We start from the raw sequence: 81334 nt of genomic DNA, 5'->3' as shown, positions 1-81334 counted from the left end.
TCGCCGAGCGAAGACTTGTACGCGATCTTCGCCGGGCGAGAGTCGGGCGCGACGCCCATATAAGCGTCAGCCGTGTACGGCGCGAGGTCCGCGATGAGGTTCAACCGTGCGGCCAGCAGCTGTGCGCCAGCCACCGAGAGATGGTCGTCCCACACGTCGAGCGTCGACAGTGCGTACGGGTCTTCGCGACCAGTACGGCGTTTGCCCGCAGTCTTAAGAAGCGCGTTGCGCTGCTTAAGCACCTTCTCGTAGTCCCCGCGCACGCCTGCGTACCGAGGAGCGCGAAGCACGAGCAGTTCGTCCATGAACCGACGGCGTTCGCTCGGATCGCCGCGCACGAGTGAGAGGTCCTCGGGAGAGAACAGCACCGTACGCAGAATGCCGAGCACGTCGCGCGGCTTGCCGACTGCTCCCCGATTCACGCGAGCGCGGTTGGCGCGGCCGGGCGTGATCTCGAGTTCGACCGTCAGCTCGCGGTCTTCGTTGACGACCGCGACCCGGACGAGCGCGCGTTCACAGCCATGACGGACGAGCGGGGCGTCCGTGGCGACCCGGTGCGAACCGAGGGTCGCCACGTAGCCGATCGCTTCGAGCAGGTTCGTCTTCCCCCGGCCGTTCTGGCCGACGAGCACGACCGGCCCCGGTTCGAGGGCGAGGTCGGCCAGCGGCCAGGACCGGAAGTCGGTGACCTGGAGATGTCGCAGATACACGGGCGGGGACCGCGGGAGCTAGCTCCCGGCCTTCTTCACCGCGTGGCCGCCGAACTGGTTGCGCAGCGCGGCGACGGCGCGCATCGCGGCGGAGTCCTTCTGCCGCGAGGAGAACCGGGCGAACAGCGCGGCCGACAGCACCGGGGCCGGAACCGCGTTGTTGACCGCTTCCTCCAGCGTCCAGCGGCCTTCGCCGGAGTCCTCGACGTAGCCTTCGAGGTCGTCCAGCTCCGGGTCCTCGTCCAGCGCGCGCACGAGCAGGTCGAGCAGCCAGGAGCGGACCACGGTGCCGCGCTGCCAGCCCTTGATCACGGCGGGCACGTCGTCGACGATCTTCGCGGCTTCGAGCAGCTCGAAGCCCTCGGCGTAGGCCTGCATGATGCCGTACTCGATGCCGTTGTGGATCATCTTCGCGTAGTGCCCGGCGCCCACCGAGCCAGCGTGCGAGAAGCCTTCCTCGCGCGGGCCTTCCGGACGCAGCGCGTCGAAGATCGGCATCGCGCGCTGGACGTCGGACGCCGCGCCGCCGACCATCAGGCCGTAGCCGTTGTCCTTGCCCCACACGCCGCCGGAGACGCCGCAGTCGAGGTAGCCGACGCCGTGCGACGCAAGCAGATCAGCGTTCAGCTTGTCGTCGGTGAACTTCGAGTTCCCGCCGTCGATCACCAGATCGCCCTCGGACAGCAGCTGCCCGAGCTCGGTGACGGTCTGCCGGGTCGGCTCCCCGGCCGGGACCATGATCCACACGATCCGGGGACCGGACAGCTTGGACACCAGGTCTTCGAGCGAGGTCGAGTCGCTGACGTCCTGGTTGCGGTCGTAGCCGACCACCTCGTGCCCGGCGGCGCGCAGCCGCTCGCGCATGTTGAAGCCCATCTTGCCCAGGCCGACGAGACCCAGCTGAACCATGAGATCCCCTTTGGATTGGATCGGTTTTCCTCGGTTGGACGCGCCCGCTCAGCCCGGCAGCCGGACCGGCATGAGCAGGTAGAGATATCCGGGGACGACGTTGCCCTCGGCGTCGGCGGGCTTGATCAGCGCCGGCCGGTTGGGCGTGGTGAAGGTCAGCTCGGCCCGGTCGCTGTGCAGCGCGCCGAGCCCGTCGACGAGGTAGCCCGGGTTGAACGCGATGGTGACCGGCTCGCCCTCGTAGTCGACCTGCAGTTCTTCTTCGGCGCTGCCCTCGTCGTCGCCGCCCGCGGACAGCCGCAGGGAGCCGTCGCCGAACTCGAGCCGCACCTGGGTGCCGCGCTCGGCGACCAGCGAAACACGCTTGATCGACTCGGTGAGCGCGCTGACCTCGATGACCGCGCGCGAGGTGTGGTTCGCGGGCAGCAGCTGGCGGTACGGCGGGAACTCGGCGTCGAGCAACCGGGTGGTCGTGTAGCGGCCCGCGCCGGAAAGACCGAGCAGGCCGTCGCCGGAAGCGAGCGCCAGCTGGACGGTGGTGCCCGCGCCGCCGAGCGTCTTGGCGGCCTCGGCGAGCGTGCGCGCCGGGACGAGCACCGCGGCGTCGGACAGGCCCTCGGCCGGCTTCCAGGTGAACTCGCGCATCGCGAGCCGGAACCGGTCGGTGGCGACGAGGGTGAGCGTCTCGCCGGAGATCTCCAGCCGCATGCCGGTGAGCATGGGGAGCGTGTCGTCCTTGCCGGCCGCGGTGGCGACCTGGGTGACCGCCTGGCCGAAGACGTCGCCGGTGAGCTCGCCCGCGTGGGCGGGCTGGGACGGCAGCTGCGGGTAGTCCTCGACCGGCATGGTCGGGAGGCTGAACCGGGCGCTGCCGCACGTGATGGTGGCGCGGGCGCCGTCGACGGAGATCTCCACCGGCTGCGCGGGCAGCGCCTTGGTGATGTCGGCCAGCAGGCGGCCGGAGACGAGCAGCCGTCCGCCGTCGGCGATGGTCGCGGGCACGCCGACCGTGGCCGAGACCTCGTAGTCGAAGCCGGAGACCGTGAGCGCGTCGGACTCTCCGTCCGCGCCCGCGTCGAGGAGAACACCGCCCAGCACCGGCACCGGAGGCCGGGAGGGGAGGCTTCTGGCCACCCACGCGACGGCGTCGGCGAGCCCGTCGCGCTCGACGCGGATCTTCATGCGCGCTTCCTTTCGACAGCCGAGCCCCTCGGCTCGTGAAGGGGTCGCCGGGCACCAGTCGTGAGCACCGCGCGCGACCGGGTCCCCGCTCGGTCCGGTCCGCCCCGCGCGGGAACGGACCAGCTGCAGACATCCACGTTAGGCCGTCGCCGGGGGTGCCGTCACCTCGGCCTCCCCTTGAGTTTGTCGACAAGACGACACGAATCTCGGCTTGTCCCCAGTTTCGTCCTCCGCCTGTTTTTGTTCTGTTCTTTCTTAGAAGAGATGAAAAACCAGTAGCAGTAATAGGGGCTGTGGATTGTGTGGACAGGGCTCGTTCGCGCTGGTCGTGGCGTGCGGCGGCCTGTGGGCAGCCCTGGTGGCGGATCGGTGGATGGTTCGGGCGATCCGTGGATGGTTTCGGGCGGTCCCCGATTCATCCACAGTCGGGCCCAGTTGTCCCCAGGGTTGTCCCCAGGTTGAGGCCGAGTTGTACCCAGGCTCTGGGGGTGGTCTGAGCGCCCGGGATCGCCCTGGTGAGTGACGAACCACAGCTGTGGATGACCTGTGGGCAACCTGGGGAATCAGCGTGGACAACCCTGGGGACAACCTGTGGATTCGGTGTGAGCGGGATGTGGATCAAATCCGGGTCGGCGCAGCTCCGGGATCTGTTGGCACTGTGGGCAAACTGCCCACACCCTGGGGAAAACCCCTTGTGTATCAATAAGTTTGAGAAATTCTCTGTACACAGGCTGTGGACGTCTGTGGATGCGTACGCGTGCTTCGCGCCTGCGCCGCTGCGTACGCACGCTTCAGCTGCGTACGGGCGAGAAGCCAGTGAGGGCAACAAAAAGGCCGCCACGGGGGTCCGTGGCGGCCTTTTTGTCGAAACCGGACTGTCTACAAGCGAGTGTCCAAACGCATCAGTCGGCTACTGACGCGCGCGCTGCTTGATCCGCGACGTCAGCTCTTGCACCTGGTCGTAAATCCGCCTGCGCTCGGCCATCTCCTTGCGGATCTTCTTGTCCGCGTGCATGACGGTCGTGTGGTCACGGCCGCCGAATGTCTGCCCGATCTTCGGCAGCGACATCTCGGTCAGCTCGCGGCAGAGGTACATCGCGATCTGGCGGGCCGTGGCGAGCGCCTTCGTCTTGCCGGGCCCGCACAGCTCGTCGAGCGTCACGTCGAAGAACTCGGCGGTGACGCCCATGATGGTCGGCGCGGTGATTTCCGGCGTGTGCGAATCCGGGATCAGATCGCGCAGCACGATTTCGGCGAGCCCGGCTTCCACCGGCTGCTGGTTCAGCGACGCGAACGCGGTGACGCGGATCAGCGCGCCCTCCAGTTCGCGGATGTTCGCCTCGACCCGCGACGCGATGAACTCCAGCACGTCGCCGGGCACCGCGAGCCGGTCCTGCGCTGCCTTCTTGCGGAGGATCGCGATCCGGGTTTCCAGCTCAGGCGGCTGGATGTCGGTGATCAGGCCCCATTCGAACCGCGTCCGCAGCCGGTCCTCCAGGGTTTCCAGCCGCTTGGGCGGCCGGTCGGAGCTGACCACGATCTGCTTGTTCTGGTTGTGCAGGGTGTTGAAGGTGTGGAAGAACTCCTCCTGGGTGCCTTCCTTGCCCTCCAGGAACTGGATGTCGTCCACCAGCAGGATGTCGACGTCGCGGTAACGCCGCTGGAAGGCGACCTTGCGGTCGTCTCGCAGCGAGTTGATGAAGTCGTTCGTGAACTCTTCGGTGGAGACGTACCGCACGCGCATGCCGGGGAACAGCCGCTGCGCGTAGTGCCCGACCGCGTGCAGCAGGTGCGTCTTGCCGAGCCCGGACTCGCCCCAGATGAACAACGGGTTGTACGCGCGGGCAGGAGCCTCGGCCACGGCGACCGCGGCGGCGTGCGCGAAGCGGTTGGACGCGCCGATGACGAAGGTGTCGAAGTTGTACTTCTCGTTCAGCTTCGTCTTCGACGTCTGCGGCTGCGCGGGCGCGGTGTAGGGCTGGCCCGCGATCGGCTGCCCGGCGAACCGGGGCCAGATCTCGTTGGCGGTCGCCAGCGCTTCGCCTTCTTCGTCGACTTCCTCGTCCGGGTCCTCGATGTCGTCCAGGCCGGGGTGGGCCGGATGCAACGGCTGCTGCTGAGGCGGGGGCGGCGGCGGGTCGACCCGCGCCGGCGGAAGACCGGCCGCTTCGACTTGCGGCCGGCGCGGCGGCGGTTTCGGCTTCGGACGCTCCGGGCGCACGTGGTCGGCCTGGCCGTTCTCCGTGTGCGGGCTCGCGGGCTGCTGTACCGGCATCGGCTCCGGATGCGGGACATCGTTTTCCACCCGGGCGGGTGACGCCGCATAACGGGGTACCGGCGCTACCGGTTCGGTGCTGTCGACCTTCACCGCGAGCGACACGGGACGGCCGAGCCGACGGGACAGCGCTTCGGTGATCGAGGTGCGCAGCGCGCGTTCGATGGCTTCCTTCGCGAAATCGCTCGGCGCGGCCAGCAGCGCGGTGCCGTCGAGGAGACCGATCGGGCGGGTCACCCGCATCCAGGCTCGTTGCTGCGGGGAGAGGGTGCCGTCGGACAGCTCCCGCACCACCTGCTCCCAGATGACGCCCAGATTGTGCTGGTGCTCCGACACCGGTCTGACTCCCCTCCCCTCGTCGGCGCGCACGCCTCGGACCCACCCCGAGCACGTCCTGGAAGCTCGCCTCGAAGCACGCGGTCCGGACTCACCCGCGCGACGGCACAGCGATATCCACAAAGTTGTCCACAGCTGTGCACTAATGTACGGCCGTCCGCAGCCACGCCACCTGCGGGCTCGGCGTACTCCCCGGGCGCCTCCACACCCCCCGGCGCCGGCGAAGCGGCATCAGTCCTGCCCGGAGGCCGAGAGAGGCACGCTAACAAGCCCTGCCCGTTGCCACAAGGCGTGGTGCTGGGCAAGCATTTCACGGTGTACGGCGTGTTGCCATTCGGTGCCGCGCCGTGCCGGGAGGCAGTCTCGCGGGCCGGTCGCCGAGGGTGGCGGAGGGGCGCCTGCGGCGTTCACGACCGGGGTGCGTACCCTCGTAAGGTCTCCCGTATGCGACGGGTGCGTTTCGCGTGCCTACGTATGTCGTCGCTCGTCGTGACGAGACCACCCGGTGGTAGGAGACAGCACGAACTTCCGTGCGACCCGCACGACACGCCGGGCGCCGGGGAATCCGCCGTCGCCCGACGGCCGAGACACAGGAGAAGCAGTGAGCAAGGGCAAGCGCACCTTCCAGCCGAACAACCGTCGTCGCGCGAAGACCCACGGTTTCCGCCTGCGCATGCGGACCCGCGCGGGTCGCGGCATCCTCGCGGCGCGCCGTCGCAAGGGCCGCGCCGAGCTGTCCGCCTGATCCGGCTCCGCGCAACCGCGTCGTGCTGCCCGCTGGCGCACGTCTGCGGCGGAGCGAGGACTTCCGGGTCGTCCTCCGCCGGGGGTCCCGAGCCGGCAGGCGCCGCCTCGTCGTTCATGCGTTGACCACGGACCCGTCCGTGGCCGCCTCGTTCGCGGCCAGGGCGGGTTTTGTGGTGAGCAAGGCCGTCGGCAACTCGGTGGTGCGCCACCGGGTGACCCGCCGGTTGCGCCACCTTGTTTCCGCGCGTCTCGGAACACTGCCCGCGGGCACTTCGTTGGTGGTACGGGCATTGCCTCCGGCGGCGTCCGCGTCGAGCGCGGAGCTGGGCTCCGACCTCGACGCCGCGCTGCGCCGGCTCGGCCTCGCGCCGTCCGGCCGCCCGGCCGGGGCCGATGCTCCCCGGCAGCCGCGTCAACAGGGCGCGGCACCCGACCACGGATCAGCGGTGTAAACGGCCATGGACGCCACCTCCGAGCACAGCACCACCGAAGCACCCGAGGAAGGAAAGCCGCCCCGGCCGGGACCGGTCGCGTGGGTGCTGCTCCTTCCCGTGCGGTTCTACCGCAAGGCGATCTCGCCCTTTCTTCCCCCGGCCTGCCGGTTCTACCCGAGCTGCAGCGCGTACGCAGTCGAAGCCCTGACCCGCCACGGCGCGGCCAAGGGCTCCTACCTCGCGCTGCGCCGGCTGCTTCGCTGCGGCCCGTGGACCCCGCCCGGCCGCGACCCGGTGCCCGAGAAGTTCTCGTGGCGACACCGCACGCCTGAAACACCGATCGAGGAGTAGCTCAGTGCTCGATTTCATCTACTACCCCGTGTCCTTCATCTTGTGGTGTTGGCACAAGGTCTTCGGGTTCGTCTTCGGGGAAGCGACCGCGATCTCGTGGATCCTCGGCATCATCTTCCTGACGTTCACCGTCCGCGGCATCATGTTCAAGCCGTTCGTGAACCAGGTCCGGTCGATGAAGAAGATGCAAGACTTCGCGCCGGAAATGAAGAAGATCCAGAAGAAGTACGCGAACGACCGGCAGCGCCAGGCGCAGGAGATGCAGAAGCTCCAGCGCGAGCACGGCGTCAACCCGCTCGGCAGCTGCCTTCCGATGATCCTTCAGATCCCGGTCTTCATCGGCCTGAACCACGTGCTGCGTGCGTTCACCATGCCGCCCGCGGGCGGCGGCGCGAAGACCGAGAACTACTTCTTCAACGCCCAGGACGTGTTGTCGTACACGAGCGCGAAGCTCTTCGGAGTCAACATGGGCGAGGCGGTCAACAACGGCGTCGGCGCCGTCGCGGGCCACGTCGCGAACGGCGGGTGGCACTGGGAGGTCCTCCCGGTCGCGCTGCCGCTGATGATCATCGCCTCGATCGCCACGCACCTCACCGCGCGCCACTCGGTCTCCCGGCAGAACGCGTCGGCCGCGGGCACCGCGCAGACCGCGATCATGAACAAGCTCACCATGTACGTCTTCCCGCTCGGCGTGCTCGTGTTCGGTGCGTTCTTCCCGCTCGGCCTTCTCTTCTACTGGCTGGCGAACAACGGCTGGACGCTCATGCAGCAGCGCCTCGTCTACACGAAGATCGACAAGGAAGAGGCGGCCCGCAAGGCGGAGGCGGCCGAGAAGCGCGCGTCGCTCGGCCCGAAGCCGGGCCAGAAGCCGACCGCGCCGAAGGTCGGGCAGAAGCCGGTGCAGCAGAAGAAGAACCAGCAGCAGGGTCAGCAGGGCAAGGTGACCAAGGCGGGTTCGGCGCACGGTTTCGCGCAGACCGCCACCGGCGGCAAGTCCGGCAACGCGAAGTCCGGCGGCGCCGCGTCGTCCGAGACGAAGGCAGCCGAACCGGCGGAGAGCGCGCCGGAGCAGACGTCGAACCAGAACGGATCGAAGGAGAACGGCACCGGAGTGCCCGGGCTCCTCAAGGACTCGAACAGGAAGTCGGGCCGGAAGCGTCGCTGACGCTTCGGGTTCGGAGAGGAGACTGAAGATGTCGGAGACGGTCGACACGATCGACGCCGATCAGGAAGAGACGAGCGCCGCGGCCGAGCCGAAGGCGGGCGGTGACGACGCTCTCGTGCAAGAGGGCGACATCGCCGGCGACTACCTCGAGCGTCTGCTGGACTTGCTCGACTACGACGGCGACATCGATCTGGACGTCGAAGCCGGCCGCGCGATCGTCAGCATCGACGGCGGCGACGACTTGGAGAAGCTGGTCGGCCCCCGCGGCACGGTGCTCGAAGCGCTGCAGGAGCTGACCCGCCTCGCGGTCCAGCAGGAGACCGGCTCGCGCAGCCGGCTGATGCTGGACATCGCCGGCTGGCGCGCGGACCGCCGCGAGGAGCTCCGCGAGCTCGGCCGGTCCACCGCCGAGTCGGTGCTGTCGAGCGGCGAGCGGGTGCGCCTGCAGCCGATGAGTCCGTTCGAACGCAAGGTCGTCCACGACGCGGTCGCGACGGTCAAGGGCGTCACGAGCGAGAGCGAGGGCGAGGACCCCAAGCGGCGCGTGGTGATCTTCCCCGAGGACTGAGCCTCTCGGACACAGAGCACTGAGCCGAAGCGGCCCACCGGAGTGATCCGGTGGGCCGCTTCTTTTGTGCCTGCTTCGTGCTCCGGTACTAGAGCACGAGTCACGCCGAGCTCCTTGACTACTGCGATCGGTCCTTCGAAACGCACAGGCGTGGCGCCCTCGCCGAGGAGAGTCCTCCCCGCCGTCGGAGGACGAGGGGTGCCGGTTCGACAGCCAACCTTCGCCAGTCGCATGGCTGCGTTGCCGTCGCCTCGATGTCTCCGGCGACGAAGGCGAAGTTCTCGTCCTCCTCCGGTTGGCCGCCGGGACGTCGTTTCGCCGGTGTCCCCCACTCCGGCTTGGGCGCTTCGACTCCGCTGATCGTCGGCACGGTGGAGCGTCCGCGACCACCGTGCCTCTGTCGAGAGGTGCGGTGGTCGGTGCGCGTTGACGCACGGAGCGAATTACAAGCGTGGCGTTTCACGTGAAACTCGCCGCCCCCTCACCCGGCTCACCGCGTTTCACGTGAAACGACCTGTGGATCGCTCGGCGACTCGAGTGGAGTTGTCCACAGTTGCGGTCTGTCGGCTCGATTTGGCGTCGGCATCAGGGACAATCAACCGAGCGCGTTTCACGTGAAACGCGCGGAGCGAGGAGTGGGAGTAGTGAGCTTGGACGGCGCCACCGGGACGGTCCGGACCGCGGCGGTGGAGGTGTTCGGGGAGCGCGTCGAGCAAGCCGCCGGGTACGTGGAGCTGCTGGCGACTCATGGGGTCGAGCGAGGGTTGATCGGTCCGCGTGAGGTGGACCGGCTGTGGGAGCGGCACGTGCTGAACTCCGCGGTGATCGGTGAGCAGATCCCGTCCGAGGCGCGTGTGGTCGACGTCGGGTCGGGTGCTGGGCTTCCGGGAGTACCGCTGGCGATCGCTCGACCGGACCTCGATATCGTGCTCTTGGAACCCATGGCTCGCCGGGTTGACTGGTTGGCCGAGGTCGCCGAGAAGCTGGAACTCCCGATCACCATCGTCCGTGGACGCGCCGAGGAGCGGTCCGTACGCGAGCAGCTGAGTGGCGCAGACGTCGTCACCGCTCGCGCGGTCGCTCCCCTCGCTCGGCTCGCGGGCTGGTGCCTTCCCCTGGTTCGTCCCGAAGGTCGACTGGTTGCCCTCAAAGGCGCCAGCGCCGCTGAAGAGATCTCCCGTGACCGCGACGCGGTGCGCAAGGCCGGTGGTGCCGAACCACAGGTCGCTGAATGCGGGAAGGCAGTACTCGAAGTCCCCAGCACGGTGGTCCTGATCCGTCGCCTGCCGCCGAAGCCGAACCGGCCACGCGGCAGACGGAGCTAGCGAACGACAAGAGCCGCGCCGTTCCACGTGAAACATCGCGGTGTGAACGCCCCCGAATCGTCTACCAGGAGGAGGTGTCGAGACCGGTGAATCCCCCGCCGTCCGACTCCGCGGAGGCCAGCCAGGAGATGGGCTGGACGCCGATCGCTGAAGAAGCCGTTCGCGCCGCGAGCGTGCTCCACCCCAAGGAAGGGGTGCTCCCCCGCCCCTCTCGCCGCCGGGTGCTGACCGTCGCCAACCAGAAGGGCGGGGTCGGCAAGACGACGAGCACCGTCAACCTGGCCGCGGCGCTCGCCGTGCACGGGCTGAAAACCTTGGTGATCGACCTCGACCCGCAGGGCAACGCCAGCACCGCGCTCGACATCGACCACCGCTCCGGGACGCCCTCGATCTACGAGGTGCTCATCGGCGAGGTCTCGATCGCCGAGGCCGCGCAGCAGAGCGAGCAGTCCCCCAACCTCTACTGCGTGCCCGCGACGATCGACCTCGCCGGTGCCGAGATCGAACTCGTCTCCATGGCGAACCGCGAGACGCGGCTCAAGGAGGCGCTGTCGTCCGGGGCGCTCGACGAGATCGGCGTCGACTACGTCTTCATCGACTGCCCGCCGTCGCTCGGTCTCCTCACCGTCAACGCGATGGTGGCGGCGCAGGAAGTGCTCATCCCGATCCAGTGCGAGTACTACGCGCTCGAAGGTCTCGGGCAGCTCCTCAGCAACATCGAACTCGTGCAGCAGCACCTCAACCGCGAACTCAGCGTGTCGACGATTCTGCTCACCATGTACGACGGTCGCACCAAGCTGGCCGACCAGGTGACCAACGAGGTCCGCAACCACTTCGGCGACACGGTGCTGAAGACCGTCATCCCGCGCAGCGTGAAGGTGTCCGAGGCACCCGGCTACGGCCAGACCGTCCTCGCCTACGACCCCGGTTCACGTGGTGCCATGAGCTATCTCGACGCGGCGAAGGAGATCGCCGAGCGGGGTGTGAACGAGAGGAGCAGCACCACATGACTGAGCGCAGAGGAGGGCTCGGCCGCGGGCTGGCGGCCCTGATCCCGACCGGACCGGCGACGCCTCCTCCGGCCGCGACCGAGGCCAGCACGCCCGCGGAGAAAGCGGTACGCGAGGACAAGGGCTGGTTCGCGGCGAACGGCGCCGCGGGTCAGCCGGTCGCGGGCGGCGAGGTCGCCGGCGCGGTGTACCGCGAGATCCCGGTCAGCTCGGTCAAGCCGAACCCGAAGCAGCCTCGCCAGGTTTTCGACGAGGAAGCACTCGCCGAACTCGAGCACTCGATCCGCGAGTTCGGGCTCATGCAGCCGATCGTCGTCCGCGAACTCGGCGACGACGAGTACGAACTCGTCATGGGCGAACGTCGGCTGCGCGCCTCGCAGCAGGCGGAGCTCGAGGCGATTCCCGCGATCGTGCGGCAGACCGCTGACGAGTCGATGCTGCGGGACGCGCTGCTGGAGAACATCCACCGCGTGCAGCTGAACCCGCTCGAAGAGGCGGCGGCTTACCAGCAGCTGCTGGACGAGTTCGCGGTGACGCACGAGGAGCTGGCGAGCCGCATCGGCCGCAGCCGTCCGGTCATCACGAACACCATCCGGCTGCTCAAACTCCCCCTCGCCGTGCAGCGGCGGGTGGCCGCGGGCGTCCTGTCCGCCGGGCACGCGCGGGCGCTGCTGTCGCTGGAGGATCCGGAAAGCCAGGAAGAACTGGCGGCGCGGATCGTCGCGGAGGGCATGTCGGTGCGCGCCACCGAGGAAGCCGTCACGCTGAAGAAGAGCGAGAAGCCGGCCAAGCCGAAGGCCGCTCCCCGCAAGCCGATTCAGGCACCCGGATTGCAGGAACTCGCGAATCGGCTGTCTGATCGGTTCGACACCCGGGTGAAGGTCGACCTCGGCCGGCGCAAGGGACGCATCGTTCTCGAGTTCGGGTCGGTCGACGACCTCGAGCGGATCGTCGGGATCATCGACGCGAATTCCGGGGAAAAATCGGCGAATCAGACCGACGAAACCGATTAGGGATCACCCAGGGTCGTTTCGTCACGGTGATGATTGCGGATCGAGGCGGCCATGGTCACCCGGAGTGGCCGCCGGAATCGACCGGCGCGGGGAGGGGCGGCAGACCGCCGCCCGCCCCCGTCCGCCTGGTTTTCAGTTCGCGCGGGCGACGGCGCGCGCGACGAGGTCCGCGAAAACCGAACCGAGGGTGGTGCCGGCGGCTTCGACGGCCATCGGCACCGTCGAGGTTTCGGTGAGACCCGGCGAGAGGTTCACTTCGAGGAAGTGGACTCCCCCGTCCGGCGTGATCACCGCGTCGGTGCGCGAGATGTCGCGCAGCCCGAGCCACCGGTGCGCGCCGACGGCGAGTTCACCGACCGCCTTCGCGGCTTCGTCGGAAATCCGCGCCGGGGTGAAGAAGTCGGTGAGACCGGCGGTGTAGCGCGCGGTGTAGTCGTAGACGCCGCTCTCCGGCACGATCTCCACCGCGGGCAGGGCCTCAGCCCCGTTCTCCCCTTCGATGACCGTGACGGCCACTTCAACGCCGTCTACGAACCGTTCCGCGAGCACGGTGTCGCCGTAGGCGAAGCAGCCGACCATCGCCGCGGGCAGCTCGGAAGCCTCCCGGACCACCTGCGTGCCGAGCGCGGACCCGCCCTGATCCGGCTTGAGGATCAGCGGCAGACCGAGCCGCTCGACCATCGCGTCGAGCACCGACTGGGCACCCAGTTCGCGGAAAGTGCTGTGCGGCAACACAATCCAGTCCGGCGTGGAGAACCCGGCCTGCTGCACGAACGCCTTCGCGGTCGGCTTGTCCCAAGCTCGGCGGCAGCCCTGCGAGTGGGTGCCGACGAACGGCACGTCGAGCATTTCCAGCACGGTCTGCACCGAGCCGTTCTCGCCCTCGCCGCCGTGCAAGGCGACGACAACCGCGTCCGGACGCTGCGTGCGCAGCCGTTCCAGCAGCCCGGCGTCGGTGTCCCACTCCTCCACCGTGAGGCCCTCGGCCCGCAGCGCGGCGGACAGCCTGCGCCCGGAGCGAAGCGAAACATCGCGTTCGTGGGAAAGCCCGCCGGCGAGCACGGCAACGGTACGGTCGACCACCGTGGGAACTCCTTAGTGTTGCAGGGCCGGTCAGACCGTGTCCGGAGACGGGGTCTCGGGCCCCGGGATGGTGCGCGCCTTCACGCTACCGAAGGTGCGGCTGAGGTCCATTTCGGACTCGAGCACCGCGGCGAGGCGGCGCACGCCTTCCCGGATGCGCTCCGGCGTCGGGTAGCAGTACGACAGCCGCATCTGGCGGGAGCCGAAACCGTCGGCGTAGAAGCCGGTGCCGGACGCATACGCCACCCGAGCGGTGACCGCGCGCGGCAACATCGCTTTGGTGTCAACGCCTTCCGGCACGGTGACCCACACGTAGAAGCCGCCGTCGGGGTTGGTCCAGGAGCAGCCGGGCGGCAGATACTGTTGCAGCGCCGACAACATCGCGTCGCGGCGTTCGCGGTAGTTCTCCCGGAACTTCTTGATCTGGCCCTTCCAATCGTGCGTCGCGAGATAGCGCGAGACGATCATCTGGTTGAAGGTCGGCGGGCACAGCGTCGCGGATTCCGCTGCCAGCACAAGCTTTTCGCGCACCGCGTGCGGCGCGAGCACCCAGCCGACGCGCAGCCCGGAGGCGAACGTCTTGGAGAAGGAACCGAGGTACACGACGTTGTCCGGGTCGAGCGAGCGCAGCGCCGGGTAGGTCTGGCCGTCGAAACCGAGCAGGCCGTACGGGTTGTCCTCGATGATCAGGACGCCATGCTCGCGGCAGATCTCGACGATCTCCGGACGCCGCTGCACGGAAAGGGTAACGCCGGCCGGGTTGTGGAAATTCGGTATCGTGTAAAGGAATTTGACCCGCTGCCCGGCTTTTTCGGCCTGGCGCAAGGCTTCCCGCAACCCTTCGGGCACGAGACCGTGCTCGTCCATCGCGACGTGCACGACGTTCGCCTGGTACGCGGAGAACGACCCGAGCGCGCCGACGTACGACGGGCCTTCGGCGATCACGACGTCGCCGGGGTCGCAGAAGAGCCGGGTCACCATGTCGAGGCCCATCTGGGAACCGACGGTGACCACGACGTCGTCGGGGTGCGCCTTGATGCCCTCGAGAGCCATGATTTCGCAGATCTGGTCCCGCAGCGCCGGAACTCCGTGCGCGGACCCGTACTGCAGGGCGACGAGCCCCTCCTCGGCGATGATCTCGCCGACCTGAGCCGAGAGCGTGTCGAGCGGCAGCGCGGCGAGGTTCGGCATGCCGCCGGCGAGCGAGACGACCTCCGGCCGGCTTGCCACTGCGAAAAGCGCGCGGATCTCGGATGCGGTCATCCCCGCGGTACGTGCTGCGTACCGGTCGAGATGAGGGTCGAGATTGTGGCGGCCGGTCTGCGGCTTGGCTGGGCGGTTCTCGGTCATCGGACACCTGAGGGCTCGGTGGGTACCTGCTGGTAGATCCATCGAGTGTAACCGCGGCCTCTTCCGGCTCCCCGCTCTTCCGGCGCTTGTCACATCGGCCTATCCTCGGGGAGGTTCTTCCGGTGCTGCCTGCGCTCTTGCGGGCGCTGAGGCCGGAGTTGCGGGGTCCAGGGAGGTTTCAGGTGTCACGTCGCGTGGTGGGCGTCACCCTGGACAATCTCGAGCACCTGCCCAAGAACTGCCGGCAGTGCGTGTACTGGGAGCTCGCGCCGCACCTGAAGGCGCAAGCCGAGGAGTACGGCTCCACCGAGGTCGAAAAGGAAGCCTGGGTGTCCAGCGTGCTGCTGGAATGGGGTTCCTGCGGCCGCATCGTCTACAGCGACACGCTGCCGGTCGGGTTCGTGCTGTACGCCCCGCCGAACGCGGTGCCCCGCTCGCTCGCTTTCCCGACGTCGCCGCCCAGCGCTGACGCCGTCCTGCTCACCGCCTTCCAGATCCTGCCGGAATTCCGCGGCGGCGGCCTCGGCCGGATGCTGGTGCAGGCCGTGGCGAAAGACCTGACCAAACGCGGCGTCCGCGCGATCGAATCCTTCGGCGACGCCACCCCCGACGAAGAGGACCCGCTTGGCCAGCACTCGTGCGTGCTGCCCGCGGCGTTCCTGCAGAGCGTGGGCTTCAAAACGGTGCGCCCGCACCCGAAGTACCCGCGACTGCGCCTGGAACTGCGCTCGGCGATCACCTGGAAGGAAGACGTCGAAGCGGCCCTGGAACGGCTGCTCGGCCAGGTGACGATCACGACCGCGGAACCGAGCCTCGGCCGCGCCTGACCTTCGTCTCGCTTACGCCGTTTCGGGCCTGTTCAGATCAGCCAGAATGACCTTGCTGGCACCCACCATGAACAACCCGCTTGGCTAGCCCGCCGGGTTGCGTAACTCTCGACCCCGCCCCGGGCTTGCGGTCACTCTCCGTGCTGATCGCCCGATGCCTCCGGCTTCCCGTTGACCGTTCCCGGGGCTTCTGCCCTTCGCTCCGAGTGCCGCGATCGCCCCATCCCGAACCCGTCTGAACAGCATCAACCGAGGTCAGCCCACGCCCGATCCCCCGCCGATTCGCTCCGCTTCCGAACGCGGTCCGCCTCGGCTTGACGCGCCCATACCACCTCGGGATCGCCGCGGAAACACCCACTCCCGGTACCTGTGCACAACTGTGGAAGAACCCCCGAGTTATCCACAGATTGCAGATAGAGGCCGTGGAAAAGCTGTGGATGGATAGAATGGATCTGGGGACGCCCCCCGGTGAGGGTGGGGGCTGCCACCAGGTGTGGTGGCGGCTGCGGCGGCTGGGCGCAAGTTCTTGTGGCGCCGGTTAAGCGGTGGGGTGGCTCCGGTTGTTAGGTGTCGGGGACGCGGGTGGTGGTGTGCGGAGCGGGGGCCAAGTGGCGGGGTGGGGCTGGGGAGTGCCGGTCCGGAGGCGAGGCGACCGGTGGTGACTGTGGGTAGTGGTTGGCTGAGGTGAGGTTGGGTCAGCACGGGTAAACGGGAGAGGGCTGAGACGGGCACGAGCCGGTTGGGGCGTGCCCGATGGGGCCCTGGCGGTATTCGGCGGGGAAAGGCCGGTTCAGGGCGACTCAGGGCGCAAGACGGGGCCGAGGTCCAACGAAAGAGGGCGCTATTCGGCCTTCGCGAGTTCGTGGGCCAGGACGTCGGCGAAGGTGAAGGTGCCGGTCGGCTGGTCGCCCTCGCCGAGGAGGTACAGGCGCTTGACCGCGATGAGGATGCCTTCGGCCACGACGTCGCGGAAGGCGGGGTCGCCCAGGCGGGCGGCGTCGTCCGGGTTGGTCAGGTAGCCGATTTCCACTCGGACGGCTGGGCAGCGCGTGCGGGTGAAGATTTCCCACGTCTTGTAGTGCGTGCGGCAGTCCAGCAGGCCAGTGCGGGCGGCGACCTCGCGCTGGATGAAGCCGGCCAGCAGTTCGCCGACGGTGGACGTCGTGCCGTTGCCGGTGCCGAAGTGGAAGCTCGCCACGCCCTGGGCGCGCGGCGACGGGTTGCCGTCGCTGTGCAGCGACAGGAACAGGTCCGCGCCGGCGTCGTTGGCGAAACGGGCTCGTTCGAAGTCCGTCGGGCTGTGGTTCGGGCCCCGGCTGATCAGGGCTTCCATGCCGGTGGCCTGCATCCGGCCTTCGAGCCGGCGCGCCAGATCCCAGGCGATGTCCGCTTCGCGCAGGCCGCCGGCGACGACACCAAGATCCTCGCCGCCGTGGCCCGGGTCGATCACGATGCGCTTGCCGCGCAGGCGCGGGCCTGCCTGGCGCACCTGCTCCTGCTCGCGCAGGAAGACCGGGCGGCCGCCGCGGGCGCGCGGCGACGACAGGCGGTGCAGTTCGCGGATGGTGGCCGGGCCGCAAATGCCGTCCGACGTCAGGCGCATGTCGCGCTGGAACGTGCGCAGGGCGCGCTCGGTCTGCGGACCGAAGTAGCCGTCCGGGCGCCCCGCGTCGAAGCCCAGCTCGGTGAGCCGCTCCTGAAGAGTGAAAACGTCGTCGCCGTTCACCGGCGACGACAAAAGGTACTGGAGCGGGCGGCTCCCGAGGTGATAGCTGGCGCCCTTGAGCGCCTGGTACGTCGCCTGGCCCACTACGCCGTCGGTGATGAGCCCGCGGCGCTGCTGGAACGCGCGCACGGCCTGCTCCACCGCGACGTCGAACGTGTTGTACCGCTCGGTCCCCGCCACCGGCGGGAGCAGATCCATCCCGGCAAGGATCGACCTGATCTCGGCGACGTCGGGACCGGCGTCACCGCGGCGGAGTACCCGCATGCACTCCTCGCTCTTCCTCAGGCACCGAAACCGGCTCGATGCGAAACAGAAACCCGGGTAGGGGTGTACCCAGGCACCTATTGTGCCCTGTGAACTCTCGGTAAGGACGCAGGCCCGGTCGGTGCGCCCCGGCAGGGGTGCCCGGTGCCTCTGCGGACACGCCGAGTGCACCTGCGCGCACACCCCCGTGCGGGTGGTTCCCGAACGTGCGAGAACCCGGACCGGCGAGTCGATCGCCGCTGGCCCGGGTTCTCAGCAGGTGGACCGGCTCAGAGCACGTCGGCGAGATCGGACAGCAGCGCGGCCTTCGGCTTCGCGCCCACGATCTGCTTCACCGGCTTGCCGCCCTGGAACAGGATCAGCGTCGGAATCGACATCACCTGGTAGTCACGCGCCGTGTTCGGGTTCTCGTCGATGTCGAGCTTCGCGACGGTGATCTTGTCGCCGTTTTCCTTGGCGATCTCCTCGAGCACCGGGGCGACCATCTTGCACGGCCCGCACCAGGTCGCCCAGAAGTCGACGAGAACGGGCTTCTCGCTGGTGAGGACGTCGTCCACGAACGACTTGTCGGTCACCTTCACGGGTTCGGACATCGCTTGCTCCTTCAACTCGGTGGGAAAGTCAGTGCTCGCCGGCGCCGTAACCGCCGCCGACCAGTTCCGGTGCCTCGTGTGCCTCGGACTCGCCGTGCTCCGCGAGCCATCGTTCCGCGTCGATCGCCGCGCTGCAGCCGGAGCCGGCCGCGGTGATCGCCTGCCGGTAAGTGCGGTCCACCAAGTCTCCGGCGGCGAACACGCCGGGCACGTTCGTGTAGGACGTGCGGCCCTGGGTGAGCACGTAGCCGTCCTCGTCCACGTCCACCTGGCCGCGCACCAGCTCGCTGCGCGGGTCATGGCCGATCGCGACGAAGAACCCGGTCACGTCGAGCGTCTTCTCCTCGCCGGACTGCGTGTCGCGCACCTTCAGGCCGGACACCGTCCCGTCGCCCTCGACCCCGGTGATCTGCGAGTTCAGCTGCCACTTGATCTTCTCGTTCGCGCGAGCGCGCTCGAGCATGATCTTCGACGCCCGGAACTCGTCGCGGCGGTGCACGATCGTCACGGACTTGGCGAACTTCGTCAGGAAGGTCGCCTCCTCCATCGCCGAGTCGCCGCCGCCGGCCACCGCGATGTCGTGGTCGCGGAAGAAGAAACCGTCGCAGGTCGCACAGGCGGACACGCCGCGGCCGAGCAGCTCCTGCTCGCCCGGCACCTTCAGGTACCGCGCGGCCGCGCCCATGGCCAGCACGACCGCGCGCGCGGCGTAGCGCTTGCCGTTCGCGACGACGTACTTCACGTCGCCGGTCAGCTCAAGCGACTCGACGTCCTCCGCGCGCAGTTCGGCGCCGAAACGCTCGGCCTGCTTGCGCATCTCCTCCATCAGGTCCGGACCCTGGATCCCGTCGCGGAAGCCCGGGAAGTTCTCGACCTCGGTGGTCGTCATCAGCGCGCCGCCGAACTGCGTGCCCTCGAACACCAGCGGTTCGAGCTGTGCGCGCGCCGCGTAGACCGCTGCGGTGTAACCGGCAGGACCCGACCCGACGACGATCAGGTTCCTGATTTCCTCGGCAGCCACCCGTCAACCCTCCGCTCGTCATGACCTGTGCTCCAGGCTCAACACGATCGTAGGTGGAGGTGTTCCCGGCGGTGACGCCCGCTACGTCCGGGCCGCTACTTCTTGCCGACCACCTTGTCGAACAGCTTGTCCGCGTTGCCCGGCCCGCAGTCCGCGCCGAACGCGACCAGCCGGAACTGCGCGAGCTTGCCGGTGGTGTAAATCGCCACCACACCCGGCTTGCCCCCGACGGTCACCGGCCGCACGCCTTCCGGCCGCACGTTCGGGTCCATGCCCGCCGCGGTGACGCACGCGTCGAACCGCTGCGAGTCCTGCAGCGGGCCGTAGTTTCGCACGCCGAGACCGCCGCCAAGCAGCGATTCCGCCCCGCTGCCGTCGCTGCCGACGGACGGGCCGCCCACCGCGGACGGTGCGGGCGCGGCGACGCCGGACGTGTCCGACTTGGTCGCACCGGGAACGGTCAGCGTGATGGCCACCGCGGCGGCCGCGGCGGCGGTCAGGATCCCCGCGCCCCAGCCGAGCTGCCGGTTCCGCCGTTTCCGCGCCGCCGACAGGTCCACCACCGGCGCGACCGGCTGCTCAGCTTGTGGTGCGGGCTGTGGTGCGGCCGCCGGAAACGTGGCCTCCTGCCGGGCCGCCGACTCCGCGGCGAGCGCGGCGTCGAGCCTGGCCGCGAACTCCGCTGGCATCGGCGGGGCCGGTTCCGCGGCGAGCGCGGACAGGTCCGCGGTGGTCGCCTCGAGGGCCTCGATGATCGCGCGCGCTTCCGGATCCGCGTTCACCCGCGGCCAGAGCTGTGCTGCTTCCTGATCGTCGAGGACCCCGGCGTGGAGGTCGGCGAGCAGGTCGACAGACCAGGGCGGCCCGATGGTTCCGCCTGCCCCCCGGCTCTCGTCCGTCATCGTCCCTCCCCGTTCCCCGGCGAGCGCTGGGCTCGCCCGGCACTCCGGGACCCCTCCGAAGTGGCGTGCTTGCGTTTGCTTTCGTTAGTTGGGACGTCGCCACCCCCGTCCGGGTTCCGCAGATGCCCGAGAACCTTCGCAAGTTTTCCCCGCCCGCGCGCGCATCGGCTCTTGACCGTGCCCTCGGCGATGCCGAGCATTTTCGCCGTCTCGGCCACGGAATAGCCCTCGACGTCGACGAGCAGGATCGGCGCGCGCTGGTCTTCGGGCAGCTCGTCGAGCGCCTTGCGGACCAGCAGGCTGGTTTCCTTCTCCGCCATCGAATCGCCGGGCGCGGCGGGTTCGTTGAACTCCCCGGTCTCGGGAAGCGGAACGGTCGGGCGGGCCTGCCTTCGCCGGATCCGGTCGAGGCACGCGTTCACCACGATCCGGTGCAGCCAGGTCGTGACCTGCGACTCCGCGCGGAACTTGCCCGCCGCGCGGAAAGCCGAGATGAACGCCTCCTGCAGCGCGTCCGCCGCCTCTTCCGGATCGCGCAGCGTGCGCAGCGCTACCGCCCACATGCGGTCTCGATGCCGCCGGACCAGTTCACTGAACGCATGCGGATCGCCCGCGGCGTGCGCCGCGATCAGATCCGCATCCGTGGGAGCTGCAGCCGTCACCCGGCAGAGCCTACTGAGTCGTGCTCGCAGCTCACGCCGCAGGCAGGAAGCTCAGTTCTCCGATCTGGCTCACGAAGCCGTTGCCGCCGTTGTCGCCCAGCTGGGTGATCCAGACGATGAAGTACTGGCTTTGCGTCGGCTGCTGCAGGGTGATCGTGGTGTCCGGCCCGTTCAGGTCGCCGCTTCCGACCACCTTGGTGTCGTCGAGCTGCGGGTTCTTGCTGTCCGCCGACCGGATCTCGACCTTCGTGCCCGGGCTGTCCGCGCTGATCTTCACCTGCGCGAGGTTCACCGGGTCGTCGAACTGGACCGCGATCCCGACGCCGGGCTTCAGCGCGGGCAGCTGCTGCTGGTACTGGTCGGTCTTCCAGATCGTGCCCGGGTCGCCGTCGATCGTGTTCTTCGCCCGGCCCGGGTTGTCGCCGGAGCCCTGCGGGTTGTAGAGCGACGCCGACTTCGGGGCCACCGGGTCGCCGATCTTCGGCGCCGCGGGCGGCTGGTTCCCCGGCGGCGGCGCCTGGTTGCCCGGTTTGGCCGGAGCTGAACTCGGCGGTGCCGCGACGTTGATCGCGGGACCGGTCGGCTTGCCGTCGCCCTGGAACAGGTTGATCAGCATCAGCCCGCCCCACGCGAGGATCACCACGGTGGCGACTACCAGCACGGTGACGCCGAAGGCCAGCTTCCGCCGCCGCGCGACGTCCTTCACCGGCTTCTTCGTGGTCCAGATCGTGCCGTCGGTCTCCGCCGCGGCCTCGTCCTTGCCGACCGCGTTGATCAGCTGGGTGCGTTCCTCCTGCTCGGCGACCTGGCCGAGCACGCGCAGGATGGCCGAACTGGTGCGGATCCCGCCGCTGCCGCCGTCCTCGATCGTGCGCACGGCCAGCGAAGACAGCTCCGGCGGCACCGCGGGCACCAGCGACCGCGGCGGCACGACGTGCCCCTGCGGGGTGAGCGGTGCCGCGGGGATCGCGGGCGGTCCGCCCGGCAGCGCCCAGCGTCCGGTGAGCAGCAGATACAGCACCGCGCCGAGCGCCTTGACGTCGTCGCGGAGAGTGGCTTCGGGCAGCGGGCCGGGGAAAGCGAGCTTCAGCGCGCCGCCCGGCGTGAGCCGCAGCCGCTGCGGGTGGTCGAGGCCGAGGACGAGACCGTTCTGGTGGGCGTGGTCGACCGCTTCGGCGAGCGCCTGCACCATGCGCGCGGCCGCGGCGGGGGCCACCGGGCGCTGCGCGACCAGGTCCACCAGGTCGCTGCCCTTGGTCCACTCCGCCACCACGACGCCGAGCAAACCCTCGCTCGAGGTGACCCCGCTGCCGAGGCTGAGCACGTCCAGCACCCGGGCGACGCCGCCGTGCCCGAACTTCGACGCGTGCGCGGCCCGCTCCAGCGTGCGCCGGGCCTGCCGGGCCGCTTCCGGATCCGCCGGATCGCCGACCAGCAAGGTCAGTGCGACGTCTCGTTTGAGCTGCCCGTCTCGCGCCCGCCACAGGTGCGCGGCGGCTCGTTCGTCCACCCCGAACTGGGCAAGCAGGCGATACCGGCCGTCGCCTACGACGCGTCCGGGCGCGAGCGATCCGCCCCGGGCGCGAATGCCCGCGGCGTCCCCCGCCTGCTCGCTTCGTCTCGTGTCCACGCTCTCTCCCGCTTCGCTCCCGGCACCGAGGGTACCCGGATCATCAGCCGTAGAAGCGTCGTGAGTCGTGAATCAATCGTTACCCGCGCTTGATCAATCGGGTGAACCTCGATGTTACGGGCTTCAACTCCTCGACCTTCAGCGCCATGAGCACCCCGAACGAGACCACGATCCCGACGATTCCCTGCAGGATGAGCTTGATCCAGGCGTGCGGAACCGGGCTCAGCGACGAGGGCACGATCAGCCCGACGACCCACGCGGCCCCCACTCCGAGGACGCTCGCCACAACGGTGAACAGGATCACCCCGATCACCCGCTTGCTGCGCAGGTTGCCGAGCGTCACCCACAGCCACACCTGGCCGAGCATCGCGCCGATCACATAGGTCAGCGCGTTGACCATCATCACGCCGAGCACGACGTTCTCCGCGTTCAGCAGCACCGGGCACAGGAACAGCAGCGGCACCTTGACCACGGTCATCACGATCATGATCAACGTCGGCGTGCGCGCGTCCTTCATCGCGTAGAACACGCGCATCTGCAGCATGACCAGCGCATACGGCAGCAGCGCGAACGCCGTGATCGCCAGCGCCTGGCCCATCCGTTCGGCGTCCTCGAGGCGTCCCTTGCCCATCGCGAACAGCGCGACGCCCATCGACGTGCCGACGATCGTCATCACCGCGGAGATCGGCACGAGGGTGACCGTCGAGATCCGCGAGGCGTAGGACAGGTCGCTGACCAGCTTCTTCGTGTCGCCGTCGGCGGCCGCGCGGCTCAATCGCGGCATGATCGCGGTGAGCAGCGAGACGCCGAGCACGCCGTAGGGCAGCTGGAACAGCAGCCACGCGTAGTTGTAAGCGGTGACGCCGCCCGAGGTGCCCTTGGTGAGCACGCGGGTGGTGATGGTGAGGCCGACCTGGCTGACCGCGACGTAGCCGACGACCCACAGGGCCAGCCCGCCGAACTCCTTCATCCGGCTGTCCAGGCCCCAGCGCCAGCGCGGGCGGAAGCCCGACCGCAGCAGCGGCGGGATCAGCATGAGCGCCTGCGCGGCGATGCCGCCGGTGACGCCGAGCCCCAGCGTGAGCACCTTCGGATCGGTGATCGCCGGATGGTCGGTGTCGATCGAACCCGGCATCAGCCACACCACGAGGATGGTGAAGATGACCACCAGGTTGTTGATCACCGGGGCCCACGCGGTCGGCCCGAACACGTGCTTGGCGTTCAGCATCGCCGAGACCAGCGCGAACACGCCGTAGAAGAAGATCTCCGGCAGCAGCAGGTAGGCGAACGCCGTGGTCAGGCCCGCGCTCGCGTGGCCGGACGAATCGATGTACAGCGACGTGAACGCCGGTGCCGCGATCACTGCGATCACGGTGCCGATGAACAGCACGGTGACGCCGGTGGTCAACAGCCGCTGCGCGTAGGCCTGCCCGTGGTCCGGGTCGTCTTGCGAACGCACCAGCAGCGGCACCACCACACTGGTGAGCACGCCGCCGAGCAGCAGTTCGAAAATGATGTTCGGCATCGTGTTCGCGACGTTGAACGAGTCGGTCGCGACCCCGGAGCCGATGGCCGCGACCAGCAGCACCTTCCACAGGAAGCCGGTGATGCGGCTGATCAGCGACGCGATCGCCATCCGGCCGGACGCCTTGGCGACCGAAGGACCCTCGTCCTTCTGCTGCTCGGGAGCCTCGGACGGACGCGCGAGCGGCGCGTCCTTGATCCGCGGCATGACCTGGGTGGCCAGCGCGTCGTACGGGCGCAGCACGTCCGGGTCGGCGGTCGGCCAGCGCGAAGGAGCCGCGAGCGGGACGCCCGCGGTGCGCGGGATGAACCGGGTGGCGTCCGGGTCCCGCATCGCTTCTTCCTGCCACGGCCGGATCGGCGCGCCGGGACGCGGGCCACGGCCGCGATGCACCGGCGGCTGCGGGCCCGGCGCGTTCGCGGGCGGCGGCGTCGGCTGCGGGAGCTGGCCGCGGTTGGGCGGCTGGTTGCCGGGCGGAAGCGGTTGCGGACCCGACGGCGGGAGCTGCTGCGGGCCGGACGGCGGACCGGACGGCCGCGGCGGTGGCGGCGGCCTGCGCACCGGCGGCATGGCGGCCCTGGTCGGGGCCGGGCGCTGGCCGTTCGGAGGAGGCGGCGGCGGGACGCGGCGCGGCGCGCGGTCCCGTGGGTCGCGGGGCTCCCGGGGTTCGCCGCCGCGCGGGTCGATCCGGCGCGGCTGAGCCCGGTCCGAAGGGGCGGGCGGGCGGTCGTCGGGCAGCGGCATCCGGCGGGTGCCGTTGGGCGGCGGCTGCCTGCGGTCGGCCGGCGGCGGAGGAGGGGGCGGCTGGCGGCGCGCGTCCCGCACCGCGCGGCGCGGAGGCTGGTCGTCCCGCCGCGGCGGCGCGCCGTCCCGCCGGGGACGACCCGCACGCTCGGGTGGTTGACCCGGCTCTTTGTCCAACGCGTGCCCAATCCTCTGCGGTCGCATGGTCCCTGCCATTGTGGCAGCGCCGACCCAGGGTAATCGGGAACGGGCGGGAGCACCCGGCCCCTTCGGATGTCAGGGCGTGCCGCCTCGGCTTTCCTTGATCCGCCGGTAGATCCGCCGGGACGCCAGCAGCAACAGTGCGCAACCAGCGGCGACGGTGACGATGATGGTGATCGGGCCGTATTCGGTCGAGGTCAGCTCGAACCGGGCGGTCGCGCCGAGATCCGTGCCCGATGGGGTGGTCAACGACACATCGACCGACAGGTGCCCGGCCCGCAGCGCCTCGATCTGCACGTATCGGGTCTGCCCGCCCTTCGCCGGGAAAAGCAGGTCCTTGGCCTTCTCGGGCCGGATGCCCATGGTGTTCTTGAGCGCGATCTGCGCCGTGACGCCGACCGGCAGGTCGTTGTGCACGTACACCGGCAGCGGCGAGGACCCGGACGCGAGCGCAATCGTTTGCTTCGGCTGTTCGACGGTCACCTGATCGCGGATCGCGGCGAGTTCGGCGGTCGCGTTCGCCGAGGCGGACGAGGACGCCCCCGACGGCCCGAACGCGGTCGAACTGCCGCGGACCAGCGCGTCGCGCACCGGTCCGACGATCGCCTTCGGCTCGACCCGGTTCCTGGGGTCCACCTGCATCGCGGACAACAGGCCCGCACCGTCCTGGTCGAGGCCGGACAGCTGGTCGGCGACCGCCGCGCCGCTGTCCGAACGGGTGCCGGAGACCAGCGAAGCGCTGCCTTCGGGGGTGCTGCTCAGCAGGTCGGTGAGCGTCGACCCGGCCGTTACGCCCGCGGTGGTGAGCTTGCCGAGCCCGGACAGGAAGGTGTTGAGCTCCTCGGTGGTGGCGTCCCAGCGCCGCGGCGGCGCGATGAGCATCGGTCCGCCGGTCGAACCGTCGGTACGGCCGAGCCCGGCTTCGAACGCGATCGCGGCGAGCCCGTTCTGCGTGGAGACCGCGCGCTGCGACGCTCCGCTGAAGGTGGTCGGCGTCTGCGGGCTCGGCGCGAATCCGGTGAGACCGGCGGTGGCCATCGAGTTGGTCGGCTGCGCGCGCAGGCCGGCGGAAAGCGTCGCCGCGCCCGTGACGGTTTCGTCGTCACCGCCGGCCTGCAGCTTCGCGCTGTCGGTGAGGACGGTCTGGAAGCCGCCCGCCGAAATCGCCGCCAGCGCCTTGTCGTCCGGTGTTCCGCCTGGCCACAGCACGCCGGTTTGCGATTCGACGCCGAGCACCTGGCGGATCGTCGCGGTGCCGTTCAGCGCCGTGGTCATGAGGCCGGCGTCGGGATTGCCGTCAGCGCCGCGGATCTTGCCCAGAGTGGTGAGGTCGGCGTCGGCGAACGGCAGCGGGATCACGCAGCGGCCGGTGACCAGTGCGCGCAGCGACGCCAGCCAGTTCGACGCGGCGTCCGCGCCCTTGCCCGTCACTCCGCCGCTGACCCGGTAGCCGCCGCGCATCGCGTCCACGGTGCGCAGCAGGTCGGGATCGAGGGCGAAGCAGAGCGAACCGCCGATCTTCTGGTTGTTCTCCTGCGCCGCCCGCGCCGCCGAGACCAGGGAATACAGCCGTCCGCCCGGGCTCAGCTCGTCGGCGAGCGAATCGTCGGTGAGCGTCATCGGCACGCCGAACGGCGCGGATTGGATGTGCGGAGTGCTGTCGGTGATCGGCCACAGCACGGCCAGCTTCGAATGCCGCTGCGTCGCCTGGTTGTTCGCGTGGCCCGGAGTCGACAGCACCGGCATGAGCAAGCTCACCGCGGCGAGCCGGGCCGGGCCGCCGTACTCCGGCGTGCCGTTCACGTTCACCAGCAGCGGGTATACGCCCGGCCGCAGCGCAGCGCCGCGCGGCCCGGTGAGCGGCACCGTGATGTCCAGCCGGGCGCTCTGCCCCGGCTCCAGGTCCTCGGCGAGCAGCGCGAAATCGGTCAGCGGGGTGTCCTGGACCGGGTTCCCGGCGAGCACCGAATCCATCGCGCGCGGGCTGGCCAGCCGTTCGCCGATCTGCAGCCGGGCCATCGGCTTGACGATCCGCCGGGACCCGGTGTTGGTCACCGTCCCGGTCACCGTGATCGCCTGGTCCGAGCTGGTGATCAGGCGCGGGGCCAGTTGGCCGAGGTCGAGCCGCAGCCGGGCGGGTTCCGGCGACGGATTCTCCTGCGCGCCCGCCGGCGCACCGAACAACGCGGTGGCGGCGACGATCAGCAAGGACAGCAAGAAGGCGGCGGGCCGCTTCACTCGGGTGCTCCCTCTCAGCCGCGCTCGTCGGGCGCGAAAAGTTCTGCTGCCCCGCGAACCAGCTTGCGCTCGTCCGCATAGGCGAGGGTGGTCTCCAGCTCGGCCAGCGGGACCCAGGCGACCTCGGTCACCTCGACGTCCTCGTCCGACAGGTCGCCGCCGGTGGCCTCGAGCAGGAAATGGTGCACGGTCTTGTGCACCCGCCGCTGCTGCGCGACGAACCAGTAGTCGATGGTGCCCAGCGGGTGCAGCACGCGCGCGGAGATGCCGGTTTCCTCCTTCACCTCGCGCACCGCGGTCTGCTCCACCGTCTCCCCGTCCTCGATGTGGCCCTTCGGCAACGACCACAGCAGTCTGCCGTGTCGGTCGAGCCGCCCGATCAGCACCGCGCGTTCCCGCTCCGGGTCGACGACCAGTCCGCCGGCCGAGGTCTCGTCGACCGTGGTCAGCCGCCTGCCGCGGTGGCGCCGTCGCCGCCGGCGCGGCGTCGGCGGTCCGGCGCGACCGGCAGATCCAGACATGCTGCGATGCTAGAGCAAACGGCCGCCCGGGTACTCTGGCTCTCCGTGTCCGTGTCCGGCGGCGTCCGCGGTAGCGGCGCCATTTTCGTGGTGGGATTCGAGTGAACAACCTGGTCGCCCAGCAGAACGCGGTGACGGAATTGATGCGAGTGTCCCCGCTTGCCGACGAGCTGGCCGAGCGCTTCGCGCGCGCCGGCCACAGCTTGTACCTGGTCGGCGGCAGCGTGCGAGACGCGCTGCTCGGCAGGCTGTCGAACGATCTCGACTTCACCACGGACGCGCGCCCGGACCGGGTGCTGCAGATCGTGAGCGAATGGGGCGACGCGGTCTGGGACGTCGGCATCGCGTTCGGCACCGTCGGCGTCACCAAAAACGGCACGACGCTCGAGATCACCACGTTCCGCGCGGACAGCTACGACCGCGTCGGCCGCAACCCCGAGGTCACCTTCGGCGACACCATCGAGGGCGATCTGCTGCGCCGCGATTTCACGGTCAACGCGATGGCGATCGACCTGGTCGGGAAGACGTTCATCGACCCGCACGACGGGATGGACGCGCTGCGGCTGAAGGTGCTCGACACCCCGGCGCTGCCGCAGGAGTCGTTCGCCGACGACCCGCTGCGGATGATGCGCGCCGCCCGGTTCTCCGCGCAGCTCGGCTTCGTCGCCGCGCCGCGGGTGGTCGAGGCGATGACGTCGATGTCCGAGGAGATCGACCGGATCACCGCCGAGCGGGTGCAGACCGAGCTGTCGAAGCTGATGCTCGCCCCGGATCCGCGGCCGGGCCTGGAGCTGCTGGTCGACACCGGGCTGGCCGACCGGGTGCTGCCCGAACTGCCCGGCATGCGGCTGGCGATCGACGAGCACCACCAGCACAAGGACGTCTACCAGCATTCGCTCACCGTGCTCGCGCAGGCGATCGCGCTCGAGAAATCGCACGAGCCGACGAGCGAGCCGGATCTGGTGCTGCGGCTGGCCGCGCTGCTGCACGACATCGGCAAGCCGGCCACCCGCGAGTTCACCCCCGGCGGCGGCGTGAGCTTCCACCACCACGAGGTGGTCGGCGCGCGGATGACCCGCAAACGTTTGCGCGCGCTGAAGTACTCGAAGGAGATCATCGAGCAGGTCTCCCAGCTCGTGTTCCTCCACCTGCGGTTTCACGGGTACGGCGGCGGCGAGTGGACCGATTCGGCGGTCCGCCGCTACGTCACCGACGCCGGCGACCTGCTGACCCGGCTGCACAAGCTCGTCCGCGCCGATTCGACCACGCGCAACAAGCGCAAGGCGGCCGCGCTGCAGGCGACGTATGACGACCTCGAGGCCCGCATCGCGCGGATCAAGGAGCAGGAGGACCTCGACCGCGTCCGGCCGGACCTCGACGGCAACGAGATCATGCGCCTGCTCGGCCTCCCGCCGGGTCCGGACGTCGGCCGGGCCTGGAAGTTCCTCAAGGAACTGCGCCTCGACCGCGGGCCGCTCGATCACGACGAGGCGGTCGCCGAACTCAAGAAGTGGGCGAAGGCCGAGGGGCTCGGTTCGGGCGAATAGTCCCAAGAAGTGAATTCGGGATCGCAGGTTCGCCACGATCCCCCTTTGGCCTCTGGATCATCGACCGGGGCAGCCGAGATACTCCCTGTCTCGAACCGAACAGGGGGATCGATGACGCGGCAGCACGACGGGGATCGGCGCGGTGCCAGTTTTCTCGTCATGTTGCTGCGCCGCGGCACGCCCGCGCTGGCCACCGCGACGACCGGGCTGACCGACGAGATCGCCGATCCGACCCCGGTGCGCGCGCTGCAGCGGATCTCGCGGATGGCTGGTCCGGTCGACGAACGCAACCGCGACGGGTTGCTGTTGCGCGCGGCCCGCTACGTGGTGCTGGTTCCGCTCGTCTACCGGCTGCTGGTGGTGCCCGCGACGTTCACCTCGTACGCGGTCAAGCACGGTTCGGCTGGGCTGGCGTCGGTCGCGATCGTCACCGTGTTCTCGGTCGCGCTGAGTGCGTTCGGCCTGTTCTGGATGATGCGCCGGGCCCCGTTCCGCAGCGATCTCGCGGGGCGGCTGCTGCTGGTCGACCTCGTGGCCACGCTCACCTTCGAGCTGTTCATGGGCGCGACGGTGTCGCCCGCCGTGTTCCACGACGCGGTCGGCGTCGCGGACAAACACCTGCTCGGCAGCGTCGCGCTGCTCACGCTTGCCGTCGGCATCCCGTCCGGGATCGGGCTGGCGGTGCTCAGCCTGCCGGTGCGGCTGCTGTCGGATCTGCTCAACCACGGCACGTTCGATTTCGAGCAGGCCGCGTCGCTGTACCCGACGATGTTCGGCGTCCTGTTCACCGCAGTCGGTGCGCTGATCCTGCTCGGGCTCGGGATCCGGCTGGCGCTGGCTTACGGGATCCGCAACGGGCGGCTCGCCGAACGCGCGCGGCAGCACCGGATGCTGCACGACACGGTGTTGCAGACGCTGGAGGCGATCGCGCTCGGCGGTCCGGGCGATTCGGATCAGCGGCTGGTCGAGGTGCAGCGGCTGGCCCGTGCGCAGGCGATCGAGCTGCGGCAGACGATCGAGACCGCCGCCGCGCAGCGGGCTGAGGAGGGCGCGCGGCCGCTCGGCGAGAAGCTCGCGGCGCTGGCCGCGGAGATGGCGCGCGACGGTCTGCGCGCGCAGCTGGTGATCGCTGAGCTGGACAACGACACGCTGTCGGAGGTCCGGCAGATCGCGATCCGCGACGCGGTGCGGGAAGCCATGCGCAACACGATGAAGCACGCGGAGACGGACAAGGTCGTGGTCCGCGTGGAGGAACGCAACGGCGGCATCGCGGTGATCACGCGGGACCACGGCACCGGGTTCAGCCCGCAGGATCGGCCTGCCGGGTTCGGGATCAGCGAGTCGATCACCGCGCGGTTGTCCGAGGTCGGCGGGACTTCGCTGGTCGAATCAAGTCCGGGAAGCGGAACGAGGGTGACGTTGTGGGTGCCGCTGTGAGCGGGGTGGCCGGTGCGCTGGCGGCGTATCGGGACGGCGATGCCGAGCGGGCGGGAGCGCTTGCTGCCGAGGCTAAAACTCCGCTGGGTGCTGAGCTGGCGACATATCTCGCGGGCGGGTCGAGCGGTCCGGTTTACGACCAGCCCGCCGCGTTCACGGCGTTCATTCGCGGAGGCGGGAACGTCGAGTTGTACCGGCGGTTGAGCGAAGAACTGGCTGCGCGGTACGACTCCTGGCGTCCGGCCGCGTTGCTGGATCTGGGATGCGGCGACGGGTTGGCGATCGAACCGGCGTTGGCGCTGGCCTCCTTCCGGCCGGAGCGGATCGACCTCGTGGAGCCGTCGGAGGCGCTGCTCGCGGACGTCGAAGTCCCTGGTGCGCGCCGGTTTTCGTTGACCGCGCAGGATTTTCTCGCCGCCGATGGTTCCACGTGGAACCTCACGCAGTCGACGTTCGCGCTGCAGTCGATCGAACCTGCCGCCCGGGCCGAGGTACTGAGCGCACTGCGGCCGCGGACGGAACGGTTGGTGCTGGCCGAATTCGACGTGCCAGACACTGCCGACCTGGAGTCGCTCGCGCAGCGGTACGAACGCGGCGTCGCCGAATACGGCGAGCAGGCTTCCCTGGTGGCGCAAGGATTCCTGCTGCCCGTGCTGCTCGGCGTCGCCGCCGGGGAGGCTCGCACGAACTGGGAACATCCGGCCGCGCAGTGGACCCGGCAGCTCGAAGCCGCCGGGTTCGCCGACGTGACCGTGGAACCGCTCGCGGACTACTGGTGGTCGCCCGCCGTGCTGATCACGGCTTCACAGCCGGGATAGCGTTCCCTGCTCCAAGTGCTGCGCGATCGGCCGCGGCAGCAGGTACGCCGTGGCGCCGCCAGGCTGCTGGCCCCACGGCGTGGTGACGCCGGTCAGCACCCGGATCGTGCGCTGCACGCGGTACTCGTGCCGGTCGCGTTCGCGGTCCGGCGTCAGCGAGGTTTCGAGGAACCGCACCGAATTCGCGTGCACCAGGTTCCCGACCTCGGGGCCGAACCGGACCACCGTCGTGCCGGCGGGCAGCGCGACGATCCGCTTGCCGCGGAAGAACGACAACGGCGGTTCGCCGCGCATCGGCAGAATCGGCCAGTCCGCGGGCTGATCGGATTCCTCAGGGGCCTGTGGCGGCAGCATCAGCAGCGTGCCGAGAAGGAATCGGGCCGCGTCGGCGAGGTTGGCGAACGCCACCGGCTCCACCGCGGGCGGACGCGACACCTCCCAGCCGTTTTCCGTGCGGCGCAACGTCCACACGCCCTCGGCGGGCACCTCGTCCGCGCCGATCCGGTACGCCGACGACGGCACGCCGTGCTCGACAAGCCGTTGCTGCAGCAGCGCCAAAGTCTCGGCACCGCGCAGCGCATGGGTCTGTTCGCCGCGGATCGCGCGGGCGAGCGAACTGTCGTCCGGGAGGTCGGCCTCGGTACGCCCGGGACGCGGTTTGCCGAGCACGTCGGCCTCGGCGGTCGCGCGGACCAGATCGCGCACGATCGGCGGGCGGAATCCGGCGGCGCGGATGTGCTCGACCAGCTCCGGCTCCGGCGGAACACCGTATTTGCGCAGGTAGTGCGGCACGGCGGCGGGCCAGATCCAGGTGCCGTCGGTGTGGAAGGCCTGTGGCACGTCCGGCGGCGCGCCGGGCGCGAAGATGTCCGGCTGCGGGACCGGCCGGTGCAGTACGACCGGCGAGCGGAACAGGTAGTCGAGCACGCCGCGCACCTGGTCCGGCGGCACCGGCGGCCGGTTCACCACGGGCCGTTCGCCCTCGTTGTGCGCGTCGACCGGCCGCGCCTGGCGGAATCCGACGGTCAGGGGGAGCCCGGCCTTCGCGCCGAGCCAGTCCGGCAGGTGCTTGTCCGGCCTGGGGAAACGGGTCAGCTCGACGAGGTAGGACTCGCGGGCGGGCTCGCCGCCGTCGTTGGGCGGCAGCCGCCAATCCGGCTCCTGGTCGGCGTCGAAGTCGAAATCGAACTGCGAATCGGCGTCGAGCGTGAAGGTGCCTTGGAACCAGGTGCCGCTTTCCGGCTGGTACATCGCCGCGCGCAGCTGGGTGAACAGCGTGCTCAGCTGCGGCGTGCCGGGCAGCGACACCGAAACCGGGCCGTTCTCGTCGCCGACCGCGCGGACCTCCAGCTCGGAGTAGTCGCCGACCTGCCGGAACTGCGCCGCGACCCGCGTCCACCCGCCGGGCACCTGGCGCAGCGTGCGGCCGATCCCGCGCAGGATCCGCGTCTGGTCGCCGCCCTCGGTCTCGGCCTTCGGCTCGCCGTAGTCGTGCCGGGTCAGCCACAGCCCGGTGAGCTGCTTGCCCGGGACGGTCACCGAGAAATCGGTGAGCCCGAGCTGCGCGGCGCGCGCCGGATCGTGCCGCGTCCAGCGCAGGGTCAGATTCGCCTGGTCCCCCGGCGCGACCTCGAACAGCTCGTCGTCGTATTCGACGTAGGTGCGCAGGTCGAACGTCGCGGGCACCTCGTTCGCGAGTACGACTCTGGCCGGCTTGCCCTCGTGCTCGCGGTCGAAGCCCTCGGGCGCTTCCTCGTCACCGATGACGGTCAGCAGCAGCGTGCCGTCGGTGGTGGAGCGTTGTGCCGCGAAAGTGCGATCGTCGAGCGTCGCGTACAGGCCGTCTGGGCGTTCTCCCGATTCCACCCGGTACCGCACGTCTGGTTCCTCCCCGAAGTCCCCCGTGTAGCCGCAACGAACCTATCTGACCGTGTCACGACCCGACCATCGGTCACCGGAGACGGGAGAATATGCGCCCACAAATACCTGCTCGGGTGACCGATCAGTGCCGTGGGTAGCGCTGAACCCAGGCGTCGCCGAGTGCGTTCCGCGCCGAATGGCGGTCGAAATGCCACAGCGCGTCGGTCGCCACCTGTTCGATCAGGTGGTGCAGTTCAAGCTGCTCGACCCACTTCCGGGGCAGCCCGGGGACACCCACCCGCGCGCCGAGCAGCGCACCGGTCAACGCGCCGGTGAGCGCGCTGCGGCCGGAGTGGTTCACCGCGCGCAGCATCGCCTGTTCCGGGTAGTTCTCGAACCCGGACAGCGCGGCGAACGAGCGGCCGAGGACGGACAGCGTGCTGTGCCCGTCGCCGATCAGCTCCGGCATCCGCAGGTCAGGCAGGCCGTGTTCGCCGAAGAACGGCACCGCCTCGGCGATCAAGTCGCGCACCGGTCCCCACTCCGGACCGTCGTGCTCCTCGAGGACTTCGCGGGAGAGGTTCCACACCGGGTAGCTGAATGAATCTTTCGTAAGCGCCTTTTCGAACACCCACGCCAGGTACGTAGAGGCAGCCACGTCGTCCGGCTGGTGCGTCACGCCGGCCAGATCGCGCACGACCTGGCCGATGCCGCCGCTGAACCCGGTGCCCGGACCGGCCGCGGTCAGCACCGCGGGCAGTGCGCCGACCAGCGCGGCCGGGCCCGACAGCGGCGCGGCTTGCGGATCGCCGGTGACCAGCGCGTGGTACGCATTGAGCTCGGCGTCGTCGATGGCGCGGCGGGCGTGCAGTTCGGGCACCTTGACCAGGAAACCGTCGGCGTTCTGGATCGCCGCGCCCTGTGTGTGCAGCCAGCGGCCGAGCGCGCCGCGGACCACGCTGGGGAACAGCTTCTCGACGTCACGCGACTCCGGCTGTTCGCGATGCGGGCTGCGGATCACCGCCTCGGTGAGGAAAAGCAGCCGCTGCGTCATCGAGCCGATCCGGCCCGGCTGATCGAACGCGAGCGGCAGTTCGCGGACGCCGTCCGGACCGTAGGTCGAGACGATCTCGTCCAGCCGCATCCGGTCGACGGCCGACCCGAGCGCCTCGCCGAGCGCGAACCCGACCCACGCGCCGACGACCCGCTGCCAGCCGTAGCGGAAGTTCTCCAGGCTCGTCTCGGGGTACTTGCCGAACGTGTCGAGCCTCGGGACGATCCGGCCGTCGTTGTCCCAGGACGGCACGAGACCGTTGGCGCGCAAGTCGTTCGGCCGCGAGCGGCTCGGCTCCGGCTGTTCGAACCGGCGCAGCCACGACCGGCCGAGGACGGTCTTGCGGCATTCGTCGGCGGTCAGCTCGAACCCGTGCCGCCGCGCGCGTTCCGCGGCCGCCTTCGGCACGTCGACCGGCTTCTCCAGCCCGATCCGGGCGGCGGTTTCGACGGCGAACTTCTCCAGGTCTTCTTCGATCTCCGGGCAGCGGCCGTTCTCGTCGACCCGCGGCTCGTGGCGCGGGAACCGTTTCGCGATCGCGGTCAGCTCGGCGCCCGCGACGTCCTCGAACGTCGCCGGACCGCCGTTGATCACCAGGTTCGGCGGGTGCTCGAACTCGGCGAGTGTCGCTAAGTCGACCCGCCACCAGGCGTGCTCGCGGGCGGGCAGATGCCGGGTCGAGCTGAAGACGCGCAGCTCGTTGCGTTCTTCGGAGAAGTAGAAACGGTCGGTCGCGCCGGTTTTGAGATCGAACGGCACGAAGACTTCGCAGCGCAGCAGGCCGATCAGCAGCTGTTCGCGCGAAAGCCAGCCGACGCTCGCGAAAGCGAGGAGGGTTTCCAGCGGGTTTTCCGGCTTCGGATAGCCGCGGCGAATCGGACCGGCCTTGTACTCCGGGTTCTCGCGCTCGTCACCGGTCTGGTGGCCGTCGTTGTCGACCTTCACCCAGCCCGCGACCGCGGGAAGCGGCACGCCGAGTTCGCCCAGCCCGGCCTTCGCGTACTCCGGGTCGACGACCTCGCGCCAGCTCTCCTGGCCCGGGTACGCGACTGGGGTGCTGAGCCCGCCCGGATGCGGATGCGCCTGGCGCAGCTCGCCGTCCGGCTCGCGCACGAGCACCGACGGGGCGGGGAAGAGTTCCTTGTCCGGACGGCCGTCGTCGAGGAACGCGACGGTGTTGTAGGGGATCGACCAGCCTTCGGGGACCCGCAGCACGCGGTCGTGGTCGACCCGGAGGCCGCCCGGCCCGGAGACCTCGGGGCCGTGCACGGCGCGCAACCACTTCCCGACCTTGTCTACCGCTTCCGCCGCTTCCACCTACTCGATCCTCTCCAGGCTTCCGTCGGACTCGTGCTCCGCGATCGGCTTGGGCAAGACGTACGCCACGGCGCCGCCGGGAAGGTTCGCCCAGGGCACCGTCACCCCAGTGATCACGTGGAGTGATCTTCGGAGGCGAAAAGTGCTGGTCATGCGCTCCCGTTCGAGTGGCAGGGACGTCGTCGCGAACCGTACCGCCTGGTGGTGGACCAGGTTGCCGGGTTCTTCGCCGAATCGCAGAACGACGGTACCTTCCGCCAACCGAGTGAGTCTCTTGTTCCGCAGCAGCGTGAGGGGAGGGTCACCCGGCACGGGCTGGACCGGCCAGTCGGCGACCTCCCGCGCGGTTTCCAGCGGGGTTTCGCGGCCGCCGGTCGCGCGGGCGGGATGCAGCAGCAGTGCGCCGAGCAGCTGCTGGGCGGCGTCTTCGAGGCGGGCGAAGGTCTGTTCGCGGCCGTCCGGCGCGACGACTGTCCAACCGGCTTTGACCTGGTAGAGGCTCCATTTTCCGGCTTCCCGGCCGCCGAGGCAGCGGACGTCGCGCCAGATGCCGAAGGAATCGAGCCGGTGGCCGAGGTGGGCCAGCAGTTCGTCGGCGGACAGGACCGGGTCCGGGTTGGTTTCCCGCTCGGCCGCGATGTCTCCTGCGGTGCGCTGGACGTCGTCCGGAGTCGGGCGCGGACGGGGCTTCCCGGCAAGATCGGCTTCCGCCGTGCGGCGCACCAGATGCTCGACGTACGGCGGGTGAAAGCCCAGGTCACGGATGTGCTGGAGCAGTTCCGGCTCGGGCGCGGCACCGTGTTCTCTTAGGCGCTCGGCCACCTCGAGCGGCCAAATCCAGGTGCCGTCGGTGCGGTGTCTTTCGCCGACCTCAGCCTCGCGTTCGAGGTATCGCAGGACGAGCGGCAGTTCTTCCTCCGACAGCGGTTCGCCGGTCCCGGCGGTGGCGTGCCGGAATTCGAGGCCGAGCGGCAGGCCGACGTGCAGCCGCCACCAGTCGGGAAGGTGCTCGTCGTCGCGGGGGAAGGTGGTGAGTTCGGCGAGGTAGGCGGACGAATCGGGCGGCGTCGTCCACGGGGGCTCGCCGTCGGTGAAATATTCGAACTCGAACGCGCCGTCCGGGGTGAGCACGTAGCGCGCCTGAATCCAGGTGCCGCGCCCCTCCTGATACATCTCAGCCCGCAATGCGGTGAGCCGCTGGACGACCTCCGTGCTGGCGACGGTATTGCGCGCCTGCACCTCGAAATGGTCGCCGAGCTGGGCGAACCCGATCCCGGCCGCCGCGTCCGGATCGGCCCGGTGCGCCTTGACCAGCCGGCCGATCTCGACGAGCGCCTGCTGACCGGTACTCGTTGGTTCCACGTGAATCATTTCGTCCGGAGCGGACGACATCAGGACCCGCGGCGGCGGTTCTGCGGAACGGTTCCGCGCGGACGGACGCGGCGCGGAGTCGGCCGCGGGGCAGGCATCGAGGACGTGTGCTGCGGTTCGGGTGCGTCGGCCAGGTGCTGCACGAGAGTCTGGACGGTCAACGCGAGCTGCGCGGGCGTCGTCCGTTCGAAGGCGTCCGGGGCGAATTCGAGCCGGCCGAGCGTGCCTGCCGGCCCGGCGGTCGCGCGGACGAGCCCGTCGGGCGAGGTCAGGACAGCTGGAGCGGCGTCGAGACGGGCACGGTCGTCGCCGATGGTGCTCACGGTGGCCCCTCGTGTCGGTTGCGCGTGCCGAGATTAACTCGACCGGGTCACAAGTCACCCTAATGCCAGACGGTGAGTTACTACCCCCGTTTGGCTTCAACGGTTTGCGGCAGCGAATCGCCACGGCGTCGGCGGGCCAGCAGATATCCGGCCCCGCCCAGCAGATAGAGCACGGTCGCGACGACCATCAGCTCCGGCGAGTACCCGTTGTCCTTGACGAAGGCCGCCGCGATCGAGACTGCCACCACCTGGGTGATGTTGAACAGGGTGTCGTAGAGGGCGAAGACGCGCCCGCGAGCCTCGTCCGCGACATCGAGCTGTACCGAGGAATCGACGGACAGCTTCAGCACCTGCCCGGTCCCCATGATCAGGAACGACGCGACCACCGCCAACGGCAGCACCATCGGCAACCCGAGAGCGGCCTGCGTGACCGCTGAGATGAGCAGCGACCCGAGAACCGTCCGAAGCCGTCCGAGCGAGCGGATCAGCCTCGCCGTCACCAGGCCCGCGACGAGAATTCCCGCTCCCGCACACGCGACCAACTGCCCAAGCCCGGGCAATCCGGCGCGGAAGATCCCGTCGTCAGTGAAGTAATTGCGCATCAGCAACACGCTGACCAGCAACGAAATCCCGTACGCGGCGCGATGCGCGAACAACGCGACGAACCCAGCCGTGACACTGGGCGCCCGCCACGCGTGCCGGGCACCGTCCGCGAGCCCCCGCGCCACCGCCACCACGGGATTAGTCGGCTCGTCCACGACCGTCGGCCCCAGGACTCCCTTCGCGAACCGATGCGCGAGAACGGCCGACAACAACGCCCCGACCGCCGCGAACGCCGTGGTCTCGGCCGACCCGATGTCGCCCGACCCGAACACCGCCCGCAACCCGATCGCACACCCGCCCCCGACGACCGCGATCGCCGACCCGAGCGTCGCCGCCACTGCGTTCGCGGAAACGACCGCCTTGGGCTCCACGATGTGCGGCAACGCGGCAGACAAGCCAGACCCGATGAACCGGCTGACCCCCTCAGCCAGCAACGCAAGCGAAAACAACCCGATCCCGCCGACCCCAGCCCCGACCGCGAGAACGGACGCCACGATCGCCAGCGCCCGCACGAGATTCGCGAAAACAAGCACCCGCCGCCGGTCCCACCGATCGAGCAACGCCCCCGCGAACGGCCCCACCAGCGAATACGGGAGCAGCAAGGCCGCAAACCCCTCGGCAATGGCCAGCGGATCCGTCGCCCGCTCGGGATTGAACAAAACGGCCCCAGCCAACCCGGCCCGGAAAACGCCGTCCCCCCACTGAGCCGCGAACCGCGTGAACAGCAACCGCCGAAACAACGGATCCCGAACCAGCTGCCAACCCAGCCGCCGCTCCCCCACCTTCACCCCGCAACCCTACCGAGACCCCCTGACAAAACCCGAAAAACGAGACACCCCAACCCCGAGCGCCCGAAGTCGCCCAGAACCTGGACTACGCGGCACAGAGAGAACGCAGAGACAGCGCCCTCTCGCGCCGGGAAGGCCCTACGGACCAAGCACCACAAATCTGAGAGAGCCCGGAGCGCGAAGCGCAGGAAGCACGCACCGCAGGACGAAACCGCACTGCAGACCGCGTCCGCAGCCGACTGAAGGGCAGAAGGACACCGCGCAGGCAAGGCCGCGCAGGTAAGTGAAGCGCGGAAAAAGCGCCCCCGCAGGCGAGGCGGCGCGGGGTGCGCGAGGCGCGGAAAGGTTGCCGCGCAGGCAAGGCGGCGCGGGGTGAGCGAGGGGGGGGAGAAAGGTTGCCGCGCGGGTGAGTGAAGCGCGGAAAGATTTCCGCGCAGACGAGGCCGTGGGCTGAGCGAGGCGCGAAAGACTGCCGCGCAGGCAAGGCAGCGCGAGGTGCGCGCAGCGCGGAAGGATGGCCGCCCAGGCAAGGCCGCGCGAGGCGCGCGAAGCGCGAAAAGATCGCCACCCAAGCAAGGCCGCACGAAGCAACCAAACCCCGCCCACCTTGAAAGCCAAAGGGGGCTCTGCCCCCGACCACCCCGAAAACCGCACCAAAGGCACCGCGGGGGTCCGGGGGCTCGGCCCCCGGGTACTCGGCGCCGGTGTAAGCGGGAAGGTGCGAAGCACCGAACAGGAGGAGAGAACACCGGCGCACTCGTTTCGCCTCTCGGCGGCTTGGCGCAGTGTGGCTCCGGCCGGACCGGTATTCCACAAAGGCGGTTCTTCAGTGAGCCCGGGGGACACGAGTGCGCCGGCTCATTGTTCCCAACGAGGCGCGTGGTGCTGGTGTTCCCGTGCCGGGAGGATTTCCCGCGGCGGGTGATGGGATCATGGGTGGCGTGCCAGCGGACGCCGAGGTTGAACCGGGAACGCTCCTGGTCGCCGCACCCACGATGTTCGACCCGAACTTCAAGCGGACCGTGGTGTTCGTGATCGATCATCGGGCGGAGGGCACGCTCGGGGTGGTCTTGAACCGGCCGTCTGATGTTCCGGTGAACGACGTCCTGCCGGGGTGGGGCGCGCACGTCGCAGAACCTCAGTCGGTCTTCGTCGGCGGGCCGGTCGACAAGAAGACCGCGCTTTGTCTCGCCGCGTTGCGGACTGGGGAGTCCGCTTCCAGCGTTCCGGGGGTGGTCGCGGTGCGGGGGCCGGTCGCGCTCGTCGATCTGGACAGTGATCCTGAAGTGCTCGTGCCCAAGGTGCGGGGCGTGCGCGTGTTCGCGGGTTACGCCGGGTGGGATTCAGGGCAGCTCGCGGGTGAGATCGAGCGCGAGGATTGGGTGATCGTCCCCGCGTTGCCCAGCGACATTCTCGCGCCGCCCAGCCGTGACCTCTGGGGGCAGGTGCTGCGCCGCCAGGGGGTGCCGCTCGCGTTGCTGGCCACTCACCCCGGCGATTTGCAGCGGAATTAGGCCTCGCTGGACTTCTGCAGGACTCCGCAACCGCCCGCGCCGCACGCGCAGCCGCTGCAGCCGGCCGGGGCCTGAACAGGGGCGGGGACGGTCAATGCGGCTCGGGCGCCCATCCGGGCTCCGGCGACCACCATCACCAGCAAACCGAGCAGTCCGACGATCGCGGCGGCCACCAGGCCGGCCGTGGCGGGGATCGCGAGGCCGGCCAGTCCGCAGACGACCGCGGCCGCGCCGCCGGCCAGGGTCGGGATTCCGGCGACCCGGTTGGCGAGCTTGAAGGCCTCTTCGCTGCGCATCGAGGCTTCGGTCCGGACTCCGGCCCCGCTTGCCCTGCTCAGCCGTCCGCGCACGCCGAGGAAACCACCCCAGCCGACGACGACACCAAGGACGATCGGGACGAGCGCGATAGCGAACACCTCTTGAGGATAAGCGTGACCTCGCGGTCATGTCCCGGATACCCTCGTCGGCTGTGCTACGGGCCATGTCTTCGTCCGGGTGATGCAGGTCCGTGCCTTGCGCACTCGCCCACGGTTGCCTGTTCGGCGTGGTAGTATCAGATCATCACGACCGGTTCCGCCCCTCGGGGTCCAGGGCCGGTCTTTTCGTTTTCAGGGGGAGTAGCGATCCAGCGCATGGAACCCAAGCCGCATTGCACTTACGAGAGGCAACTTGACCTGCTCAAAGAGCGCGGTATGCGCATCGACGACGACGCTGCGGCGCTGGCGCTTCTGGAACGTGCTGGCTACTGCACCTTGAGCGGGTACTCCTACCTCTTCCGGCTGCCAGCATCCGACGGCAGCCGTGCGGATCAGTTCTCCCCTGGGACATCGATCTCGCAAGTGCGCGCATTGTGGGAGTTCGATCATCGGCTCCGCTCGACGACCTTCGCCGCCATCCAGCACGTCGAGACATATCTTCGTGCCTTGCTGGCGTACTCGCTGGGTGCGGTGGATCCGATGATCCACCGGAAACGCGAACTGCTGTCGATCGACCAGCCTGGGGCGTATCCGAGGTGGCTTGAGAAGCTTGATCGCAAGATCGCTGACTCGCGCGAGCGAGTTCATCGTCCACCACCGAGAGAAGCGAGGTGGTGTCGTTCCGATTTGGGTCGCGACGGACGTTCTCGACTGGGGAAGTCTCTCCTACCTGTACAGCTTTGCCCCGCTCAGCGTGCGAGAACAGGTCGCACAACGATTCCGGATCAGCCCGCCGCAACTGAAGTCGTGGCTGCTCGCTCTGAACATCGTCCGCAATGTCTGTGCGCATCACGGCCGGTTCTACAACCGCTACTACTCGCTCACGCCGAAGCTTCCGCAAGGTGAACGCGATAAGTCCTTCGACGTGATCGCTTCCGCGAAAGGGACCACTTTCGCGATGCTCACGCTCATGCAGCACTTGAGCTCGTGCACAGTGGGCGCGAGCATGCGGGTGCTGCCGGCAGTCGTACGTACCTTCCCGAGCGACTCTGGGCTGAGCCCCGCAGTGATGGGAGTCCCCGACCGCTGGGATTCGTATCCCCTCTGGCGGCGGTAACAAACCGATAAGCGTGACCTCGCGGCCATGTCCCGGATACCCTCGTCGGCTGTGCTACGGGCCATGTCTTCGTCCACGCGACACCGGCTGCTCGCCGCCGCCGGGATCGTCACGCTGTCCTTGCTCATTCCTGGAACGGCCGACGCCGCGCCGCGGCCGGTCCGGCTGCTCGGCGAGCAGCGGGTGCCGCACAACCTGCAGTTCCAGGGCACGACGGTCGGCGGGTTGTCGTCGATCGACTTCGATCCGCGCACCGGCGGTTACGTCTTCATCAGCGACGACCGGTCCGCGATCAACCCGGCCCGCTTCTACACCGCGAAGTTCGACGTCAGCGCCGAGGGTGTGGGACCGGTCACCTTCACCGGCACGCATCCCCTGCTGCGTCCGGACAGCACGCCGTACCCGCCGCTCGCGAAGAACGATCCGGCCGCTCCGCAGAACGAGCAGACGATCGACCCCGAGGAACTGCGCGTCGACCCGTGGACCGGGCATTACACCTGGTCGCAGGAGGGTGACCGGCTCGCTGACCAGCACCTGATCCAGCCGTCGATCCGCGAGGCCACCCGCGACGGGCACTACGTCCGCGACCTGCCGCTGCCCGCCAACGAGCGGATGAAGCCGGATGCCGGTCCGCGCCGCAATTACGTTCTCGAAGGTCTCGCCTACACGGGGTTCGGCACGCTGCTGGCCAGCGAGGTCGAGGCCCCGCTGCTCCAGGACGGCCCGCCGCCCACGCCGACGTCGGGCGCGTTGTCGCGGATCACCCTGCAGAGCCGGTTCGGGCACGTGCTGGCGCAGTACGCGTACCCGCAGGAGAAGCTCTTCGCCGAGCCGAAGCCCGCCACCGGGTTCGCCGACACCGGGGTGTCCTCGATGCTCGCGGTGAACCAGGCCGATCCGACGAAATTCCTGATGATGGAGCGGTCCTTCGTCACCGGCGTCGGCAACAAAGTGCGCATCTTCGAGATCGACACCACCGGCGCGACGAACGTCCTGAACACCCCGTCCCTGACTGCCGCCAAGCACGTCAAGCCGGTGAAAAAGCGACTGCTCGCCGACCTTTCCGACTTCCCGCTGTCCACTGTGGACAACATTGAGGGGATGACCTGGGGCCCGGCGCTGCCGTCCGGGGAGCGCAGTCTCCTGCTCGTGAGCGACAACAACTTCTCCGCGACGCAAGTCACCCAGGTCGTCGCTTTGGCGGTCCCGTCGGAACGGCTTTGACCAGCGCGTTACGATGAGTGCATGAACACGGCTCGGCTGCTCCTTGGCCTGCCGCGCTGACCTGGTCCGATGACCGGCTCGGCGCGGCGACCCCTCATGCCTTCTGGCTTGGGGGGTCGAGTTGTTTCTGGGAGTGGCTCGACACGGAGGAAGACGGCGATGACAGGGTCTGACGAGGCCACCGGGGCCGCGGCGAAGAGCGCCGCGGACGCTGAGCACGCTCCGCCGTTCCGCTACACCGCGGAGCTGGCCGGGCAGATTGAGCAGCGCTGGCAGGACCACTGGTCCGACCACGGCACCTACCACGCGCCGAACCCGGTCGGTCCGCTCGCCGAGGCGGGCGAGCCGGTGCCCTCGGACAAGCTGTTCGTGCAGGACATGTTCCCGTACCCGTCCGGCTCCGGCCTGCACGTCGGGCACCCGCTGGGCTACATCGGCACCGACGTCTACGCGCGTTACCACCGGATGATCGGCCGGAACGTGCTGCACACGCTGGGCTACGACGCGTTCGGCCTGCCCGCCGAGCAGTACGCGGTGCAGACCGGCACGCACCCGCGCACCACGACCGAGCAGAACATCGCCACCATGCGCCGCCAGTTGAAGCGGCTGGGGCTGGGCCACGACGAGCGCCGGTCGATCGAGACGATCGACCCGGACTACTACAAGTGGACCCAGTGGATTTTCCTGCAGATCTTCAACTCCTACTACGACGAGGACGCCCGCAAGGCGCGCCCGATCGAGGAGCTGGAGAAGGCGTACGCCGCGGGCGAGCGCGCGACGCCGGACGGCCGTCCGTGGGTCGAGCTGAGCACCGTCGAGCAGCGCAAGATCATCGACGACCACCGGCTGGTCTACATCTCCGAGGCTCCGGTGAACTGGGCCCCCGGCCTGGGCACCGTCGTCGCGAACGAGGAGGTGACCGCGGACGGCCGCAGCGACCGCGGCAACTTCCCGGTGTTCCGCAAGAGCCTGCGCCAGTGGATGATGCGGATCACCGCGTACGCCGACCGCCTGGTCGACGACCTGGACCTGCTGGACTGGCCGGAGAAGGTCAAGTCCATGCAGCGCAACTGGGTCGGCCGCTCGCAGGGCGCGCGCGTCTCGTTCGCCGCGGGCGACGAGAAGATCGAGGTCTTCACCACCCGTCCGGACACCCTGTTCGGCGCCACCTACATGGTGATCGCGCCGGAGCACCCGCTGGTCGAGAAGCTGACCGCGGCGCAGTGGCCGGGCGAGCACCCGGAGACCTGGACCGGCGGCGCGAAGACGCCCGCCGAGGCCATCGCCGCCTACCGGGCCGCCGCCTCGCGCAAGTCCGATCTGGACCGGCAGGAGAACAAGGAGAAGACCGGCGTCTTCACTGGCACCTACGCGGTGAACCCGGTCAATGGCAAGGAAATCCCGGTCTTCGTCGGCGATTACGTGCTGATGGGGTACGGCACCGGCGCGATCATGGCGGTGCCCGCGCAGGACCAGCGCGACTACGACTTCGCGAAGAAGTTCGAGCTGGAGATCGTCCGCACGGTCGACCCCGGCGAGGGCTTCGAGGGCGAGGCGTTCACCGGCGACGGCCCGGCGATCAACTCCGCCAACGACACCGTCGACCTGAACGGCATGGGCGTCGCCGACGCCAAGAAGACGATCATCGCCTGGCTGGAGGACCGCGGCGCGGGCGAGGGCACCGTCCAGTACAAGCTGCGCGACTGGCTGTTCGCCCGCCAGCGCTACTGGGGCGAGCCGTTCCCGATCGTCTACGACGAGAACAACCAGCCGATCGCGCTGCCCGAGGACCAGCTGCCGGTCGTGCTGCCGGAGGTCGACGACTACTCGCCGAAGACCTTCGACCCGGACGACGCCGACTCCGAGCCGTCGCCGCCGCTGTCGCGCGCGAAGGACTGGGTCGAGGTCACCCTGGACCTGGGCGACGGGCCGAAGAAGTACCGCCGCGACACCAACGTCATGCCGCAGTGGGCCGGTTCCTGCTGGTACCAGCTGCGCTACGTCGACCCGTCGAGCCAGGACGTGTTCTGCGCGCCGGAGAACGAGGCGTACTGGCTGGGCCCGCGTCCGGCCGAGCACGGCGTGGACGACCCGGGCGGTGTCGACCTGTACGTCGGCGGTGTCGAGCACGCGGTGCTGCACCTGCTGTACTCCCGCTTCTGGCACAAGGTGCTGTACGACTTGGGCCACGTGTCCTCGAAGGAGCCGTACCGCCGCCTGTTCAACCAGGGTTACATCGAGGCGTTCGCCTACACCGACAAGCGCGGTGTGTACGTGCCTGCTGAGGACGTCGTCGAGCGCGACGGCAAGTTCTTCTTCGGCGACGAAGAGGTCAAGCAGGAATACGGCAAGATGGGCAAGAGCCTGAAGAACGCCGTGACGCCGGACGAAATGTCGGACACCTACGGCGCGGACACCTTCCGCGTGTACGAGATGTCGATGGGCCCGCTGGACATGTCGCGGCCGTGGGCGACCAAGGACGTCGTCGGCGCGCACCGGTTCCTGCAGCGGCTGTGGCGGCTGCTGGTCGACGAGCAGACCGGCGAGCTGCGGGTCTCGGCCGACGAGGCGACCGAGGCGGACCGGAAACTGTTGCACCGCACCATCGCCGGGGTCCGCGAGGACTACGCGGAGATGCGGTTCAACACCGCCGGCGCGAAGCTGATCGAGCTGAACAACCACCTGACCAAGGCGTACGGCTCGGCCGCCGGAACCCCGCGCGAGGTGGCCGAACCGCTGGTGCTGCTGCTGGCTCCGCTGGCCCCGCACGTGGCCGAGGAGCTGTGGCACCGGATGGGCCACGCGGACTCGCTGGTGCACGGGCCGTTCCCGGTCGTGGACGAGAAGTACCTGGTCGAGGACTCGGTCGAGTACCCGATTCAGGTCAACGGCAAGGTCCGTTCGCGGATCACCGTGCCCGCGGACGCGAAGAACGACGCGGTGCAGGCGACCGCGCTGGCGGACGAGAAGATCGCCGCGCTGGTCGGCGACAAGACGCCGCGCAAGGTGATCGTGGTGCCGGGCCGGCTGGTCAACATCGTGCTCTGAAAAAGCTCGTTCCGGCCCGGGCGGCGTGCCCGGGCCGGTACTGTGCTTTCCGTGCGTAACCGAGCGATCACCGCGGTAATTGTCGCAGTGGCGGCAGTGCTTTCCGGGTGCGCCATCGCGCCTGCTCCGCCGCCGGGGAAACCCGCGCCGCGGCTGCCGGCGGATTCGATCGCTTACGACACGCTGCCGGTCATCACGAGCCGGCCGAAGCTGTTCCCTGGCGACTGTTCGCAGTTCGAGAAGAACCCGGCGTTGCTGGGCGCCCTCGGCGGCAGTTCCCCGATGTACAACCCGTATGCCAAGGCCTGCGTTATGAAGCGGTCGGCGGGCACGCAGGTCGAGGTCGGCTCGATGGACCCGGACCAGCGCATCCCGGAGCCGTGGCCCGGCTGGTGGAAGGTCTACGACTACAGCGTCCACCACTTCCGCCGGATGCTGGTGCTGGACCGCTACTACGCGGTTTCCCAGCTCCAGGGATACGGCTGCGTGGTCGCGGTGAACACCGGTTCGCTGCAGGTCCTCACCGTCCGGGTCGGCACCGAAGCAGGCAAGGGCCCGGTCCCCGGCGACAATCTCGACGTCGATCGCCAGACCGCTCAGCTGTTCTGCCCGGACGCGCAGAAGGCCGCCGAGGACTACCTGAACACGGTCGACCCCGGCGGCGGCTCGCTGGCCGGCTGACCCGCGGTCACGCCGCTTCTCGTGTGCCCGCCCGCCAGATCGCGACCCCGGCCAGGCCGATCCACACCACCAGCGACGTCGCCAGCGCGACCGGTCCGTGCTTGGCGATCCCCGCGAGCTGCCGCGCGGGTTCGGCCGGATCGACCCATCCCGCGTAGTCGATGCCGCTCTGCAGGAACACGAACAGCAGCGACAGCAGGACGTAAGCGGTGATCGATCCGGCGGTGTTGGGGATCAGCCAGCCGATGGTGACCGCGAGCAGGGTCATGCAGAACCCGCCGAGCAGAATCGTCGCGACCATCGCGCCCGGCCGGGCGTCGAGCAGGAACTGCGTGTCGTATCCGTCGAGCTGGCTTCGGTAGTAGGTGAAGGTCATCAGCAGGTTCAGCCCTGAAGTGACCAGCCAGACCCCGATCGCGATGGTGGCCTGCGCGAGCACGTAGCGCAGCCGCGACGGCTGGGCGAGCAGGGTCGGCTGCGCGCTGCGGTAATGCCATTCCGCGGCGATCAGCTTCACGAGCACGACGTTCATCAGCACCGCGCCGAGCCGGATCGTGAGGAATATCGGCAGCAGTTGCTTGTCGAGCGTGTAGTCGCGCAGTCCGCCCTGCAAGAACAGCAGCGACAGCGCCACCAGCAGGATCGGTGCCGAGATCACCAGGATCTTGTCCGCCACCGTCGCGGTCATCTTCCGCAGTTCGACGCCCACCACGGTGCCGAACGACGCGCGCCGCTGCGCCGGGGCCTGCCACGCGGGCGCCTGCGCCGGGATCATCGGGCTCCTCCAGTGAGCCGGAAGAAAAGCTCTTCCAGGTTCTGCTGTTCCTCGCGCAGTTCCAGTACCTGCACGCGGGCGGCGAACGCGAGGTCGGACACCTGTTTCATCGGGGCGGCGACGGACACCCCGTCCGCGCTGGTCTGGCGCAGTTCGAGCCTGGCGTTGTGCAGCGCGGAGGTCAGCCGGGGCAGGTCGGCGGTGCGGATGAGCGTGCGGGCCGGTCCGGCGAAGCTCTCCAGCGGACCGTCGGCTACGACGCGGCCCTGGCCGATCATCACCACGCGGTCCGCGGTCTGGTCCACTTCGGACAGCACGTGGCTGGACAGCAGCACGGTGCCGCCGCGCTGGGCGTACCCGCGCAGCAACTGCCTGGTGGAGCGGATGCCGTCCGGGTCGAGGCCGTTGATCGGTTCGTCGAGGATCAGCACCGGCGGATCGCACAGCAGCGCCTGCGCGATGCCGAGCCGCTGCCGCATGCCGAGGCTGTACTTGCCGATCCGCCGGTTCGCCGCGTCGGAGAGGCCGACCTGCCCGAGCACCTGGTCCACCCGCGCGGCGGGCAGCCGCATCAGTTTCGCGGCGTTGCGCAGGTGATGCCTGCCGGTGCGGCCGGGGTGCACGGCGGACGCGTCGAGCAGCACGCCCGCGACGTGCGCCGGGTTGGGCCACTCGCCGAAGCGGCGGCCGGCGATGGTCGCGGTGCCGGACGTCGGCGTGGTCAGGCCGCAGATCATCCGCAGCGTGGTCGATTTCCCGGCGCCGTTCGGCCCGAGGAACGCGGTCACCGTGCCCGGTCGCAGGCTGAACGACACGGTGTCGACCACCCGGCGTTGGCTGTAGACCTTCACCAGCTCTTGGACGTGCAGCAACCCCTCCCCCTCCCCTTATCCCTGGCCGAAGTTTGTCACACGCTGTGGCCGCCCGGGTGCGGAATCGAACCGCCACGACCGAAAGACGCCAGCTTCGCCCGCCGTCCGGCGCTTCGATGGTTGAAAGCGAAACAAACTGAAAGGACGGACATGAACCTCGACGGCAAAGTGGCGCTGGTGACCGGCGGCAGCCGCGGAATCGGTGCGGCGACGGCCACGCGGCTCGCCGAGGCTGGGGCGGACGTGGTGCTCACCTACACGGTGAATGCCGAGCAGGCGGCGGAAGTGGTCGACCGGATCAAGGCGCTCGGCCGCCGTGCGCTCGCGGTCGGTGCGGACAACGCCGATTCGGCGGCGGTCGAAGCCGCGGTGGAAGCGGCGGTCGCCGAGTTCGGGCGGCTGGACGTGCTGGTCAACAACGCGGGCGTCGGTTTCGTCGGGCCGCTGGAGCAGACCGGGATGGACGACGTCGACCGCGTGCTCGCGGTGAACGTGCGCGGGGTTTTGGCCGCGACGAAGGCGGCGGCGAAGCACCTCGGCGAGGGCGGCCGGGTGATCACGATCGGCAGCTGCGTGACCGATCGCGTGCCGGGACCGGGAATGGTGCTGTACGCGGTCAGCAAGTCCGCGATGGTCGGGCTGACCAAGGCGCTGGCCCGCGAACTGGCCGCGAACGGCGTGACGGTGAACCTGGTGCACCCGGGGCCGACCGACACGGAAATGAACCCGGCCGACGGCCCGTACGCAGCGGACCAGGCGTCGATGACTGCGGTCGGCCGGTACGGCAAGCCCGCGGAAGTGGCCGACACGGTGGCCTTCCTCGCCTCGCCGGCCAGCGCGTACGTGACCGGCTCGACCATTTCGGTCGACGGCGGCCACGCGGCCTAATCGCTGTAGAGGCCGACGTCGCGGGCTAGGTCGGTGAGCATGGCCTCGAACAGCACGTCCGGCTTGGACACCGGGATCGGGTAGTTGCCGAACACCTCAAGGGTGACGTGGCCGTAGAGCCGCGCCCAGAAGGTGATCATCAGGTAGGTGAGCCCGAGGTCCAGCTTCTCCGACGGGATTTCCCGCCCGGACTCCTTGAGCACCGTGAGCAGATCCTGCTGGAACGCGGTGAGGTCGTCGCGGAGTTCGGGCGGGACCACGTCGTTCGGCGGCATGACCAGGTCGTGCTGGGCGAGCACGTGACCGGCCGCGGCGAGGAAGATCTTGCCGAACGGCTCGTCCAGCCTGCGCAGCGCGCTGCCGGTCGCGGTGCCGGTGGCCCCGGTCGGCGACGCGAACACCAGCGTGAATTCCTTGGTGTGGGTCAGCGCCCAGCGGCGGAAGCCTTTGCAGATCTGGAACAGCTGCAGCAGGCCCTCGTCCTTCAGCTCCGCGATGTCCTCGGCGAGTTCGGCGGCGAGGTCGGTGCAGACGTCGAGGCGGAGGTTCTCCAGCAGGTCGTCGCGGGATTCGTAGTAGCGGTACAGGGCCGGTGCGGTGATCCCCAGCTCCCGGGCGATGGCCCGCAGCGTCACGGCTTCCGGACCCTGGCCTACCAGCAGTTTCCGCGCGGTCCGGCGGATGTCCGATTCGGTAGCCGCTCGCGCGCGACCCCTGCGTGTGGGGCTGCTCATTCGGGCAGTCTAGGTGGTCTGGACACCGATTCAGGCGCTGGCGCGCGAATCGGGTCGGTGCCGACGCCGATCACTCGGGGGGCTACGTGATCGGCGCCGGCGACCCGATGCCCTCCCCGGTGCGCTTCCGGTCGGGGCAACGTCATCGGCTCAAGGCCAGTGACGCTCGAAGAAGAGCGAAGGCCGCCGCAGAAGTGACGCCTGGGGGATACGGATCCCCCGATCGAGTGACGGCCAGACGCTGTTCCGCCTGATTGTCGCACTGAGCGCCGAGAAAGTTACAAACGCTTTCACTTTCGGGCACAGATGGCGGAAAGGACGGGCCGTGGCAGAGTAGCGGCATGAGTGCTGCGGTACTGGTAGTCGGGTCCGCGAATGCCGATTTGGTGGTGCCGGTCGACCGGCGCCCCGGCGGCGGCGAGACGGTGCTGGGCGGCGACACCGCGTTGTCGCCGGGCGGCAAGGGCGCGAATACCGCGGTCGCGGCGGGAAAACTCGGCGCGGACGTCGCGTTGCTCGGTGCGGTCGGCGACGATCCGTACGGTCGAATGCTGCGGGATTCGTTGTCGAATGCGGGTGTCGATACGCAATTCGTTCGTACTGTTGATCGGCCTACCGGAATCGCCTACATCACCGTGACTCCGGACGGGGAAAACTCAATCCTCGTCTCCCCCGGCGCGAACTCCGCGCTGGAACCCGGGGACATCACCGACGAGGCGCTGGACGGCGCCGGTGTGCTCGTCGCCTCGCTGGAAGTGCCGCTGCCGACGATCGAGCGTGCGGTGGTGCGGGCACGCGAAAAGGGCGTGCGAGTGCTGCTGAACCTCTCCCCGGCGGCCGAGGTGTCGCCGGAAACGCTGGCCGCGCTGGACGTCCTGCTGGTCAACGAGCACGAGGCCGCCTACCTGCTCGGCTCGGAGGACGCTGACCCGCGCAAGCTGCTCGAACTCGGTCCGCGCGCGGCCGTGGTCACCCTCGGGGCCAAGGGCGCGGCGGTCATTGAGGGCGACAAGTCGACAACGGTCGAGTCGCCCAAGGTCGAGGCGGTCGACACGACGGGTGCGGGCGACGCGTTCGCCGGTGCGCTGGCCGCTGCTCTCGCCGACGGCGCTGACCTGGCCGAAGCCGCTCAGCGGGCGGTGAAGGTGGCTGCGGTGACCGTGACTCGGCATGGTGCTCAGCCGTCCTATCCGACCGCCGCCGAGCTGGACTGACTCACCCCCGGGCCGGGTCGCGGACCCGGCGGAGGGCTGGGGTTTCCGGCAGACTTTGCGGGGCCGGTCGCGCGGAACTGGCCCGCGCGCGGTGGCACGAGGAGGTGCGTCCGGTGGTCGAACGGGTGCGAAATCGGGAAACGGGTGCGGCGCCCCGGCAGATCGCCGCTTGCGTGAGCTATGGTCTAGACCATGTCTGAGAGTGCCGCCGCTCCGGCCGAGTCCGCTGCCGGTTCCTCGCTGACCGGGGTCGCGGTGAGCCCCGGACGCGCGAGCGGACCCGTCGTGCGGGTCGCCGAGCCGCTCGGGGAACCCGCCAGCACGCCCGCGCCGGACGACCCGGCGGCGGAGGCGGCCCGGATCGAGCCCGCCGCGCAGGCGGTCGCCGCGCGGCTGGAGGCGCAGGCCGAGGCCGCGACCGGGGAGGCCGCGACGATCCTGATCACGACCGCCGCGATGGCCGCCGACCCGGCGCTCGCCGCTCAGGCTCAACAGCTGGTGACGGCGCGGAACCTACCCGCGGCCCGCGCCGTCTACCAGGCCGCCGAAGGTTTCGCCGACGCGTTGGCGGCCGCTGGCGGATACATGGCCGAGCGGGTCCGCGACGTCCGGGACGTGCGCGACCGGCTCGTCGCCGAACTGCTCGGCGTCGCCCCGCCCGGGGTGCCCGAGCTGGCGTCGCCGAGCGTGCTCGTCGCCCGCGACCTCGCTCCCGCCGACACTGCCGGGCTCGACCCGGCGAAGGTTCTCGCGCTGGTCACCGAGGAGGGCGGGCCGACGAGCCACACCGCGATTCTCGCGCGGGCGCTGGGAATTCCGGCGGTCGTCGCGGTGCGCGGGCTGCTGGCTTCCGACGCGAAGGCGCTGTCGGTTGACGGCGACACCGGCGTGATCGAGGCGGTCGACCCGTCCGCGCCGATCGTCACCGCCGCCGCTTCCGGCCCGGCTGAGTGGAACGGCGTCGGCGAAATGTCCGACGGGCACCGGGTGAAGGTGTACGGCAACGTCGGCTCCCCGGCCGACGCGCAGGCCGCCGCGGACGCGGGTGCCGAGGGCGTCGGACTGTTCCGCACCGAGTTCTGCTACCTCGACGCACCGGCCGAGCCGTCCGTCGAAGAGCAGCGAAAAGCTTATGCCGCAGTGCTTTCGCCGTTCCGCGGAAAGCCGGTCATCGTGCGCACGCTGGACGCGGGCGCGGACAAACCGCTCGCGTTCCTGTCCCCGGACGACGAACCCAACCCGGCGCTCGGCGTTCGCGGCCTGCGGATCGCGTTCGACCGGCCGGAGGTGCTCGACCGGCAGCTGGAAGCCATCGCGGGCGCGGCGGAGGATTCCGGCGCGGAGGTTTCGGTGATGGCCCCGATGGTCGGCACCGTCGAGGAAGCCGCGTGGTTCGCCGAGCGCGTGCGCGCCGCCGGGATCGCGCGGGCGGGCGTGATGATCGAGATTCCCGCCGCCGCGCTGCTGGCGCGGGAAATCCTGGGCGTGGTCGATTTCGTGTCCGTCGGCACCAACGATCTGGCCCAGTACACCTTCGCCGCCGACCGGCAGCTCGGCGCGGTCGCGAAGCTGAACGACCCGTGGCAGCCCGGATTGCTGCGCCTGCTGAAGCTGATCGGCGACGCGGCAGAAGCGACCGGCAAACCGGCGGGCGTGTGCGGCGAGGCGGCGGCCGACCCGCGGCTCGCGCTGGTGCTGGCCGGGCTCGGTCTGACCAGTCTGTCGATGAACGCCCCGGCGGTCCGCGCGGTCGGCGCGAGCCTGGCGACGGTGTCCCGGGAGCAGGCACGCGAGATCGCGGCGGCGGCGCTGGCCACCGCCGATCCGGCCGCCGCGCGCAAGGCCGTCGCGGAGGCGGTTGCCTAAGCAGGGGACGCCGGATCCGGGTGAGAGATGGGGTACCGGATCCGGCGCCGGACGCTGGTCAGCCGAAGATGCCCCGCCGAGGGTGGCGGATGACCAGCGAGCCTCCGTGGATGCGGCCGGTCAGCACGTAGCGCGGAGTGCCCGCGCGGCCGTTGCTGCCGGTCTTGTCGTCGAGCGAACCGAACTTGATCTCGGTGATCGAGTTGTAGTCCACCGCCGCGTGCGGCGGGATGATCAGCTCGACCGAACCCCACTTCGAGTCGAGTTCGATCTGTACCACCGGGGTGGCGACGCGGGCCTCGGTGAAGTCGAGCTTGGTGCTGCCGTACTTGTTGCGCACCACCATCGCGGCCGGGACCTGCCACGGGCCGCTGCGCTGCAGTGACGAGTACTTGGCGTTGAGCTCGAGCCGCCTGCCGAGCCCGTAGTTCGGGCCGTAGCCGGGCGGTTCGGGCAGCGGCGCGTACTGCGGGGCCGCGCCGGGGTGGACCAGCCCGGGCAGGTCGGCGAGGACGGTGTTGAGTTCGCCCCTGGTGCGGGCCGCGAGCGCCTGGTCGGTGCGTTCGGTGAACTCGTCGAGGGTGAGCATCCCCTGCCCGATGGCCTTCTGCAGCACCCCGACCACGTGTTCGCGCTCGTCGTCGGACACCCGGATGTCGCGCTCGGTCAACGGCTTGGTCTCGGTCGCGGGCTGCGCGGCGATCGTCTCTTCCTCGGCCATGGCTTCGATGGTAGAACTCGATTTCCGCTGGCAGATCGGGGAAAAACCCTGAACGGACCCGTACTCCGCGCGACGGTCGCCCTGGTCGCGGCCTGCTGTCTGCTGACGTCCTGCACGAGCGGCGCTCCGGCACCCGCTCCGGTCACCTCGTCGGCGCGCCCGACTCCGACCACACCCCCGCCCACCGGCCTCGACGGCGGCGTCGCCACCGGCGGCATCGGCGTCGAGTTGTTGCTGGCCACGTCGCCGCCCACGGTGTTCGACTCCGACTCCGGCGTGCGCGGCGCGATGCCTGGCGTTCCCGGCGGGCAGCGTGCGGTGTCGTTGCTGCGCGTCGGCCACACCCCGGTCGTGCTGACCGGGCCGATCTGCTCGCAGGCCGCCTGCGATCCGGCCGAGGTGTACGTCTACCTGGGGCTTTCGACTCCGCGGTCGCTCGGCAAAGCGGTGAGCGCGGCCCCGGGCGCGGACGGTGCCAGCGTGTGGCTGATCCGCGAGGACGGACCGGACCTCTGCCGGTTGGAACACGTCGCGCTCACCGGTGCCTCGTTCGGCCGGGGCACCGTGGCGTCGTGCCACACGCTCGTCCGGGTGGAAACGTCGCACGGGTTGCTGATCACCGTCGGCGGCGGCACCGCGGAGACGGTCGACGTCCTGATCGACCCGGCCACCGGGCGCACCGTGCAGCAGTCGCCGCGCATCCTCGCCGCGGTCGGCGACCGGCTCCTTCTCGGCGGCCTCACTGATCTGACCGTGCTCGACCTGCGCAGCGGAGCGCGGAAACCGGTGACCCTGCCGGTGCCGCAGCCCAATCCGTCCGTGCTGCCCAGCCGGGACGGCACCGTCGCCGCGGTGGATTTCGGCACCCCGTCGTTCGCCGGAACCGGCACGCAGACCCGCGATCTGTGGCTGCTGAACCTGACCGACGGCACCTGGCAGCAGGCACCCTCGATGCCGTACTCGACGGAAAACCTGAAGCATTCCGGCCTGGAGTGGACGGAGGCGGGCGACCTGGTCCTCGACGACGGGGTGGTCGCGGCGTGGCATCCGGGCGAACCGGCCTGGCGGCTGGGGAAGGCGAAACTCGCCCCGGCGCAGCAGGCCGCCGGGGTCGCGACCTCGTGACGTTCGAGGTCAGTCCTCGTCGAGCCCGTGTTCGATCGCGTACCGCGCCAGCTCGACCCGGTTGTGCAGCTGAAGCTTTCGCAACGTCGACTGCACGTGGTTCTCCACGGTCCGGTGCGACAGAACAAGCCGCTCCGCGATCTGCCGCGCGGTCAGCCCCTTCGCGACCAGCCGGAGCACGTCGGTCTCCCGATCGGTGAGCCGCGGCGGTTCCGGCGCGCCGTCCGGAACGTCGGCCATCCGCCGGTACTCGCCGAGCACCAGGCCCGCCAGCCCGGCGGTGAACACCGGATCGCCGTCGGCCGTGCGGCGCACCGCGTCCACCAGCTCCGCCGCGGACGCCGATTTCACCAGGTAGCCCGAGGCGCCCGCCTTCACCGCTTCCAGCACGTCGCTGTGCTCGCCGCTGGCCGAGAGCACGAGCACGTGCGTGTCCGGCGCCGCCGCGGTGATCTCGCGGGTCGCCTCGACGCCGGACGTGCCGCCGAGGTTCAGGTCCATCAGCACCACGTCCGGGCGCACCGCGCGCGCGATCCGGATCGCCGCCGGGGCGTCCGGGGCGGTCGCGGCCACCTCGAACCCGTTCTCGCTGAGGTCGCGGGCCACGCCGTCGCGCCACATCGGGTGGTCGTCGACCACCATGACCGAGATCGTCCGTTCCGTCATCGCCCGTCCCTCATCGTGGCTGGCACCCGCACTTCCCACTCCGTGCCCCGGCCGGGAGCGCTGTCCAGCACCGCGGTCCCGCCGAGGTCGGCCACCCGGCCGCGAATCGACTTCACTACCCCGAGCCGGCCCTCGGCCGCCGCTCGCTCCAGCCTGCCGCCCTCGATGCCCGGCCCGTCGTCGCGGACGCTCACCACGACCTCGTCGCCGAGGTCTTCCAGCAACACCCAGGCGTGCGCGTCCGGACCAGCGTGTTTCTCCACGTTGGCCAGCGCTTCCCGGGTGATCGCGAGGAGTTCCTCGGTGACGTGCGCGGGCAGGTTCACCGTTCCGGCCGGCGTCGAGACCTGCACCGACGTGGTCGACAGCAGCTGCAACGCCGAACGGAGGTCCGCGGTGTCGCCGGAGCGCGTCGGTTCGCTGGTCACCAACGCGCGCAACGCGATCTCCTGCTCCCCCGCGAGCCGCGCCAGCTCCGCTGCTTCGCCGCCTACTTCGAGACCGCGACGCCGTACGCGCGCGAGAACCTGAAGCACGCTGTCGTGAATCGAGCGCGCGAGCCGTTCACGCTCGGCCGTCGCTGCTTCGGTGCGAAGGGCGCGCGCGAGCGCTTCGGCGGAGCTACGCGCGAGCGTCGCGGCCATGCCGACAAGGAGGCCGCTCGCGCACAACAGCACGCCGTCACGGATGACGTCGATGTCGACGTGCCAGCGTGCGACACCAGTCCCTACTGCCACGACGAGGCCCGCCGATACGCCGAAGCGCGCGCCGAAGCGCGTTGCCACCGCGATCGGCGCTACCGCTGCCCACACCGTGGTGATCAACGGCGTGGTCGGGTCGGCGAACTGCGCGTCCGACAGGATCCACGGAGAGGTGAGCAAGAGCGCTGTGGTGAGTACGAGGTCAAAGATCACCAGCCAGCGGTGCCGTCCGTTCTCGCGCAAGTACGCCAGACTCGCCACGACAGACCACACGGCCATCACGCCGATGACGAGCCACGCCAGCCACGGCCGCTGGAAGCCCGGGTGGTGCGCGATCGCCACGGCCAGCGCGAACAACCACGTGACGACGCGCAGCACCACGACACCGCGCCACAGCGGTGCCACCGGGTCTCGGACGGATCGAACAGTCACTTCTCGTCTTCGCCGGAGCCGGCGTCCTCGTCTTTCTTGTCCTTGCCGGACTTGCCCGGCTTCTTGCCGTCGTCGCGGTCCGGCGCGTCGTTCGGGTACGCGGCCTTGCTGTGCAGCGCGTCGACGGTCGCCGGATCGGGATCGTGTTCGTGCAGCAGCGACCGGACCCCGGAGTTGAGCACGGCCAGCAGCGGCACCGCGAGCAGCGCGCCCGCGATGCCCGCGGCGACTAGGCCGGTGGCGATCGCGAGCACCACCGCGAGCGGATGCAGCCGCACCGCGCGGCCGAGCAGCAACGGCTGCAGCACATGGCTTTCCAGCTGCATCACGCCGATCACGATGGCCAGCACGACCACCGCGCCGATGATGCCCTTCGACACGAGCGCGATCAGCACCGCGACGCCGCCGGTGATCAGCGCGCCGATGATCGGGATGAACGCGCCGAGGAACACCAGCGTCGCCAGCGGGATCACCAGCGGCACGCCGACGATCCACAGCCCGATGCCGATGCCGACCGCGTCGACCACGGCCACCGCCGCCGTCGCGCGGATGTAGCTGACCAGCGACGCGAACCCGCGCCGTCCCGCCACGTCCACCCGCGAACGCACCCGCGTCGGCACGCCGCGCACCAGGAACGACCAGATGCCGTCGCCGCCGGCGAGGAAGAAGATCGTGACGAAGAGCGTCAGCACGAAGCCGGTGAGGATCTCGCCGACGGTGCCCGCGGTGGTCAGCGCGGTGGTGGTGATCGACGCCTGGTTGTTCTGCAGGAAGCCGATGGCCTGGTTGATGAAGTCCTGGATCTGCTCCTGGCGCAGGTGCAGCGGACCGTTGATGAGCCAGTCCTTGATCTGGTTGAGGCTCGTGGTCAGCTGTTGCTGCAGTTCGGGAAGGCCACTGGAGAACTGGGTGATCACGAAGGTCAGCAGCCCGCCGAGCACGGCGAGCCCGGCCACGAGCACGATCGCCGTGGCGAGCCCGCGCGGAAAGCGGATCTGCACGAGCCGCGACACCGCGGGGGCCAGCAGCGCCGAAAGCAGCAGCGCGATCGACACCGGCACCACGACCGACGCGAGATAGCCCAGCAGCCACACCACTGCGTACAGCGCGGCGATCACCACGATGAACCGCCACGACAGCGCGGCGGACACGCGCAGGCCGCGCGGGATGAAGCCGGTGACATCGGCGACTGGTTCGGAAAGGGACGGTTGTTCGCGTTGTCCGCGCCCAGGCTGGCTCACGGGGACAACCGTATCGGCCCTGTCGACGAAAACCGGGCGGATCGCCCAGCCGCCGGCGCGAATCACCGCCTCGCCGGTGCCACGCGAACCGACTCGGGAGTAACCGGCCGTCTTCTCCGGGGATGACCCATCGTGAGACCCGGCCACACTCTGTGTTGTTCACACGATGGTGGCATCAAGCCGTGTCAAGGATGCGCGGCGGGCCGGAAATTTGGTTGTCTCGGTTTTGCACCACCGCGGAACTGTGCCGTTCCGCCCGAAAACCGAAATCAATTTTTACCCCTTGAGGAGAAATCACCTGTGACGAACGACGCTGTGCACGAGAGGCGGGGCGCGACGCGCTTCGGCCGTCTCGCGTCGCGTGCGTTGTTCGTCGTCGGCGGCGCGCTCGCGGCCACCGCGGCCGCGTGGACCGTCTCCTCTTCCGCCGCTTCGGCGGACACGGTCGACGCGAGCGTCACGCCGGTCACCGACGCGACGGCCGCCGGAATCGGCGACGTCACCGACGGCGCGGCCCGGTTCGCGGGCGACGTCACCGGTGCGGCGCAAGGGCTTTCGTCGTGCGGTCAGGGTGCCACCACGTGGTCTGAACCAGGCACTGCGCGGCCCACCTGCTCGCTCAGCCAGCTCGGCAGTCCGCACCGCGACGACCTCGCCAGCGGCCAGGAGGCCGCCGGAAAGGTCAGCACCGCGGTCAGCGACCTCGGCCAGCACGCGGTCGTCAAGCCGGTGGAGCGCACGCTCGGCTCGCTCGAACACATCGCGCGCAAGCCGCAGGACGCGCGCCAGGTGATCGCCGACGCGACCACCCCGCCGCCCGCCGCGCAGGATTTCGGCCGGAAGCTGTGGGATCTGCTCGACCCGAGCGCTCCCTCGAACCTGGTCGACCTGCCGAAACTGCCTTCCGCTCCGGCCCCCGGGTCCGAGCAGGTGCCCGCGCCGGGCATTCCCGAGCAGCCCGCCGAGGCGGACCAAAACCTCGGCGCCGCGGCGATGACCACGTCCGACGCACTGCAGTCGGTCTTCCCGTCGATGGACGCGCAATCCGTCGACCCGGTGCAGGGCGTCGAACTGCCCGCGAAGCACCACGGCGGCGACCGCGGCCTGCCCGGCGCGCCGTTCTCCCCGGCGCAGCTTCCCGCCGCGCCGCTTTCCATCCCGAACTCCCCGGCCGGTGGCAGCACCGCGCCCGGCGGACACCTCGACGGACTGAACTTCGGCGTCCCCTCCTGGGTCGTCGCCGCCGTCGACAACGCCGTGGCGGGTTCGACCCGCATCGGCCTCGCGCACACGCCGCGCACCCCGGGCGAGCAGCCCGGCGTCACTCCTGACTGATCCACTTCACCCGCGGGGTCTTTGACGCACCCTCGGACACCTTTGTGTGCCGTTGCCGTCATCGACAGATATCCCGCGGGTTTTTCGCGCGCTGCGCAATTTCCGCGCACGCATTCCCCGGTGCATTCCCGAGAGTCAGGGAGCACCGCCACGAACCCGCAAGGGACCCCGATATGAAGGAGAAAAATCCCATGCAGACCTGGGCAAAGCGCGGACTCCAGACCGCGTTGGTCACGGGTGGGTTGCTGATGCTGGGCACCGGCATCGCCTCGGCCGACGAGAACGTGAACCCGGACACCCCGGCCTCCCCGCTGGATCTCAACGTCACCGTCCCGATCGACGAAGCCAACAACGCGATCGGCACCCCGCTCGGGCAGGTCGACCTGCCGGCGCACCACAACGAGATCAGCACCAAGCCCGTCACCTCCGCCGTCAAGGGAGCGCTCGCCTCGGCGAAGACGCCCGGCGGCTCCGCGGGCAGCCTGACCGACAGCCTCCCGAAGACGGACGCGCCCCGGCAGATCACGCCGACCCACGACGCGTTCAAGGGCAACAAGGTCAACGGCGACGTCGTCGTCCCGATCCAGATCGTGGACAACGCGGTGGGCGTCATCGGCGACGCGCACGTGCAGGGCGGCGACCACAGCCAGACCTACAACCACAACCAGGACGTCGCGACCGACGGCAAGTACTCGGGCATCGCGGGCAACGTCGTGGCGCTCGACTACGCGCTCCCGGTGCAGATCGCGGGCAACGGCGTCGGCCTGGCCGGCGGCAGCGGCGCGGTGCACGGCGGTTCGGCGCACCAGAGCACCACCGAGACCGGCAACGTCGACACCACCGGCAAGGGCTCCGGCCTGTCCGGCAACGTCGTCGGCGGCCAGTTCGCGACTCCGGTCCAGGTGACCGGCAACGCCGCGTCCTGGATCCTCGGCAACGCCTACAGCGGCGGGTACAACGCCGACACCACCGCCACCTCCGGCGGTTCGATGAAGTCGAACGGCAAGGGCGCCGCGGGCAGCGGCAACGTGGTCGGCGCGCCGATCGCGCTGCCGGTCAAGTTCAACGGCAACGCCGGCGGCGTGTGGGGCTCGGACGCCGACTCCACCTCCAACTCCTCGGCCGACGCCAAGGCGGGCGACACCCGTCCGGGCAGCCTGAACGGCACCCCGACCTACCTCGAGACCGACGGGGACCAGTCGTTCCTGTCCGGCAACGCCGCCGCCGCGCAGGCCAGCCCGGTCGCGAACGTCGCGTCGGTCGCCGGTTCGTGGATCGGCAACGCCACCACCGGCCAGGCGCTCGACCGTCAGGCCTCGTCCTCCACCCACGAGACCACCGCCACCTCCGGCGGCTTCGTGAAGACCAGCGGCAACGACGCCGCCGGTTCGGCCAACGTGGTCGACCCGGCAGTGGCGCTCCCGGTCGAGGCGTGCGGCGTCGGCGGCACCTACATCGGCCGCGCGGTCGCCAACTGCGACAACACCACCACCGCGACGTCCGGCGACGGCAGCTACACCCGCGGCAACGGCTCGACGCTGACCGGCAACATCGTCAACACCCAGATCGCCGGTGCCCCCGAGGTGCACGGCATCGGCGGCAGCCACATCGGCAACGCCTCGGGCACCTCGACCGAGACCAAGACCGTCACCGCGGGCAACTACGACGGCAGCCAGGGCAACGACTCGTCGGGCTCGGGCAACATCGTGCAGGTCCCGGTGGCCGCGCCGGCCGAGGTCTTCGGCGTGGGCGGCTCGTTCATCGGGCAGGGCTCGGCCGACGGCTCCGAGACCAAGGTCGTGAAGGCGGGCGGCGGCGGCAACACCGCTGACGACAACGGCTTCCTCAGCTCGAACCTCGCCACCGCGCCGCTGTCCACCCCGGTGCAGCTGTTCGGCATCGGCGGCTCGTTCGTCGGCCAGGGCCACGGCAAGTCCAGCAACGACACCACCTCCACCGCGGGCAACGACGTGCACGCGACCGGAGCGAAGGGCGCGGGCGCGGGCAACCTCGTCGAGGCTCCGGTTTCGCTGCCGGTTCAGGGCCACGGCGTCGGCGGCTCGGTCGCCGGCATCGGCACCGGCATGTCGGACAACCTGACCGACTCGAAGGCGGGCGGCAACGCCAGCGCCGACGGCAAGGACGGCGCGCTCGCCGGCAACATCGTCAAGGCTCCGATCGCCGGTGCCGGCTCGATCTTCGGCGACGGGGTCGCCGGGGGCGCGATCGGCCACGGCACCGCCACCAACGACGTCACCTCGACGGCGGGCGGCGACGCCCTCACCGACGGCGACGGCGGCGCGGTCGCGGGCGACATCGTTGGCGCGGACGCGGCTCCGGTCGCGCAGGTCTTCGGCGACGCGGTTTCCGCGGCGGGCGTGTCCTCGGGCGACGCCATGAACAACACCGTCGTCACCGACGCGGGCAAGGACACCACCTCGGGCACCGAGGGTTCGATCTCGGGCGACATCCTGGACCTCCCGGTCCCGGCTGTGGCGCAGGTCTTCGGCGACGGGGTCGCCGTGGGCGGCGTGGCGCACGCGGTGGGCGACAACGTCACCGACGTGACCGACGGCAACGACGCGACCAGCACCGACGGCACCGGCGAAGCCCTCTCCGGCTTCGACTACTACCACCCGCTGGGTGCGCTGGTGCAGGTCTTCGGCGTGCCGCTGGAGGTGCTCGGCGTGGCTACCGCGCAGGCCCCCAACTCGACCGACGTCGAAGAGCCGCCCGCCATCGACGTGCCGATCGGCGGCGAGATGGGCGCCGACCAGCTCCCCGCGCTGCCCGCCATGCCGGGTCTGCCGGGCGGTTCCTCGGCCGCGCCGTCGCTGCCGTCTGCTCCGGCTCTGCCGGGCCTGGGCAGCCTGTCCACTGCCACCACGCTGCCCGCCCCGGCCCTGCCGGGCGCCCAGCGTGCCGACGTGCCGCAGGTCAGCGGACTGTCCGCGCTGAACCAGCTCAACCAGCTGAAGGGCGCTTCGGCGCTGCCTTCGGTTTCCGGGCTGCAGAACGGCATCCACCTGCCGTCGGCTCCGTCGGTTCCGGGTCTGCCCGGCCTTCCGGCTCTGCCGGGTGCGGGCGCCGAGCGCGCGGATGTTCCGGCCGTTCCCGCTCAGCTGCCGGTGAAGACCTCGCTGCCGACGCTGGGCCAGCTGCCCGCCTTCGCCGCGGTGCCCGCCGTTCCGGGCGCCCCGACGACGCTGCCGACCACGATGCCGACCGCTCCGGCCGTGCCGGCGATCGGTGACGCGACCGGCCCGCTGGGTGCGTTCCAGAAGCTGGCCGCGAAGGTGACCGGCATCTTCAAGAAGTGAACCGCTTCGCCTGAAGCGAGCCGGGGATAACCTCGGACGGGCCCGGAAGCCGTGTGCTTCCGGGCCCGTTTTTTGTGCTGGGTCAGGAGAATTCGAGCGACCGCTTCGCCAGGCCGTGCCAGAAACCGTCGATCACCGTGCGGCCTTCGCCCTCGGCCGAGCTGGCGCCGAGCGACACGAACAGCGGCGCGAAGTGCTCGATCCGCGGGTGCGCCATCGCGGCGGCGGGTGCCTTGTGCTGGAAGTCGAGCAACGCGTCGAGGTCGCGGTCGCGCAGCACCTCCTCGCCCCAGTGGTCGAATTCCGCGGACCATCCCGGCGGGGTTCCGTTGGCGCCGTTGACTTCCTGCATCGCGCGGAGGTTGTGGGTGAAGAATCCGCTGCCGATGATCAGCACGCCCTCGTCGCGCAGCGGCGCGAGCTTGCGGCCGAGGTCGTAGAGCGCCCGCGGGTCGAGCGAGGGCATGGAAATCTGCAGCACCGGGACGTCGGCGTCGGGGAACATCTCCACCAGCGGGACGTACGCGCCGTGGTCGAGGCCGCGGTCCGGGGCGTCGTGCACCGGGGTTTCGGTCGAATGCAGCAGCTTGCGCACCTGCGCGGCCAGCTCCGGAGCGCCCGGTGCGGCGTATTTGACCTGGTAGTAGCGCTCGGGGAAGCCCCAGAAGTCGTAGACGAGCGGGACCGTCGTGGTCGCCCCGAGCGTCAGCGGAGCTTCTTCCCAGTGCGCCGAAACGACCAGGATCGCGCGAGGTTTGGCCAGGTCAGCGGACCATCCGGCGAGCTGCCAGGTCCATTTCGCGTCGTCGGCGAGCGGCGGCGCACCGTGGCTCAGGTACAGGACCGGCGTGCGGTTCGCCATGACTGCCTCCGGTTGTTTGAAAGTTCAACTACTACCGTACGCCTGGTTCGCGGACTTGGCGAATTCGTCCTCGGCGGCCTGTCGGATGCGGGAAACTTCCCCGGTGAAGTTCTTCTGCTATCACCGCGACCGCCCCGGCTCCGCCGCGTTGCGCGCCGAGCTGATCGAAGCGCATTGGTCCTATATGGACGGTTTCGAGCTGATCGCGCGCGGCCCGACGCTGGACGGCGACACTCCGACCGGCAGCGTGCACATCGTCGACCTCCCCGACGCCGCCGCCGTCCGCGAATTCGCTTTCGCCGAACCGAATTACCAGGCCGGCGCCTACCGGGACGTCCTGATTCGCCGTTGGGACAACGCTCTCGGCCGCACCATGTGGGAATTCCCCGGCGATCCGGAGGCGGCCGGCCTGTATTTGGTGCTGGGCTTGGGTTCCGGCCCCGCCGTCGACCTCGAACCGTCCGCCACGGAGTCCTTGATCGCCTACGGCCCGCTGTGGTCCGACGACGGCACCGCCTGGCTCGGCACCGCGGCGCTGGTGCAAGCCGCCGACGCCGACGCGGCGCGCGGAATCCTTACTGCGGAACGCTATGCCGCGATCGAGGTGCACGACTGGCAACCAGGCGGCCGTCCCTGATCGTCAGCGGGCAGACCGCAACACGATTCCGGCAGCTGTCAGTGCGGCAAGTGCGACAACCGCGGCGAAAACCGTTGAGCCAGTAGCGATCCCGAGGGCGTCACTGAGGTATCCGGTGCCGACCGGCAGCAGTGCCGCCGGGAGGTAGCCGCCGAAGTTGAGCAGAGCGTTGGCTTCGGCACGCCTTCGCTCGGGCACGTGGGTGCTGATCAGGGTGAGCCCGCCGAGTTGGCCGAGCCCCTGCGCGGCTCCCGCGAGCACCGCGGTCACGACGATGGCCGCGATCCACTGCGCGTGCACGGCGACGAGCAACGCGGCCATGCAGGCGACTCCCGCCACTGCGCCAGTCAGCAGGATGGCACGAACCTCGAGCCGCTTCGCCGCGAACTGAACCGCAGTCGCCGCACCGAACATGACGAACGCGGTCGCTCCGGCGAGCAGGCGATTGCTGGTGCCGAGCACGTTGGCCAGCAGAGCCGGTCCAAGGGAAAGCACAAACGATGTCGACGTGATCCCCGGCGCGAAAACCGCGATCCCGAGCGCGACGTACTTGCGCTGCGCCCTTGGCACCGAAGGAACCCGGATCCAACCGCCCGCACCGGAAACGACCGGACGCCGCAACGGCAGCCGGATAACCACGACGGCCGCGCTGAGCAACAGCACGGCCGCGACCGCGAAGATCGTCACCGTCGGCCCAGGCAAAGTTTCCGACAGCGCCCCGGCCAGCAGCGGCCCAAGCCCGGCCCCGAACACCATCGCGGTAGACGCCGCGAGAGTCGAGGTCCGCGCGCGTCCAGGCCCGCCGACGTCGACCACCGCCGCCATCCCCGCCGACACCGTGATGCCGACCGCGATCCCCGCCAGCAACCGAGCGATCGCCAGCGCGAGCACCGACGTCGCGACGGCGAACAACCCGCAGGAGATCAGTGCGAGCAAAACCCCAGGCAGCACAACAGGTTTCCGCCCAAGCCGATCCGACGCGCGCCCCGCCACGAGCAGCGCGGCCAGCAACCCGGCGATGTAGGCCGCGAAGATCACCGTGAGCGTGCCAGCGGAGAACCCGAGCCGGTGCTGCCACAGCACGTACAGCGGGGTCGGCGCGTTCGAAAGCACGAACACCGCGGTGACCGGCCAAGCGGCAAGCCAAGGACTACCGACCCGCGAGGGTGCGACGACGGCCATGGATCCTCCAGTACGAGATTAGTCGAACTAGAATCTAGCAGTAGTTCGACTAATCTCGTACTGGAGTGGTTGAATGTGGGCATGCCCTCGGTGACCAATCCGGATGCCCCGCCCGCCGACCTCCCGTCGCCGCTGCCCGAACCGGCGCGAGAAGACCTCCGGCTGGAAACCGTCCTAGGCGCATTGAGCGACCCGTTGCGGCTGACGATCGTGCGAAAACTGCTGCTGGAGCGCGAGGCTTACGACCATCCGTGCGGCTGGTTCGGGTTCGACCGCCCGAAATCGTCGCTGACCCACCACTTCAAGGCTTTGCGCGAGGCGGGCGTCCTGCGCCAACGGCAATACGGGCTGGAACGCCGCAGCCGGGTGCGCATGGAGGACCTCAACGCGCGCTTCCCCGGACTGCTGGACCTGGTCGCGGAGTGGCAGCCCGCTTCTTAGCGCACTTTTGGGGAACGATCGTTCTTGACTGATCGTTCCCCAAAATTCTATAGTCGAGCCATGGGCAGGCGAAGGGCGTTCGACGAGGACGAGGTGGTGCGCGCCGCCGTGGGGTTGTTCGGTGGCCGCGCGTACGACGGAGTTTCTGTCGACGACCTCGTCACCCACCTCGGCGTGCACCGCAACAGCCTGTACAAGACGTTCGGCAGCAAACGCGGCCTCTACCTGATCGCGCTGCGCCGCCACCTCGCCGATGACGTCCGCCCCTTGACCGAAACGCTCGCCACGGCAACGGATTCCGCGACCGTGCTGCGCTCGATTAGTTCGGCCGACCTTGGTCTGCTCCTGCTCGCGGTGGTCGAACGAGCGCCGACCGACGAGGAAGTAGCCGCCGAAGTGGCCGCAGCCTTGGCCTCGCTCGACCAGGCAATCGCCGACGCGCTCGACATCTCCGCCGAACTGGCCGCTGCCCTGGCGGCTGCCGCACTGGGCCTACGCCTGCGCGGCAACCCCGACGGTGCCGCCGCCGCGCTGACTCATCACCTCGATCCCCTTAACTGACAAGGAAACAGCCATGGCACTGGTCTCCATCGACGGCGACGACCTCGTTGTCGTGATCGAAGGTCTCGACAAACTGTGGGCCTTCAAGAGCAGCCTGACCATCCCGCTGGACCACGTCCGCGGCGCGACCGCGGATCCCGGAATCGCCGCCGACCCCAAGGGAATCCGCGCGCCGGGCGCACACGTGCCCGGCGTGATCACGGCGGGTACGTTCCACCTCGACGGCGAAAAGGTCTTCTGGGACGTCAAGGACCCGTCGAAGGCCGTGGTGCTCGAACTAGCCGACGAGCGCTACGCCCGCCTGGTCGTCCAGGTCGACGATCCCCGCGCGACTGTCGCGCTGGTCGAGAACGCCTTGCGGTGAGCCGATGTTCACCCACCTCACGGCTGTCGTGCTGTCGTTGGCCGGCGTGACCGCCGCCCCGGTCAGCCTCGTGCCCGCCGCCGACCGCGAGATCGTCTTCACCATCGACGGGACGACGACGTACGGCACCCTGCACGTTCCCGCGCACCACACCGGGCAACGGCTGCGCGCCGCATTGCTGTTGCCCGGCAGCGGACCCACCGATCGCGACGGCAACCAATCGCACGCGTCCCCGAACACCTTGGCGCAGGTCGCCGACGCGCTCGACCACGACCAAGTCGCCACGCTGCGGTTCGACAAGTACGGCACCGGCCGCACCGGGCTCGGCGCTTATCGCGACCGCCCGGAACAGCTCGACTATCCAGCGTTCGTCCGGCAGGCGAAGGCCGCCTACGAGACGTTGCGCGACCAGCCGGAGACCAACCCGCACGCGCTGACGGTCGTTGGACACAGCGAAGGCGCGATGACCGCACTGCTGCTCGGCGGCACCGCCCACCCCCGTCCGACCGGCCTGGCACTGCTGCAGCCGCAGGCGATCCGCCTGCTGGACCTGGTCGCGCTGCAACTGCACACCCAGATCGCCGAGGCTGTCGCGCAGGGCCAGCTCACCCCGGAACAGCAGCACACAATCGACACGGCGATCGACGCCGCCGTCACCGCCCTGCGCGCACACCGACCGGTCGATCCCACCGGCCTGCCGCCCGCCGTCGCGCAACTCTTCAAGGCCTTCCAAGGACAGAACAGCCGCTTCGTGGACAGCGACGACGCCGTCTACCCGCCGGACACCGCAGCGGCCCTGCGACCGGGGACCCGGGTACTGCTGACCTGCGGCACTGCCGACGCCCAAGTCCCTTGCGCCACAACGGACGCCCTGACCGCCGCGCTACGCCGTGCGCACGTCAGCGGACCAGGCCGGGTGCCGCTGTCTGGGGTGGACCACCTGCTGCACGACGCCGACCACCCGGACACCCTCGCCCCGGCCGCGCTCGAAGCGCTGCACCGATTCGCGCGATGCTGACGCGAACCGGACAGCGCGTCAGTCGTGGGCCAGATCGGCGAACCGGCTGTAGTGCAACTGGTGCGCGACCACGATCGTGCTCGTCGGACCCGCACGGTGCTTCGCCAGGATCAGGTCTGCTTCCCCGGCGCGCGGGTCGTCGCGTTCCCAGGCGTCCGGGCGGTTGATCAGGATGACGATGTCCGCGTCCTGCTCCAGCGAGCCGGATTCACGCAGGTCCGACAGCATCGGCTTCTTGTCGGTTCGCTGTTCCGGACCACGGTTCAGCTGGGAGATCGCGATCACCGGCACCTCGATCTCCTTCGCCAGCAGCTTCAGCTGACGGGAGAACTCCGACACTTCCTGCTGCCGCGATTCGACGCGCTTGCCCGACGTCATCAGCTGCAGGTAGTCGACGACCACGAGCTTCAGGTCGTGCCGCTGCTTGAGCCGGCGAGCCTTCGCGCGGATTTCCATCATCGTCATGTTCGGCGAGTCGTCGACGAACAGCGGGGCCTCGGACACCTCGCTCATCCGCCGCGCCAGCCGCGTCCAGTCGTCGTCGGACATCTTGCCGCCTCGCATGTCGGCCAGGCGGATTTTCGCCTCGGCCGACAGCATGCGCATCACGATCTCCGTGCGGCTCATTTCCAGCGAGAAGATGACGCTGGTCAGGCCGTGCTTGATGGACGCGGAACGGACGAAGTCCAGTCCCAATGTCGACTTGCCGACACCAGGGCGGGCCGCGACGATGATCATCTGGCCGGGGTGCAGGCCGTTGGTCAGCTCGTCGAAGTCGGCGAACCCGGTCGGGATGCCCTGGGACTGCCCGCCGCGCGAGGCGATCGCGTCGATCTCGTCCATGGTCGGCTGGAGCAGGTCTTCCAGCGCGACGTAGTCCTCGCTCGTGCGGCGCTCGGTGACGTCGTAGATGGCGGCCTGTGCGCGGTCGACGACCTCGTCGATGTTCGCGCCGTCGGCCGCGGCCGCGCCGTAGCCGTACTGCACGATGCGCGTGCCCGCTTCCACGAGGCGGCGCAGCACCGCCTTTTCGGAGACGATCTCCGCGTAGTAGCCCGCGTTGGCCGCGGTGGGCACGGTCGCGATGAGCGTGTGCAGGTACGGCGCCCCGCCGACGCGGCCGAGTTCGCCGCGCCGTTCCAGTTCGGCCGCCACCGTGATCGGGTCGGCCGGTTCGCCGCGGCCGTAGAGGTCGAGGATGCAGTCGTACACGGCCTGGTGCGCGGGCCGGTAGAAATCGCCGGGGCCGAGCGCTTCGATGACGTCGGCGACCGCGTCCTTCGACAGCAGCATGCCGCCGAGCACGGACTGCTCCGCCGCGATGTCCTGCGGCGGCTGGCGGTCGAACCCGCCGGGGCCGGGGTCGCTCGGACCCGGATCGGACTCCGCGTACGCCGGACCGCGGTCATCGGTCACCGCCACTGCCCGGACACCTCCCCTCGCCCCGCCGTCGTCCCGGCCGGCCCCGTCGTCTCGCGTGCGCCTGTCCTGTGCCGAACCGCGTCCGCCCGCCGCCTCGCGCGAAGGCCAGTCCAGGCGAACACCTGTTCGAGTATGCCGGAGTCGGCCCGGCTTTCCCACCCGCCCGTCCGGTTCACTTCGATGATGGACCGGACGGTTCCCCGCGCCGGTGACCGCCACGCGGAGCCACCGGGAGTACTGGGCGCGAACGCACGCTAGGTCCCCCGGAAGGACGAGCGCAAACCCGGGTGTTGACCGTGTTGTGGATAACCTGTGGATGACTGGGGGCAACGAATCACAGGTATCGGTGAGCCTGTGGACAAAGTGGGGACAGTGCAGACCGGCTTCACTGAACCCGCAGGTCAAAGCCTGTGCAGAGACTGTGGAGAACTCCGCGAAAACTCGTCCGGCGTGTCGTGTCGAACTGGTTCTTCGGCGTGTCGCACCCGGGTTGGTCCACCGCCCTGTGGATGGTTGCTACGCACGGTAGATCACCGACCCGATGGGCTGAACGAAGGAGAATTCCCCACGTGGCCTACCCGATGGCTGCGCACAGTGAGCGATCAGGCAAAAGCGCAGGTTAACCGCGTGCAAACGCGAAACCGGGTGAGGTTCACCGGCCGGACACCTCGCGGTGCCGTACCGGGAACCCCACCCGGAGTAACGCTCGAGGCGGTCAGCCCAAGGCGCTGTGAGCCTGGCGGAGCCGTTCGGCGACCGTCTGCCTGGACCACGGCGTGTACACCAAGATGGATTCGCGGCCCGGCCGCTCCTCCATCAGCCAGCGCCCTTCGTCGATATCGACGAAGTTGATCGGCTTGGGAATTCGCCTGCGGGTGCCGCTCGGTGTCCGGGCAGCGACGTACAACGTGCCATTGCCGATGCGCGGTGCCTGCATGATCCGCTGAATCTCTTTCAGCGGGGAGGCTGGTTGCTTCCGGCTCTGGTCGGTGACCATGATCGAACTCCGCGGTTCAGCGGAGTCATTGGCCTTCCCGGACTCGAATTCCTTGCGGTCGACAAGCAGCGCCTGCCCGGGAGGCGTTCGCGCGGTCGGGATGATGTCGAGGAAGGTCTCGAGGAGCCGTTCCGGCCGCTGCCGGGTGACGGCCAGCGTCGGCTGGCGGCCGACCCGGACCAGCCCGAAACCACCGCCGTTGCCACTGCCCACCAGAGCGGAGAAGTTGGCCGGGCTGCCGTCGTCGAACTGGCCGTCGAACCAGCCGTAGTACTCGAAATGCGGATGGGAGATGGAATCGATCAGCGCGAGCAGATCGCGGTCCATCCCCCGCGGGCCCATCAGCCCAGCCTGCTGAAGCCCCGCGTTGACCTGCTCGTCGAGCTTGCGCTGGTCTTCCGGCACGTAGAACGCGGCGGTCTCGCCGATGACCTTGTGCGGCTCCGCGCCGCGTCGCCGGATCAGGTTGCACAGGGTGTAGGCAGTGAAGGACACCGGCCGGTCGAGAGTGATCACGTCGCCGATCCTCATTCACCGATGACCGGCGGAACGGTCATCTGGTCGGAGCCGAAGATGTCGTTGCCGTCTTCTTCCAGCAGGTACTTGGTCTGGTGCTCCTCGTCCTCCTGGCCCTTGCCGCCCTTGGCTCCGCCGCCCATGCCGCCCATGCCTGCCGCACCGGCCTTGCCTGCCGCGCCGCCGGCGGCACCGCCGCCGCGCATGCCGCCCGCGCCCGCGCCGCCGGATTCGCCGGCCATCGCGCCGGAACCGCTGCCGCCAGGGCCGAAGCCCGCCGCGCCGAATCCGCCGGGCCCGAAGGCCGCGCCGCCGCCGGCACCGCTGCCACCTCCGCTGCCGCCAGGGCCGAAGGAGCTGCCGCCGCCCGGACCGAAGGTGCTCGGGCTGAACTTCGACGGGTCGGTCGTAGGCGGCGTCCAGCCCGAGGTCTGCGTACCGTCGCCAGGAGGGGTGAACTTGCCGGGCCCGCCGGGACCGCCAGGACCGCCCGGCGGGGTGTACTTGGGCGGGGTGTACTTCGGCGGCGTGTTGTTGCCGCCGCCACCCGGCGGGGTGAACTTCGGCGTGCTCGTCTTCGGCGGAGAGAAGCTGCCTCCGCCGCCACCGCCCGGTCCGCCGGTGAAGCCGCCGCCGGGGCCGGTGCCAGGACCGCCGCCGTACTTGCCGGGGTCGGTGCCGCCGTCAGAAATGTTGTTGCCCTGCCAGACGTTGTACTGCGGCATCCCGCCGGCGTTCTGGGAACTCGAGCCGTAGTACGCGGTGTAAGCCTGGACGTTCGTCTGGCTGTCCTTGTTGTACTTGTCGATCTCGTCGTCTTTGTCGCTGAACGGCTGGTGGTCGTACCACTTCATTTCCGGCGGGTTCTGGTCCAGTTTCTGGACCTTGCCGTGCACGTCGTGGAACGCGTCGACCTGGTTGGTCATGAAGGTCTGGCTCGTGCCCAGATTTTTGGCAGAGTCGTCGTGCCAGATCTTGAGCGCATTCGCGCCCGACTGGGCCGCGCCGGCGCTGCTGCCCTGCCAAGCGCTGCTCATCTTGTTGTTCAGCGCATCGATTTGCTGAGAACGACCGGAGTGCAGCTTCTGAAGCGTGTCGGCTGCGCTCCTGCCGCCGTCGAGCGAACTGGTGTTGCCTTTGCTGATCTTGTCGTAAATCGTGTACGCGTCGATTGACCCGCCGCCGACGTTCGCTTGGAGGTGTTCGGCGTGCGGTCCGCCGCTGAAGATACTGGATGCCGCACCGACCAAGCCGCCGACTACACCGCCGATCACTGCCCCTTCCGGCCCCAGCACGGCACCGTAGGCGGCGCCGACTACCGCACCCTTAGCAGTGTTCTTCAGGGTGCTGCCAGTGCTGTTGTCCTCATTCCCCATAATGAGAATCTTCCTTCCGGGCCTGCTAGAGCCGTGTGGCGATCAAGAAACTGTCTTGAGGTGGTTGATCATCGCGGCGCCGATCTTGGTCAGCGGCTCGCACGGGTTGTCGAGGTTTTTGCCCTTCGAAAGGGAATCGACGATGGTGACGGTGAGCTGATCAGTGACGCCGATGACGAGATCGCATACGCCGTTCTTGCGCGAGTCGTGCTGAGCTGTGAAAACCGCTGGGTAGCCACTGATCTGGGTCGGCTCGAAGTACGCCTGGCTCGATTTCATCGCGTAGGTGTCGGCGAGGCCGTTCTTGTTCTGCGGGATCGGCGCGAGAGTGACCCCGTTCGCCTTGAGGTCCGGGTCTGAGGACTGCCAGTCGCACCCACGCGGTGTGATGTTATTGAGCTTCCCCGGCGAGGCGAGGCCGACGGCATTGGCGTCGTCGCCGAGAGCCGAGCACGGATCGGCGAGCAGCTTCTCGGTCGGAAGCGGTGCCGGGACCTTCGGCACGCCGTTGCTCGACGAGTTGTCGGAACTCGACGGGCCGGGGTTGCCGGACGCGGGGGGCGCAGCAGTACCGCCGGTCCCGCCGCTGCAGGCGGTCAGCAAGCTGAGGGCTACGACAGTGCCGGCAGCGAGCCGCGCGATGTGTTTTGGCATGTGCTGATCAGAGCCCACTCTGTGTCTGCTTCTTCATGTCTTCGGCATTGTGCAGCTCGGTTATGGTGATCTTCTTCTTCGCCGCGGTGAGCGCGTCGATGAAGTTCTGCGTGTACGTGACCATGTTCTCGTGCTCGACCAACAGGCTCTTCCCCGAAGGGTTGGCGCCCCGTTCGACGAAGGTATGGCTGGCCACTTCGTCGGCGGGCGGCGTCACCGACGCGATGATCTCGGCGTGCTGGCGGTCCTTGTGCAGGTCGCCGAGCAGGTCTTGCCACTGCTTGATGACTGAGTCCACCTCTTCCTCGGTGAACTTGTAGCCGCCGGCCTTGCCGTAGCTGCCCACCATGATCGGCGGGACGGGGGGCACCTGAGGCCCCGTGTTCGTACCGGATGCGGGTGTTCCTTCAGGCATCTCGCTGGCCCCCTTATAACCCACGCCTCGCTCTTCCCCGGCGAGATCAGCATCTTGGATGTTAACGCACGCGAGTTGGTTCCCGCTCGCTGTTGGCAAGTTCGCGCGAGAGCTTCTGAGCTGGGGACCTGCGGTAGTTGGGCGGCCGCCGAGGCGGAAACAAAACCGCCCCTGGGGAAGAATCCCCGGGGGCGGTTTCGCGGTAAAAGACGCGAGCGTCAGTTCGCGGCCGTGGCCTTGACCTCGAGCCGGAGGTCCACCTTCACGTTCGGGTGCAGGCGGGCGTTGACCGAGTGCTTGCCGACCGTCTTGATGTGGTCGCGCAGGTCCAGGACGCGCTTGTCGAGCAGCGGGCCGCCCTGGGCCTTGATCGCGTCGACGATTTCGCCGGCGGTGATCGAGCCGAACAGCTTCTTCGAGCCCGCCGCGGCCTTGCCGGTCAGCTGGATCGCGCCGAGGGCCTCGAGCGTCGCCTTGATCTCCTTGGCGTGGTCGAGGTCGCGGATGCGACGGGATTCCTGTGCGCGCTGGATCGTGCGCACGTTCTTCTCCGCGCCCTTGCTGGCCACGATGGCGTAGCCGCGCGGCAGCAGGTAGTTGCGGGCGTATCCGTCCTTGACCTCGACGATGTCGCCGGGGCCGCCGAGGTTCGCCACGTCCGTGGTGAGAATGATCTTCGCCATGACTAGTGCTCCCCTCAGCGCGCGGTGGACGTGTAGGGCAGCAGAGCCATCTCGCGCGAGTTCTTCACCGCGATGGCGATGTCGCGCTGGTGCTGGCTGCAGTTGCCGGTGACGCGACGGGCACGGATCTTGCCGCGGTCGGAGATGTACTTCCGCAGCAGGTTGGTGTCCTTGTAGTCGATCGTCTCCGGGCGGCCCTTCTTCTCGGCCTTGCAGAACACGCAGACCTTCTTCTTGGGCTTGCGAATGGGTGGCTTGGCCACTGGTGTACTCCTGGAATTCTAGAAAGAAATGAGATCAGAACGGGGGTTCGTCGGAGAAGCCTCCGCCGCCACCGCCCGCGGGCGGGGCCGAGCCCCACGGGTCGTCGGCGGGCGCGCTGTTGCCGCCGCCGCCGCGATTTCCGCCGCCGCCGTTGAAGCCGCCGCCTCCGCCGCCGCCGAAGTCACCACCGCCGCCGCCACCGCGGCTGACCTTGTTGACCTTCGCCGTCGCGTAGCGCAGCGAGGGGCCGATCTCGTCGACCTCGAGCTCGACGACGGTGCGCTTCTCGCCTTCCTTGGTCTCGAAAGACCGCTGCTTCAGCCGCCCCTGCACCACCACGCGGGCGCCCCGCGTGAGCGACTCGGCGACGTTTTCCGCCGCCTGCCGCCAGATGTTGCAGCGCAGGAACAGCGCCTCGCCGTCCTTCCACTCGCCGCTCTGGCGGTCGAGCGTGCGCGGGGTGGACGCGACGGTGAAGTTCGCGACCGCCGCACCGGACGGGGTGAAGCGCAGCTCCGGGTCGGACGTCAGGTTCCCGACCACGGTGATGACGGTGTCTCCAGCCACGGATGGCGTCCCTTCGGATCGGGCTCGGATCAGGCCTTGGCGGGCGCGGGCTTGGCCGCGGCCTTGACCTCGCGGCGCATGACCTTGGTGCGCAGCACGGTTTCCTGCAGCGACAGCTGGCGGTCCAGTTCCTTGACGGCCTCGGACGTCGAGTTCAGGTCCAGCAGCGCGTAGATGCCCTCGGCGTTCTTCTTGATCTCGTACGCCAAGCGACGGCGGCCCCACACGTCGACCTTCTCGACGCTTCCGCCCGAAGTGCGGATCACGTTGAGGAAGTTGTCCAGCGTGGGCGCGACCGTACGCTCGTCGAGCGTCGGGTCCAGGATGACCATTACCTCGTAATGGCGTGACATAACCACTCACCTCCTATGGGCTCGCGGTCACGGCGGATCCGTGACAGGAGGGTTTGTCCAGGTAAGCGTACCCGGAGGGTACGACAGTCCCGTCCGGCGGGTCAGCTGACGCGGCGCAGCACCCAGGTGCGGACCAGCCCGGCGGTGACGCCTGCCAGCACGATCACCGCGAGCAGCATCGGCAGCTGGACGTCAGAAGGCCGGCCCTGGCTCGCCAGCGCTTCGGCGTTGCCCGCGTTGCGGATGTCCGGGCCCTGCTGGCCCTGCGGGTCCTGTCCGGCCGAGGGCTGCTGCGGCAGCGCGCCGGAACCGGGCAGCGTGCCGTAGCGCGCGCCGGGGGCGATCGCGGTGCCGAGCACGCCGGGGTTGCCGGGGCTCGCGGTCGGGATGTTGCCGTAGTCGCGCGGCGGGGCGATCCCGGTCGAACCCGGCTGGTAGTTGCCGAGCGGGTTGCCGCCGCCGTTCTGCGCGGGCGCGTTGCCGTTCGACTGGGTGCCGCCGTTGGACGGGGAGCTCGAGGACGACGGCGCCTGGTAGTTGTTCGCCATCGTGGTCAGCCCGCACGCGGACGCGACCCCGCTGCGGATCCCGTTCAGCACCTTGGTCTTGGTGTCCGGCAGGACGCCGAGGCCCCATTCGTTCTTCAGCGCATCCGAGACGACCTGGCCGATCGCGTCGCCGCTGATCGTGCCGCCAGCGGCGTTAGGGATCGCGCCGACCTGCAGGTTGCCCTTGTTCGCGATGGCGTTCGCCAGCGAATCCGGCCAGACGGTGGCCAAGCTCCAGAAGGTCACCTGGTTCTTGGCCGACTGGCGGACGATCTCCTTGACCGCCGAACCGGGCACGGCGACCGAATCGCCCATGCCGCCGGTGACCGTGCCCTTGCACTGGTTCGCGAGCGTGGTCGCCGCGGACGCGGAGCCCGCGCCCAGGAACGTGCCGCCGGTGAAGAGGGCGGCGAGAGCGGTGACGGTGAGTGCTCGACGGGTTCGCTTCCAGGTGGGGATTTTCCGCACGAGCACTATCCTCCGGGGTCCGCGGGCATGGTTCGTCGCATCAGGAACAACGAATGGACTCCGGTAAAGATACTGGCGCAGTGACAACAGCGCGGCGAAGCCGCTCGACTGAGGGTGGTGGTGGGGCGGGGTGGGCTAACTCGTAGCGGCCATTCGGCGGAGCACCCACGTCCGGACTAGGCCCGCGCTGACTCCGGAGAGTGCCAAAACTGCCACCAGAACTGGCCAGTCCAACCCGTTCGTGTGGTTGCCGCCGGTGCCGGGCAATGCTTCGGCGTTACCGGCGTTCTGGATCGTGCGGTCGCCGCCGGAGGTGCCGTCCGGGTTGGCAACGCCGTACTGCGGCGCGTAACCCGGGATCTGGCTGCCGTATCGGAGCGAGGGCGACGGGCTGAACAATCCGGCCATCGCCATCGGGATGCCGCTGTAATCGCGCATCGGCGCGTATCCGGTGCTGTAGCCGTACGACAAATTGCTGAAATTCGGCAGGAAAGCCGAGAAAGGCGCTGCTCCGCCGCCGCTGTAGTCACCGAGCACTGGACTGTTCGAGCCAGGCATCTGCGACTGCTGTCCTGGCGAACCGCCCTGCTGCGGGCTGCCCCCATTGCTGCCGGACGGCGGTTGCTGCGGGTTCGGGCCCGGGTTCTGCTTGCCCGGCTGGCCGCCGCTGAAGCCCTGGCCGACGGCGGCGACGCCCTGCTGGAGCGTGTTCGTGCCGCCCGCGACCGCGCCGTTGACCGCGCTCGCGGCCGGGGCGCCGACCACCGGGACCGGCGCGACGACGGTGTTGACCACGTTCACCGTGACCTTGCAGAGCGTGCCGAGTACCGAGTTGATGGTGCCGGTGAGCACGCCCGAGACCTGGCCGACGATGCCGAGGTCGATCGGGAGGCCGAGCAGCGGGGTGGTCGCCTGGACGTGGTCGCCGGGATGCGCGGTGATGGTGGAACCGCAGGTCGCGGTCAGGGTGCTGGCCGACGCGGTGCCGGGGGCGGCGAGCGCGGCGGAGCCGGCCAGGACGAAAGCGGCGGCTCCCACTGCGGTAGCCCTCCGTGCCCGGTGCTGCTGCATGGCCGTCGACCCTTTCGCCGCGTCCGTTGTACCTGCCTTGCTGAGGACAACGACGGTAACGAAGACGAGTAACGCCCGCCTCCCCTCCGAGGTCAGGCATTCGGGTGGAAGCGGGCGCTACTGAGAGTCAGTTTCAGGCGGGCTTGCGGCGCAGCCAGGCGCGCACCAGCGCGGCGGCCACCATCGCGAGCGCCAGCACGGCGATCAGCAGCGGCAGCCGGGCGGGCGGGTTGGCCGCGGGCAGCGCCTCGGCGGTGCCGGACTTCTTCGCGTCGACCGTCGGCACCTGGTCTGGCTGCGGCAGCTGGCCCGGGACGACCTGGGTGACGAGCGGGGCCTGCACGAAGGTCGCCGGGAGCATCGCGGCCCCAGTGAAGACGCCGGAGACCGAGTCGAGGCCGGAGAGTCCGTCGACCGAGGTCACCGGGCCGAGCGTGTCGCCGCCGGGGGCGGGCTGGCCCGGGCCGCCGGGGCCGGGAGCCGGGGACGGCGGGTTGGGCGTGGGGTTCGGCGGAGCGGGAGTCGGTCCGGGCGGCTGTGGGAGCGGCGCGTTCTTGAGCAGGCCCTGGGTCGTGTTGCCGACGCCGTTCGCCGCGGCCTGCACAAACGGGCAAGTGTCCTTCGCGGCCGTGTCGCCAACCGCCGGGACTTCGCCGACGCCCAGCGTCCGGACGGTGTCGCCAACCGGGAGCGTGAGCGCCGGGGCGTTGCCGTCGGTCTGCTTGGCCTTCGAATCGAGGCCGACCGTGAGCCGGTTCGGCGCGTTGAGCGGAGCGCCCGCGTCGAGCGCGAGGCCGGTCCCGTTCTTGCCGTTCTGCAGGGTGGATTCGCAGTCGCCGGACACGGTGGGGCTGGGATCCGCGGTAGCGGTGGCGGGAAAGGCGAGAACCGCGGACAGCAGCGGCGCCGCGAGCGCTACCCCGAGTGCGGTCATCCGTCCAGCGCGCTTCCGCATGCCTTCCTCCCCCGACGTGCTCACTCCGAATGGATCACGGAACGCGCTCACGGTACTCCACGAGCGTCACCAACTCGGGCGGAAGGGGGAGATTCGCCCGGTAGTAGCGTCAGGGCATGCAGATTGGCGCCCATGTCCGCGACGACGATCCGCTGGCCGCCGTCGCCGAGCGAGAAGCCGACGTCGTCCAGTTCTTCCTCTCCGACCCGCAGGGGTGGAAGGCACCGAAACCGCATCCGCACGGCGAGGAGATCAAGGCCTCCCCGGTCGAGGTGTTCATCCACGCGCCGTACCTGATCAACGTCGCGTCCAAGAACAACCGGATCCGCATCCCGTCCCGCAAGAACGTCACGCAGCACGCTGACGGGGCCGCCGCGATCGGCGCGAAGGGCCTGATCGTGCACGGCGGGCACGTCGGCGCGGGGGACGACGTCGAGGAGGGCTTGGTCAACTGGCGCAAGCTTTTCGAGCGCGAGGCGGAAAAGGGCGGCTTCGCGGTGCCGATCCTGATCGAGAACACCGCGGGCGGCGACAACGCGATGACCCGCGAGCTCGACGTGATCGCCCGGCTGTGGGACAAGGTCGGCGAGTTCGGCGCGGGCTTCTGCCTCGACACCTGCCACGCCTACGCGGCGGGCTGGGATCTCGCGACCGCGGTGGAGAAGGTCAAGGCCATCACCGGCCGGATCGACCTGGTGCACTGCAACAACTCCCGCGACGAGCACGGCTCCAATCGCGACCGGCACGCGTCGGTGGTCGACGGCGACGGCACGATCGAACCGGAGTTGCTCGCCGAGGTCGTGCGCCAGGCGGGCGCGCCGGTGGTCGTCGAGACGCCGGGCGAGGGCCAGGCCGCCGACATCGCGTACCTGCGCAAACAACTCGCTTGAGAGCCGTGAAGGACTCCTTGCGGGAATTCCCAAGGAGTCCTTCACGGATCACGAGACCGGCTGCTGAGCGTGCGTGGCGGAGCGGCGGAAGGCGGCGAAGGTGACCTTGTCGCGGGCCCGCTCCAGCACGCCGCCCGCCGGGTCGTCGTCGCCGGAAAGCCGGACCAGATCGGTGCGCGGACGGTAGATCTCGCGGAGCACCAGCACGCACAGCCCGACGACGGCGAGGTCGCGGATGACCACCCCGCCGAGGAACCAGCCCGCCGGCAGTCCTTTGTGGTCGACGCCGAGGTAGTAGAACATCCGCGGCGCCCACACCGCCGCGTCGATGACCATCCAGCCCAGCAGCAGCCGCCAGCGCGGGATCGCCAGCACCGCCAGCGGGACGAGCCACAGCGAGTATTGCGGGCTCCACACCTTGTTCGTCAGCAGGAACGCCGCCACGACAAGGAAGGCCAGTTGCCCGAACCGCGGCCGCCGCGGCGCGGTGAGCGCGACGTACGCGATTCCGGCGCAGCAGAGCACGAACAGCACGGCGACCACGATGTTCAGCGCGGTCGGCGTCTGTCCTTTTTGGAGCACGCCGTCGAAGCCCGCCCAGCCGGTGGCGTAGGAGACGACGTTGTAGAGCGAATCCGGGTCCATCGGGCGCAAGGTGTTGAGCCGGAAGAACTCCCACCAGCCGCGCGGCGCGGCCACGATGAACGGGACGTTCACCACCAGCCAGGCCAGCACGGTGAACGCCGCGGTCCGGCTCCACGCGCGCAGTTTCCCGGCGCGCAGGCACAACAGGAACAGCACCCCGACCAGTAACAGCGGATACAGCTTGGTGGCGACGCCGAGTCCAAACAGGACTCCCGCGACCTCCGGGCGTTTTCGCGACCACGCCAGGATCCCGGCGGCGGTGGCCGCGGTGGCGAGCGCGTCGAAGTTCGTAAAGGTATGGACCAGCACCAGCGGCGAGATGGCGACGAGCACCGCGTCCCACGGCCTGCGTTTCGTCGTCCGCCCGGTGGCCCATACGGTGACCAGCCAGGCGAGCGCGAGCCAGAACGCGGAGATGTTGAAGTAGATCGCCACCGGCAGCGCGCCGGGCAGCCAGCCCGCGTTCGCGACCGAGGTCCAGCCCGCCGCGAGCTTCGCGTTGATCCACTGGAACAGGCCGGTGACCACCGGGTACTCCATGTACCGGGTCTGGTTCTCGGCGGTCTGCGAATCCTCCTGCCACGACGTGACGTAGGGGAAGGTCTTCGCGTCGTCGAGCTTTTCCGAGCTGTAGAGCGGGACGATGTCGGAGTAGCACATCGCGACGAACGGACGGCCGGAGCGCCAGTCGAGCTGGTGCACGCCGTTGGAATCGCTGTACTGCTGAATGCACGACGCTTTGCCGAACCAGCACACCACGAGCGCGAGCACGGCCATCGCGAGCCCGACGCGCTGCGGCGACCAGAACCACTGCCTGCCCACCGCCGCGTGCGTGCCGATCGGACCGCCGACGGGTCTCGTCGCGGCGGCCACCAGCGGGTCGTGCCGGCTGGGGGCGATTCGCTCCGCCGGGGTGAGCGTGCGGGGAGCCGAATCCGGCTCGTCGGCGGGGTCGGAGACGCGGGACACGTCGGGATGCTATCGGTCCGCGAGTGGGCTGCCGGTCATTTCGGATCTTCGTAAAAACCGGCAAGCACCTCGAATGCGGCGCCGAGGGCCACCGCCTCCTCGTCGAGATCGCTCACTTCGACGTCGATGCGCTGCCAGTACGGCACCGGCAGCAGGTCCCGCAGCTGCTGCGAGACGGTTTCGCGGTAGACCTCGGGCGCGCCGCGGATCGTCCGTCCGAACAGGACGATCCGCTCGAGATCGAGCACCTGCACCAGGTCGGCGAGCCCGATGCCGAGGAGCCGGGCGGCGTCGTGCGGGGTGCCCGCGGCGCGGTGCATGACCTCGACGCAGCCGCGGCGGCCGCAGGCGCAGCGCGGTCCGGCGTACGCGATGGTGGTGTGGCCGAACTCACCTGCATTGGTGCGCGGGCCTCGGTAAACGCGTCCGTCGATCAGCAGTCCGACGCCGATTCCGGTGCCGACGAGCACCACCGCCGTCGCTGCCGAGGTCTCCTCCGGCCAGGCGTGCGCGAAGGCGGCGGAGTTGGTGTTTTTGTCCAGCGTGACCGGCAGGCCGGTGCGTTCGGCGAGCAGATCGCGCAGCGGGACGTCGTGCCAGCCGGGCATGTTCGTGGCGTCGCGGACGCGGCCCGCGTGGTGGTCGAGCGGTCCCACCGCGCCGACGCCGAGCCCGAGCACACGCGCCGGATCGAGGTCGGCGAGCAGTTTGCCCGCGCCGTCGGCGATCGCGGTCACCGCGGCCTCCGGGCTGAACCCGATCGGCAGCGGGCCTTCCACGATGTCCTCGACCTCGCCGGTCAGTCCGGTGCGCAGCACGAGGTAGCCGTCCCGGTCGAGCTGCGCGCCGAGTGCGCAGCGGGCTTCCGCGCGCAGCCGCAGCATCGTGCGCGGTTTGCCGACGCCGGCCGCGGGTGCGCGTTCGACGTCCAGCAGTCCTTCCGGCAGCAGGTCGGACACGATTTTCGACACGGCCTGCTGAGTCAGCCCGGACCGCTGTGCCAGCTCGACCCGGCTCAGCCCGCCCGCGCGCAGGATGTGCCCGAGCAGCAGCGCGCGGTTGTGGCGTCGCAGCCCGCGCAGGTTGACGCCGGTTTCCGCCATCGGCCGATCATCTCGGACGGGTGGCCTATTACGCAACAGTGTTGTTTAATAAG

73 protein-coding genes and 1 pseudogene are annotated in these 81334 nt (G+C 69.5%); 30 read left to right on the top strand and 44 right to left on the bottom strand.

Annotated elements, in window-relative coordinates:
• The 4 genes from recF to dnaA form a co-directional block, all read right to left on the bottom strand.
• The coding region (gene recF / locus ACWDNU_RS13030; protein ID WP_449668952.1) for a DNA replication/repair protein RecF at positions 1 to 710 on the bottom strand (710 nt) is incomplete at its 3' end.
• A gap of 18 nt (positions 711 to 728) precedes the next feature.
• Entirely contained in the window at positions 729 to 1619 is an 891-nt protein-coding gene (gene gnd / locus ACWDNU_RS13025) for a phosphogluconate dehydrogenase (NAD(+)-dependent, decarboxylating) (RefSeq protein WP_449668951.1), read from the bottom strand.
• 48 nt (positions 1620 to 1667) lie between these two features.
• The gene (gene dnaN / locus ACWDNU_RS13020; protein ID WP_037809143.1) at positions 1668 to 2801 is read right to left on the bottom strand and encodes a DNA polymerase III subunit beta; all 1134 of its coding nucleotides are present in this window, start codon (positions 2799 to 2801) and stop codon (positions 1668 to 1670) included.
• A 910-nt stretch (positions 2802 to 3711) separates the two neighbouring features.
• Complete coding sequence (gene dnaA, locus ACWDNU_RS13015; protein WP_449668950.1) at positions 3712 to 5412, bottom strand: chromosomal replication initiator protein DnaA; 1701 nt, start codon at positions 5410 to 5412, stop codon at positions 3712 to 3714.
• A 601-nt stretch (positions 5413 to 6013) separates the two neighbouring features.
• Between dnaA and rpmH the strand changes: the two genes are divergently transcribed.
• From rpmH to ACWDNU_RS12975, 8 genes are all read left to right on the top strand, one after another.
• Entirely contained in the window at positions 6014 to 6157 is a 144-nt protein-coding gene (gene rpmH / locus ACWDNU_RS13010) for a 50S ribosomal protein L34 (RefSeq protein ID WP_116205226.1), read from the top strand.
• Between the two features lie 22 nt (positions 6158 to 6179).
• On the top strand, positions 6180 to 6611 hold the full coding sequence (gene rnpA, locus ACWDNU_RS13005) for a ribonuclease P protein component (protein ID WP_116205227.1): 432 nt from the start codon (positions 6180 to 6182) through the stop codon (positions 6609 to 6611).
• Between the two features lie 6 nt (positions 6612 to 6617).
• Positions 6618 to 6944 carry a membrane protein insertion efficiency factor YidD gene (gene yidD, locus ACWDNU_RS13000; RefSeq protein ID WP_116205228.1) on the top strand — a complete coding sequence of 109 codons (327 nt, stop codon included), beginning with the start codon at positions 6618 to 6620 and terminating at the stop codon, positions 6942 to 6944.
• A gap of 4 nt (positions 6945 to 6948) precedes the next feature.
• A complete protein-coding gene (yidC, locus tag ACWDNU_RS12995; protein WP_449668949.1) occupies positions 6949 to 8109 on the top strand; it encodes a membrane protein insertase YidC in 1161 nt (386 codons plus the stop codon).
• A 28-nt stretch (positions 8110 to 8137) separates the two neighbouring features.
• On the top strand, positions 8138 to 8677 hold the full coding sequence (locus tag ACWDNU_RS12990; protein ID WP_037809133.1) for a Jag family protein: 540 nt from the start codon (positions 8138 to 8140) through the stop codon (positions 8675 to 8677).
• 644 nt (positions 8678 to 9321) lie between these two features.
• Positions 9322 to 10002, top strand: a complete 681-nt coding sequence (gene rsmG / locus ACWDNU_RS12985; RefSeq protein WP_037809131.1) for a 16S rRNA (guanine(527)-N(7))-methyltransferase RsmG — start codon at positions 9322 to 9324, stop codon at positions 10000 to 10002.
• An 86-nt stretch (positions 10003 to 10088) separates the two neighbouring features.
• Entirely contained in the window at positions 10089 to 11012 is a 924-nt protein-coding gene (locus ACWDNU_RS12980; protein ID WP_304504531.1) for a ParA family protein, read from the top strand.
• Complete coding sequence (locus ACWDNU_RS12975) at positions 11009 to 12025, top strand: ParB/RepB/Spo0J family partition protein (protein WP_449668948.1); 1017 nt, start codon at positions 11009 to 11011, stop codon at positions 12023 to 12025. Before ACWDNU_RS12980 ends, ACWDNU_RS12975 begins: the two co-directional genes overlap by 4 nt.
• 132 nt (positions 12026 to 12157) lie before the next feature.
• Here the strand turns inward: ACWDNU_RS12975 and ACWDNU_RS12970 are convergent, their stop codons facing one another.
• The gene (locus ACWDNU_RS12970; protein WP_037363542.1) at positions 12158 to 13108 is read right to left on the bottom strand and encodes a D-alanine--D-alanine ligase family protein; all 951 of its coding nucleotides are present in this window, start codon (positions 13106 to 13108) and stop codon (positions 12158 to 12160) included.
• 30 nt (positions 13109 to 13138) lie between these two features.
• The gene (locus ACWDNU_RS12965) at positions 13139 to 14458 is read right to left on the bottom strand and encodes an aminotransferase-like domain-containing protein (RefSeq protein WP_370932765.1); all 1320 of its coding nucleotides are present in this window, start codon (positions 14456 to 14458) and stop codon (positions 13139 to 13141) included.
• A gap of 182 nt (positions 14459 to 14640) precedes the next feature.
• Between ACWDNU_RS12965 and ACWDNU_RS12960 the strand changes: the two genes are divergently transcribed.
• A complete protein-coding gene (locus ACWDNU_RS12960; RefSeq protein ID WP_449668947.1) occupies positions 14641 to 15285 on the top strand; it encodes a GNAT family N-acetyltransferase in 645 nt (214 codons plus the stop codon).
• 841 nt (positions 15286 to 16126) lie between these two features.
• Here ACWDNU_RS12960 and ACWDNU_RS12955 read toward each other — a convergent pair.
• The 9 genes from ACWDNU_RS12955 to ACWDNU_RS12915 all read right to left on the bottom strand — a co-directional run bounded on the left by ACWDNU_RS12955 (position 16127) and on the right by ACWDNU_RS12915 (position 27312).
• Positions 16127 to 17275, bottom strand: a complete 1149-nt coding sequence (locus tag ACWDNU_RS12955; protein WP_370932767.1) for an N-acetylmuramoyl-L-alanine amidase — start codon at positions 17273 to 17275, stop codon at positions 16127 to 16129.
• 269 nt (positions 17276 to 17544) lie between these two features.
• Positions 17545 to 17868 (bottom strand): thioredoxin, encoded by a 324-nt coding sequence (gene trxA, locus ACWDNU_RS12950; protein ID WP_009085330.1) that lies wholly within the window; start codon positions 17866 to 17868, stop codon positions 17545 to 17547.
• Positions 17869 to 17896: 28 nt separating this feature from the next.
• The gene (gene trxB, locus ACWDNU_RS12945) at positions 17897 to 18889 is read right to left on the bottom strand and encodes a thioredoxin-disulfide reductase (protein ID WP_449668946.1); all 993 of its coding nucleotides are present in this window, start codon (positions 18887 to 18889) and stop codon (positions 17897 to 17899) included.
• 95 nt (positions 18890 to 18984) lie between these two features.
• Complete coding sequence (locus tag ACWDNU_RS12940) at positions 18985 to 19791, bottom strand: hypothetical protein (RefSeq protein ID WP_370932769.1); 807 nt, start codon at positions 19789 to 19791, stop codon at positions 18985 to 18987.
• Positions 19788 to 20453, bottom strand: coding sequence for an RNA polymerase sigma factor SigM (gene sigM / locus ACWDNU_RS12935; protein ID WP_370932770.1), 666 nt, complete (start codon positions 20451 to 20453; stop codon positions 19788 to 19790). The genes ACWDNU_RS12940 and sigM overlap by 4 nt, the downstream gene beginning before the upstream one ends.
• A gap of 31 nt (positions 20454 to 20484) precedes the next feature.
• Positions 20485 to 22083 carry a hypothetical protein gene (locus ACWDNU_RS12930; protein ID WP_370932771.1) on the bottom strand — a complete coding sequence of 533 codons (1599 nt, stop codon included), beginning with the start codon at positions 22081 to 22083 and terminating at the stop codon, positions 20485 to 20487.
• 79 nt (positions 22084 to 22162) lie between these two features.
• The gene (gene murJ / locus ACWDNU_RS12925) at positions 22163 to 23941 is read right to left on the bottom strand and encodes a murein biosynthesis integral membrane protein MurJ (RefSeq protein ID WP_370932772.1); all 1779 of its coding nucleotides are present in this window, start codon (positions 23939 to 23941) and stop codon (positions 22163 to 22165) included.
• Between the two features lie 687 nt (positions 23942 to 24628).
• The gene (locus ACWDNU_RS12920; protein WP_449668945.1) at positions 24629 to 26791 is read right to left on the bottom strand and encodes a DUF6049 family protein; all 2163 of its coding nucleotides are present in this window, start codon (positions 26789 to 26791) and stop codon (positions 24629 to 24631) included.
• A 14-nt stretch (positions 26792 to 26805) separates the two neighbouring features.
• Positions 26806 to 27312: an NUDIX hydrolase gene (locus ACWDNU_RS12915; RefSeq protein ID WP_370932774.1), complete on the bottom strand. Its 507-nt coding sequence runs from the start codon at positions 27310 to 27312 to the stop codon at positions 26806 to 26808.
• Between the two features lie 101 nt (positions 27313 to 27413).
• On the opposite strand from ACWDNU_RS12915, the gene ACWDNU_RS12910 reads away from it, so the two are divergent.
• From ACWDNU_RS12910 to ACWDNU_RS12900, 3 genes are all read left to right on the top strand, one after another.
• A complete protein-coding gene (locus ACWDNU_RS12910) occupies positions 27414 to 28859 on the top strand; it encodes a CCA tRNA nucleotidyltransferase (protein ID WP_449668944.1) in 1446 nt (481 codons plus the stop codon).
• A 111-nt stretch (positions 28860 to 28970) separates the two neighbouring features.
• Complete coding sequence (locus ACWDNU_RS12905) at positions 28971 to 30296, top strand: sensor histidine kinase (RefSeq protein WP_370932777.1); 1326 nt, start codon at positions 28971 to 28973, stop codon at positions 30294 to 30296.
• On the top strand, positions 30281 to 31114 hold the full coding sequence (locus tag ACWDNU_RS12900) for a class I SAM-dependent methyltransferase (protein ID WP_449668943.1): 834 nt from the start codon (positions 30281 to 30283) through the stop codon (positions 31112 to 31114). Before ACWDNU_RS12905 ends, ACWDNU_RS12900 begins: the two co-directional genes overlap by 16 nt.
• Here the strand turns inward: ACWDNU_RS12900 and ACWDNU_RS12895 are convergent.
• From ACWDNU_RS12895 to ACWDNU_RS12875, 5 genes are all read right to left on the bottom strand, one after another.
• The gene (locus ACWDNU_RS12895) at positions 31100 to 32992 is read right to left on the bottom strand and encodes a TNT domain-containing protein (protein WP_449668942.1); all 1893 of its coding nucleotides are present in this window, start codon (positions 32990 to 32992) and stop codon (positions 31100 to 31102) included. The genes ACWDNU_RS12900 and ACWDNU_RS12895 overlap by 15 nt on opposite strands.
• A gap of 124 nt (positions 32993 to 33116) precedes the next feature.
• Positions 33117 to 35345 (bottom strand): ADP-ribosylglycohydrolase family protein, encoded by a 2229-nt coding sequence (locus ACWDNU_RS12890; RefSeq protein ID WP_370932782.1) that lies wholly within the window; start codon positions 35343 to 35345, stop codon positions 33117 to 33119.
• Complete coding sequence (locus tag ACWDNU_RS12885; RefSeq protein ID WP_449668941.1) at positions 35346 to 36716, bottom strand: glycohydrolase toxin TNT-related protein; 1371 nt, start codon at positions 36714 to 36716, stop codon at positions 35346 to 35348.
• Between the two features lie 20 nt (positions 36717 to 36736).
• Complete coding sequence (locus ACWDNU_RS12880; protein ID WP_354735851.1) at positions 36737 to 37039, bottom strand: hypothetical protein; 303 nt, start codon at positions 37037 to 37039, stop codon at positions 36737 to 36739.
• A gap of 80 nt (positions 37040 to 37119) precedes the next feature.
• On the bottom strand, positions 37120 to 38430 hold the full coding sequence (locus ACWDNU_RS12875) for an MFS transporter (RefSeq protein ID WP_449668940.1): 1311 nt from the start codon (positions 38428 to 38430) through the stop codon (positions 37120 to 37122).
• Positions 38431 to 39362: 932 nt separating this feature from the next.
• Here ACWDNU_RS12875 and ACWDNU_RS12870 point away from each other — a divergent pair.
• Complete coding sequence (locus tag ACWDNU_RS12870) at positions 39363 to 39944, top strand: YqgE/AlgH family protein (protein ID WP_354735848.1); 582 nt, start codon at positions 39363 to 39365, stop codon at positions 39942 to 39944.
• On the opposite strand, the gene ACWDNU_RS12865 is transcribed toward ACWDNU_RS12870, so the two are convergent.
• Positions 39941 to 40360, bottom strand: a complete 420-nt coding sequence (locus ACWDNU_RS12865; RefSeq protein WP_370932789.1) for an SdpI family protein — start codon at positions 40358 to 40360, stop codon at positions 39941 to 39943. The genes ACWDNU_RS12870 and ACWDNU_RS12865 overlap by 4 nt on opposite strands.
• Before the next feature lie 216 nt (positions 40361 to 40576).
• Between ACWDNU_RS12865 and ACWDNU_RS12860 the strand changes: the two are divergent.
• The 5 genes and pseudogenes from ACWDNU_RS12860 to ACWDNU_RS12840 all read left to right on the top strand — a co-directional run.
• A pseudogene (locus tag ACWDNU_RS12860) lies at positions 40577 to 40939 on the top strand (Abi family protein); the annotation flags it as partial.
• 22 nt (positions 40940 to 40961) lie between these two features.
• Positions 40962 to 41477 (top strand): Abi family protein, encoded by a 516-nt coding sequence (locus ACWDNU_RS12855; RefSeq protein WP_449668939.1) that lies wholly within the window; start codon positions 40962 to 40964, stop codon positions 41475 to 41477.
• Between the two features lie 63 nt (positions 41478 to 41540).
• Positions 41541 to 42701 carry an esterase-like activity of phytase family protein gene (locus ACWDNU_RS12850; protein WP_449668938.1) on the top strand — a complete coding sequence of 387 codons (1161 nt, stop codon included), beginning with the start codon at positions 41541 to 41543 and terminating at the stop codon, positions 42699 to 42701.
• A 159-nt stretch (positions 42702 to 42860) separates the two neighbouring features.
• Positions 42861 to 45749, top strand: coding sequence for a leucine--tRNA ligase (gene leuS, locus ACWDNU_RS12845; RefSeq protein WP_449668937.1), 2889 nt, complete (start codon positions 42861 to 42863; stop codon positions 45747 to 45749).
• A 51-nt stretch (positions 45750 to 45800) separates the two neighbouring features.
• Positions 45801 to 46430: a hypothetical protein gene (locus tag ACWDNU_RS12840; protein ID WP_449668936.1), complete on the top strand. Its 630-nt coding sequence runs from the start codon at positions 45801 to 45803 to the stop codon at positions 46428 to 46430.
• 7 nt (positions 46431 to 46437) lie between these two features.
• On the opposite strand, the gene ACWDNU_RS12835 is transcribed toward ACWDNU_RS12840, so the two are convergent.
• Together ACWDNU_RS12835 and ACWDNU_RS12830 are read right to left on the bottom strand one after the other, a co-directional pair.
• Positions 46438 to 47205, bottom strand: coding sequence for a hypothetical protein (locus tag ACWDNU_RS12835; protein WP_449668935.1), 768 nt, complete (start codon positions 47203 to 47205; stop codon positions 46438 to 46440).
• Positions 47202 to 48077 carry an ABC transporter ATP-binding protein gene (locus ACWDNU_RS12830; protein WP_370932798.1) on the bottom strand — a complete coding sequence of 292 codons (876 nt, stop codon included), beginning with the start codon at positions 48075 to 48077 and terminating at the stop codon, positions 47202 to 47204. The genes ACWDNU_RS12835 and ACWDNU_RS12830 overlap by 4 nt, the downstream gene beginning before the upstream one ends.
• A gap of 150 nt (positions 48078 to 48227) precedes the next feature.
• Between ACWDNU_RS12830 and ACWDNU_RS12825 the strand changes: the two genes are divergently transcribed.
• Entirely contained in the window at positions 48228 to 48965 is a 738-nt protein-coding gene (locus tag ACWDNU_RS12825) for a 3-oxoacyl-ACP reductase family protein (RefSeq protein ID WP_449668934.1), read from the top strand.
• Here ACWDNU_RS12825 and ACWDNU_RS12820 read toward each other — a convergent pair.
• Positions 48962 to 49699, bottom strand: coding sequence for a TetR/AcrR family transcriptional regulator (locus ACWDNU_RS12820; RefSeq protein WP_370932799.1), 738 nt, complete (start codon positions 49697 to 49699; stop codon positions 48962 to 48964). The two genes, ACWDNU_RS12825 and ACWDNU_RS12820, sit on opposite strands and share 4 nt — an antisense overlap.
• Positions 49700 to 50040: 341 nt before the next feature.
• On the opposite strand from ACWDNU_RS12820, the gene ACWDNU_RS12815 reads away from it, so the two are divergent.
• Both ACWDNU_RS12815 and ptsP read left to right on the top strand, forming a co-directional pair.
• Positions 50041 to 50913 (top strand): ribokinase, encoded by an 873-nt coding sequence (locus tag ACWDNU_RS12815; RefSeq protein WP_449668933.1) that lies wholly within the window; start codon positions 50041 to 50043, stop codon positions 50911 to 50913.
• A 192-nt stretch (positions 50914 to 51105) separates the two neighbouring features.
• Positions 51106 to 52779: a phosphoenolpyruvate--protein phosphotransferase gene (ptsP, locus tag ACWDNU_RS12810; protein ID WP_449668932.1), complete on the top strand. Its 1674-nt coding sequence runs from the start codon at positions 51106 to 51108 to the stop codon at positions 52777 to 52779.
• 58 nt (positions 52780 to 52837) lie between these two features.
• Here the strand turns inward: ptsP and ACWDNU_RS12805 are convergent, their stop codons facing one another.
• Positions 52838 to 53500 carry a DUF1707 SHOCT-like domain-containing protein gene (locus ACWDNU_RS12805; protein WP_370932803.1) on the bottom strand — a complete coding sequence of 221 codons (663 nt, stop codon included), beginning with the start codon at positions 53498 to 53500 and terminating at the stop codon, positions 52838 to 52840.
• 228 nt (positions 53501 to 53728) lie between these two features.
• Here ACWDNU_RS12805 and ACWDNU_RS12800 point away from each other — a divergent pair, with 228 nt between their 5' ends.
• Positions 53729 to 54625 carry a hypothetical protein gene (locus ACWDNU_RS12800; protein WP_449668931.1) on the top strand — a complete coding sequence of 299 codons (897 nt, stop codon included), beginning with the start codon at positions 53729 to 53731 and terminating at the stop codon, positions 54623 to 54625.
• Positions 54626 to 54634: 9 nt separating this feature from the next.
• Here ACWDNU_RS12800 and ACWDNU_RS12795 read toward each other — a convergent pair whose 3' ends face one another.
• From ACWDNU_RS12795 to ACWDNU_RS12785, 3 genes are read right to left on the bottom strand one after another with little or no spacing between them, the layout of a single operon-like run.
• Complete coding sequence (locus tag ACWDNU_RS12795) at positions 54635 to 55291, bottom strand: response regulator (RefSeq protein WP_449668930.1); 657 nt, start codon at positions 55289 to 55291, stop codon at positions 54635 to 54637.
• Positions 55288 to 56424, bottom strand: coding sequence for a MacS family sensor histidine kinase (gene macS / locus ACWDNU_RS12790; protein WP_370932808.1), 1137 nt, complete (start codon positions 56422 to 56424; stop codon positions 55288 to 55290). The genes ACWDNU_RS12795 and macS overlap by 4 nt, the downstream gene beginning before the upstream one ends.
• The gene (locus ACWDNU_RS12785) at positions 56421 to 57665 is read right to left on the bottom strand and encodes an AI-2E family transporter (protein ID WP_370932810.1); all 1245 of its coding nucleotides are present in this window, start codon (positions 57663 to 57665) and stop codon (positions 56421 to 56423) included. The genes macS and ACWDNU_RS12785 overlap by 4 nt, the downstream gene beginning before the upstream one ends.
• A gap of 300 nt (positions 57666 to 57965) precedes the next feature.
• Here ACWDNU_RS12785 and ACWDNU_RS12780 point away from each other — a divergent pair, with 300 nt between their 5' ends.
• Together ACWDNU_RS12780 and ACWDNU_RS12775 are read left to right on the top strand one after the other, a co-directional pair.
• Entirely contained in the window at positions 57966 to 59000 is a 1035-nt protein-coding gene (locus tag ACWDNU_RS12780; protein WP_449668929.1) for a hypothetical protein, read from the top strand.
• Between the two features lie 191 nt (positions 59001 to 59191).
• Entirely contained in the window at positions 59192 to 62320 is a 3129-nt protein-coding gene (locus ACWDNU_RS12775; RefSeq protein WP_449668928.1) for a PE-PGRS family protein, read from the top strand.
• Between the two features lie 82 nt (positions 62321 to 62402).
• On the opposite strand, the gene ACWDNU_RS12770 is transcribed toward ACWDNU_RS12775, so the two are convergent.
• The gene (locus tag ACWDNU_RS12770; RefSeq protein ID WP_449668927.1) at positions 62403 to 63182 is read right to left on the bottom strand and encodes a dioxygenase family protein; all 780 of its coding nucleotides are present in this window, start codon (positions 63180 to 63182) and stop codon (positions 62403 to 62405) included.
• A gap of 103 nt (positions 63183 to 63285) precedes the next feature.
• Here ACWDNU_RS12770 and ACWDNU_RS12765 point away from each other — a divergent pair, with 103 nt between their 5' ends.
• Positions 63286 to 63819 carry a YciI family protein gene (locus tag ACWDNU_RS12765; RefSeq protein ID WP_449668926.1) on the top strand — a complete coding sequence of 178 codons (534 nt, stop codon included), beginning with the start codon at positions 63286 to 63288 and terminating at the stop codon, positions 63817 to 63819.
• A 3-nt stretch (positions 63820 to 63822) separates the two neighbouring features.
• On the opposite strand, the gene ACWDNU_RS12760 is transcribed toward ACWDNU_RS12765, so the two are convergent.
• Positions 63823 to 65001: an MFS transporter gene (locus ACWDNU_RS12760; protein ID WP_449668925.1), complete on the bottom strand. Its 1179-nt coding sequence runs from the start codon at positions 64999 to 65001 to the stop codon at positions 63823 to 63825.
• A gap of 81 nt (positions 65002 to 65082) precedes the next feature.
• On the opposite strand from ACWDNU_RS12760, the gene ACWDNU_RS12755 reads away from it, so the two are divergent.
• From ACWDNU_RS12755 to ACWDNU_RS12740, 4 genes are read left to right on the top strand one after another with little or no spacing between them, the layout of a single operon-like run.
• A complete protein-coding gene (locus tag ACWDNU_RS12755) occupies positions 65083 to 65442 on the top strand; it encodes an ArsR/SmtB family transcription factor (RefSeq protein ID WP_449668924.1) in 360 nt (119 codons plus the stop codon).
• Between the two features lie 60 nt (positions 65443 to 65502).
• Positions 65503 to 66003: a TetR/AcrR family transcriptional regulator gene (locus ACWDNU_RS12750; RefSeq protein WP_449668923.1), complete on the top strand. Its 501-nt coding sequence runs from the start codon at positions 65503 to 65505 to the stop codon at positions 66001 to 66003.
• Between the two features lie 13 nt (positions 66004 to 66016).
• Positions 66017 to 66367 (top strand): hypothetical protein, encoded by a 351-nt coding sequence (locus ACWDNU_RS12745; protein ID WP_354735803.1) that lies wholly within the window; start codon positions 66017 to 66019, stop codon positions 66365 to 66367.
• A gap of 4 nt (positions 66368 to 66371) precedes the next feature.
• Entirely contained in the window at positions 66372 to 67385 is a 1014-nt protein-coding gene (locus ACWDNU_RS12740; protein ID WP_449668922.1) for an alpha/beta hydrolase, read from the top strand.
• Between the two features lie 18 nt (positions 67386 to 67403).
• Here the strand turns inward: ACWDNU_RS12740 and dnaB are convergent, their stop codons facing one another.
• The 12 genes from dnaB to ACWDNU_RS12680 all read right to left on the bottom strand — a co-directional run bounded on the left by dnaB (position 67404) and on the right by ACWDNU_RS12680 (position 77674).
• Positions 67404 to 68807, bottom strand: a complete 1404-nt coding sequence (gene dnaB / locus ACWDNU_RS12735; protein WP_037809085.1) for a replicative DNA helicase — start codon at positions 68805 to 68807, stop codon at positions 67404 to 67406.
• 715 nt (positions 68808 to 69522) lie between these two features.
• Positions 69523 to 70320 carry an ESX secretion-associated protein EspG gene (locus ACWDNU_RS12730; protein WP_449668921.1) on the bottom strand — a complete coding sequence of 266 codons (798 nt, stop codon included), beginning with the start codon at positions 70318 to 70320 and terminating at the stop codon, positions 69523 to 69525.
• Between the two features lie 11 nt (positions 70321 to 70331).
• Positions 70332 to 71696: a hypothetical protein gene (locus tag ACWDNU_RS12725; protein WP_449668920.1), complete on the bottom strand. Its 1365-nt coding sequence runs from the start codon at positions 71694 to 71696 to the stop codon at positions 70332 to 70334.
• Between the two features lie 42 nt (positions 71697 to 71738).
• Positions 71739 to 72350 (bottom strand): DUF3558 domain-containing protein, encoded by a 612-nt coding sequence (locus ACWDNU_RS12720; RefSeq protein WP_449668919.1) that lies wholly within the window; start codon positions 72348 to 72350, stop codon positions 71739 to 71741.
• A 7-nt stretch (positions 72351 to 72357) separates the two neighbouring features.
• On the bottom strand, positions 72358 to 72720 hold the full coding sequence (locus ACWDNU_RS12715) for a hypothetical protein (RefSeq protein ID WP_449668918.1): 363 nt from the start codon (positions 72718 to 72720) through the stop codon (positions 72358 to 72360).
• 263 nt (positions 72721 to 72983) lie between these two features.
• Complete coding sequence (gene rplI / locus ACWDNU_RS12710; protein WP_370932830.1) at positions 72984 to 73448, bottom strand: 50S ribosomal protein L9; 465 nt, start codon at positions 73446 to 73448, stop codon at positions 72984 to 72986.
• 14 nt (positions 73449 to 73462) lie between these two features.
• On the bottom strand, positions 73463 to 73711 hold the full coding sequence (gene rpsR / locus ACWDNU_RS12705; RefSeq protein WP_009085242.1) for a 30S ribosomal protein S18: 249 nt from the start codon (positions 73709 to 73711) through the stop codon (positions 73463 to 73465).
• A gap of 34 nt (positions 73712 to 73745) precedes the next feature.
• Positions 73746 to 74279, bottom strand: coding sequence for a single-stranded DNA-binding protein (locus ACWDNU_RS12700; protein WP_449668917.1), 534 nt, complete (start codon positions 74277 to 74279; stop codon positions 73746 to 73748).
• 29 nt (positions 74280 to 74308) lie between these two features.
• Positions 74309 to 74632: a 30S ribosomal protein S6 gene (gene rpsF / locus ACWDNU_RS12695; RefSeq protein ID WP_344282605.1), complete on the bottom strand. Its 324-nt coding sequence runs from the start codon at positions 74630 to 74632 to the stop codon at positions 74309 to 74311.
• A 101-nt stretch (positions 74633 to 74733) separates the two neighbouring features.
• On the bottom strand, positions 74734 to 75654 hold the full coding sequence (locus ACWDNU_RS12690; RefSeq protein ID WP_449668916.1) for a hypothetical protein: 921 nt from the start codon (positions 75652 to 75654) through the stop codon (positions 74734 to 74736).
• A gap of 129 nt (positions 75655 to 75783) precedes the next feature.
• On the bottom strand, positions 75784 to 76686 hold the full coding sequence (locus ACWDNU_RS12685) for a hypothetical protein (protein WP_449668915.1): 903 nt from the start codon (positions 76684 to 76686) through the stop codon (positions 75784 to 75786).
• A 166-nt stretch (positions 76687 to 76852) separates the two neighbouring features.
• Positions 76853 to 77674 (bottom strand): hypothetical protein, encoded by an 822-nt coding sequence (locus ACWDNU_RS12680; protein ID WP_449668914.1) that lies wholly within the window; start codon positions 77672 to 77674, stop codon positions 76853 to 76855.
• A gap of 116 nt (positions 77675 to 77790) precedes the next feature.
• On the opposite strand from ACWDNU_RS12680, the gene ACWDNU_RS12675 reads away from it, so the two are divergent.
• Positions 77791 to 78564: a deoxyribonuclease IV gene (locus tag ACWDNU_RS12675; protein ID WP_037809070.1), complete on the top strand. Its 774-nt coding sequence runs from the start codon at positions 77791 to 77793 to the stop codon at positions 78562 to 78564.
• A gap of 48 nt (positions 78565 to 78612) precedes the next feature.
• On the opposite strand, the gene ACWDNU_RS12670 is transcribed toward ACWDNU_RS12675, so the two are convergent.
• Together ACWDNU_RS12670 and ACWDNU_RS12665 are read right to left on the bottom strand one after the other, a co-directional pair.
• Positions 78613 to 80178 (bottom strand): glycosyltransferase family 87 protein, encoded by a 1566-nt coding sequence (locus tag ACWDNU_RS12670; RefSeq protein WP_449668913.1) that lies wholly within the window; start codon positions 80176 to 80178, stop codon positions 78613 to 78615.
• Between the two features lie 35 nt (positions 80179 to 80213).
• Entirely contained in the window at positions 80214 to 81281 is a 1068-nt protein-coding gene (locus ACWDNU_RS12665) for an ROK family transcriptional regulator (RefSeq protein WP_449668912.1), read from the bottom strand.
• Between the last annotated feature and the right edge of the window lie 53 nt (positions 81282 to 81334).

It is taken from the genome of Amycolatopsis sp. NPDC003676, assembly GCF_053587275.1.
Note: the sequence above shows the minus strand (reverse complement) of the source record. Positions and strands in the feature narration are given on the sequence as shown.

Bases quoted from the DNA above. Each gene is read 5' to 3' on its own strand.
- ACWDNU_RS12885 (WP_449668941.1), bottom strand. From the start codon at position 36,716: ATGATTCACGTGGAACCAACGAGTACCGGTCAGCAGGCGCTCGTCGAG.
- ptsP (WP_449668932.1), top strand. From the start codon at position 51,106: ATGTCTGAGAGTGCCGCCGCTCCGGCCGAGTCCGCTGCCGGTTCCTCG.
- ACWDNU_RS12870 (WP_354735848.1), top strand. From the start codon at position 39,363: ATGGGTGGCGTGCCAGCGGACGCCGAGGTTGAACCGGGAACGCTCCTG.
- ACWDNU_RS12805 (WP_370932803.1), bottom strand. From the start codon at position 53,500: ATGGCCGAGGAAGAGACGATCGCCGCGCAGCCCGCGACCGAGACCAAG.
- ACWDNU_RS12795 (WP_449668930.1), bottom strand. From the start codon at position 55,291: ATGACGGAACGGACGATCTCGGTCATGGTGGTCGACGACCACCCGATG.
- ACWDNU_RS12850 (WP_449668938.1), top strand. From the start codon at position 41,541: ATGTCTTCGTCCACGCGACACCGGCTGCTCGCCGCCGCCGGGATCGTC.
- ACWDNU_RS12740 (WP_449668922.1), top strand. From the start codon at position 66,372: ATGTTCACCCACCTCACGGCTGTCGTGCTGTCGTTGGCCGGCGTGACC.
- ACWDNU_RS12915 (WP_370932774.1), bottom strand. From the start codon at position 27,312: ATGTCTGGATCTGCCGGTCGCGCCGGACCGCCGACGCCGCGCCGGCGG.
- ACWDNU_RS12820 (WP_370932799.1), bottom strand. From the start codon at position 49,699: ATGAGCAGCCCCACACGCAGGGGTCGCGCGCGAGCGGCTACCGAATCG.
- ACWDNU_RS12940 (WP_370932769.1), bottom strand. From the start codon at position 19,791: ATGACGGACGAGAGCCGGGGGGCAGGCGGAACCATCGGGCCGCCCTGG.
- ACWDNU_RS12990 (WP_037809133.1), top strand. From the start codon at position 8,138: ATGTCGGAGACGGTCGACACGATCGACGCCGATCAGGAAGAGACGAGC.
- ACWDNU_RS12680 (WP_449668914.1), bottom strand. From the start codon at position 77,674: ATGCGGAAGCGCGCTGGACGGATGACCGCACTCGGGGTAGCGCTCGCG.
- ACWDNU_RS12835 (WP_449668935.1), bottom strand. From the start codon at position 47,205: ATGATCCCGGCGCAGGCGCCCGCGTGGCAGGCCCCGGCGCAGCGGCGC.
- ACWDNU_RS12750 (WP_449668923.1), top strand. From the start codon at position 65,503: ATGGGCAGGCGAAGGGCGTTCGACGAGGACGAGGTGGTGCGCGCCGCC.
- ACWDNU_RS12815 (WP_449668933.1), top strand. From the start codon at position 50,041: ATGAGTGCTGCGGTACTGGTAGTCGGGTCCGCGAATGCCGATTTGGTG.
- ACWDNU_RS12755 (WP_449668924.1), top strand. From the start codon at position 65,083: ATGCCCTCGGTGACCAATCCGGATGCCCCGCCCGCCGACCTCCCGTCG.
- ACWDNU_RS12760 (WP_449668925.1), bottom strand. From the start codon at position 65,001: ATGGCCGTCGTCGCACCCTCGCGGGTCGGTAGTCCTTGGCTTGCCGCT.
- ACWDNU_RS12775 (WP_449668928.1), top strand. From the start codon at position 59,192: ATGCAGACCTGGGCAAAGCGCGGACTCCAGACCGCGTTGGTCACGGGT.
- ACWDNU_RS12955 (WP_370932767.1), bottom strand. From the start codon at position 17,275: ATGCGGGTACTCCGCCGCGGTGACGCCGGTCCCGACGTCGCCGAGATC.
- yidD (WP_116205228.1), top strand. From the start codon at position 6,618: ATGGACGCCACCTCCGAGCACAGCACCACCGAAGCACCCGAGGAAGGA.
- dnaN (WP_037809143.1), bottom strand. From the start codon at position 2,801: ATGAAGATCCGCGTCGAGCGCGACGGGCTCGCCGACGCCGTCGCGTGG.
- ACWDNU_RS12665 (WP_449668912.1), bottom strand. From the start codon at position 81,281: ATGGCGGAAACCGGCGTCAACCTGCGCGGGCTGCGACGCCACAACCGC.
- ACWDNU_RS12720 (WP_449668919.1), bottom strand. From the start codon at position 72,350: ATGCCAAAACACATCGCGCGGCTCGCTGCCGGCACTGTCGTAGCCCTC.
- ACWDNU_RS12825 (WP_449668934.1), top strand. From the start codon at position 48,228: ATGAACCTCGACGGCAAAGTGGCGCTGGTGACCGGCGGCAGCCGCGGA.
- ACWDNU_RS12675 (WP_037809070.1), top strand. From the start codon at position 77,791: ATGCAGATTGGCGCCCATGTCCGCGACGACGATCCGCTGGCCGCCGTC.
- trxA (WP_009085330.1), bottom strand. From the start codon at position 17,868: ATGTCCGAACCCGTGAAGGTGACCGACAAGTCGTTCGTGGACGACGTC.
- ACWDNU_RS12975 (WP_449668948.1), top strand. From the start codon at position 11,009: ATGACTGAGCGCAGAGGAGGGCTCGGCCGCGGGCTGGCGGCCCTGATC.
- leuS (WP_449668937.1), top strand. From the start codon at position 42,861: ATGACAGGGTCTGACGAGGCCACCGGGGCCGCGGCGAAGAGCGCCGCG.
- ACWDNU_RS12905 (WP_370932777.1), top strand. From the start codon at position 28,971: ATGACGCGGCAGCACGACGGGGATCGGCGCGGTGCCAGTTTTCTCGTC.
- ACWDNU_RS12770 (WP_449668927.1), bottom strand. From the start codon at position 63,182: ATGGCGAACCGCACGCCGGTCCTGTACCTGAGCCACGGTGCGCCGCCG.
- ACWDNU_RS12965 (WP_370932765.1), bottom strand. From the start codon at position 14,458: ATGACCGAGAACCGCCCAGCCAAGCCGCAGACCGGCCGCCACAATCTC.
- murJ (WP_370932772.1), bottom strand. From the start codon at position 23,941: ATGCGGGACCCGGACGCCACCCGGTTCATCCCGCGCACCGCGGGCGTC.
- rpsF (WP_344282605.1), bottom strand. From the start codon at position 74,632: ATGTCACGCCATTACGAGGTAATGGTCATCCTGGACCCGACGCTCGAC.
- gnd (WP_449668951.1), bottom strand. From the start codon at position 1,619: ATGGTTCAGCTGGGTCTCGTCGGCCTGGGCAAGATGGGCTTCAACATG.
- rplI (WP_370932830.1), bottom strand. From the start codon at position 73,448: ATGGCGAAGATCATTCTCACCACGGACGTGGCGAACCTCGGCGGCCCC.
- ACWDNU_RS12725 (WP_449668920.1), bottom strand. From the start codon at position 71,696: ATGGGGAATGAGGACAACAGCACTGGCAGCACCCTGAAGAACACTGCT.
- ACWDNU_RS12745 (WP_354735803.1), top strand. From the start codon at position 66,017: ATGGCACTGGTCTCCATCGACGGCGACGACCTCGTTGTCGTGATCGAA.